The 113,584-nt window shown below is 55.8% G+C and carries 111 protein-coding genes and 1 tRNA gene (2 of these 112 running past the window's edge); 59 read left to right on the top strand and 53 right to left on the bottom strand.

What is annotated here, in order from left to right; translation table 11 throughout:
- The 7 genes from ACDI13_RS13090 to ACDI13_RS13060 form a co-directional block, all read right to left on the bottom strand.
- Positions 1 to 590, bottom strand: partial view of a glycosyltransferase family 4 protein gene (locus ACDI13_RS13090; protein ID WP_316991086.1) — the 5' portion only. 538 nt of this gene lie to the left of the window's left edge; only the first 590 of its 1,128 coding nucleotides appear in the window; the start codon lies at positions 588 to 590; its stop codon lies beyond the left edge, outside the window.
- Between the two features lie 63 nt (positions 591 to 653).
- The gene (locus tag ACDI13_RS13085; protein ID WP_316991092.1) at positions 654 to 1,763 is read right to left on the bottom strand and encodes a glycosyltransferase family 4 protein; all 1,110 of its coding nucleotides are present in this window, start codon (positions 1,761 to 1,763) and stop codon (positions 654 to 656) included.
- A gap of 42 nt (positions 1,764 to 1,805) precedes the next feature.
- Positions 1,806 to 3,167, bottom strand: a complete 1,362-nt coding sequence (murJ, locus tag ACDI13_RS13080) for a lipid II flippase MurJ (RefSeq protein ID WP_316991087.1) — start codon at positions 3,165 to 3,167, stop codon at positions 1,806 to 1,808.
- Positions 3,164 to 4,189 (bottom strand): SDR family oxidoreductase, encoded by a 1,026-nt coding sequence (locus ACDI13_RS13075; RefSeq protein WP_316991088.1) that lies wholly within the window; start codon positions 4,187 to 4,189, stop codon positions 3,164 to 3,166. Before ACDI13_RS13075 ends, murJ begins: the two co-directional genes overlap by 4 nt.
- Positions 4,190 to 4,203: 14 nt before the next feature.
- Positions 4,204 to 5,484, bottom strand: coding sequence for a Vi polysaccharide biosynthesis UDP-N-acetylglucosamine C-6 dehydrogenase TviB (gene tviB, locus ACDI13_RS13070; RefSeq protein ID WP_372372475.1), 1,281 nt, complete (start codon positions 5,482 to 5,484; stop codon positions 4,204 to 4,206).
- A gap of 49 nt (positions 5,485 to 5,533) precedes the next feature.
- Positions 5,534 to 6,658: a glycosyltransferase gene (locus ACDI13_RS13065; protein ID WP_316991093.1), complete on the bottom strand. Its 1,125-nt coding sequence runs from the start codon at positions 6,656 to 6,658 to the stop codon at positions 5,534 to 5,536.
- Between the two features lie 200 nt (positions 6,659 to 6,858).
- Complete coding sequence (locus ACDI13_RS13060; RefSeq protein WP_372372474.1) at positions 6,859 to 7,815, bottom strand: LysR family transcriptional regulator; 957 nt, start codon at positions 7,813 to 7,815, stop codon at positions 6,859 to 6,861.
- A 290-nt stretch (positions 7,816 to 8,105) separates the two neighbouring features.
- On the opposite strand from ACDI13_RS13060, the gene uraD reads away from it, so the two are divergent.
- The 6 genes from uraD (at position 8,106) to ACDI13_RS13030 (ending at position 13,224) form a co-directional block, all read left to right on the top strand.
- On the top strand, positions 8,106 to 8,636 hold the full coding sequence (uraD, locus tag ACDI13_RS13055) for a 2-oxo-4-hydroxy-4-carboxy-5-ureidoimidazoline decarboxylase (protein WP_316989242.1): 531 nt from the start codon (positions 8,106 to 8,108) through the stop codon (positions 8,634 to 8,636).
- Positions 8,637 to 8,781: 145 nt separating this feature from the next.
- Positions 8,782 to 9,294, top strand: a complete 513-nt coding sequence (locus ACDI13_RS13050; RefSeq protein WP_316989241.1) for an ureidoglycolate lyase — start codon at positions 8,782 to 8,784, stop codon at positions 9,292 to 9,294.
- Positions 9,291 to 10,082 (top strand): class II aldolase/adducin family protein, encoded by a 792-nt coding sequence (locus tag ACDI13_RS13045; protein WP_316989240.1) that lies wholly within the window; start codon positions 9,291 to 9,293, stop codon positions 10,080 to 10,082. The genes ACDI13_RS13050 and ACDI13_RS13045 overlap by 4 nt, the downstream gene beginning before the upstream one ends.
- A 27-nt stretch (positions 10,083 to 10,109) precedes the next feature.
- Entirely contained in the window at positions 10,110 to 10,295 is a 186-nt protein-coding gene (locus ACDI13_RS13040; protein ID WP_316989239.1) for a 4-oxalocrotonate tautomerase, read from the top strand.
- 373 nt (positions 10,296 to 10,668) lie between these two features.
- Positions 10,669 to 12,153, top strand: coding sequence for a nucleobase:cation symporter-2 family protein (locus ACDI13_RS13035; RefSeq protein ID WP_316989238.1), 1,485 nt, complete (start codon positions 10,669 to 10,671; stop codon positions 12,151 to 12,153).
- 195 nt (positions 12,154 to 12,348) lie between these two features.
- Positions 12,349 to 13,224: a hypothetical protein gene (locus tag ACDI13_RS13030; protein ID WP_316989237.1), complete on the top strand. Its 876-nt coding sequence runs from the start codon at positions 12,349 to 12,351 to the stop codon at positions 13,222 to 13,224.
- Between the two features lie 120 nt (positions 13,225 to 13,344).
- On the opposite strand, the gene ACDI13_RS13025 is transcribed toward ACDI13_RS13030, so the two are convergent.
- Positions 13,345 to 14,262, bottom strand: coding sequence for a LysR family transcriptional regulator (locus ACDI13_RS13025; protein ID WP_316989236.1), 918 nt, complete (start codon positions 14,260 to 14,262; stop codon positions 13,345 to 13,347).
- 110 nt (positions 14,263 to 14,372) lie between these two features.
- On the opposite strand from ACDI13_RS13025, the gene gcl reads away from it, so the two are divergent.
- The 7 genes from gcl to ACDI13_RS12990 all read left to right on the top strand — a co-directional run bounded on the left by gcl (position 14,373) and on the right by ACDI13_RS12990 (position 21,660).
- Positions 14,373 to 16,148 carry a glyoxylate carboligase gene (gene gcl / locus ACDI13_RS13020; RefSeq protein WP_316989235.1) on the top strand — a complete coding sequence of 592 codons (1,776 nt, stop codon included), beginning with the start codon at positions 14,373 to 14,375 and terminating at the stop codon, positions 16,146 to 16,148.
- Between the two features lie 28 nt (positions 16,149 to 16,176).
- Entirely contained in the window at positions 16,177 to 16,965 is a 789-nt protein-coding gene (hyi, locus tag ACDI13_RS13015) for a hydroxypyruvate isomerase (RefSeq protein ID WP_316989234.1), read from the top strand.
- A 39-nt stretch (positions 16,966 to 17,004) separates the two neighbouring features.
- Positions 17,005 to 17,889, top strand: coding sequence for a 2-hydroxy-3-oxopropionate reductase (locus ACDI13_RS13010; RefSeq protein ID WP_316989233.1), 885 nt, complete (start codon positions 17,005 to 17,007; stop codon positions 17,887 to 17,889).
- Between the two features lie 217 nt (positions 17,890 to 18,106).
- Positions 18,107 to 19,384 (top strand): glycerate kinase, encoded by a 1,278-nt coding sequence (locus ACDI13_RS13005; RefSeq protein ID WP_316989232.1) that lies wholly within the window; start codon positions 18,107 to 18,109, stop codon positions 19,382 to 19,384.
- 22 nt (positions 19,385 to 19,406) lie between these two features.
- Positions 19,407 to 19,805, top strand: a complete 399-nt coding sequence (locus tag ACDI13_RS13000) for a heme-binding protein (RefSeq protein ID WP_009461115.1) — start codon at positions 19,407 to 19,409, stop codon at positions 19,803 to 19,805.
- A gap of 29 nt (positions 19,806 to 19,834) precedes the next feature.
- Positions 19,835 to 21,256: a pyruvate kinase gene (gene pyk, locus ACDI13_RS12995; RefSeq protein ID WP_316989231.1), complete on the top strand. Its 1,422-nt coding sequence runs from the start codon at positions 19,835 to 19,837 to the stop codon at positions 21,254 to 21,256.
- 146 nt (positions 21,257 to 21,402) lie between these two features.
- A complete protein-coding gene (locus ACDI13_RS12990) occupies positions 21,403 to 21,660 on the top strand; it encodes a hypothetical protein (RefSeq protein WP_316989230.1) in 258 nt (85 codons plus the stop codon).
- Between the two features lie 213 nt (positions 21,661 to 21,873).
- On the opposite strand, the gene coq7 is transcribed toward ACDI13_RS12990, so the two are convergent.
- From coq7 to ACDI13_RS12960, 6 genes are read right to left on the bottom strand one after another with little or no spacing between them, the layout of a single operon-like run.
- Complete coding sequence (gene coq7, locus ACDI13_RS12985) at positions 21,874 to 22,542, bottom strand: 2-polyprenyl-3-methyl-6-methoxy-1,4-benzoquinone monooxygenase (RefSeq protein ID WP_045930824.1); 669 nt, start codon at positions 22,540 to 22,542, stop codon at positions 21,874 to 21,876.
- A gap of 27 nt (positions 22,543 to 22,569) precedes the next feature.
- A complete protein-coding gene (locus ACDI13_RS12980) occupies positions 22,570 to 23,205 on the bottom strand; it encodes a hypothetical protein (RefSeq protein WP_316989229.1) in 636 nt (211 codons plus the stop codon).
- A complete protein-coding gene (locus ACDI13_RS12975) occupies positions 23,205 to 23,840 on the bottom strand; it encodes an SCO family protein (protein ID WP_316989228.1) in 636 nt (211 codons plus the stop codon). The genes ACDI13_RS12980 and ACDI13_RS12975 overlap by 1 nt, the downstream gene beginning before the upstream one ends.
- A gap of 21 nt (positions 23,841 to 23,861) precedes the next feature.
- The gene (locus tag ACDI13_RS12970; RefSeq protein ID WP_316989227.1) at positions 23,862 to 24,449 is read right to left on the bottom strand and encodes a cytochrome c; all 588 of its coding nucleotides are present in this window, start codon (positions 24,447 to 24,449) and stop codon (positions 23,862 to 23,864) included.
- A gap of 55 nt (positions 24,450 to 24,504) precedes the next feature.
- Positions 24,505 to 25,095 (bottom strand): cbb3-type cytochrome c oxidase subunit II, encoded by a 591-nt coding sequence (locus ACDI13_RS12965; protein ID WP_094195575.1) that lies wholly within the window; start codon positions 25,093 to 25,095, stop codon positions 24,505 to 24,507.
- 7 nt (positions 25,096 to 25,102) lie between these two features.
- Positions 25,103 to 26,758 (bottom strand): cbb3-type cytochrome c oxidase subunit I, encoded by a 1,656-nt coding sequence (locus tag ACDI13_RS12960; RefSeq protein WP_316989226.1) that lies wholly within the window; start codon positions 26,756 to 26,758, stop codon positions 25,103 to 25,105.
- A gap of 593 nt (positions 26,759 to 27,351) precedes the next feature.
- On the opposite strand from ACDI13_RS12960, the gene ACDI13_RS12955 reads away from it, so the two are divergent.
- From ACDI13_RS12955 to ACDI13_RS12945, 3 genes are read left to right on the top strand one after another with little or no spacing between them, the layout of a single operon-like run.
- A complete protein-coding gene (locus ACDI13_RS12955) occupies positions 27,352 to 27,774 on the top strand; it encodes an OsmC family protein (RefSeq protein ID WP_316990747.1) in 423 nt (140 codons plus the stop codon).
- 10 nt (positions 27,775 to 27,784) lie between these two features.
- Positions 27,785 to 28,585 carry a thymidylate synthase gene (locus ACDI13_RS12950; protein WP_316990746.1) on the top strand — a complete coding sequence of 267 codons (801 nt, stop codon included), beginning with the start codon at positions 27,785 to 27,787 and terminating at the stop codon, positions 28,583 to 28,585.
- Positions 28,582 to 29,079 carry a dihydrofolate reductase gene (locus ACDI13_RS12945; protein ID WP_316990745.1) on the top strand — a complete coding sequence of 166 codons (498 nt, stop codon included), beginning with the start codon at positions 28,582 to 28,584 and terminating at the stop codon, positions 29,077 to 29,079. Before ACDI13_RS12950 ends, ACDI13_RS12945 begins: the two co-directional genes overlap by 4 nt.
- A gap of 352 nt (positions 29,080 to 29,431) precedes the next feature.
- On the opposite strand, the gene gcvH is transcribed toward ACDI13_RS12945, so the two are convergent.
- The 7 genes from gcvH to apbC form a co-directional block, all read right to left on the bottom strand.
- A complete protein-coding gene (gene gcvH, locus ACDI13_RS12940; RefSeq protein WP_086060363.1) occupies positions 29,432 to 29,806 on the bottom strand; it encodes a glycine cleavage system protein GcvH in 375 nt (124 codons plus the stop codon).
- 86 nt (positions 29,807 to 29,892) lie between these two features.
- The gene (locus ACDI13_RS12935; RefSeq protein ID WP_372373125.1) at positions 29,893 to 31,074 is read right to left on the bottom strand and encodes an NAD(P)/FAD-dependent oxidoreductase; all 1,182 of its coding nucleotides are present in this window, start codon (positions 31,072 to 31,074) and stop codon (positions 29,893 to 29,895) included.
- A gap of 54 nt (positions 31,075 to 31,128) precedes the next feature.
- A complete protein-coding gene (locus ACDI13_RS12930) occupies positions 31,129 to 33,402 on the bottom strand; it encodes an arginine/lysine/ornithine decarboxylase (protein WP_316990743.1) in 2,274 nt (757 codons plus the stop codon).
- Positions 33,403 to 33,411: 9 nt separating this feature from the next.
- The gene (gene dcd / locus ACDI13_RS12925) at positions 33,412 to 33,975 is read right to left on the bottom strand and encodes a dCTP deaminase (protein WP_316990113.1); all 564 of its coding nucleotides are present in this window, start codon (positions 33,973 to 33,975) and stop codon (positions 33,412 to 33,414) included.
- Between the two features lie 127 nt (positions 33,976 to 34,102).
- A complete protein-coding gene (locus ACDI13_RS12920) occupies positions 34,103 to 38,218 on the bottom strand; it encodes a translocation/assembly module TamB domain-containing protein (protein ID WP_316990114.1) in 4,116 nt (1,371 codons plus the stop codon).
- Positions 38,218 to 39,996 carry a BamA/TamA family outer membrane protein gene (locus ACDI13_RS12915; RefSeq protein WP_316990115.1) on the bottom strand — a complete coding sequence of 593 codons (1,779 nt, stop codon included), beginning with the start codon at positions 39,994 to 39,996 and terminating at the stop codon, positions 38,218 to 38,220. The genes ACDI13_RS12920 and ACDI13_RS12915 overlap by 1 nt, the downstream gene beginning before the upstream one ends.
- 6 nt (positions 39,997 to 40,002) lie before the next feature.
- Positions 40,003 to 41,088, bottom strand: a complete 1,086-nt coding sequence (gene apbC / locus ACDI13_RS12910; protein ID WP_316990962.1) for an iron-sulfur cluster carrier protein ApbC — start codon at positions 41,086 to 41,088, stop codon at positions 40,003 to 40,005.
- A gap of 102 nt (positions 41,089 to 41,190) precedes the next feature.
- Between apbC and ACDI13_RS12905 the strand changes: the two genes are divergently transcribed.
- From ACDI13_RS12905 to ACDI13_RS12895, 3 genes are all read left to right on the top strand, one after another.
- Positions 41,191 to 41,448, top strand: a complete 258-nt coding sequence (locus tag ACDI13_RS12905) for a hypothetical protein (RefSeq protein WP_045930818.1) — start codon at positions 41,191 to 41,193, stop codon at positions 41,446 to 41,448.
- Positions 41,449 to 41,667: 219 nt separating this feature from the next.
- Positions 41,668 to 43,737 carry a methionine--tRNA ligase gene (metG, locus tag ACDI13_RS12900; RefSeq protein ID WP_316990963.1) on the top strand — a complete coding sequence of 690 codons (2,070 nt, stop codon included), beginning with the start codon at positions 41,668 to 41,670 and terminating at the stop codon, positions 43,735 to 43,737.
- A 195-nt stretch (positions 43,738 to 43,932) separates the two neighbouring features.
- Positions 43,933 to 44,829 (top strand): cation diffusion facilitator family transporter, encoded by an 897-nt coding sequence (locus ACDI13_RS12895; RefSeq protein ID WP_316990964.1) that lies wholly within the window; start codon positions 43,933 to 43,935, stop codon positions 44,827 to 44,829.
- Between the two features lie 45 nt (positions 44,830 to 44,874).
- Here ACDI13_RS12895 and ACDI13_RS12890 read toward each other — a convergent pair whose 3' ends face one another.
- On the bottom strand, positions 44,875 to 45,777 hold the full coding sequence (locus tag ACDI13_RS12890) for a LysR substrate-binding domain-containing protein (RefSeq protein ID WP_316990965.1): 903 nt from the start codon (positions 45,775 to 45,777) through the stop codon (positions 44,875 to 44,877).
- A gap of 496 nt (positions 45,778 to 46,273) precedes the next feature.
- Between ACDI13_RS12890 and ACDI13_RS12885 the strand changes: the two genes are divergently transcribed.
- The 9 genes from ACDI13_RS12885 (at position 46,274) to ACDI13_RS12845 (ending at position 56,995) form a co-directional block, all read left to right on the top strand.
- Positions 46,274 to 47,110: a bifunctional allantoicase/(S)-ureidoglycine aminohydrolase gene (locus ACDI13_RS12885; RefSeq protein WP_316990966.1), complete on the top strand. Its 837-nt coding sequence runs from the start codon at positions 46,274 to 46,276 to the stop codon at positions 47,108 to 47,110.
- 174 nt (positions 47,111 to 47,284) lie between these two features.
- The gene (locus tag ACDI13_RS12880) at positions 47,285 to 47,758 is read left to right on the top strand and encodes a nucleoside deaminase (RefSeq protein WP_316990967.1); all 474 of its coding nucleotides are present in this window, start codon (positions 47,285 to 47,287) and stop codon (positions 47,756 to 47,758) included.
- A gap of 131 nt (positions 47,759 to 47,889) precedes the next feature.
- A complete protein-coding gene (locus tag ACDI13_RS12875) occupies positions 47,890 to 49,059 on the top strand; it encodes a YncE family protein (protein ID WP_316990968.1) in 1,170 nt (389 codons plus the stop codon).
- A 369-nt stretch (positions 49,060 to 49,428) separates the two neighbouring features.
- Complete coding sequence (locus ACDI13_RS12870) at positions 49,429 to 50,838, top strand: GNAT family N-acetyltransferase (protein ID WP_316990969.1); 1,410 nt, start codon at positions 49,429 to 49,431, stop codon at positions 50,836 to 50,838.
- Between the two features lie 376 nt (positions 50,839 to 51,214).
- Positions 51,215 to 52,000 (top strand): aldolase, encoded by a 786-nt coding sequence (locus tag ACDI13_RS12865; RefSeq protein WP_316990970.1) that lies wholly within the window; start codon positions 51,215 to 51,217, stop codon positions 51,998 to 52,000.
- Between the two features lie 39 nt (positions 52,001 to 52,039).
- Positions 52,040 to 53,368, top strand: a complete 1,329-nt coding sequence (locus ACDI13_RS12860) for an MFS transporter (RefSeq protein WP_316990971.1) — start codon at positions 52,040 to 52,042, stop codon at positions 53,366 to 53,368.
- On the top strand, positions 53,365 to 53,973 hold the full coding sequence (locus ACDI13_RS12855) for a 2-hydroxychromene-2-carboxylate isomerase (protein WP_316990972.1): 609 nt from the start codon (positions 53,365 to 53,367) through the stop codon (positions 53,971 to 53,973). Before ACDI13_RS12860 ends, ACDI13_RS12855 begins: the two co-directional genes overlap by 4 nt.
- Before the next feature lie 693 nt (positions 53,974 to 54,666).
- On the top strand, positions 54,667 to 55,545 hold the full coding sequence (locus tag ACDI13_RS12850; protein ID WP_316988598.1) for a DNA-binding response regulator: 879 nt from the start codon (positions 54,667 to 54,669) through the stop codon (positions 55,543 to 55,545).
- Between the two features lie 310 nt (positions 55,546 to 55,855).
- Entirely contained in the window at positions 55,856 to 56,995 is a 1,140-nt protein-coding gene (locus ACDI13_RS12845; protein WP_316988597.1) for a calcium:proton antiporter, read from the top strand.
- A 30-nt stretch (positions 56,996 to 57,025) separates the two neighbouring features.
- Here ACDI13_RS12845 and ACDI13_RS12840 read toward each other — a convergent pair whose 3' ends face one another.
- Complete coding sequence (locus ACDI13_RS12840) at positions 57,026 to 57,925, bottom strand: LysR family transcriptional regulator (RefSeq protein WP_316988596.1); 900 nt, start codon at positions 57,923 to 57,925, stop codon at positions 57,026 to 57,028.
- A gap of 193 nt (positions 57,926 to 58,118) precedes the next feature.
- Between ACDI13_RS12840 and ACDI13_RS12835 the strand changes: the two genes are divergently transcribed.
- Positions 58,119 to 58,892: an SDR family oxidoreductase gene (locus ACDI13_RS12835; protein WP_316988595.1), complete on the top strand. Its 774-nt coding sequence runs from the start codon at positions 58,119 to 58,121 to the stop codon at positions 58,890 to 58,892.
- Positions 58,893 to 59,031: 139 nt separating this feature from the next.
- Here the strand turns inward: ACDI13_RS12835 and ACDI13_RS12830 are convergent, their stop codons facing one another.
- The 3 genes from ACDI13_RS12830 to ACDI13_RS12820 all read right to left on the bottom strand — a co-directional run bounded on the left by ACDI13_RS12830 (position 59,032) and on the right by ACDI13_RS12820 (position 60,900).
- Positions 59,032 to 59,235: a helix-turn-helix transcriptional regulator gene (locus ACDI13_RS12830; RefSeq protein WP_316988594.1), complete on the bottom strand. Its 204-nt coding sequence runs from the start codon at positions 59,233 to 59,235 to the stop codon at positions 59,032 to 59,034.
- Positions 59,236 to 59,646, bottom strand: a complete 411-nt coding sequence (locus ACDI13_RS12825; protein WP_316988593.1) for a hypothetical protein — start codon at positions 59,644 to 59,646, stop codon at positions 59,236 to 59,238.
- Positions 59,647 to 59,862: 216 nt separating this feature from the next.
- The gene (locus ACDI13_RS12820; RefSeq protein WP_316988592.1) at positions 59,863 to 60,900 is read right to left on the bottom strand and encodes a DUF72 domain-containing protein; all 1,038 of its coding nucleotides are present in this window, start codon (positions 60,898 to 60,900) and stop codon (positions 59,863 to 59,865) included.
- Positions 60,901 to 61,178: 278 nt separating this feature from the next.
- Here ACDI13_RS12820 and ACDI13_RS12815 point away from each other — a divergent pair, with 278 nt between their 5' ends.
- From ACDI13_RS12815 to ACDI13_RS12805, 3 genes are all read left to right on the top strand, one after another.
- Positions 61,179 to 61,415, top strand: a complete 237-nt coding sequence (locus ACDI13_RS12815) for a hypothetical protein (protein ID WP_316988591.1) — start codon at positions 61,179 to 61,181, stop codon at positions 61,413 to 61,415.
- A gap of 177 nt (positions 61,416 to 61,592) precedes the next feature.
- Entirely contained in the window at positions 61,593 to 62,144 is a 552-nt protein-coding gene (locus ACDI13_RS12810) for a helix-turn-helix transcriptional regulator (protein ID WP_316988590.1), read from the top strand.
- Positions 62,141 to 63,412 (top strand): HipA domain-containing protein, encoded by a 1,272-nt coding sequence (locus tag ACDI13_RS12805; RefSeq protein WP_316988589.1) that lies wholly within the window; start codon positions 62,141 to 62,143, stop codon positions 63,410 to 63,412. Before ACDI13_RS12810 ends, ACDI13_RS12805 begins: the two co-directional genes overlap by 4 nt.
- 236 nt (positions 63,413 to 63,648) lie before the next feature.
- On the opposite strand, the gene ACDI13_RS12800 is transcribed toward ACDI13_RS12805, so the two are convergent.
- Positions 63,649 to 63,722: transfer RNA gene (locus ACDI13_RS12800), tRNA-Gly, on the bottom strand.
- Positions 63,723 to 63,924: 202 nt separating this feature from the next.
- Here ACDI13_RS12800 and trmB point away from each other — a divergent pair.
- The 6 genes from trmB to ACDI13_RS12770 all read left to right on the top strand — a co-directional run bounded on the left by trmB (position 63,925) and on the right by ACDI13_RS12770 (position 68,234).
- Positions 63,925 to 64,692 carry a tRNA (guanosine(46)-N7)-methyltransferase TrmB gene (trmB, locus tag ACDI13_RS12795; protein ID WP_316988588.1) on the top strand — a complete coding sequence of 256 codons (768 nt, stop codon included), beginning with the start codon at positions 63,925 to 63,927 and terminating at the stop codon, positions 64,690 to 64,692.
- Positions 64,689 to 65,636 carry a prolyl aminopeptidase gene (gene pip, locus ACDI13_RS12790; protein WP_316988587.1) on the top strand — a complete coding sequence of 316 codons (948 nt, stop codon included), beginning with the start codon at positions 64,689 to 64,691 and terminating at the stop codon, positions 65,634 to 65,636. The genes trmB and pip overlap by 4 nt, the downstream gene beginning before the upstream one ends.
- Before the next feature lie 42 nt (positions 65,637 to 65,678).
- On the top strand, positions 65,679 to 65,879 hold the full coding sequence (gene thiS / locus ACDI13_RS12785; protein WP_316988586.1) for a sulfur carrier protein ThiS: 201 nt from the start codon (positions 65,679 to 65,681) through the stop codon (positions 65,877 to 65,879).
- Between the two features lie 130 nt (positions 65,880 to 66,009).
- Positions 66,010 to 66,453, top strand: a complete 444-nt coding sequence (lysM, locus tag ACDI13_RS12780; RefSeq protein WP_316988585.1) for a peptidoglycan-binding protein LysM — start codon at positions 66,010 to 66,012, stop codon at positions 66,451 to 66,453.
- A 533-nt stretch (positions 66,454 to 66,986) separates the two neighbouring features.
- On the top strand, positions 66,987 to 67,427 hold the full coding sequence (locus tag ACDI13_RS12775; protein WP_316988584.1) for a hypothetical protein: 441 nt from the start codon (positions 66,987 to 66,989) through the stop codon (positions 67,425 to 67,427).
- Between the two features lie 60 nt (positions 67,428 to 67,487).
- Entirely contained in the window at positions 67,488 to 68,234 is a 747-nt protein-coding gene (locus ACDI13_RS12770; protein ID WP_316988583.1) for a hypothetical protein, read from the top strand.
- A gap of 170 nt (positions 68,235 to 68,404) precedes the next feature.
- Here ACDI13_RS12770 and ffh read toward each other — a convergent pair whose 3' ends face one another.
- Complete coding sequence (gene ffh, locus ACDI13_RS12765; RefSeq protein WP_316988582.1) at positions 68,405 to 69,829, bottom strand: signal recognition particle protein; 1,425 nt, start codon at positions 69,827 to 69,829, stop codon at positions 68,405 to 68,407.
- A gap of 103 nt (positions 69,830 to 69,932) precedes the next feature.
- On the opposite strand from ffh, the gene ACDI13_RS12760 reads away from it, so the two are divergent.
- Genes ACDI13_RS12760 through ampD form a run of 3 tightly spaced genes read left to right on the top strand, consistent with a single transcriptional unit; the run spans position 69,933 to position 71,644 of the window.
- Positions 69,933 to 70,784, top strand: a complete 852-nt coding sequence (locus ACDI13_RS12760) for a cytochrome c biogenesis protein CcsA (RefSeq protein WP_316990869.1) — start codon at positions 69,933 to 69,935, stop codon at positions 70,782 to 70,784.
- Positions 70,777 to 71,028 carry a PP0621 family protein gene (locus ACDI13_RS12755; protein ID WP_316990870.1) on the top strand — a complete coding sequence of 84 codons (252 nt, stop codon included), beginning with the start codon at positions 70,777 to 70,779 and terminating at the stop codon, positions 71,026 to 71,028. Before ACDI13_RS12760 ends, ACDI13_RS12755 begins: the two co-directional genes overlap by 8 nt.
- A 4-nt stretch (positions 71,029 to 71,032) precedes the next feature.
- Positions 71,033 to 71,644: a 1,6-anhydro-N-acetylmuramyl-L-alanine amidase AmpD gene (gene ampD / locus ACDI13_RS12750; RefSeq protein WP_316990871.1), complete on the top strand. Its 612-nt coding sequence runs from the start codon at positions 71,033 to 71,035 to the stop codon at positions 71,642 to 71,644.
- On the opposite strand, the gene ACDI13_RS12745 is transcribed toward ampD, so the two are convergent.
- From ACDI13_RS12745 to ACDI13_RS12725, 5 genes are all read right to left on the bottom strand, one after another.
- The gene (locus ACDI13_RS12745) at positions 71,632 to 72,744 is read right to left on the bottom strand and encodes an alpha-hydroxy acid oxidase (protein WP_316990872.1); all 1,113 of its coding nucleotides are present in this window, start codon (positions 72,742 to 72,744) and stop codon (positions 71,632 to 71,634) included. The genes ampD and ACDI13_RS12745 overlap by 13 nt on opposite strands.
- 21 nt (positions 72,745 to 72,765) lie before the next feature.
- Positions 72,766 to 73,446: a Fe2+-dependent dioxygenase gene (locus ACDI13_RS12740; protein WP_316990873.1), complete on the bottom strand. Its 681-nt coding sequence runs from the start codon at positions 73,444 to 73,446 to the stop codon at positions 72,766 to 72,768.
- 99 nt (positions 73,447 to 73,545) lie between these two features.
- Complete coding sequence (locus ACDI13_RS12735) at positions 73,546 to 75,756, bottom strand: TonB-dependent siderophore receptor (RefSeq protein ID WP_316990874.1); 2,211 nt, start codon at positions 75,754 to 75,756, stop codon at positions 73,546 to 73,548.
- A gap of 412 nt (positions 75,757 to 76,168) precedes the next feature.
- Positions 76,169 to 78,073: a molecular chaperone HtpG gene (htpG, locus tag ACDI13_RS12730; RefSeq protein ID WP_316990875.1), complete on the bottom strand. Its 1,905-nt coding sequence runs from the start codon at positions 78,071 to 78,073 to the stop codon at positions 76,169 to 76,171.
- A 93-nt stretch (positions 78,074 to 78,166) separates the two neighbouring features.
- Entirely contained in the window at positions 78,167 to 79,051 is an 885-nt protein-coding gene (locus ACDI13_RS12725; protein ID WP_316990876.1) for an EamA family transporter, read from the bottom strand.
- A 167-nt stretch (positions 79,052 to 79,218) separates the two neighbouring features.
- Here ACDI13_RS12725 and ACDI13_RS12720 point away from each other — a divergent pair, with 167 nt between their 5' ends.
- Positions 79,219 to 79,530, top strand: coding sequence for a monooxygenase (locus tag ACDI13_RS12720; RefSeq protein ID WP_316990877.1), 312 nt, complete (start codon positions 79,219 to 79,221; stop codon positions 79,528 to 79,530).
- A gap of 374 nt (positions 79,531 to 79,904) precedes the next feature.
- On the opposite strand, the gene ACDI13_RS12715 is transcribed toward ACDI13_RS12720, so the two are convergent.
- Positions 79,905 to 80,447: a carboxymuconolactone decarboxylase family protein gene (locus tag ACDI13_RS12715; RefSeq protein WP_316990878.1), complete on the bottom strand. Its 543-nt coding sequence runs from the start codon at positions 80,445 to 80,447 to the stop codon at positions 79,905 to 79,907.
- Positions 80,448 to 80,578: 131 nt separating this feature from the next.
- Here ACDI13_RS12715 and ACDI13_RS12710 point away from each other — a divergent pair, with 131 nt between their 5' ends.
- Positions 80,579 to 81,433 carry an AraC family transcriptional regulator gene (locus ACDI13_RS12710; RefSeq protein ID WP_316990879.1) on the top strand — a complete coding sequence of 285 codons (855 nt, stop codon included), beginning with the start codon at positions 80,579 to 80,581 and terminating at the stop codon, positions 81,431 to 81,433.
- Here ACDI13_RS12710 and ACDI13_RS12705 read toward each other — a convergent pair.
- Entirely contained in the window at positions 81,425 to 81,988 is a 564-nt protein-coding gene (locus tag ACDI13_RS12705) for a LysR substrate-binding domain-containing protein (protein WP_316990880.1), read from the bottom strand. The genes ACDI13_RS12710 and ACDI13_RS12705 overlap by 9 nt on opposite strands.
- Positions 81,989 to 82,031: 43 nt before the next feature.
- Between ACDI13_RS12705 and ACDI13_RS12700 the strand changes: the two genes are divergently transcribed.
- Both ACDI13_RS12700 and ACDI13_RS12695 read left to right on the top strand, forming a co-directional pair.
- Positions 82,032 to 82,157, top strand: a complete 126-nt coding sequence (locus tag ACDI13_RS12700) for a hypothetical protein (RefSeq protein ID WP_316990881.1) — start codon at positions 82,032 to 82,034, stop codon at positions 82,155 to 82,157.
- A 252-nt stretch (positions 82,158 to 82,409) separates the two neighbouring features.
- Positions 82,410 to 83,723 (top strand): ferric reductase-like transmembrane domain-containing protein, encoded by a 1,314-nt coding sequence (locus ACDI13_RS12695; RefSeq protein WP_316990882.1) that lies wholly within the window; start codon positions 82,410 to 82,412, stop codon positions 83,721 to 83,723.
- Between the two features lie 175 nt (positions 83,724 to 83,898).
- Here ACDI13_RS12695 and ACDI13_RS12690 read toward each other — a convergent pair whose 3' ends face one another.
- Positions 83,899 to 84,507 carry a TetR/AcrR family transcriptional regulator gene (locus tag ACDI13_RS12690; protein WP_316990883.1) on the bottom strand — a complete coding sequence of 203 codons (609 nt, stop codon included), beginning with the start codon at positions 84,505 to 84,507 and terminating at the stop codon, positions 83,899 to 83,901.
- Between the two features lie 140 nt (positions 84,508 to 84,647).
- Between ACDI13_RS12690 and ACDI13_RS12685 the strand changes: the two genes are divergently transcribed.
- The 5 genes from ACDI13_RS12685 to ACDI13_RS12665 all read left to right on the top strand — a co-directional run bounded on the left by ACDI13_RS12685 (position 84,648) and on the right by ACDI13_RS12665 (position 89,920).
- Positions 84,648 to 86,156: a DHA2 family efflux MFS transporter permease subunit gene (locus ACDI13_RS12685; protein WP_316990884.1), complete on the top strand. Its 1,509-nt coding sequence runs from the start codon at positions 84,648 to 84,650 to the stop codon at positions 86,154 to 86,156.
- Between the two features lie 34 nt (positions 86,157 to 86,190).
- Entirely contained in the window at positions 86,191 to 86,571 is a 381-nt protein-coding gene (locus ACDI13_RS12680) for an RNA-binding S4 domain-containing protein (RefSeq protein ID WP_316990885.1), read from the top strand.
- Between the two features lie 433 nt (positions 86,572 to 87,004).
- Entirely contained in the window at positions 87,005 to 88,159 is a 1,155-nt protein-coding gene (locus ACDI13_RS12675) for a mandelate racemase/muconate lactonizing enzyme family protein (RefSeq protein ID WP_316990886.1), read from the top strand.
- Positions 88,160 to 88,188: 29 nt separating this feature from the next.
- Positions 88,189 to 89,163, top strand: a complete 975-nt coding sequence (locus ACDI13_RS12670; protein ID WP_316990887.1) for a tripartite tricarboxylate transporter substrate binding protein — start codon at positions 88,189 to 88,191, stop codon at positions 89,161 to 89,163.
- 115 nt (positions 89,164 to 89,278) lie between these two features.
- Positions 89,279 to 89,920, top strand: coding sequence for an HD domain-containing protein (locus ACDI13_RS12665; RefSeq protein ID WP_316990888.1), 642 nt, complete (start codon positions 89,279 to 89,281; stop codon positions 89,918 to 89,920).
- 205 nt (positions 89,921 to 90,125) lie between these two features.
- On the opposite strand, the gene ACDI13_RS12660 is transcribed toward ACDI13_RS12665, so the two are convergent.
- The 5 genes from ACDI13_RS12660 to ACDI13_RS12640 all read right to left on the bottom strand — a co-directional run bounded on the left by ACDI13_RS12660 (position 90,126) and on the right by ACDI13_RS12640 (position 92,762).
- Positions 90,126 to 90,500 carry a nucleotide pyrophosphohydrolase gene (locus ACDI13_RS12660; RefSeq protein WP_316990889.1) on the bottom strand — a complete coding sequence of 125 codons (375 nt, stop codon included), beginning with the start codon at positions 90,498 to 90,500 and terminating at the stop codon, positions 90,126 to 90,128.
- Between the two features lie 71 nt (positions 90,501 to 90,571).
- Positions 90,572 to 91,033 carry a YaiI/YqxD family protein gene (locus ACDI13_RS12655; RefSeq protein ID WP_316990890.1) on the bottom strand — a complete coding sequence of 154 codons (462 nt, stop codon included), beginning with the start codon at positions 91,031 to 91,033 and terminating at the stop codon, positions 90,572 to 90,574.
- 3 nt (positions 91,034 to 91,036) lie between these two features.
- Entirely contained in the window at positions 91,037 to 91,303 is a 267-nt protein-coding gene (locus tag ACDI13_RS12650) for a hypothetical protein (RefSeq protein WP_316990891.1), read from the bottom strand.
- A 374-nt stretch (positions 91,304 to 91,677) separates the two neighbouring features.
- Positions 91,678 to 91,959 carry a peptidylprolyl isomerase gene (locus ACDI13_RS12645; RefSeq protein ID WP_094195522.1) on the bottom strand — a complete coding sequence of 94 codons (282 nt, stop codon included), beginning with the start codon at positions 91,957 to 91,959 and terminating at the stop codon, positions 91,678 to 91,680.
- 95 nt (positions 91,960 to 92,054) lie between these two features.
- Positions 92,055 to 92,762, bottom strand: coding sequence for a TerC family protein (locus ACDI13_RS12640; protein ID WP_316990117.1), 708 nt, complete (start codon positions 92,760 to 92,762; stop codon positions 92,055 to 92,057).
- 29 nt (positions 92,763 to 92,791) lie between these two features.
- Between ACDI13_RS12640 and ACDI13_RS12635 the strand changes: the two genes are divergently transcribed.
- Together ACDI13_RS12635 and ACDI13_RS12630 are read left to right on the top strand one after the other, a co-directional pair.
- Positions 92,792 to 93,055 (top strand): hypothetical protein, encoded by a 264-nt coding sequence (locus ACDI13_RS12635; RefSeq protein ID WP_372372473.1) that lies wholly within the window; start codon positions 92,792 to 92,794, stop codon positions 93,053 to 93,055.
- A 23-nt stretch (positions 93,056 to 93,078) separates the two neighbouring features.
- A complete protein-coding gene (locus ACDI13_RS12630) occupies positions 93,079 to 93,300 on the top strand; it encodes a hypothetical protein (RefSeq protein WP_372372472.1) in 222 nt (73 codons plus the stop codon).
- 103 nt (positions 93,301 to 93,403) lie between these two features.
- Here ACDI13_RS12630 and ACDI13_RS12625 read toward each other — a convergent pair whose 3' ends face one another.
- From ACDI13_RS12625 to ACDI13_RS12595, 7 genes are all read right to left on the bottom strand, one after another.
- Positions 93,404 to 94,213 carry a phosphodiesterase gene (locus ACDI13_RS12625; RefSeq protein WP_316990119.1) on the bottom strand — a complete coding sequence of 270 codons (810 nt, stop codon included), beginning with the start codon at positions 94,211 to 94,213 and terminating at the stop codon, positions 93,404 to 93,406.
- A 9-nt stretch (positions 94,214 to 94,222) separates the two neighbouring features.
- Positions 94,223 to 95,065: a carbohydrate ABC transporter permease gene (locus ACDI13_RS12620; protein WP_316990120.1), complete on the bottom strand. Its 843-nt coding sequence runs from the start codon at positions 95,063 to 95,065 to the stop codon at positions 94,223 to 94,225.
- Positions 95,065 to 95,955 carry a carbohydrate ABC transporter permease gene (locus tag ACDI13_RS12615; protein WP_094195518.1) on the bottom strand — a complete coding sequence of 297 codons (891 nt, stop codon included), beginning with the start codon at positions 95,953 to 95,955 and terminating at the stop codon, positions 95,065 to 95,067. The genes ACDI13_RS12620 and ACDI13_RS12615 overlap by 1 nt, the downstream gene beginning before the upstream one ends.
- A gap of 12 nt (positions 95,956 to 95,967) precedes the next feature.
- The gene (locus tag ACDI13_RS12610; RefSeq protein ID WP_316990121.1) at positions 95,968 to 97,230 is read right to left on the bottom strand and encodes an ABC transporter substrate-binding protein; all 1,263 of its coding nucleotides are present in this window, start codon (positions 97,228 to 97,230) and stop codon (positions 95,968 to 95,970) included.
- Between the two features lie 19 nt (positions 97,231 to 97,249).
- A complete protein-coding gene (locus ACDI13_RS12605) occupies positions 97,250 to 98,350 on the bottom strand; it encodes an ABC transporter ATP-binding protein (protein ID WP_316990122.1) in 1,101 nt (366 codons plus the stop codon).
- The gene (locus ACDI13_RS12600; RefSeq protein WP_094195515.1) at positions 98,347 to 99,117 is read right to left on the bottom strand and encodes a DeoR/GlpR family DNA-binding transcription regulator; all 771 of its coding nucleotides are present in this window, start codon (positions 99,115 to 99,117) and stop codon (positions 98,347 to 98,349) included. Before ACDI13_RS12600 ends, ACDI13_RS12605 begins: the two co-directional genes overlap by 4 nt.
- A 165-nt stretch (positions 99,118 to 99,282) precedes the next feature.
- On the bottom strand, positions 99,283 to 101,145 hold the full coding sequence (locus ACDI13_RS12595) for an amidohydrolase (protein WP_316990123.1): 1,863 nt from the start codon (positions 101,143 to 101,145) through the stop codon (positions 99,283 to 99,285).
- 195 nt (positions 101,146 to 101,340) lie between these two features.
- Here ACDI13_RS12595 and ACDI13_RS12590 point away from each other — a divergent pair, with 195 nt between their 5' ends.
- Positions 101,341 to 101,439: an IS3 family transposase gene (locus tag ACDI13_RS12590; protein ID WP_372373124.1), complete on the top strand. Its 99-nt coding sequence runs from the start codon at positions 101,341 to 101,343 to the stop codon at positions 101,437 to 101,439.
- Positions 101,440 to 101,504: 65 nt separating this feature from the next.
- On the opposite strand, the gene ACDI13_RS12585 is transcribed toward ACDI13_RS12590, so the two are convergent.
- Positions 101,505 to 102,878: an amino acid permease gene (locus tag ACDI13_RS12585; protein WP_316990124.1), complete on the bottom strand. Its 1,374-nt coding sequence runs from the start codon at positions 102,876 to 102,878 to the stop codon at positions 101,505 to 101,507.
- A gap of 35 nt (positions 102,879 to 102,913) precedes the next feature.
- Positions 102,914 to 104,164: a kynureninase gene (gene kynU, locus ACDI13_RS12580; protein WP_316990125.1), complete on the bottom strand. Its 1,251-nt coding sequence runs from the start codon at positions 104,162 to 104,164 to the stop codon at positions 102,914 to 102,916.
- Between the two features lie 142 nt (positions 104,165 to 104,306).
- Between kynU and ACDI13_RS12575 the strand changes: the two genes are divergently transcribed.
- Positions 104,307 to 104,768 (top strand): Lrp/AsnC family transcriptional regulator, encoded by a 462-nt coding sequence (locus tag ACDI13_RS12575; RefSeq protein ID WP_316990126.1) that lies wholly within the window; start codon positions 104,307 to 104,309, stop codon positions 104,766 to 104,768.
- Between the two features lie 43 nt (positions 104,769 to 104,811).
- Here the strand turns inward: ACDI13_RS12575 and ACDI13_RS12570 are convergent, their stop codons facing one another.
- From ACDI13_RS12570 to ACDI13_RS12560, 3 genes are all read right to left on the bottom strand, one after another.
- On the bottom strand, positions 104,812 to 105,516 hold the full coding sequence (locus ACDI13_RS12570) for a GntR family transcriptional regulator (RefSeq protein WP_316990127.1): 705 nt from the start codon (positions 105,514 to 105,516) through the stop codon (positions 104,812 to 104,814).
- Between the two features lie 109 nt (positions 105,517 to 105,625).
- Positions 105,626 to 106,054: a hypothetical protein gene (locus ACDI13_RS12565; RefSeq protein WP_316990128.1), complete on the bottom strand. Its 429-nt coding sequence runs from the start codon at positions 106,052 to 106,054 to the stop codon at positions 105,626 to 105,628.
- A gap of 212 nt (positions 106,055 to 106,266) precedes the next feature.
- Entirely contained in the window at positions 106,267 to 107,280 is a 1,014-nt protein-coding gene (locus ACDI13_RS12560) for a TetR/AcrR family transcriptional regulator (protein ID WP_316990129.1), read from the bottom strand.
- Positions 107,281 to 107,791: 511 nt separating this feature from the next.
- Here ACDI13_RS12560 and lldP point away from each other — a divergent pair.
- The 5 genes from lldP to ACDI13_RS12535 all read left to right on the top strand — a co-directional run.
- Positions 107,792 to 109,459, top strand: a complete 1,668-nt coding sequence (gene lldP, locus ACDI13_RS12555) for an L-lactate permease (RefSeq protein WP_316990130.1) — start codon at positions 107,792 to 107,794, stop codon at positions 109,457 to 109,459.
- Positions 109,460 to 109,538: 79 nt separating this feature from the next.
- The gene (gene lldR, locus ACDI13_RS12550) at positions 109,539 to 110,318 is read left to right on the top strand and encodes a transcriptional regulator LldR (protein ID WP_316990131.1); all 780 of its coding nucleotides are present in this window, start codon (positions 109,539 to 109,541) and stop codon (positions 110,316 to 110,318) included.
- A complete protein-coding gene (gene lldD / locus ACDI13_RS12545; protein ID WP_316990132.1) occupies positions 110,315 to 111,454 on the top strand; it encodes an FMN-dependent L-lactate dehydrogenase LldD in 1,140 nt (379 codons plus the stop codon). The genes lldR and lldD overlap by 4 nt, the downstream gene beginning before the upstream one ends.
- A gap of 2 nt (positions 111,455 to 111,456) precedes the next feature.
- Complete coding sequence (gene dld / locus ACDI13_RS12540) at positions 111,457 to 113,178, top strand: D-lactate dehydrogenase (protein WP_316990133.1); 1,722 nt, start codon at positions 111,457 to 111,459, stop codon at positions 113,176 to 113,178.
- A 374-nt stretch (positions 113,179 to 113,552) separates the two neighbouring features.
- Positions 113,553 to 113,584, top strand: the 5' end (the start) of a protein-coding gene (locus ACDI13_RS12535; RefSeq protein WP_316990134.1) for an ABC transporter ATP-binding protein. Its footprint extends 1,756 nt past the window's final position; 32 of the gene's 1,788 nt are visible here — the first part of the coding sequence; its start codon is at positions 113,553 to 113,555; its stop codon lies off the right edge, out of view.

Genomic DNA, 113,584 nt, shown 5'->3' with positions numbered 1-113,584 from the left:
CGTCCCATCGCCATCAAGGTGCAATGACGATTTTCCTCTACCCGTACCTCGCGTTGCACGGCATTCAAAGCTTGCGGCAAGGGGTTAGGCACAACCATGACCTGCTTCATGCCCGGCACCATGGCCTGAAACGCCGCGACACTGGCGCGGGTCTGAACGGTGACCACCTGTGCCTTGGGGTACAGACGGCGGCGCAGGCTTTGCAAGAGCTTGCCTGCGCTGCTGCTAAAGGCCGGGTTGGTGCGTTCACCCACCACAATAGGAACACCCATGCCTCCCAGCCCCAGCAAGACATTGATATTCACATTGGTCAGAAAAGACACAATCACATCAGGCTGTTTTTCACGCACCAGCTTGCGCATGGCGCGCAGCTTGGCCAAAGGCTTGGGCAGCCAACTGCCCCGCATGCGATGGGCCAGCCACACCAGTTCCACCTTGGAGTCGATAGGGTAAAACGCACTGCCTCCACCGCTATAGGTCGGCACCAGGGTGACCTGATCGCCCCGCAGCCCCCAGGCATTGGCCAAGGTAGAGGCAACACGCTCGGCACCACCTGCGTTCAAAGAGCTGACGAAAAACAGAATATTCACTGGGCCTCCATGGGCTCATCGACCGGGTAGTTTGAGCCTGCTGGCACGAAGAAAAGCGCCATTTTAAGGCCGACGCCAACACTGTTCCAATACTTGCTGCCACAGCGCCAGAACCCGAGCCGAGGAAAAGCGGTCGCGCACATCGGTGGCACGGCGCGCTAGCCTCTGGCGTTTGTCCTCGTTGGACATCAGATCGGATAAATGCGCTGCCAGAGCCTCCACATCCTCGATCGGGCGTACCAAGACACCGTCGATATTGGCGCGGATGATCTCACGCGGACCGGTGTCGCAATCAAAGGCGACCGCCGTCAGACCACTGGCCATGGCTTCCAGCAAACTGTTGGACAAACCCTCCATACGAGAGCTAAGCACATACAGATCAGACTGTTCGTACCAATCCGCCATATTGCCGACCCGACCGGGCAACGCAATCCGCTCTTGCAGCTCCAGTTCCGCAATCCGTGCCTCCAGGGGAGCGCGTTGTTCGCCTTCGCCCAAAATAAGCAGATCCCAGTCGGGAAAATAGTTGGATAACAAAGCAAAGGATTCGATCAGGGTGTCAAAACCCTTGACCGGGTGCAGTCGCCCTACGGCCAATAAGCGTTTGCGTCCTTCTGGCCGCTCGGGCACCGGCACTACTGGCTCGGCTCGGTCCATAGGCCAGCGCACGGCATTGGGGATCACCTGCACCTGACTACCGGGCACATGCTCGCGCAACCAGTCTGCGGTACCAGCCGTCAACGCGATCACCGCATGGGCTTGCGGATAAGTACGCAAACGGGCCTTTTGCCAGAAAGAGGACAAGGACTGGGACGGAGGATGCGTATGCTCGGTCGCAATCACCTTGCAGGGCAAGCCTTTGGCGGCGGAAATGGCCAGCACAGAGGAGGTTGTCATCATGCCCAGCACCACATCGGGCTTGGTCTGGCGTATCAACGAGCGAACCCGGCGCACTCGGCGCCAGTTCTTCCACAAGGCATCCAGACGGCCACGGCTACTGCCTGCCGTCCCCAACACGTGACGTTCTACGCCCTCTGCCACGGTATATGCATCCCTATCACGGCCAGCCTGGGTCACCAAAGACACTCGATAACCACGCGCCAGCCAGGCTGCGCTTAAATCGACGGCAACACGTTCTGCCCCGCCCCCACCCAAAGAGTGAATAAGCAGCATGATATGAGGGCGAACGACCGAATGACGACTGTGCACGTTTTCCTATTCCTGCGAACCAGACGCGAAGGCACTGGCTGGCCTCAAGGCCAAGATGAAATAACAAGTGAAAGAAGCCGCATACATCAAGCTGGTCGCCAGCATGATGCCTGACGGGCCCATGCGTGCCGCCAGAATCGGGTTCAAGGCCGCTTTCACCAAAAAATTGATCACGGCAATAATTGCCATGGATTTATAACGGTTCTGACTGGCCAGCAACTGCACCAGAATCAACACCCCAAAATAAAAGGGCAGTTGCACCAACCCCCAGCTAAACACCTGGGCGACCGTGGCCGTATCCTGCGCCGTAAATGCACCACGCTCAAACAGCAGTGCCACACCCCAAGGCGCCAACAGAACACCGATCGCGGCAGCTACCCCACCGGCCAGCAACATCATGACCGACCACTTCAAGGCCATGGAGCGAGCACGGGCGTTATCACCTCGGCTTTGAATATCAGCCAGCACAGGCAAAGCAGCACGGCCTACAGAAGCAGCACCCACCCCTAACACCAGGGCCAGCAAACGAGTGGCGTAGCCCAGGGTCGCATTGGCATTGGCACCCAGATTGGCCGCCGTATATTGGTCAATAGGGCCGACAAAGCTCATGGCAACCTGCCCCACCAGCATGATGCTGGCGGCCTTGAGCAAATCCGGCCATTGCTCCGCGCGCAGGCTGATCGTAGGGCGAGCCCAGATCTGATCGGCCCGCGAGGCCAGAATCATCAACCACACGGCCTGGACCGTCATGCCCAGCAAGGTGCCCCAGAGCAAGGGGCCGATGCCCGCATTTCCGCCTGCGGCCAGCACCCAGATCAGGATGACAAAGGCGGGGACACTTTCCAGCAGAGTATTGATATGCCGCTCATGTGCCCGCAAGCGCGCGGCACTCAGGCCAATCATCAGCGTCAGAACTGCCGCAGGCGCAAAGGCAAACAACAGCTCCCGGCTCATTTCGTGAACAGCAGGACTTAAACCTTGTCCGGTCCACTGCAGCACCCAAGGCCAGCCAATCCAGATCAAGGCCCCCAGCACGCAGCCCAGCACAATGCACCAGGCCTTGAGTTCCCCCAGAAAACGGCGGCGTGCCGCCGGTTCCAGACGATGCAAGCGCACCAGAACGGGAATCAGCACCACAGACATGGAGCCAACAATTGTCACCGGCAGCCAGTTGGCCATGACCATTGTGAACTGATAGGCATCGACGACATCGCTTACACCGTAGCGATACGCCACCGCCATTTCTTTGAAAGCGCCCGCTGCCTTGCCCAGCAATAGGAAAAACGCCACCCGCATCGCCCCCAGGGCGATGCGACGGTGGTCGTCATGCAGACTAGACAGACGTGCTTTCAGGCCGGCCCAAATCAACTCAGGAACGCCACATACCAAGGCATGGCTGCGTTCAAGCCCTGCAACATCGTGTGAGTCGGCTCGTAACCCAATTGTGTACGAGCTTTGGTGATATCCGCTTGAGAGTGCAACACGTCACCAGCTCGGAAATCGGCATAGATGGGCTGCTTGGTGTAGTTCACACCATTGCTGCCCAAGGCCTGCTTCAGGTGCTCGAACAGCTCGTTCAGGCTGGTGCGGGCATTGACGGCCACGTTATACACCTCGGCCACAGCAGGTTTTTGCTGCACGGCGGCCAGGATATTCATTTGAATAACGTTATCGATAAAGCAGAAATCGCGGCTGGTCTGGCCATCCCCATTGATTTGCACATCCTGGTTCTGGATCATGGCCGAGACCCATTTGGGAATCACCGCGGCATACGCCCCATTGGGGTCCTGACGTTTGCCAAACACGTTGAAGTAACGCAGGCCCACGCTGGAAAAGCCATAGGCACGGGCAAACACATCCGCATACAGTTCGTTCACAAACTTGGTAACGGCGTAAGGGGACAGTGGGCGACCAATCGTCTCTTCCACCTTGGGCAAACCGGGATGGTCACCATACGTAGAGCTGGAAGCCGCATAAACAAAGGCTTTTACCTGCTCATCACGCGCGGCCACCATCACATTCAAGGCCCCGCTCACATTGACTTCGTTGGAGGTGAGCGGATCGTGCAAGGAGCGTGGCACCGACCCCAAAGCCGCCTGATGCAGCACATAGTCCACGCCTTTTACAGCTTCACGACAGGTATCCAGATTGCGGATATCACCTTCAATAAAACGGAAACGGGCCCAACGTTCGGCACCAACCTGATCGCGCACTTCGTCCAGATTGTATTGGTGGCCGGTTGCAAAGTTGTCCAATCCCACCACCTGCTGATCCATATTCAGCAAGGCTTCCAGCAGGTTGGACCCGATAAAGCCGGCACAACCCGTAACCAGCCAGGTTTTAGGCTGGTTACGCAGTTGCTGGCTCGCCTGTTCAAATGCAGAGCTCATAATACTTTCCAAGATTAAAGGCGCAGATCGGACTGTTCGCGATCAAACACATACTTCAAGTCGTAGAGCACATGCTCGGGCTTGCCCCATTGGCGCACGCCTTCCACGCCCAGCTCCTTGAACTGCTTGTGAGCCACGGCCACGATGACGCCGTCGTACTCGCCCGCGTTAGGGGCCTCAACCGGAGTAATACCGTACTCATGTTGTGCTTCTTTGGGATCAACCCAGGGGTCGTACACGTCTACATGGACATCGTATTGCTTGAGTTCATGCACGATATCAACGATACGGGTGTTACGCAGATCCGGGCAGTTTTCCTTGAAGGCCAGACCCAACAGCAGAACGCGCGAACCTTGCACCTGAATGCGGCGCTTGGTCATGGCTTTAACCAGTTGGGACGCCACGTAACCACCCATGGAGTCGTTCAGGCGGCGGCCAGCCAAAATGATTTCGGGATGGTAACCAATAGCTTGTGCCTTGTGGGTCAGGTAGTAGGGGTCCACGCCAATGCAGTGACCACCCACCAGACCAGGACGGAAAGGCAGGAAATTCCATTTGGTACCCGCGGCTTCCAGCACGTCCAGGGTATCGATGCCCAGACGGTTGAAAATCAGGGCCAGTTCGTTGATCAGGGCGATATTCACGTCGCGCTGGGTGTTCTCGATCACCTTGGCAGCTTCAGCCACACGAATGGAGCTGGCCTTAAAAGTACCCACCACAATAATTTCTTTATACAAGGCATCCACCAACTCGGCGACTTCAGGCGTCGAGCCGGAAGTCACTTTCTTGATGGTGGAAACGCGGTGTTCCTTGTCGCCCGGATTGATACGCTCCGGGCTGTAACCGGCGTAGAAATCTTCATTGAAGCGCAGACCCGACACTTGCTCCAGCACGGGCACACACACTTCTTCGGTAGCACCTGGGTAAACCGTGGATTCATAAACCACGATGTCACCCCGCTTGAGCACTTTACCGATGGTCTCGGAAGCGCGGATCAGCGGAGTCAAGTCAGGCTGTTTGAACTCATCAATAGGCGTAGGCACGGTCACGATGAACACATTGGCCTGCGCCAGTTCATCCGCCTCGCAGGAGTAGCTCAAGCCACTGGCCTGGGCCAGCTCTGCACTCTCGACCTCCAACGTGCGGTCTACCCCTTCCTTGAGTTCGGCGACGCGACGCGCATTAATGTCAAAACCAATAACGGAACGCTTTTTGCCAAACTCTACCGCTAAAGGCAAACCGACATATCCCAAGCCGACGACGGCCAGTTTCACATTCTCAAGTTGCAACTTCATTCTCCAGTTAGCGCGATGCGCAAGGAATAATCTTGAACGCCTGACAGTATCAGTCCCGGTCTACTTGCCGCCGTACCGAAGGCAGCAGCAACCAGGAAGGGCGACGCCACGAAACCAAACGGGAATAGAGCCAGATATAAACCAGTGAGAAGGCCAGCATGCTGGCACACAAGGCCCAGGTATTGTCCCACCAGATCGTGGCCGGAACCAAACCGATCAAGGCTAACACCCACAGATAAGGCGAGGTCATGGCATTACAAAACGCGGGCAAGGCTCCCCCGCTGTCACGACTGAACGTGGAACGCACCAGACGGCGGAATACCAGTTGATGCAGATGCAGCGCATCCGGTTGATCCACAGGCACACCCCGTTTGAAGCGGCGGCGCCAAATCGAAAACATGGTTTCAAAAACAGGGTAAAACAGAACAGCCAAGGCATAGAACGGCGATACACTGGGGTTGCGTACCACCAGTTGCACAGCCAGTTCGGCCAGCATGAAGCCCAGAAAATACGCGCCACCATCCCCCAGGAAAACTCGTCCGAATGGAAAATTCCACACCAGAAAACCCAGGGTGGCCGAGGCCAGTGAGGCGGCAATCAGAAAAATGGGAATGTCCTGCACCTGCAAGGCCACCAGCGCCAGCGACAGAGCCATCAAGGTGGCGATCATGCCCGCCAGGCCGTTCATACCATCAATAATATTCAGGGCATGCGTACAGCCACCCACGGCAATCATGGTGAAAAGCAGCGAAATGGGCCAGAACCCCAGAACCCAGTCAGCCCAACTGACCCCAACACGCGACACACCACCCAGCAACCACCAGGCAATCGCCGCCGACAGGAAAGCGGCCAGCAAACGTTTCAGAGAACCCACATCCTTGGTGATATCCTCGACCAGACCCGCCACAAATACTGGCATGGCAGCCAGAAACAAGACCGGCCACAGCCAGGTCAGTGTCATATTGCTGGGCCCCAGAACCAGCAAGCCAGCCAAGCTGCCAGCCACCACCGCTAGCCCACCCACACGCGGGGTAGGACGAGAATGGGACGCTTGAGGTTTACTAAGGTCGCTGTCCCCGGTCAGACGGCCATGCCAACGTTCGGAGGCCACAATAAGCCCACCGACCATAAAAGCCACGACACAGATATACAACCAAGTTAGGGACTCTCCCATCTGAGGTAAAGACACCGCAAAACACCCTGCAAGGTTAGGAACTACATCATTATTAACCTGCCTTCCGGCTTGTGTCCGTGACCAGTCGCTTTAAATGCAACAATTTCCGTCAAGTTCCGTATCACTTTTGTGTAGGCAGGGGCAGCTCGCTAATTTGCCCGAGCACGGGCCCGAAAGCAAGTATTTTAGGGCTTGGAGGCTCAGGAATCGGGTAGCGACAACGGTTCTGTCGCGGCCAACTGATTCCCGCACTCGGTCAGGAGCCGCCGCAACCAGCGATGGCTGGGCGAATGCCGGTTACGTTCATGCCAAAGCTGATAAAAGCGCATGGGCGGAAACTCCAGCGGAGCCTCCAGAATCGCCAAAGGCAACAATCGACAATAGAACTCGGCGAAATGACGTGAAGTCGTAAAAATCAGGTCTGTATTCTGTAGCAAATACGGTGCTGCCGAAAAGGACTGCACCACCACACTTTCATCGCGTTGAATACGCAAGCTCGTCAAGGTTGTATCGATGACACCGCGTTGGTTGATGGAGTATGGCATCGGCACCACATGACGCGCCCGCACGTAATCGTCCATGGTCAAACCCTTGCGGGCCAAGGGGTGTGTTGCCGCTACCAGGCAGACAATCTGATCTTCCAGCAACACGGACAGGTGCATGCGATCGGGCGGTTCAGGCCAGTTGCCAATGACCATATCCAGATCGCCTTCCGCCAAAGAACGCTCGAAATCGAAGCTGGCATCCAGAGAGTGCAGATTCAAACGCGCCCCCGGTGCCTCTCGGCGCAGGCGCTCGACCACCCCGCCAATAAAGACAGGCGCCAGATAGTCCGGCGCTCCGATATGAAACTCACTGCGGCTGACCTGGGGATCAAAACTGTCTGGCGCATTGACCATACAGTCGATCTCGGCCAAGGCACCTTTGGCGTGAGCCAGCAGGCCAATGGCACGCTCGGTGGGCACCATGCCCCCTTTTTCGCGTACCAACAAAGGATCACCAATAATGTCACGCAAGCGTCGTAAGGCCGCACTGATAGCAGGCTGCGACTGGTTCATTTTGAACGCGGTACGCGAGACGCTGCGCTCGGTAACGAGTAAGCAAAATACCCTCAAGAGATAGGTATCAAGCGGGTTATCCCCACGTCGGGCGGCCATCTTATTCTCTCCTTCTTATGCTTTTTTCCAGCATGATAATGACATACATGCACAATACGAGATGGCGTATATCATTTATACGCCTAATTCTATTTTATTTATAAACAGAAAACTTAAACTGGTCCCATATAAGAAAATCATAGCCCACAGGCGGTGGTTTATAAGGGTTTGAATACATCAAACAGACCGTGTAAACGCCCACCCACTTCCCTTGATAACACGGGCTCCCAGGCCTGATCCTGGAGCCGCTTCGGCTCGCACTATTGACGCTTAGATAATCGGACTGACACATGACCACTCAAACCCTTACCACCACACAGGCGCTCACTGAACTCTCCAGCCTGGATCAGAGCCAATTCGTGAACAAGCTCGAAGGTATTTTTGAACACTCCCCCTGGGTCCCGGAGCGTAGCTGGAACCAGCGTCCGTTTGACAGCGTGGATCAACTGCACGCCTGCATGGTGCAAGTGGTCCAAGAAGCATCACACGAAGAACAAAAGAACCTGATCTGTGCCCACCCCGAGCTGGCTGGCAAGGAAGCCGAGCAAGGGACACTGACCGCCGCATCGACAGGCGAACAACGTGGCGCTGGCCTGGATCAGTGCTCGGCCGAAGAACTGGCCCGTCTACGTGGCCTGAACGGCCTGTACCGTGAGCGTTTCGGTTTCCCCTTCGTGATTGCCGTCAAAGGTTTGAGCCGTTACCAAATCATGGATACAGTAGAAGCCCGTTTGAACAACGATGCTGACACCGAGTTTCAAGCTTGCCTGACCGAAATCGCCAAGATTGCCCGTTTCCGTCTGGATGCACTGTTAGCCTGATTTGGCTGCCTGCCGGGTCGTGTTGACCCATCCCGTTCACGGGGTAGCACCAGCATGCGGTCACGCTGCCCTTTGTTTGCTCTGACCTTGCGTGGCGCGGCTGCTTTCAGCCCCACGCGGATCTGCCTTATCAAGGACCTCTGCCATGACAATCACATTGAAGTTGGAAACCCTGACAGCCGAAGCCTTCACCCCTTTTGGTGATGTCATTGAGGCCTGTGACACGGTTGAGCACTTCACCATCAATGAAGGCAACACCGAGCGCTACCACGATCTGGCCAAGATCGAGCCGGGCGCAGACGGTCACGCCATTGTGTCCATTTTCCGTGGTCAGCCGCGCACCCTGCCCTTTACCGTGGAAATGATGGAGCGTCATCCCAAAGGTAGCCAGGCCTTCATTCCCCAGTCCGGCCAACCCTATCTGGTCATTGTGGCCCCCGCTGGCCCGACGCCCAAGGCAAGCGATCTGCGCCTGTTCCTGGCTCGTGGCGACCAGGGCGTGAACTACGCAACCGGCGTTTGGCACCACCCCTTGATGGCCTTGAATCAAGTGGTCGACTTCATCGTGATTGACCGCAAAGGCCCCGGCGACAACTGCGACGTGATCCAGTTGGAAGAAAAAGCCATCATTGCGGAACTGGAAACCACCGCAGCGTGAGCCAGTCCTGTCCTATCACGCCGGATATAGCGGCCATTTACGCCCATCGTCCGGCAGATATTGATCCCGAACACTGGCGCGCCCGCGTCAATCTGGCCGCTGCCTACCGGCTGGCGGCCCGTCAGGGCTGGGACGATATCATCTACACTCATATTTCCCTGCGCCTGCCCGGCCACGACGACATTTTCCTGATCAATCCCTTTGGTTTGCGCTTTGATGAAATCTGCGCGTCCAATCTGCTCTTGATTGATACCCAGGGCCAGGTCGTGGACGGCACAGGCCGTCGTGCCAACCCTAGCGGTTTTGCCATTCACGGCGCTGTTCACCGCGCCCGAGCGGATGCGCACTGTGTCATCCACTTACATACTGATGCCTCAATGGCGGTCTCGGCCCTGTCCTGTGGATTGCTGCCTCTATCGCAACACGCCATGCGTTTCTGGCAGGATATTGGCTATCACGACTATGCCGGTCTGGCCTTTCCATCCGACGAGCAGCAAGCCCTGCTCCAGCACTTAGGCGACCACCCCGCACTGCTCCTGCGCAATCACGGTGCTCTGACCTGTGGTCGTACCGTGGCCGAAGCCTATGTGCTGATGGATACCTTGGAGCGCGCCTGCCGCATTCAGCTCTCGGCCATGGCGGCCAGCCCGCAACTGCACCTGCCCCCAACGGATGTGCTGGATTTGACACATCGTCAGCTTTTACCAGGGGACGAACCAGAAGGCTTGTTAGAATGGCCAGCCTTGTTGCGCAAGATCCATCAGAGCGAACCGGATTTCTGCCGCTAACACCTTTTCCACCCCTACGGAGCTTTTATGCCTTCTATTAACGTACAACTATTCGACGGCCGTCCCGTGGAAATCAAACGTGAGCTTGCTCAGGCCCTGACCAACGAAGCCTGTCGCGTGCTTGGCTGTAGCCCGGAGGCGGTTGATGTGGTCTTTACCGACATCAAACGCGACAACTGGGCCACGGCCGGTGTCCTGTGGTCGGACAAGTAAATCAGACCCATGAAAAAGCGGCCCGGTAGCCGCTTTTTTTATACCTATCAGATACTTGGCAGTCCTTCAGATCTGAACAAAAAGGTAGTTTGGAGGCAATTAACATAGATTTTCAGGATGAGCTAGGTGGGCAATACCCCTAGCACTGAAAAACGCATGAAAAAAGCAGGAATCTGCTAAGCCCAGGCCTGAACACAAGCCCCATGTACCGGGCTTATCTCCTTTCCTCCCTGTCAGCATCGGCCTGCCATACGCTTTTACGTATTCTACTTATCAAGCCGTACTGCCTTCCAGCGATACAGCCCATCCGATAACTTTATGCTTACGCGGCCCAGGCATCGGCTGCGCATAACGTATTAATAAGGAGACCCGGATGTCCGCCAACCCAGAAGTGTCCACACCTGCTGCTTGCGACGGTGTAGACGAACGCCTACCAACGGGGCGCCTGGCAACCCTTGGTTTGCAGCACGTCATGGTGATGTACGCGGGCGCCGTTGCGGTCCCCCTGATCATTGGCGCCGCCTTGGGCCTGTCCAAAGAACAGATCGCATTCCTGATTAATGCCGACCTATTGTGCTGTGGCCTGATTACCATCATTCAGGCTCGCGGCCTGGGTATGTTCGGTATCAAACTGCCCGTCATGATGGGCGTGTCCTTTGCTGCGGTCAGCCCCATGATCGCCATTGGCCTGGACCCGCAACTGGGCCTGCCCGGTATTTTTGGCGCCACCATTCTGGCCGGTATCTTCAGTATTCTGATTGCCCCGGTATTTAGCCGTCTGATGGGTTTGTTCCCCCCGGTCGTGACCGGCATCATCATTACCGTGATTGGCGTCACGCTGATGCGAGTGGGTCTGAACTGGATTGGCGGCGGCGCTCCAACCATCACGGATCCAGCTACCGGCATCTCCATGCCCAACCCCGAATACGGTTCGCTGGAGAACCTGGGCATCGCTCTGATGGTGCTGACCGTCATCCTGCTGATCACCAAGTTTGCCCGTGGGTTCCTGGCAAACGTGGCGGTGCTGATTGGCCTGCTGGTCGGTTTTTTCGTCTCTTTGGCCATGGGTCGCATCACCTTTGAAGGTCTGGAGCAGACCAGTTGGTTTGCTGTCGTCACCCCGTTTCACTTTGGTGTACCCACCTTTAGCTGGGCTTTGCTGGGTGCAGCCGCTGTGCTGTCTCTGATCATGGTGGTGATCATGGTTGAATCGCTGGGCATGTTCCTGGCATTGGGCTCCATCTGCGGCCGTCCGACTGACCGTGAAGCACTGGTACGTGGTTTGCGCACCGACGGCCTGGGCACCCTGGTCGGCGGCATCATGAACACCTTCCCACACAGCTCTTTCTCACAGAACGTGGGGCTGGTCAGCGTAACCGGTGTACGCAGCCGCTGGGTATGTGTCATGGGTGGCGCCTTCCTGATTATGCTGGGTCTGTTCCCCAAGATGGCTTTCATCGTAGCGTCCATCCCCAACTATGTGCTGGGCGGTGCAGGCATTGTGATGTTTGGCATGGTGGCCGCTACCGGCATCAAGATCCTGATGTCGGCCAACCTGAACCGTAACCCTTACAACCCCTACATCGTGGCCATCAGCCTGGGTTTTGGCATGATCCCCCTGGTGGCCGAGCACTTGCTGGACAAGATGCCATCCGCGCTAGCTCCCTTGTTGCATAGCGGAATCCTTCTCGCCGCTGTATCCGCTATCTTGCTGAACCTGTTTTTCAACGGCATGGAAAAGTACGCCGATCAAGGTCACACCGTTGAATCCACCGCTGCTACCCAGGCCCGCAAACAGGCCACCGCTCAGAAAGCGACTGAAGACAGCGGCAATCACCTGGCCTCACAAAACGGCTAATCCCCTTTTGGAATGGCCGCCCAGCCTGAAACGGGCGGCCATTTAAATTTCTGCAGTACCCTCATAAAAGTATCGACTGCCCATAATTAATCTAAGCAAGGTCAGTAGTACCCACACACAGAAAACTAAAGCCGCAGGCCATAAGGGACACCAGATCCCAGGGACCTGTTTGCGCCCACTCAAAGAGGAGACACCATGAAACACCCACACCCTGCTCGCTGGGCATGCGCCCTGCTGGCCGCCCCCCTGCTGTCCAGCCCCGCCTTGGCAGCCGACTGGAGCGACACCTTTTTAGGCTACCGCTTCAGCACGCAATACACCGAGCCGATGAACGATCGGACTATCCAGAAACACATCCTGAGCCTGACTCACGTGAATGGCTACAGCCTGGGACAGAACTTCTTTAACCTGGATATTCTGCAATCGGATCGCTACGATCCATCCAGCGGCAATGGCAGCAATGGCGCTACCGAGTTCTACGCCACCTATCGTCACCAGCTCTCCATGGGCAAGGTATTCGACAAGGATCTGGGCTTTGGCCCAGTAAAGGATGTGGCCATTACAGCCGGCTTTGACCTGAACACCAAGAACACCGCCTTTGCACCACGCAAGCGTTTGCTGGTGCTGGGCCCGACCTTCAAATTTGATGTCCCCCGCGGCTTTGTGGACCTGAGCCTGATGGTGGGTAAAGAGTGGAACCACTGTGGCTTGGGCGCGCCCGCCTGCCCCGACAGCCGCCGCTCTTTCGATACCCAGTTTTTGGCCAGCCTGAACTGGAACCTACCCTTCGATGTGGGTTCGGTGCCATTGAAGTTCCAGGGCTTTGCCAACTTCGTTGGCCCCAAGGGTGACGACTATGCAGGCATCAGCACCAAGTCTGAAGTCCTGGTCCGCACCTCTCTGATGGCCGACGTAGGGAAAGTGGCCTTCGACAAGAAAAACACCCTATGGGTGGGGATTGGCTACGAGTACTGGCACAACAAGTTCGGCAACCGCTACAAAGCAGACGGCAGCCTGAAGCCTGGCATCAAAACCAGCGCACCCACGGTACAGGTGGAATGGCATTTCTAAGTAGTCAGCCGCATAAAAAAACCGCTTTTGTGAGCGGCTCCTCCAAAACCTGGATCAATGCCCTGCTTTTGGAAGCCGCGCCTTTAAAGCGGTTCTTTCTCAATAAGGCGTACAGAAAGCTTAAAACTGCACCTCACCATCCCAATAGCCCGGCGTGTTGTAGATGGCGCGCAAATAATCAATAAAGCGCCGCACCTTGGCCGGTAAATAGCGTTGCTGCTGATACACCGCCTGGATGTCGTAGCTGGGAATCTCGAACTCGTTGAGCACCGTCACCAGCTCGCCCCGCTTGAGCTCTGGTTGAATTTCCCAGGTGGAACGCCAACCGATCCCCCAGCCTTGCTTGACCCAGTTAAAAAGCAATTCACCGTCATTGCAATCCAGATCACCATCGACCCGCACCGCCAAGGGCCGACCATCACGCAAGAAGGTCCAGCCGCGTTGCTGCCCGCCCTGCAAGTTGAAGGCCAAGCAATTATGACGCGCCAGATCTTCAGGCACACGCGGCACACCGTGACGCTCAAAATACTCAGGCGTACCACACACCACACGCCGGTTCGGATACAGGCGCACCGCCACATAGTTGGGGTCCGTAACCTCGCCAATCCGCAAGGCCATGTCATAGCCCTCGCGCACCAGATCCACCACGCTGTCGGTGAAGTTGAAAGACAGTTTCAACTCGGGATACCGTTTTTTAAAGGACAAGGCATGGGGTGCCACATGACGACGCCCAAAAGCCGCTGGAGCCGATACCACCAGGTGTCCGCGCACCACTTTACGCTGGGCGCTGATACTGGCTTCGGCCTCCTCAAAGTCCTTCAGAATTTGTTTGCACTGCTCCAGAAACTGCTCGCCCAGATCGGTCAATGTCAACCCGCGAGTCGATCGGTGCATCAAGCGCACACCCAGGCGCTGCTCCAGCGCGTCCAGGCGGCGGCCCATGACCACAGGGGTGACTCCTTCGACCACGGAAGCAGCCGCAAAACTGCCTTTTTCCGCGACCAGCGCAAAACTTCTAATTTCGGTATAACGGCTCATTCAATACTCCAAGTATCGATAGAAACAATCGTACCACCATTTCTAGGCAGGGCTATCACTCCTTACTATCGAGTTGTGAATTTCGTCAAACGATGATCTAGGAGATATCAATGGCTCGAATGAGAGCAGTGGACGCCGCCGCCGCAATTTTACGTAAAGAAGGCGTGAGCACCGTATTTGGCGTGCCCGGCGCCGCCATCAACCCCTTCTACTCTGCCCTGCGCAAAGAAGGCGGCTTTGATCACATTCTCGCCCGCCACGTGGAAGGCGCTTCCCACATGGCCGAAGGTTTTACCCGTGCCAATCCCGGCAATATCGGCGTGTGCATTGGCACTTCCGGCCCCGCTGGCACAGACATGATCACCGGCCTGTACTCCGCATCGGCTGACTCGATCCCCATTCTGTGCATTACCGGCCAGGCTCCCCGCTCGCGTCTGTACAAGGAAGACTTCCAGGCCGTGGATATTGAATCCATTGCCAAGCCTGTAACCAAATGGGCCGTAACCGTTCGCGAACCCGATCTGATCCCGCGCGTGTTTCAACAGGCTTTCCACCTCATGCGCTCTGGCCGCCCCGGTCCCGTACTGATCGATATGCCTATCGACGTACAAATGGCCGAGATCGAATTCGATCTGGATACCTACTCGCCACTGGAAGCCTACAAGCCAAGCGCCACTCGCGCCCAGGCTGAAAAAGCCATCGAACTGCTGAACGCATCGGAGCGTCCGCTGATCGTCTCCGGCGGTGGCGTGATCAACGCCAACGCGTCCGAGCTGCTGCAAGAGTTTGCCGAGCTGGTCAACGTGCCCGTCGTCCCAACCCTGATGGGCTGGGGCACCGTGGCCGATGATCACCCATTGATGGCTGGCATGGTCGGCCTGCAAACCTCGCACCGCTACGGCAACCAGACCTTGCTGGCATCGGACTTTGTATTCGGTATTGGTAACCGCTGGGCCAACCGCCACACCGGCTCCGTGGATGTGTACACCGAAGGTCGCAAATTCGTGCACGTGGATATCGAACCCACACAGATCGGTCGCGTGTTTGGCCCGGATCTGGGCATTGCCTCGGACGCTGGCGCTGCACTGAAGCTGTTCATTGAAGTGGCCAAAGAATACAAGGCCGCCGGCAAGCTGCGCGACCGTGCCGTCTGGGTTGCCGACTGCCAGAAACGCAAGGCCACCTTGCAGCGCAAGACCAGCTTTGACAACGTGCCCTTGAAGCCTCAGCGCGTGTACGAAGAGATGAACCGCGCCTTTGGCCCTTCCACCACCTACGTCAGCACCATTGGTCTGTCGCAAATTGCTGCTGCCCAGTTCCTGCACGTATACAAGCCACGTCACTGGATCAATTGCGGTCAGGCAGGCCCATTGGGCTGGACCATTCCCGCCGCACTGGGCGTGGTTGCCGCTGACCCAGGTCGTGAAGTGGTGGCCATTTCGGGCGACTACGACTTCCAGTTCATGATTGAAGAGCTGGCCGTAGGCGCGCAATTCAAGCTGCCTTACATCCATATTCTGGTCAACAACGCCTACCTGGGTCTGATCCGTCAGGCACAGCGTGGCTTCGAGATGGACTATTGTGTACAACTGGCCTTTGACAACATCAACGCCCCTGAAACCGAAGGTTATGGTGTGGATCACATCACCGTGGTGGAAGGTCTGGGTTGCAAGGCCATCCGTGTACACAACCCCGAAGACATCCAGCCGGCCATTGAACAGGCTCGTGCATGGATGAAAGAGTTCAGCGTGCCGGTTGTGATCGAACTGATCCTGGAGCGCGTCACCAACATTGCCATGGGCACCGAATTGCACAATGTGACGGAATTCGAGTCCCTGGCCGAAGCGGGTATTGACGCCCCCACCGCCATCTCGCTGATGGACTGATTGCTGATTTAAAAAACGGAGTCGCACTATGCCAAAATTTGCCGCCAACCTGACCATGCTGTTTAACGAGCACGACTTCCTGGATCGCTTCCAGGCAGCGGCCGCAGCCGGTTTCAAGGGAGTGGAGTACCTGTTCCCCTACGCCTACGACAAACAGCAACTGGTTGACAAACTGCACGAACACAGCCTGGCCCAAGTGTTGCACAACCTGCCTGCGGGCGACTGGGACGGCGGTGAGCGCGGCATTGCAATCCTGCCCGAGCGCGTGGGTGAATTCCAGGATGGCGTAGACCGTGCCATTGAATACGCCACCGCGCTGGGCTGCCAGCAAGTCAACTGCCTGGCGGGCAAGCTGGCCGAAGGCGCAGACCGTGAACTGGCTCACAAGACCTTGGTCAGCAATCTGCAGTTTGCTGCCGCCAAGCTGAAAGATGCCGGCCTGCGCCTGCTGGTTGAACCCATCAACACCTTTGACATTCCAGGCTTCTACCTGAACCGCACTGAACAGGCCGCGGCCCTGTTGCAGGACGTGGGTTCAGACAATCTGTTCATCCAGTACGACGTCTACCACGCCCAGCGCATGGAAGGCGAGCTGGCCGCCACCATGAAAAAACACTTGGACAAGATTGCACACATCCAGATCGCGGATAACCCAGGCCGCAACGAACCAGGCACAGGCGAGATCAACTACGCCTGGCTGTTCAAGTACATCGACAGCCTTGGCTACCAAGGCTGGATCGGCGGCGAGTACAAACCCGCTGGCATAACCAAGGATGGCCTGGGCTGGATGACTGAACTGACTGAAGTCACCGCCTGATCGTCGAATACCTGCAGATAATTATTAGGAGATTACACAATGGCTAAAATCGGTTTTATTGGTTTGGGCATCATGGGCGCCCCCATGGCCGTCAACCTGATCAAGGGTGGTCATGAACTGTTTGCCTACACTCGTGGCAACTTCCCCCAAAGCGTTAAGGAAGCTGGCGCTACGGTTTGCGAGAACGGCGCCGAAGTCACCCGTCAGGCAGACATCATCATCACCATGGTGCCTGACACCCCTCACGTGGAAGATGCACTATTCGGTGAACACGGCGTGGCCGCTGGTCTGAGCGCCGGCAAGATCGTGGTGGATATGAGCTCCATTTCCCCCGTGGCCACCAAAGACTTTGCCGAGCGCATCGTCAAGCTGGGCTGCGAATACCTGGACGCGCCTGTGTCGGGCGGTGAAGTCGGTGCCAAGGCCGGCTCACTGACCATCATGGTTGGCGGCAAACAAGAGGCCTTTGACACGGTCAAGCCGCTATTTGAACTAATGGGCAAAAACATCACCCTGGTCGGCGGCTACGGCGACGGTCAAATCACCAAGGTAGCCAACCAGATCATTGTGGCTTTGACCATTGAAGCCGTGGGCGAAGCCCTGTTGCTGGCCTCCAAGGCCGGTGCCGATGCGGGCAAGGTTCGTGAGGCGCTGATGGGCGGTTTTGCCAACTCGCGCATTCTGGAAGTACACGGTGAGCGCATGGTCAAACGTACTTTTGATCCAGGCTTTCGCATCGAACTGCACCAGAAAGACCTGAACCTGGCCCTGAGCACCGCACGTCAACTGGGCGTGGCTCTGCCCAACACCGCAACGGCCCAGGAACTGTTCAATACCTGCGCCGCTCACGGTGGCGCAGCCCAAGATCACTCCGCCATGGTCCGTGCCCTGGAAATCATGGCCAACTACGAGATTGGTCAATAAGATCGGTTCAAGGATGCTCCCATCTAGTCTGATTCTGCTCTGCATCAAACCAGCACGACAAGGGCATCCAGCAAGCGGGCTGCGGCCCGCTTTTTGAGCGCCAGATATCCCCAACAGCACACAGCCTCTCGGGGCAGCAAGTCAAAGTGGGGATCTAAAGCTGTGTTGTAGCGCAGTAAGATGGTTTGTTGCCATCGCTCTGCATTAGGATTGACCCATGAAGATCGAGCCACAAGACTTACTCAGCAAAATGTTTCAAGCTGCCGTCAACGCGGCTCAGCCTGAGCATTGCATTCCCCCTTATTTGCCCGAGGCTCCCAAAGGCCGCACCATTGTGATCGGTGCAGGCAAGGCATCGGCAGCAATGGCCCAGGCCCTAGAGCGCCACTGGGACAAAGGCCCCATCAGCGGCGTGGTCGTCACCCGCTATGGCTACGGCGTGCCTTGTGATCACATCAAGATTCTGGAAGCGTCCCACCCTGTGCCCGACCAGGCCGGCGAAGACGCGGCTCGCGAAATTTTGCGCACGGTCAACGATCTGAACGAGGACGATCTGGTGATTTGTCTGATTTCCGGTGGCGGCTCGTCTCTGCTGCCCTTGGCCGGAGAAGGCATCACCCTGGCCGACAAACAAGCCATCAATAAGGCGCTGCTGAAATCGGGTGCCTCGATTGGTGAGATGAACACGGTGCGTCGTCACCTGTCTGCCATCAAAGGTGGCCGTCTGGCAGCGGCTTGCGCCCCTGCCCGTGTCCTGAACCTGCTGATTTCCGATGTTCCCGGCGACAAGCCCATGGACATCGCTTCTGGCCCCACGGTGGCCGATCCCACCACGTGTGCACAAGCTCTGGAAATCATCACCCGCTACGGCATCGACATTCCTGCCGCAGCCCGTGCCCTGCTGGAGAGCGGCGATGGCGAAACCATCAAACCCGATGATCCACGCCTGGCTCATGTCACTACCCATCTGGTCGCCACACCCCAACTGGCCCTGCAAGCTGCTGCTCGTGTCGCCCAAGCCTGTGGCGTGCGTCCTGTCCTGCTGGGCGACAGCATCGAAGGCGAAGCCCGCGATGTCGGCAAAGTCATGGCCGGTATCGCCTTGAGCGTGGCCCAGCATGAGCAGCCCGCCCAGGCTCCCTGCGTGCTGCTCTCGGGCGGGGAAACCACTGTAACCTTACGCGGCCAGGGCCGAGGAGGTCGCAATGTGGAGTTTCTGCTGTCCACTGCCATTGCCTTGAACGGGGCACCCGGTATCTACGGTTTGGCAGGCGATACCGACGGTGTGGATGGCCAGGAAGAAATTGCCGGAGCCTTCTGCGGTCCGGACACATTGGAGCGTGCCTGGCAACAAGGTATACGCCCAAGGTCCAGTCTGGACAATAATGATGGTCATGGCTTCTTTGAAGCCTTGGATGACGCTTTGGTTACGGGTCCTACCCTGACCAACGTCAACGATTTCCGTGCCATTTTGGTTTTACCCCCTAGCGATTAACGCTTTTCATAAAGGATTGGACATGAGAGACACAAAAGTACTGACCCTGGCCGATGTTAAAAAAATTGCTGCCGCTGCCGAGCAAGAAGCACTGAAGAACAACTGGGCTGTCAGTATCGCTATTTGCGATGCGGGCGGTCATGCGCTCTGGATGCAGCGTATGGACGGCGCTCCCTTGATGAGCGCCCAGGTTGCTCCCGCCAAGGCACACACATGCGTGCTCGGCGGCGGCAAGCCCAGCAAGGTATTTGAAGACATGGTCAACAATGGTCGCTTTGCCGCTCTGTCCATGCCCATCACACCACTGGAAGGCGGCGAGCCGATTGTGGTGGACGGTCAAGTCATTGGTGCCGTCGGCGTGTCCGGCGTGAAAGCACCTGAAGACGCTCAGATCGCCCGCGCCGGTATCGCTGCTCTTTGAGCTATCGATCCCCCTAAGGACAACAACCCATGAAACGTCAACGTCATTCCCGCATTCTGGCTACGCTGGGTCCTGCCAGTTCTACGCCAGAACGCATTCGTGAATTGTTCGAGGCCGGCGCTGATGTGTTCCGCCTGAACTTCAGCCACGGCACACATGAAGACCATGCCGCGCGCTATCACACCATTCGTCAGATTGAAAAAGAAACCGGTCGCAGTATCGGTATTCTGATGGACCTGCAAGGGCCCAAGCTGCGCGTTGGCAACATGCAAAATGGCCGCGTGACATTGGAAACCGGCCAGAAATTCCGCCTGGATCTAGACCCCGCCGAGGGGAGCAGCCAGCGTGCCTACCTGCCGCACCCCGAAATCTTCGCTGCTCTGGAAGATGGAACAGATCTATTGCTGGATGACGGCAAGCTGCGTCTGCGTGTGGACAGCTTTGGTCCGGATTTTGCAGAAACCACCGTCTTGGTTGGCGGCCCCCTGTCCGATCGCAAGGGCGTGAACGTACCCGGCGTGGTACTGCCTATTTCGCCCTTGACCGAAAAGGACCTGGTCGATCTGAAGTTTGGACTGGAATTGGGCGTGGATTGGGTTGCGCTGTCCTTTGTGCAGCGTCCTGGCGACATTCGCGAAGCCCGCGAGCTGATCGGCGACAAGGCCTGGATCATGGCCAAGCTGGAGAAACCGCAGGCGCTGGAGCACCTGGAAGAAATCGTCCAGTTGTGTGATGGCGTGATGGTGGCACGTGGCGATCTGGGCGTGGAAGTCCCACCCCAGCGCGTGCCTGTGTTGCAACGTCAAATCGTGCGTACTGCCCGTGCGGCAGGCCGTCCGGTGGTTGTCGCTACACAGATGCTGGAATCCATGATTACCTCGCCCGTGCCTACACGTGCTGAAGCCTCAGACGTAGCCACTGCCATTTACTCGGGTGCCGACGCCGTCATGCTGTCTGCCGAGTCGGCCGCAGGCCAATTTCCGCTGGAAGCGGTGTCCATTATGGACAGTATCATCAAGGAAATTGAAAACGATCCTAGCTGGCGTACCATTCTGGAAGCCAACCACAGCACCGCCGAAGCCAACACCGCAGACGCGATCTGCTGCGCCCTGCGTCGTGTAGCCAGCATTCTGGAACCAGCAACGAACGTAGCCTACACCACGACCGGTTTTAGCGCCTTGCGCGCCAGCCGCGAACGGCCCATCGCCCCTATCCTGGCACTGACACCCCGTGTGGAAACCGCACGTCGTCTGACCTTGGCCTGGGGGGTGCATGCCGTGCCTTGCGAGGACGTCAGCGATCTGGGCGAGATGATCGACCACGCTACCGATATGGCAGCGCAGCATGAATTTGCTCAGGCCGGTGACACCATCGTGATGATTGCCGGTGTTCCCTTTGGCACCAGCGGTCGCACCAACTTGCTACATGTGGCCACTGTTCCACAAAAGTAAACACGCTCGATAGCAGCAATAAAAAAACCTTGTCCATCATCCACGATGGGCAAGGTTTTTTGCATTCTGGCCATAAAACCATGATCGCAACACAAGCCCTGCATGCCCTCGCTTAACAAAAAAGAGAGCGAAAAAGGCGGTAAGCCATGCAAACACTGACTTTCAAGAAAAAATTGGCCATGCGCATTGGGCGCGCACAAAAAAAAACCCGAGATCTAAAGATCTCGGGCAAATCCACCAAAGGAGGAGGGTGGAGGAGACAATCGTGGCAAGTTGGGCTACCAGATAAAGTATCGAGCCAGAAAGCTAAGGGTTATTACGCTTGTGCTTTTGCTTATTTCCCGCTTTCTTTTCAACATCCAATAACTAAAGTCTACCTACAAAAATGGTGCAATGCAAGATAAATACCGTGGAAAACCCTTAGACGTGCATCTTGTCGCATTAATGCATCAATTTCCTAACGTAAATTCTCTGCCAGGTATCTAGTCGTTAACCCTAGGACGCCAAATAAGCCCTAAGCCTGACAAGCAAAACGGGCCAGTAACTGACCCGTTTTGCTTGTCGTATCCATGAGATATCGACGCTCAAGCACAAGCGACTTGGCTCGAAAACTGCTTTTACAAGCGATAAGCCGTGGTCGTCATCACCTTGGACATCATGCGCATCAAGGTTTTTACCGGAGGCGGCAAACCGGCTGCACCATGATTTTCTGCCGTACGACGATGCTCAATTTCGTCATCACGCATTTTCTCTACGATGCGGCGCGAACGATTATCGGTGGCTGGCAAGGACTCCAGATGGCTTTCCAGGTGCTCTTCAACCTGACGCTCAGTCTCGGCCATAAAGCCCAGGTTATACGGGACCCCTGCGCGGCTGGCGAGCAAACCCAAGGCGAAAGAACCCGCATACCACAAGGGGTTGAACACGCTGGGACGGCTGTCCAGTTCACGCAGACGATCATCGCACCAGGCCAGGTGGTCGACTTCTTCCTGGGCGGCTTGCAACAGCACTTCCGTTGCCTGCGGGTCTTTGCACAGCATGGCCTGGCTACGGTACAAGGCTTGGGCGCAAATCTCGCCCACATGATTCACACGCATCAAACCTGCTGCATGACGGGCTTCGTCAGCCGTGATCTCGGACACTTCCTTGCCAGCGGGATTCGGGCGCGACGCCCGTGCCGAACGCCCTAATACTTCCAAAGCCCGATTCGTCTCGCTCAGAATCTGGTCGAAAAAGCTGTTGCGCCGGTACAGACGGGTATCGCTGTTGGAAACGGTATGGCTCATGAGGACACCTGCAAAACAAAATGGGTATTATTGCCGCAAAAAGGCAATCACGGCCTTGCTCTCGGACAAGAGCCACAGCAATGGCAGCACACAAGCCATGATAACCAAGCCTATGCCGGCAATCTCTTGGTCGGACTGTAGATAGAAATTACAGAGCCGAACCGGATTGTCGTAATACAGCAAACCCACAATGGCCATCATCCAACTGAAGTTGCCAAAGAAAAACAGGCGAAACACCAGGTGGGCACGTCGCCAGGACTCCATAAACAACATGCCCATCAGCACTAGGCCAATATATTTGGCAGTGGCCATCGAAGGCGATACCAGAACATCATCCAGCGCCTTGGGAACCATCCAGTAAGCCGCCGCAAAACTGACCAGGATCAGGCCGGGCAAACCATATTCATTCAGGGCGTAATAAGGGCGCAGCAAGGCCTGCATGGCGGGTGAGCGGCCTACCCCCTGATAGCGCAAGGCTAGCTGCAGGGCAACGCCCGAAAGCACCAGCAGTGGTATGTGCACCAGCATGTGCAAGCTCATGGAGACCGTCAGAGGACGATCCCAAAACGCAGCACACGCAAACAGCACGGCAGCCAGCAAGGCCAGCGCGCTACCTAAATAGGGACGTACCGTAGAGGGTGCAACAACACGTTTCAACGACATTACGGTCCCTCCGTCTTGTTCAGGTCCTCTAAGGCCCGTTTGGCGTAGGCCAGGGCCAGCATAGGCTCACCATAATCCACGATACGCCCCAGTCGCGGTTCGGGGCTAACGACGTGATAGGCCGCGTTGTGCTCGTACTCATCAAAAGGGGCGGGAATCACGATAATGCCAAAATCATCCAGCACACGCTGGCGCTGTTCGCCAGGCATCATGGTGACAAATTGCCAGACGTCCGAATTGGCCTTCATGGTTTTGCTGTAGCGGCGCAGGTGATCAGGCGAATCGGTGGGATCGAAACTAATGCTCAGCAGGCGGATACGATCCTGCAAGCCTTCGTCCACAATGGCTTTTTGCAGTTGCTGATACTCCGAGCCCATCGCCAGACATAGCGTGACGCAGCGGGTATAGATGAAATTGACGATGGTGATGCGACCATCATTTTGCAGCAGGGAACTTAGCTGAGTACTGCCCCCGGCCGGGAGCAGTACGTCGACATCGGAAATCAGACGCGGCGAAGCGGCGACATCATTGCGACGGGCCGTCTCGGCGGTCAGGGCAGTAAACCCTTGCGTCAGATGGGCCAGAGCCCCAATACCCAGGGCAAAAACCAGGAGAATACTTATAAACAGTCTCATCGCTGGCCCATCATTGCAGTCCTACTCTTCCATGGGAGCCAAGTCGGCATCCCCGTTCCAGGCGTCGGTTTTATCAGCTGTTTTTTCACGTTCGGCTTTGACAAAGGCCACGTCTACAGGATCGGCGCTATTGCCACCCAATTCTGTACGCAGGTAATTAACAACGGCCGTCATTTCCTCGTCGTTGAACTTCTCGCGGAACTCAGGCATTGCACCATTGTACTTATTACCCTTGACGGTAAGTTCACCGGTCACACCATGCAGCATGATCTGGACCAAGACTTCTGGTTTGCGCAGCACCCACTCGGAACCGACCAGTGGAGGGAATACGCCAGGAACACCTGCGCCCGTTGCCTGGTGACAGGCGGCACACTGGGCTACGAACAATTGCTGACCATCTACCGCGCCTTCTGGCAATTCGAAGTCGGCAACGATACGGTTGTCGCCCACGGTTGAATCATGGCTCAGGTCGCTGCTGAAAATATAGTAAATGCCCCACAGGAACAAACCTGCAATGATCAGCAGAACCACCCAAGGGATCGGCGCTGCATTCTCTTCCGGATCGGCATGCTCACGCAGCTGTGCTTCATACTTACGATTGTCGCTCATTCTAATTCTCCGAGGCGCCCCGCCCTGCGGGGCGCGCTAGCTCAACAATGCCTGTTTATTTGATAACACTGGCTGGCGATACGGGATACGTACGATCCAGCGCCAACAGGTATTGAACCAGGTCCAGGGCCTCTTGCTTGGCCACAACCACCTTGCCCTCAGGTGCGAACTCGCCGGGCAAATTGACAACCTTATCGCCTTCCTCTGCCTTGTCCTTGAGCTCGAACATGAAGGGGTAAGAAGGCATATTGCTGCCAGGGGTGTAAGCACGAGGCTGATACAAGTGACCCAGGTGCCAGTCCACGCTAGGCTGACGTGCGCCAATATTGAGCAAGTCAGGGCCGGTACGCATGGTGCCGAGCAAATGAGGGGTGTCGTAATAGTAGTCGCCTGCCACTGAAGCACGACCCCAGCCACGCTGGAAGTCGGGAGCCTGGTTCTGGCTGCGCGGCTGCTGCGAGTGACAGTAAACACAGCCCATGTCGATGTATTCCTGACGGCCGCGCAGTTCTACCTCGGTGTAAGGCTTGAGCCCTGGAGAGGGCTCCACTCTTTTAACCTGCAGGTAAGGGACAACGACCAGAGCCGATGTGGCCAGGGCCAGCGTCACCATGGCGCCGCCCAATAGTTTGTATTCGCTTTCCATGACTAAATCATGCCTCCACTACATTGCGAGTTGCCGAGCGCTGGTGAAACAGGGCTGGACCAATACGACGGCTGCCATAGCGCAAAGCCATTGCCACAAAGTGGAAGGCAAACACAAGGTGACCCAACGTCATCAAACCACCACCAATCGAGCGCGACTTCAGGTAAGGCATCGTGACAAACACCGACTCCATGAAGGCTTTAGCCGGATCGAGCATGGCCAAACCTTGCAGCCAGCCACCAATGCTCAGGCCGATGGCGTAAATGGAGAAACCAATCACAACCAGCCAGAAGTGCAGGGAGATCAGTTTGGGGTAAGGCCATTCCCAGGACAGCACGCGTGGCATCACGTAGTAGATGGCACCGAACATCACGATGGTAAAGAAGCCGTACAAGCCGATGTGGGCATGGGCAACCGTGAAGTGCGTGAAGTGGGTAATCGTGTTGATGCTGCGCAGCGCTTCAAAGGAACCTTGAATCGAACTGACGGTGTACATCATGCCGCCCAGCACGATAAAGCGCAGGGTAGGCGAATGAATCAGGGTCCGGAAGTGCCCCTTCATGGTGTAGTGCTGGTTGATCGAGAACGCCAGCACAGGGATGATCATCATCATGCTTTGCACAATAGACAGCGTAATCATCCACTGCGGCACGGGACCCCCAACCAGGTGGTGACCACCAACCTGACCGTAGAAAAATGCCAGACCCCAGAAACCCACCAGAGACAGGTTGTAGGAACTGATAGGCTGACCAATGATCTTGGGCAGGAAGTAGTACACCGAAGCCAGAGCCATAGGGGTGTAGAACAGACCCAGCACGTTGTGGCCAAACCACCAGTTCATGGTTGCTTGCTCAACACCCACGTGTACGGCAGGCAGGTTACCAACCAGGAACAAAATGGGGAACCAGAACAGGGCGGCGCCCATGTACCACACCGAGACATACAGGTGGTGAGCACGACGGTTTTGCAAGGTGAAGACCAATGGCAAGGCAGCCAGGGCACCACCGATCACCATCAGGATATCAACCTGCCAAGGCATTTCCAGCCATTCCATACCGTCGGTGATACCCATCGCGATACATGTCAGACCGATAGCCAGACCAATATTCCACAAGATCCCGCCCGTGATGGCATAACGCGCACCGATCAGGGGAGTCTTGAGCAAACGAGGCAGCATCCACATGGCGACCCCGAAAGCGGCCATTGGAGCCCAACCATACGCCACACCGTTCAGGTGCAACGTACGCATGCGCCCGAAAGTCATCCAGGCGTGCTGCGTCAGAAATTCGGGATCGTGCAGCTTGATCGAGCTGATCAGACCTGCCGTCGAGGCAAACAGCAGCCAAAAGACCGAACAGGCCAGCAAAATGAACGTGACCTTAGCGGAGGAGCGGTCGGCTTCCACGCGCTCTGCCAGCTCCACGCTCAGCGCCTGACGATCCTCAGCAGAAATTGTCTTGCGACCCATTTCTTCTTGAAGTGCCTGACGTTGTTCGGGGGTGGCGGAAGGGTCATCTACCTGCCCGATTTCGCCTTTGGAGAAGATCTCACGCGAAGCAGCGGGACTGTGGTCAAAGAAGTTACGACGTAACGACCAGATGAAAACAAAGAGTCCTGTAACGGACAATATGAAAGCTAGTAGCAGTATTGAAACGGTATTCACAATGATCCAGGCCTGGTTAATGTGAAGCTGCCAAGCAGCTCGGCGGCACCTTGACGCGTCGCAGATCAAAAGAGCATGGACGCAAAAAATCTGCGACTGCCTAGGTCGCGAGAGCCGTCATGTTAAAACACCCGTCTGTTACGCCTGAATAAAGCCCCCACTGAAAGCAAGGTTTATTGAGACAGAACAAATACGAGCACGACATTTTTTGGTATACGGGCGACAGCCATTATAGGCGAGGGTAAACCCCTGTGACATATCTGTTTCAAAATGCCGTGTACCGAGCAGAAGTTTATCCTAGGACAATAAACAAAACCAGTCTAAATCTTACAAAAGCTACGGTTCTACTCTGATTTATCTATATAGAATTCCTTATACAGGCACAGCACCCACCACAGTCAGATGCCCTAAGCAGTAACAAGGCCCACATTCAGGCCTCATATTCAAATTAGCCATAAAACTGCAAAAATCCGCGTCAAATCACGCTAACCCTGGTTTCCATCCAGGCGCGACACAGCCCCCATCAAAAAGTACAATCACGGCTATCAATCTACTGACGAGCCTTGGCTCGCACTGCACACAAAGGAATTCAGATGGAATGCACAATCGACTGGGGCGGCACAGAAGGAATGCTGTTTGTTGCCCGTACCGGCAGTGGTCATGTGACAGCCATGGACGGCGCCCCTGAAGGTGGTGGTAATAATCTGGCCCCACGGCCCATGGAAATGCTGCTGACCGGTGCCGGTGGTTGTGCTGCGTACGATGTGGTGCTGATTCTAAAACGCGGGCGTCACGCTATTACCGGCTGCCAAGTGAAACTGACGGCCGAACGCGCCGACACCGACCCCAAGGTTTTCACCAAGATCCACTTCACCTTTGTGGTGACTGGCAAGGACCTCCCCCAAGCAGCGGTGGAGCGTGCCGTACAACTGTCGCACGACAAGTACTGCTCGGCGTCGGCCATGTTGGGCAAAACTGCCGAAATCACCTACTCCGTCGACATTCAGCAAGCCTGAGGCCACACACATGTCCCTCTATCCCTACGAAGACCTGCTGCGCCTGGTCTACACCCAAGGCACTCCCAAAGGTGACCGCACAGGTACCGGCACGAACTCGGTATTTGGTCACCAAATGCGCTTCGATCTGTCGCAGGGTTTCCCGCTGATCACCACCAAGAAACTGCATACCCGCAGCATCTTTATTGAGTTGCTGTGGTTTTTGCGTGGTGAGTCCAATGTGCGCTGGCTGCAAGAGCGCGGCGTCTCCATCTGGGACGAATGGGCCGACAAGGACGGCAATCTGGGCCCGGTCTATGGCGTGCAATGGCGCTCCTGGCCGACCCCCGACGGTCGTCACATCGACCAGATCAGCCAGTTGGTGGAGCAGATTCGCAAGAATCCCGACTCACGTCGCCTGATCGTCTCGGCCTGGAATGTGGCGGATGTGGGCCAGATGGCTCTGCCCCCTTGCCACGCCCTGTTCCAATTTTATGTGGCCAACGGCAAGCTATCCTGCCAGCTCTACCAGCGCAGTGCGGATATTTTCCTGGGTGTGCCCTTCAATATCGCCAGCTACGCCTTGCTAACCCACATGGTGGCGCAACAGTGTGACCTGGAGGTGGGTGATTTCATCTGGACAGGCGGCGACTGCCACCTGTACTCCAATCACTTCGAGCAGGCCGAGTTGCAGTTGTCGCGTGAACCACGCCCCTACCCCACGCTGACGATCAAGCGCAAACCCGCCAGTCTGTTTGATTACGAGTACGAAGACTTCGAAATCACCGACTACGATCCTCACCCCCATATCAAGGCGCCTGTTGCCGTATGAGTTCCACCCCTTTTATTCGTCTGGTCGTTGCCTATGCGGCCAATCGCTGCATAGGCAAGGACAACGACCTGCCCTGGCGCCTGCCTTCCGACTTGCAGCACTTCAAGCGCGTGACCATGGGTTTGCCCATCATCATGGGCCGCAAGACCTGGGAGTCGCTGGGCCGTCCTTTGCCTGGCCGTCCAAATCTGGTTATCAGCCGCAATGCGGATTACCAGGCAGAGGGTGCACAGGTGTTCAGCAATCTGGACGACGCCCTGGCCGCTTGCCCTGGCTTTGAGACAGCTTGCGTGATTGGTGGCGAACAGCTTTTCCGTCTGGCCCTGCCTATGGCGCAGGAACTGATCGCAACCGAGATCAAGGCTGATGTGGACGGCGACACCTTCTTTCCAGAGCTACCCGTTGGCCAATGGCAGGAAGTAGAACGTCTGCCCCAGCCCGAGGAAAATAGCTTCACTTACGACTATGTGACCTATCGCCGTCGTAGTCGTTAAGAGAGCCGCGAAACTACTGGGGGCCTGGGTTTACCTGCCCTGCGGCAAACCAGCTCTACGCCAATGAGCCAAGGCCTGCGCTTTGATAGTGAACAAAGCCGGCACTCTATCGGCACAGAGATCAACAGCAAGGAAAACTGAGCCCCGACAGTGGACTGAGCCTCAGGCTCTCCAGCAGAAGCCCGGCGACTTGCATCACGCAGCCACCCGACCCTGCCCAAAGCCCAAAAGCTTACGCTCGAAGCCAAATAAAAAGCCTGAATCCGATTTCACGGATTCAGGCCTTTTTTACGATCGACCCGCCTGGATCAGGCAAAGTCAATGCGCACTCCTGCTAGCTCAATATCTGAACTTACTCGGCCACCGCTGCATAAGCAGGACCATCCAGCAAACCTTGCAAATCAGCCGGATTATCAGCCTTAAGCTTGAAAATCCAGGTATCAAACGGGGCTTCGTTAATCAGGTGTGGGGCATCGGATAAAGCCTGATTGAATTCCACCAGCTCGCCCGCCACAGGTGCATAAATGTCGGAAGCGGCCTTGACCGATTCAACCACACCCGCTGTTGCACCTGCAGCCAAACGGGTACCAGGAGTGAAATCCCCCACAAACACCAAATCACCCAATTGGTCCTGAGCAAAGTCGGTAATGCCAACCAGCACAATACCGTCTTCATCCTTGGCCCACTCGTGACTTACTACGTACTTTCTATCTCCTGGCAGTTGCATATCGCCTCCCTGACAAACCAGCCCACAATCCTGTTGATTTCAAAAGCGACCGCAAAGACTGCAACTTGCCGCTTCCACTCGTTTACCTAGCTCTGACCTGCTTGCACCTTCAATGCGCGTGCGCACGCTGCCGCGGACGCCCAAGCCCATTGAAAGTTATATCCACCCAGCCAGCCGGTGACATCCACCGCTTCGCCAATAAAAAACAAGCCAGGTACTTTACGCGCTTCCATGCTTTTCTGATTCAGTTCGCGTGTATCCACGCCGCCACTCATCACTTCCGCCTTTTTATAGCCTGCGGTGCCACTGGGTTTCAACTCCCAGGCATTGATGACCTGTCCCACCGCGCGCAATACGCGATCAGGCAGATCGGCCAAACGCTGCTGCCCGACACCTTTGGGCAACAAGTCCGAGGTATCCAGCCATTGCTCGACCAGACGACGTGGCCACAAGGTCGACAAGACAGTGAGCAACTGCTGGCGGCTACCCGCCTTCAAATCCAATAATTGCTGCGCGATATCCTGACCGGGAGCCAAGTCCACACCAATGCTCTGGCCTGACTGCCAGTAGCTGGAAATCTGCAAGATACCCGGCCCGGACAGGCCTCGATGCGTGAACAGCAAATCTTCCAAAAAGGCTTGGCGCTGCTTACCCTGCCCGGTACTGACTTCCACCTCCAAAGCCATGCCGCTCAAGGCAGAGAATGGTTTCCAGTCCCGGCCATCAAAGGTCAAAGGCACCAGAGCCGGATGTGGTTCAATCACTTTCAAACCAAAGTGACGCGCTACACGCAAAGCGTAGTCCGTGGAACCGAGTTGTGGAATCGCCATGCCACCTGTGGCAATCACCACCTGCAAGGCATTCAAATCGCCCTGACTGGTTCGCAGCACAAAACCTTCTTCGGTACGGCCAATGGACTGCACCGAACAGGGCATGCGCCAGGACACCTGGCCTTTCAGACACTCCTGACGCAGCATCTGGATGATGGACTCGCTGGAGTCATCACAGAACAACTGGCCTTTGTGCTTTTCATGAAAACCGATGCGGTACTCTCGCACCAGTTCCAGAAAATCCTGAGGGGTATAGCTCGCCAAGGCCGAACGGCAAAAATGCGGGTTTTTGGACAGAAAATTCTCTGGCGAAGTACCCGTATTGGTGAAGTTACAGCGCCCTCCACCGGAAATACGGATTTTCTCGGCCAGCTTTTCAGCGTGATCAATCAATACCACTCGCAGGCCGCGCTGGCCTGCGATACTGGCAGCCATCATACCGGCCGCACCTGCGCCGATGACGGCAACATCAAAAAAAGGGATCACGCGGGTTTACTCGTTGGTTTCAGACTCAAGCACACAGTCTACGTAGTAGCGTGGCAGTCCATCGGGGCCAATATCCTGCGCCAGTCCATGCACATAGGTTTCAAAGCCAGGGAAGCGGGCATTGAACTCGCGCGCAAATTGCAGATACTCCACAATGCGCGAGTTAAAGCGTTCGCCAGGAATCAGCAAGGGAATACCGGGCGGGTAAGGCGTCAGCAAGACACCCGTCACACGGCCTTCCAGTTCGTCAATGCCCACGCGCTCGATATCGCCGTGCGCCATCTTGGCATAGGCATCCGAAGGCTTCAGAGCGGGAACCATGTCGCTCAGGTACACCTCGGTCGTCAAGCGGGCCAGATCGTACTTGCGGTAAGCCTGGTGAATCTGCTGACACAGGTCTCGCAAGCCCATGCGCTCGTACGTAGGCTGGGTTTTGCAGAAGTCCGGCAAGATGCGCCACATGGGTTGGTTGCGGTCGTAATCGTCCTTGAACTGCTGCAAGGCGGTCAGCAAGGTATTCCAGCGGCCTTTGGTGATGCCAATGGTGAACAGAATAAAGAAGGAATACAAGCCGGTTTTCTCGACCACCACACCGTGCTCAGCCAGATATTTGGACACCAGGGCAGCCGGGATGCCCTGCTCGGCAAAGGTGCCGGAAATATCCAGACCAGGTGTCACGACCGTGGCTTTGACCGGGTCCAGCATATTGAAGTTGGTCGACAACTTGCCAAAACCGTGCCATTCCGCATCGGAGCGCAAAATCCAGTCCTCGCGCTGGCCTATACCCTCTTCAGGCAGATTATCCGGGCCCCAAACCTTGAACCACCAGTCGTTCTCGCCGTATTCCTTGGACACCTTGCGCATGGCGCGACGGAAGTCCATGGCCTCGCAAATGCTTTCTTCGACCAGTGCCGTGCCGCCGGGCGGCTCCATCATGGCCGCAGCCACATCACAGGATGCAATAATCGCATACTGCGGACTGGTGCTGGTGTGCATCAAATACGCTTCGTTGAACACGTTGCGGTCCAAGGGGCGGTTTTCCGCATCCTGCACCGTAATCTGGGACGCCTGCGACAAACCAGCCAACATTTTGTGTGTGGAGTGCGTGGCGTAAATCATGGTGTCTTTGGTACGCGGACGATCCGCACCAATGGCATGCATATCGTGATAGAAGTCGTGGAAAGCCGCATGTGGCAACCAGGCCTCATCAAAGTGCAGCGTAGAGATCTTGGAGTCCAGCGTTTCCTTGATCATTTCCACGTTATAGATCACGCCGTCGTACGTACTTTGCGTCAGCGTCAGAATACGGGGTTTCTTGTTTTTGGCCTTGCTGGCAAAGGGATTGGCCTCGATCTTGCGCGCAATATTCTCCGGCAAAAATTCTTCTTGCGGGATGGGGCCAATAATACCCAAGTGGTTGCGGGTTGGACGCAGAAACACCGGAATAGCGCCTGTCATGGTAATGGCGTGCAGAATCGACTTGTGGCAGTTACGGTCCACCACCACCACATCGTTATTGGCCACATTCGCATGCCAGACGATCTTGTTGGAGGTGGACGTGCCATTGGTGACGAAAAAGCAATGGTCGGCATGGAAGATACGAGCCGCGTTGCGCTCGGCCTCAGCGACCGGGCCGGTATGATCCAGCAACTGCCCCAGCTCATCGACCGCATTACAGACGTCGGCACGCAGCATGTTTTCACCAAAAAACTGGTGAAACATCTGGCCAACCGGGCTTTTCAGGAAAGCTACGCCACCCGAGTGCCCAGGACAGTGCCAGGAATAAGACCCGTCAGACGCGTATTTGACCAGTTCGCGGAAAAACGGCGGTGCCAGGCTTTCCAGATAAGAGCGGGCTTCACGGATGATGTGACGCGCCACGAACTCAGGCGTGTCCTCGAACATGTGAATGAAACCGTGCAGCTCGCGCAAAATATCGTTGGGGATATGCTGCGAGGTGCGTGTCTCGCCGTACAGATAGATGGGGATGTCCTCGTTGCGGAACCGCAGCTCGCCAATAAAGGAGCGCAGGTTCTTGATCGCGTTGGCGACGTCCTCTGGGGAATCCACATCGAATTCCTCATCATCAATCGACAAAATGAAGGCGCTCGCGCGGCTTTGCTGTTGCGCAAAAGAACTAAGGTCACCATAGCTGGTGACCCCGAGAACCTCTACGCCTTCGGCCTCTATCGCCGAGGCCAGGGCTCGAATGCCCAGGCCCGACGTATTTTCGGAACGGTAGTCTTCGTCGATGATGACGATGGGAAAACGAAACTTCATCCAGAACTCCTAGGTACGGGGCAAGGTAACGCCCTGTTGACCCTGATATTTGCCGCCACGATCGCGGTACGACACTTCGCACACTTCATCGCTTTCAAAGAACAGCATTTGTGCACACCCTTCGCCCGCATAAATCTTGGCTGGCAGCGGAGTGGTGTTGGAAAACTCCAAGGTGACATGGCCTTCCCATTCGGGTTCCAGCGGGGTCACGTTCACGATGATGCCGCAACGGGCATAGGTGCTTTTGCCCAGACACATGGTCAACACACTGCGGGGAATACGAAAGTACTCGACCGTGCGAGCCAGCGCGAAAGAATTGGGCGGAATAATGCACACGTCCCCGACAAAATCCACAAAGGATTTTTCATCGAAGGCCTTGGGATCCACGATGGTCGAGTTGATATTGGTGAAAATCTTGAATTCGTTGGCACAACGCACATCGTAGCCATAGCTGCTGGTGCCGTAGCTGACGATACGTTGTCCGTCTACATTGCGCACTTGGCCTGGCTCGAAAGGCTCAATCATGCCTTGGGCAGCAGCCCGCCGAATCCAACGGTCGCTTTTGATACTCATAAGAAATTAGCCGCCTTAAATCAGTAACCGGTTATTTTATCGTTTAGAGGCACACACAAGCCAATTGCGGCGCAAATATGTCATTTGCACCACAATTGGCTGCCCGTTTGCAGCCGGGCAGCCTGCATCAATCCTTGGAGAACCAGCGGTAAATCAGGGCCAGACCGTTTACCGTACCCGCGCTGAGCTCAGCGGTCAGGCCCCGCGCCAGACGGTAGCTGGCTCGACCTACCGTGCCGGTATCGGCCATGGCCTGCTCCAGGCTGACCGAAAAATCGGCCGTCAAGGCCTTGGTAATCGCAATGAACTTGCGCTCTTCATTGCTGGTGCCACTGTTCAGGGATTTGACCACACTTTCCACCGGCAAAATGCTACCGGCACTGCCCAGGTCACCCGAGCGCATGGCAACTTCATCAATACCGAACTTGCGGTAGAAGGGTTCGCCATCACCCAGGAAAGAGGTACCCACGCTAAGCAGCAAGGCCATATCGCCACCGGAATCATCCGGTCCGTGTCCCAGCAGGAGCCAAGACAATTTTTCAACTTCACTGACTTCCGGATAAGACACCAAATCGATTCGGGGTCTGCGCGCCGTACCAATCACCTTAACGCCTGCCTCTACCGCCAGACCGGTGCGCACAGCTTCAATATCCAGAATCGGCGAGGTGATATCGCCCTGAAAGGTCACCGTACCGCGCTTGAGCAAGAGTTTCTGTCCATACAGCTCGATACGTCCACCACGAGTGCGCAAGGCGCCCATGCCAGTTAACTTGCCACCCGCCATCGTGATCCGCAGATTGCCAACCAGGCCAGAGTTCACGCCATACCCAGTTAGATAAAAGCGTGGGCCCAAATCCACCTCAATATCCATACTCATATCAGTGGCTGCCTGAGATGGCTCGGCGGCAGGTTCATCACCCGCCCGCACAATCACCACGTCGCTGTCTACCGTGGGAATGCCGCCCAACATATCCAGATTGAACCATCCTGCGTCGGCCACCACCTTACCGGTAATCGCAATACGGGGCAGTTCCATGTCCAGATTGATATTGCCGGACATCATGGCGTAACGGTCAGAGCGTTGCAAAATAGGGAAACGGAAAATATCGACGCCAAATGCCCCTTGCTGAGTACTCAGATTCCACTGCCCGGAAACCGTCAGCTTGCCATCTTTGGCCTCCGGACTTTCTTTCAACCAGGTGGCCGTACGCCACTCTTGCGGTTCTACCCGTGGACGGGCCGGGAAGGTCAACGAATCCAGCCGGAAAATATCGTCGTCAAAACTGGCATCCAACTGCCCGTCAATGAGACGGATACCGTCGTCCAGGCGAGTAAAGCGCAACTCGCGGCCAGTAACCGTACCGCGGCTGGTCCAGGCCCATTTCGCGCCCACATCAATACTCACGTCCGCATTCAAGCGACCACCCAGCTCCATGGCATCGCCCAAAAACAGGCTCGTCCAGCTCAAATCATCAATATCAGCTTGAATGCTGACCGTTTTGCGATCGTTCTCATCCAGAGCCAGCCCGTGAATGGGTGTTTGTGCCTTGGCAGTCAGGTAGCCCATTTCCTTGGTACGCAAATCCAACTGGGCCTCCAGCCGGCTGGTGGTACCTGAGGTAGGTTTCGCATCAATGACGATGCTCAGATCCTCCAGACCCAGAGACATGGGGGGTTCGGCAAGAACCTGAACATCCCCCGCGACACGGTCTACACGCACCTGCCCCGCCAAGGCGCCATTGAACTTCAGATCCCAACGAGCTTTGATATCAATTTCAGGCGGCTGCGTTTTCTTGTTCTTGGCAATCTTGACGCCACCCTTGGCCTTGTCAGCGTTTCCTTCTACGCCAACTTTACGCAACAAACGCGCGATGCGAGGTTCGGACAAGACCAGATCCAGCAACTCGCCGCGGCTGGCCCAGTGGTCAGGTTGGTAACTAGACTCCTGGTGGCGCAGATTGATCCAGGGCTCACCATCAACCGTCGTGCTCAAAGTACCAGCACCGACTCGTACCGACCAGGGGGCCAATGGCTCAGGTACCTTGGGAGCGTTTACAGTTTTATCGGCTGTGTTTTCGGGAGCACCCGCCTGTGCCTTCGCTGGCTCTGCTGTCGCTGTAGCAGACGTAGTCGTCGTCTGTGCAGTCGCTGGCGTAGTGGCCTCTGCCGAAGAGGATGGGGCCGCTGCATCACGGTCAACCGTGGTTTGGTCCTTGGCCGCTGCTGTGGCAACTTGAGCCGGAGGCTCTGGCGCCCGCAAAGCATCGGTAAAGCGCACAGGCAGTGCCGACTGCAAACGAACGATCAATCCGGCATGGTCGGCCACCAAACGGCTTACCTTGCCATCCCAATAGGCAGCCTTGCCCTGATCGGCAAAGTGCCAACCACCTTCCAGTGCCAGATCCGCCTCGGCCAAACCTTGGCCCAGTTGCCCCTTGGCCGTGCCGCCCAAGTCGTATTGGCCTTTCAACTGCAAAGTGTGATGAGCGATATCGCCACGCAACTGCCCTTCTGCCAAAACCTTGCCCAATTCCAAACCAGGCCACAGTTGCTCAGCACGAGGAACCTTCGCCAGCAAATCCAGCTCGGCCTTGCCAGACATGCCAAAGCCACCTTTCAACTGCACCTGGTTATCACCAATCTTCATATCGGTGAGCACATCCGAAACACTTAACTGACGCCACCAATCCGGCTGGCCTGGCTGAGCCGGTGCAGAGGCTTTTGCCTTGATCTGGCCGATTGCAGTCTGTTTGTTCCAGCGGCTGCCTTGCAAAAGTTGTACGTCTACGTTGGCGGAGAGCAACTGCTCTTTATCTGCCAAGACCACATCAAACTGGCCTTGGGTATTGATCAAGGCGTCTGGCAGCACATCGCCCAGCAAGGCGTGCAGATCCAGTTTGCTGCTACGGAACTGACCTTTGAAATGGTCTTGGACATGTACGCCTTCCTGCGTGGCATCCCAGGCAAAATCGGCATCCAGCGAGGACTCGTCCGGCAGTTTCACGGCCAGCTTGGCCTGACGCACGGGCACGGAATCCAACGGGCTCAACTCTGCGCTGGCATCCAGGCTATAGCCCTGACCATGACCATTGAGCAGCAAGGTGGCTTGTTCCAAAGAGCCATTCAAAGTGATTTGCGCGTTGACCACACAATCGGGCAAAGGCTCGGGCTCAGGAACAGCAACCGGCTTCTGGATACGTTCTTCCTCGGCAAGACCCGTACTGCCCCCAGGCTCGGAACTGATGACTCCGGCGACACCATGAGCATCTACAGGCTGATCGACAGATTGGCTGGAAGAAATCGCACGACTCTGTTCGCTGGCCTCAGATTGGCCTTGCTGCGTCAATACGGCCTGTGCAGGTTCGGCGTGTTGTTCTGCTGCTTTTTCCGACGTTGTTTCTGATGATTTTTCTGCTGTTCGATTGTCAGTTTTCTCAGCAGCGGAAGCTGCAGCCGCCTTGGCAGAGGTCTTAACCGTGTCAGCAACGCTGGTTGTTTTGGACGGGTCGGCTACTGCCTTCGCGGCGGGTTTTCCGGACTTCGACTGCTCCGCATAGGCAGGCAGATACTGCTTCGCGCAAATCGGTGAATCCGCCGTCAAACCACGTGCAATGATTTGAATATCAGCTCGGGCCGGGTAAGGCGCTTCCAGACCATCCAACGCCACTTCGCCTTGAAAGCCAGCGCGAATGGACTCATTGGCCACCATCAAATCGTACAGCCGCAGTTGTGCACTGCCGGAATCCAAAGCCAGTGCCGAGGACAAATCTGCAATCGCGACCGGCAAGGGAGTGCCATCTTGCGTCAACAAGAACTGCCCCAAGGCCAGCTTGTCCACGGCAATGCTGATGGGCAGCTCGGGCATTTTGAAGGGTTCGTCGGATTTGGGCTCGTCCGAGGATGTCAAGGCCACATCCACTTTATGGGCGCTGAGCTCCACCACATGCAAGCGACGCTCCCATAGCTCTTTCCAGTTAGCCTGTAGACGCAAACGTTCGATATCTACGTGGGTGTCAGGCAGGGCCAGCACGAGGTGGTCGATACTCAAGCCATCCCAGATCGTCCCGCGCACGCCTTGGGCACTGCCCTGCGCGTAGGGCAAAGCCGTGCGCAGAGCCCAGCTCGTACCGGCCTGGCTGGCCAGCACCCAATACACAAAGCCGCAAACAAGCAGCAGGGCCACCACCACAAAGGGGATACCCCACAATGCGAAATATCGGAACCAGCGCCGAAGCCAAGCCATTAAAATGCGATTCCCAAAGAGAAACTTAAACGTAAGCGTTTATCCCGCTGACCATAGGCCAGATCAAGATTAAAAGGCCCGGCAGGGGTTCGGACCACTGCGCCCAAACCGTAACCCCACGCCAAGTCCATATCACCAAAACTGGACGCGGCATCGCCCACATCCACAAAGGCACGCATACCGTATGTGCTGGTGAAAAAATGCGTGTACTCCACGCTGGCCACCGCCATGGCCGGAGCCCCCACCACAGCATCGCTGCGCCCAAGACCAATACTTTGATACTTATAGCCCCGGATACTGCGCGCGCCCCCGGTGCGATAGCCAAAATCAGGCGGCGTCCGATCCGTCATCCCCCACACTTTGCCGATTTCACCACGTACGGACAAGACGTCCCAATCTCCAACCGGCCACCATTGCTGGAGTCGCAAATTGCTGCGGTAAAACCTTTCACCCCGATCCAGGGTGACACCAGCACCAACACCAAAATCAATCAAATTGCCTTCACGTGGGTCGTATTTCTTGTCCACATCGCGACGCAACCACTGCCAGGTTGCAATGGCTGAAGGGGTTTCACGCGTTGGCAGACCAGAAATCTTGGTCTTATCCCAGGCCCCCAGCAAACCCCACTCCGTTTCATACTCTACGCGGCTAGTGCCCGCCGCCTTTCGTTCCTGACGCAGCTTCCAGCCCAAAGCCACTCGCTCCGTATCCAGACCTTCAACGTCGGAACGATCGTACAAAACGCCAAAACTGTTCTTGTAGCCGCGAATCGTGGGTGGCAAATGGATGTCATAAAACGCCCTCTGGCGGTTTTTATCCACCCCGATACCGGCCTCGGACCAGACAGGCAGGCCAAACACAATATTCTTTCGATACAAGGCTTCAACACGCGCTCCGTGGTCGCTGTCAAAACCCAAAGAGCCGGTGAACTGTTTAGACGGCGCCTCTGTTACCCGCACATGCACTGGCAGTTCTACATCACCATCAGGAAGTTCTTTCTTGCTGCCGGCCTCTTCATCCAGGGTGACAAAGGCGCCCCGAAAGAAAGTGGTGGCAGCCAATGATTGCTGCCACTCGTCCAACTTGTCCTGATCGTAAGGGTCGCCTGGTGTGTAACGCACATAACGGTCGATCAAGGACTGGGGAACCCGCTTCAGGCCAGTGGTTTCCAGCGGCCCCATGCGAACCCGCGGCCCACTATCCACTTTCAGGGACAGGTCAGCCACGCCTTCGTCCGCCAGCACCGTCGCCCGCGTCTCGATGTAACGAGCGTAGTAAAAGTCCTGACGCTGCACACTTTCCAGCAAATCCGCCTTGGCCGACGACCAGACTGAATTTAAAAAAGGATCCTCCGCTTTCAGGGGAAAGCTGGCTTTGATTCCTTCCAGACGCACCTGGTACTCCGGCTCCTGAATCTTGCCTTTGAAGTCCAGGGCAATGTCTCGTACGCGCGTGATTTCACCCGGCTGAATAATGATGTCCCAATATTCACCGCTGGAATCCTCGCCCACCTCCAGCGTGACCACAGAGTCAAAATAACCCTGAGTCTGCAAGGCGGAGACGGTCGCATCATGAGCCCGGCGTCGCAGGCGCGAGACCTCTCCCAAGTCCTGATCCTCCGCCAAACGTGTAATGGCACTGACCGCGCGCTGAATTTCTTTCAGCGCCTGGGGGGGCACGCCCCCCGGATCAATAATGACATCAGGAACGGAAGACTGAGCCCATACTGCAGGGCTCAGAACTATCGAAAACAACAGGCAAAAGCCGGATTTGCGCATACGTACTCAAAGAGGACGAGGAACAACCTTGGGGCGCTGCCCCGACGTGTCTGGAGGAAGTTGCGACAAGTTAGCCGAAACGCGATTGGCAATCTCGTGATACAGGCGGGCCTCGGGACTGTCTGCGCTGGCAATCACCGTCGGGGTACCAGAGTCGGTTTGAGCCCGAATGCTCATTGCCAACGGCAGGGCACCCAGCCAAGGCACGTTGAACTGACTGGCCATATCGCGACCACCATGCTGGCCAAAGACCGGGTCGGCATGACCACAATTCGAGCAAATGTGAACCGACATGTTTTCCACAATACCCAAGACAGGCACATTGACCTTCTGGAACATATTAAGGCCACGCTTGGCGTCGATCAGGGCCAGATCCTGAGGGGTAGTCACAATGACGGCCCCCGTCAATGGAACTTTCTGCGACAGAGTCAAGGCAATATCACCCGTGCCTGGGGGCATGTCGATGATCAAATAGTCCAGATTGTCCCAACGCGTTTGTGTAAGCAACTGTGTCAGCGCCTGGGTGGCCATCGGACCGCGCCAGATTGCGGGAGCGTCCTCATCCAACAAGAAACCAATCGAGTTCGCTTGCAGACCGTGGCCAATCAGCGGCTCCATCATCTTGCCGTCAGCACTGCGCGGACGCTCGTGCAGGCCCAGCATAGTGGGCACACTAGGACCGTAAATATCCGCATCCAGCAAACCGACACGCGCACCCTGCATATGCAAGGCCAAGGCCAGGTTCACCGAAGTCGTACTTTTGCCGACCCCGCCCTTGCCCGAGGACACCGCAATAATGTTGCGAATATTGGGCATGGGGCGCAAGCCTTCCTGCACGGCATGTATACCAATACGAGGACTCAGATGCAGCTTGGACAGAGTGGCACCCACGCCCGCCAAGGCTTGCTCGATACGTTCGCGCAGTTGCCCCTGAATGTCATACGCTGTATAGGGCAGATGCAACGTCAGCTCAACCTGGTTCTGATCCATGCTCAGTTCGCATCGACCCGCATCGACCGATAACTTCTTTAACGTGTTGGGATCGGTCACACTCTCCAGGGCTTGCAACACGCGCTCGGAACTCACTGTCATTTATCCAAAACCTTGATATAAAGAAACATCACCATACCTTTAAACCAGAAATTTAGCGGTTCAAGGGGAATTTTTTTACACTTATGATGTCATACTAACCCTATGAACACATTTAACCAGATTATCCGCACAGCCCTCTTTGTCTTGCTGACAATTTTCGGTGCAATCATGGCGTTTATCTTCATGGTTTCCACTGCTATTGCGATCGGCATTTTATACATTGTGGCGCGTATTAGTGGCCGTCCTTTTGGCGTCAAAGCCTATTGGGACCAGCGCCGCCGCCCTGCCGCTGCCAGCAAACAGTCGACAGCACCACGTTCGCGTGATGTCACCGACATCGAGATGCGCGAGATTCCTTAACAGTTCTTGACTGTGCGCCACGCAGTTGATGCACAGCAACGCTGATTAGGTATTGCCCCCCGAACACCCTGAGTCGTCACAGGCTCAGGGTGTGTGCATTTGTATCATTCGCAATGACCCATCAGCAACTTGTCCGTGGACATTCCTCTGTCTGGCTCAGCACAAGTGTGCAATAGACCGTAGAATCCTTGTTCCCTTTCTCTTTTATTTTGTTAAGTCATGTCACGAACGATATTTGTTACGACCGCCCTGCCGTACGCCAACGGCTCGTTTCACATCGGCCACATCATGGAATATATCCAGGCCGACATCTGGGTTCGGTCCATGCGAATGTCGGGACATACCGTTCATTTCGTTGGAGCAGATGACGCCCATGGCGCCCCCATCATGCTCAAAGCCGAAAGTGCGGGCATTACCCCCGCTCAACTGGTCGACAAGATCGCGGCCGAACGCCCCACTTACCTGAACGGCTTTAACATCAAATTCGACCACTGGCACCGCACGGACTCGCCAGAGAACGTCGAGCTGGCCCAGGATATCTACCGCACGCTAAAGAGCGCCGGCTTTATTGATACCCGCACCATCGAACAGTTCTACGATCCGGTCAAAGGCATGTTCCTGCCCGATCGTTACATCAAGGGCGAATGTCCCAAGTGTCATGCCAAGGACCAGTATGGCGACAGTTGCGAAGTCTGTAGTGCTGTCTACGCACCTACCGAGCTGATCGAGCCCTACTCCACCCTGACCAACGCGCGTCCGGTGTTAAAGACCTCGGAACACTTCTTCTTCCGTTTGTCCGACCCGCGCTGTGTCGCCTTCCTGCAAGAGTGGACCACGGGCAAAAATGCCCAGGGCAAGCCACGTCTGCAATCGGAAGTGCTGGGCAAAACCCGCGAATGGCTGGGTACAGGCGAAGGGGCCGAAGCGTCCCTGAACGACTGGGATATTTCCCGCGACGAACCTTACTACGGTATCCCGATCCCGGATGCGCCCGGCAAGTACTTCTACGTCTGGCTGGACGCGCCTGTGGGCTACCTGGCTTCCTTGAAAGCCTATTGCGTCAAGGCCGGTCTGGACTTTGATGCCTTGCTGGATCCGGAAGGCAGCACCGAGCAAGTCCACTTTATCGGCAAGGACATCGTGTACTTCCACGCCCTGTTCTGGCCTGCCATGCTGAAGTTCTCCGGTCGTAAAGTGCCTGACGCATTGAACGTGCACGGTTTCATCACCGTTAGCGGCGAAAAAATGTCCAAGAGCCGTGGCACCGGCATTTCGCCCCTGCGCTACCTGGAACTGGGCATGGACGCAGAATGGATGCGCTATTACATGGCCGCCAAGCTAAACTCGCACGTTGAGGACATGGACTTCAACCCGGACGACTTCATTGCCCGCGTCAACAGCGACCTGATCGGCAAGTACGTCAACATCGCCAGCCGTGCAGCCAACTTCATCAGCAAGCACTTTGATGGCAAGCTGGCTTACCAGGGCGACACTTCCGAGCTGCAAAACCAGCTCAAGGAAGTTGCCGAGAAAGTCCGCGCCGATCTGGAAAGCCGCGAGTACGGCCGTGCCGTGCGCCAGATCATGGCCCAGGCCGACATCATCAACCAGGCTTTCGACACCGCCCAGCCCTGGGTCATGGCCAAAGGCATTGCGACCGCCGAGCAAGCCCAGAAAAACGCGCTGCAAGACATTTGCTCGCGCACCCTGGCTGGCTTCAAGGGCCTGTCCGTCATGCTGACCGCCATTTTGCCTACCCTGACTGATCGCGTTGCCCGCGAACTGTTCGGTCTGGACCGCGGCTTTGTCTGGGACGACGTGGCCGCCTTGCCTGATCACATCGCTCCATTCAAACACCTGATGCAACGGGTAGACAGCGCCATGGTGGACGAACTGCTGGCCCCCCCACCCGCTCCTGTCGTACTGCCCGGTGGCGAAGCGATTGCCGACACCATCGATATCAAAGACTTCATCAAGGTTGATCTGCGTATTGCCAAGATTGTGAGCTGCGAAGCCGTAGAAGGGTCGGACAAGCTACTGCGCCTGAGCCTGGACGCTGGCGAAGGCCGTTTGCGCCAAGTGTTCTCCGGCATCAAGTCGGCTTACCAACCCGACGACCTGATCGGCAAGCTGACCGTTCTGGTGGCTAACCTGGCTCCTCGCAAGATGCGCTTTGGCGTATCAGAAGGCATGGTTCTTGCCGCGAGCCATGCTGATGATGCAGTCGATCCAGGCATCTATATTCTGGAACCGTTCCCTGGCGCCCAGCCAGGCATGCGCATCAATTAAGACGCATTCCTGATACGCCCGAAAGCCTCGCTCAAAAGCGAGGCTTTTTTGCCTACCTGTACCCAAGAAAAGGCTCAAAACAGCCTGCCAAGCCCCTTTCAGCGCCCCGCAGCCCAGGAAAGCCGATACACTCTTTATCTTGAAACTGCTGTATTGATACACAGCCTGCTGCTTTGCTTGCAAGGACCGTTTGGCATGAAAAACATTACCCCTTCTGATCTGGACCGGCACCGTGGCGCTCAACGCTCCACCTGGGTCAGCGTCCTTGTCAATATCGGGCTGAGCATGCTGCAAATTATGGTGGGCCTGTTCGCCCATTCTCAAGCCCTGATTGCCGACGCCATTCACTCTTTGTCTGATCTGCTGTCAGATTTTGTAGTGCTGATTGCCAACCGCCATAGCCGCCAAGGCCCGGACGCAGACCATCCCTACGGTCATTTGCGCTACGAAACGGCCGCCACCTTGGCCATTGGAGGCCTTTTGCTGGCTGTGGGAGCAGGTATGTTGTGGAATGCCGTCTCTGCCCTGCGCGACCCCAGCAGCATCGAGGCTGTACACCCCATTGCATTGGCCATTGCCTTGACTGCACTCTGTAGCAAAGAACTCCTGTTTCGCTACATGTTGCGTGTAGCAAAACGGTTACGCTCGACCATGCTGGCTGCCAATGCCTGGCATGCCCGCTCGGATGCCGCATCCTCCCTGGTTGTCAGTGTCGGAGTCATGGCGAACTTGGCAGGCTTGCCCTTGGGTGACCCCTTGGCCGCCAGCATGGTTGGCTTGATGATTCTGCGCACAGGCTGGAAGTTTGCGATAGGCGCCTTCCACGACCTGACAGATAAAGCGGTCGATCAAGAAACTGAAGAGCGCATTGCCAAGCTCTTGCTCGAGACTCCCGGTGTGGAAGGGATACACCAACTGCGCACCCGCAAATTGGGCGACATGATCTGGGTAGAAGTAGACCTGGAAATGGATAGCAGGCTGACCATAGCCCAGGGGCACGAGATTGCCGTGGCTGCACGGGCGCGTGTGATGGCCGAAGAGCCCGTGCTGGATGTCATGACGCACTTTGATCCGGTCACGCCAAAGCACTAAAGCCTGACGCGTCTTTGCCACTCTCGCAGGCAGAACGCTAAGGTGTCAAACGCGGCGCTCACTCTCGGGGGCCAACATTTCTACCAGCACACGAGACAAGGCCGTCACCATCTCATTGGCATGAGGCCTATGCAAAATCGCCAGTTCAAAAGCATCAATACGGGGCAGGCCTTGCGCTTGCCCCAGTTCAATATGATCAGCCCGCACCGCACGTCGTGGCAGCAAGCTGATACCCATCCCGTCTGCCACCGCCCCCTGAATACCGCTCAAACTGGAGCTGGTAAAACTGATACGCCAACGTCGCCCCAAGGACTCCACTGCACTGATGATTTCCTCTCGATAAACGCCACGGCGCGGGAAGGTCACCAACGGGATAGGGTCCAAATGAAAAACTGGATCAGTGGCGCTATCCACCCAGGCGGTCTGCTCGGGTAAGCAGGCCACCGCCTCACGGGCGTTGTGACGCTGTTTGACCAACACCAGGTCCAGTTCCCCCTGATCATAAGCGGCCAGCAAATCACTACTCAAACCGCTACTGACTTCCAACCGAACCTGCGGAAAGCGCCGATTAAAACCCGCCAGAACCCGCATGGTCTGACCGTTGGTAAAGTCCTCTGGCACACCCAGTCGTACCGAGATGGTCACCAAAGAACCCGACAAGGCTTCTGACAACTGATTATTCAAGGCCAGCATCTGGCGGGCGTAACCCAACAGGGTCTGCCCCGCCTCGGTTGTACTGACTCCCCGGCTGGCCCGGTCCAGCAAACGCAGCCCAGCCAGTTCTTCCAGGCGTCGCACTTTCTGGCTGATCGTGGACTGGGTGGAATGCAAACGTGTGGCGGCTGCCGTAAAGCTGCCGCAATCGACCACCGTCAACAAAGCCAACAACAGGTCCAGGTCGTACAAAGGCCGGTTCAGGCTGGGACTGCTTGATAGTTGATGATCCATATATTCAAAACCCTTCTGAAATCCGCCTGGGCGAAGACAAACCCTGCTCAAAGCCTTGGCATTAACCCTGCATCACAGACAAGGAGCTACGCCGTAGACCACTGTGGATGGATCTGCATTTGAATCAACGGCTGCTCCAAGTCCAGCCATAACATGAATCAACCACAACACAAATACAGGCATTCTCAAGCGTTCTCGCACTCACCACTGGCACCAGCACCCTCACTGTTGCTCAAACTCGCTACTACCAGCCCCCACGTCATTGCCCTTGCTGACCTGGACCCCATCCGTCGGTCGATCCACACCTACATCTCGATTATTCAAAAAACAAATACTAGAGATTTATACATTTAATTTGTAAATATCACCAGCAATCGTTAAGGTGTATTGGTCCCGCGCATTACAACGACGTCCCGCCTGTGCCTTGCCCCAGCCGCCGGGATTGCGCCGTGCCGTTCGACGGATTTTTCCTTACTGAATTTCAATGGGAATCAACATGTCCAAAGTCAATTACTACGCCCCTCCCGGTGGCCATCCTCCTCAGACTCAATTGCTGACGGATCGCGCCATGTTCACCGAGGCCTATGCCGTACTGCCCAAAGGCGTGCTGCAAGACATCGTGACCAGCTTCCTGCCCGGTTGGGAAAATACCCGTTTGTGGGTATTGGCACGTCCTCTGTCCGGCTTTGCCGAGACCTTTTCCCAATACATCATGGAAGTAGGCCCACAGGGTGGCAGCGACCATCCTGAGTCCGATCCCGAAGCCGAAGGCGTGATTTTTGTCGTCAAGGGCCAACTGGAACTGGTGCTGGAAGGCACCAAGCACATCATGGAAGAAGGCGGCTATGCCTTTATTCCTCCTTCCACCAATTGGACCTTGCACAACCGCACGGGCGAGCTGGCCAACTTCCACTGGATTCGCAAACGCTACCAGCGTGTGGAAGGCCTGGATGCCCCTGAAGCCTTTGTAACCAACGAAAAAGACGTGACACCGGGTGTTATGCCTGACACCGAAGGCCGGTGGAGCACCACCCGTTTCACTGACATGTCTGACCTGCGTCACGACATGCACGTGAACATCGTGAACTTTGAACCCGGTGGCGTAATCCCCTTCGCTGAAACACACGTGATGGAACACGGCCTGTACGTTCTGGAAGGTAAAGCCGTTTACCGCCTGAACCAGGACTGGGTTGAAGTGGAAGCCGGTGACTTCATGTGGCTGCGCGCCTTCTGCCCACAGGCTTGTTACGCGGGCGGTCCTAGCCGTTTCCGCTACTTGCTGTACAAAGACGTAAACCGTCATGCAAACCTGACCATTGGCGGCAATCGCTAATAGGGCATGAAACAGAACAGCCGCTGCCCGTCAGCGGCTGTTTTGCATTACCAATACGCCAAACCAGAACGCGTCCCCCTGATGCCGCCTTTACCCGCAGGTATCCCACAAGGCACAAAGAGAGACGCTGGTTTCAAGACTCATTCCAACCTTGCTGCTCTCCAGGAGAAAAACATGAACGATAAACACTATCTACTACGCGCCATCCAGATTGCAGAAGAGAATGTCGCCCGCGGCGGCCAGCCCTTTGGTGCAGTGCTGGTGCGTGACGGCCAGGTTCTGGCCGAGGGGGTAAATGAGACCTACATTGCCCATGACCCCACCGCACACGCCGAAATTCAGGCTCTGCGTACCGCCAGCCAGGCCGTACAAAACAGCAGCCATGCTGGCAGCACCATGTATGCCAGTGGTATCCCCTGCCCCATGTGCATGGCCGCCATGATCGCCTCGGGCGTAGAGCGCGTGGTGTATTGCGCCGACGATAAAGAAGGCGAGCCTTTTGGTTGGTCCACCGAATCCTTCTACCGAAAAATGCAGCAGGACTTTGGTACGCAGGGCGTAAAAATGGAACACCTGCCTTTGCCTGACAAACGCAAAGTGTATGAAGCCTGGCAAGCCCGTTTTGGACAAGGCTCCAACCAAGACTAAAACAAACGCCATTCAAAACCCTGCGATCAAGCAGGGTTCTACGCATTTACATAGACAGGCAGGTCAGAAAAGTTTATAAAACAGAGCAGTTATAGTAACGATTCTCATTTATTGAATCACAAAGGAAATACATGATTGCGTCCCGCCCTGCCTCTTTGAAAATGATTGTTGCCTCCGTCGTGGGTGCCTTGCTGCTCAGTGCATGCCAGACCACACCGCAATCGCAACAAGTGGGCCAAACATCGTCTTTCACTACAACGGCTCCTCAGGCACAGGTCACGTTCCGTCAAGACACCATTGATGGAGCCTACGAAATTCTGGCCGCCAAGGACAGCAAGCAATTGTTCGTTGCCGCCACGCCCTTGTTTGAAGACCGCGCGGCCGGCTTTCTGCACGTTTTAGACCAGGACACGCTGCGTGAGTCGCAGCGAATCCAGTTGCCACGCCGTGCTTTTGCGCTGGGCCTGAACCAGAAAACGCATACTTTGTACGTAGGTAACACCCTGGACGGCTCGCTGCTGGCGATCAACAGCCTGAACGGCACCGTCAAACAACTGATTCAGTTGGGCCAGAAAGAAGGCAAGGACGGCTGGGAACATACCCGCAAAGTCGTTATTGACGAGCAAGACAACCGCATCTTCGTGACCAACCCCTCTGAAGGTGGCCGCGTCTGGATTGTGGATGGTGCCCAGGGCCGCATCCTGCACAACATCGACAAGGTAGGCCTGTGGCCTACCGGTGCAGCGTATGATGCCAATACCAAGCGCCTGTTCGTGGGCCACGGTGGCAAGGATGAAATTGCGGTCATCAACCCGGCTACAGGCACTATCGAACAACGCTTCACGACTGGCGATGCGAAAAGCGACAAACGAGAGGACTCCCGTCACTTCTTCGTAAACATCGCTCTGAGCGCAGATGGCAAGAAGCTGTTTGGTGCTGACGCCAACACCGGCAAGATTTACGTCTTTGACACGACCTCCGGCAACGTGGAGAACACAGTTGAAGTCGGCTTGGGTCTGCTGGACATCGTGTACAACGACGCCCGTAAAGAGCTGATCGCCACCAACCGTGGAGTGGATCGCGAAACACCAGCCGGTACTGGTTCGGTAACTATTCTGGATGCCGATACCCTGGCTGTAAAACACCGTATTAGCGCCCCTGTCCACCCTAACAGCATCACGCTCAGTGCTGACGGCCAGACTGCTTTTGTGACCATCAAGATTCCACATGGCGACAAAAGCCCGCACTACCTGAAAGGTGCCAAAGACAGCGTTCTGCGTCTGAATCTCAATCAGCTCTAAGTCTCTGGCGTCAAGCCAGATACCAAGCCGAGACTACTCGCCAAGTAGCTCGGCTTTTTTACTGCCTGCCTCTTTGGTCGGCCCAGCCGACAGCACATCGTCTGTGCTTAGTACGCAGGATAGTGTTGTCTGCCGTTCAAATCCCAAGCCAAGGCCCGCCAACACGGGCTCCGTCGCGTTTCAATGCCACCTTCCTAATGTGGTCTGGAAACAAGCGAAAAAGCGGATTGCTGCAACCTGCCACTTGCTCAATAGAATCAATTAGTGGCCTAGCAAGACGCCTCTTGTCTCCCAGCCTCACACCCCCTTTCCCGCCTCCAGCTCTGCCACGGATTGGCATGTCTGGAGCGTTTTCTATTGAAGACACCTATGGTTCAGTTGAACGCGTATCACCAGCCTATTGGCCCCTCACTCCCTCATTGGCAGGCCCGCCCTCAGCCAGCACGCTGCGTTCTGCACGGCAAGTACTGCCGACTGGAGGCGGTCAGTCCGGCGCAACACGGTGACAGCCTGTACGAGGCTTACAGTAGCGCCAGTGATGGCCGCGACTGGACTTACCTATCTGTAGACCCCTTTACCAACCGCGCGCAGTTCGACCGGCACCTGCAGGCCATCAGCCAGGCCAGCAACGCCGTGCACTACGCTGTCGTCGAACAAACCACAGGACGCGCGCTGGGTACCTTGTCCCTGATGCGGATCGACCCACAAAACGGCTGCATCGAAGTAGGCTTTGTCGCCTGGTCACCCGCTCTGAAACAAACCCGTATGGCCACCGAAGCCCACTACTTGTTGATGGCGTATGCGATTGATGGACTGGGCTACCGTCGCTACGAATGGAAGTGCGACACACACAATGCACCCTCACAAGCGGCGGCACGACGACTGGGTTTCCGTTACGAAGGCAGTTTCCGTCAGGCAATGGTGTACAAGGGTCGCTCACGCGACACAGCCTGGTTCTCAATTACCGACAAGGAATGGCCTGCCCTGAAAGCGAGTTTCCAGGCCTGGCTGGCCCCCGAGAATTTTGATGAGCAAGGCCGCCAAAAACACCGCTTAGGGCAACAGCTCACTGTCCCTCCTGCCGGTCCTGGGGCCCGCCGCCTAAAGCAAATGCTGGCCCTGCAAACCGAGCTGAACCAGTTGATTGATCCGAACTGGCGAGTGGCCAAACAGGACTACTACCGGGCAATTTGGGTGGAGTGTGCTGAACTGGCCAATTACCTGGATTGGAAGTGGTGGCAGCATTGCGAGCGCAATCTGCCGCAACTACAACTAGAGCTGATCGACATCCTGCATTTTGGTCTGTGCGATGTACTGCGAGCCAACGATGCACTGCGCGAACAAGAGGCCGCCACCGCACTGGATCAGCTCCAGCACGCACCGGCCGCCGCCAGCGACTCTACGGCCATCATGACGGCTCTGGAACGCTTTACCTTGCGTGTGCTGGAAACACGTCAGTTTGATTTCCGCGGCTTTGCCCAACTGGCCGGTCTTTGCGGTCTGACACTGGATACGCTCTTCCACGCGTACGCGGGCAAAAACGCCCTGAACCGCTTGCGCCAGTTGCGCGGCTATCAGCATGGCCGCTATCACAAGCAGTGGGGTGAACAGCAAGACAACGAACACCTGGCGCAGTTGCAACTACGCCTGCCTGCCGAGCACGACAACTACCCCGAATTGATCCTGCATGCCCTGCAAGACAGCTACGACACGTTTTTTTCGGGAGACACACAGGCCCAGAACGGAGCCTGCGTACCGCCTCCCCTTTCTTCACGTTGACAAAGGACTGTCCATGTACCTCGATTGCGATTGTTCCACTACTGTCTTTCTGGACTCGCCAAAACCGGACTCCAATCCCGTGGAAAGCAATGACACGCGACATCCACCCGATCCCCGGCCACAACCGCATAAGGTGCAACACCCCTGGTCCCGCTCTCGACGCCGCGAACGATCTCGCTGGCGCCAAAGCTAAACCCGGCCCCTGATTGTCTCCCTGCCCGGCATCTGAACCGGGTTTGCATGGGTGACACTGTCTTGCGAGCAAATGGAATAGGAGCTATGAGCCACCGAACATAGCTCCTATTGATTTAAATCAAGACAATGAATCCCATCGTCGGCACAAGGATCGGCGAAGCATACCAAGGAGACATATCACATGGATACCCCACTCAGAGACAAATCCTATTTTGATGAGCGCGCCACCAAAGACATGGCCACTCATCTGCAGCAAGTACAACGCGACACCCGCGAAACCCTGGCATTCGCCTGTCGTATTCTGGCCATGACCGAACAGGAAGCGGGTTTGGCCGGCCAGATCAGCGTCCGTTCCGAGCGCCCCGGCGCATACTGGACCTTGCGTTTCGGTTTGGGTTTTGACGAGGCCACCCCCGAAGACTTCATTGAAGTGGACCGCGACTTGAATACCCTTAACGGCGAAGGCATGGCCAACCCAGCCACCCGCTTTCACCTGTGGGTCTACGAAGCTCGCCCTGATGTCAATTCCATCATCCACACACACTCGCCTTGGGCCACGGTATTGGCCACCGCCCGCCAGCCATTGGTGATTTCGCAAATGGACATGACCCCCCTGCACAATGACTGTGCATTTCTGGGCGAATGGCCTGGTGTGCCCATTGCCGACCAGGAAGGTGTCATTATTTCCAAGGCGCTGGGTGACAAGCGTGCCATTATTCTGGCTCACCACGGTTACCTGACCGCAGGCAAGAGCTGTCAGGAGGCGACCTACCTATCCGTGTACCTGGAGCGCGCTGCACGCCTGCAAGTACGCGCACAAGCGGCTTTTGGCCCACTGACCCCAGTGGACGATACCCTGGCGGCCGAAGCACACGACTATCTGCTCAAGCCCTCCATTGTGAACGCAACCTTTGACTACTGGTCCCGTCAGACCCAAGGCATTGCGCCCTTAACTAAAACTCGCTGACGCCCATACCCAATATCCAGCTTCCACCAGGAGGTCGCTATGACGATGCCTAACCATGGACAGGCGCGTTCGTCGCGCCAGTACGTTACCGCTGGCTTGGCCAGCATGATGGGAACCACCATAGAGTGGTATGACTTTTTCCTGTACGGCACCGCTGCCGCACTGATTTTCAACAAAATCTTTTTCCCCGCCTTTGACCCGATCACGGGCACGCTGGCGGCTTTTGCCACCTACTCCGTGGGCTTTTTCGCCCGCCCCTTGGGAGGATTTGTTTTCGGCCATTTCGGCGACAAGCTGGGCCGAAAATCCATGCTGCTGATCACGCTCTTTCTAATGGGCATTCCCACCATCCTGATTGGCCTGATCCCCTCTTATGAAAGCATTGGCTACTGGGCCGCTGTACTGCTGGTTCTGATGCGTTTTCTACAAGGCATTGCGGTAGGCGGCGAATGGGGCGGCGCCGTGCTGATGGCGGTTGAACATGCCCCGGAAGGCAAGAAAGGCTTTTTCGGCAGCTTGCCGCAAACGGGGGTTGCCCCCGGCCTGATCCTGTCTTCTCTGGCTATGGGAGCCGTCGCCAGCCTGCCCGAAGAAGACATGCTGTCCTGGGGCTGGCGTCTGCCCTTTCTGGCCAGTGTTGTCTTGCTCCTGGTGGGCTGGTGGATACGCGCCAAAGTGGCCGAGTCCCCCGACTTCGAGCAGATGAGTCAAAAGGGCAAGCAGGTTCCGATCCCCGCCCTGGAAGTCCTGCGTCATTACCCGCGTGAAGTTCTGCTGGTCGTGGGGGGCCGTCTGGCGGAAGTGACCTGGTTCTACACGGTGGTGACCTTTGCCCTGGCCTACGCCACCACGACCTTGGGGGTGGAGCGCAGCGTCATGCTGGATGCCACCGTCTGGGGCGCCGTTGCGGCTCTGTTCACCATGCCCCTGTTTGGCGTATTGGGCGACCGAATCGGCTTCAAATGGGTTTTCATGGCAGGCACCATCTGCATGCTGGCGTTCTCTTCCACCTTCTTTTCCATGCTGGGCAGCCTGGACTCCAAGACCATCACCCTGGCTTTGGTGATTGCGATTGGGTTGGTCTATGCCGCACTGTATGGCCCGCAAGGTGGCCTGTTTTCCACGCAATTCCCACCTGAAGTGCGTTACAGCGGCATCTCCATTGCCGTGCAGGTCTCCGGTGCCATCGGTGGCGGTCTAGCTCCCCTGGTCGCGACCTCCTTGCTGGCCTATGGCGATGGCCAACCCGACTACATCGTCTGGTACCTGAGCGGGCTGGGTCTGATTGCCTTTGCCAGTACCTGGTTCATGCACGGCCCTACGCATTTTTCTCTTCCCGCCCTATCCAACCGAAAGGTCCGCACATGAACACGCCCGGTATTGACTACTACTTCTGGATGAATTCAGACTGGGCTTACCTGGGGGCCGACCGGCTAGAGGCGATCGCCCGCCAGCAAAACGTCCCGATCCATTACAAACCCGTGGACTTGCCGCAGGTCTATGCCCGTACCGGCGGTGTTCTGTTGGGACAACGCTCACCCGAACGGCAGGCTTATCGCATTACAGAATTGCGGCGCTGGTGTCACAAGCTGGGCATACACGTCAATCCCACACCACGCTTCATGTGTCCAGACGCCACGCTGGCCTCCACGCTGGTGATCGCCCTCAATCAGGCAGGCTTGCCAGTACTGGATTTATACAAAGCCATTTTGCGAGCGCAATGGTGCGAGGATCAAAATATTGCCGACCCTGTGCTACTGAGCGGAATTTTGCAGGCTCACCAACTCGATGCAGACTACTGGCTTGAGCAAGCACCGCTGATGCAGGCGCAGTATCAAGTCCACACTGAGGAGGCCATTGCAGCCGGTGTTTTCGGTTCACCCTCCTATGTGTACCAGGGTGAACTGTTCTGGGGCCAGGACAGACTGGACATGCTGGACCAGGCCATCACCAGGCACACTGCTCCGGCTTGAACCAAGTACCTGGCACGTAGCCAGGCTGCTGTTAAAACAAGGGCGGGACAGGGAAGAAAAGCCTTGCCCCGCCCCTCTTGTTGGCAGCGTTGTCAGCAGGCTCAAGCCCCACCCTAGACCCGTAAAAATCATTCAAACGGTTCACACCAACATTGCTCTAAAAAGAATAACAATTCACATAAGCTGACCGTCTAAACCTGATCAACATTCAACAAAAAAACGGCCCATAAACGACTTGTCTCGGACTGTGCTCCCTGCATCTACGAATCTTCATAAAAAGAACGTCGCACACTCCCCCGACAGCCCCTCTCCAGATGCACACGCATGCGGGCAAAACCGCGGCGACCCTGTCTGGACATGATCTTTGATTCAGAGGTAAACGCCGTAGAATCACGCCTTCTCCCAGCAAAAAAATTCACCGATACGCCAGCGTAGCATTCCTAAGGTTGGACTGTTGAGTCCCGCTTATGGCACAGGTTTAGGGCTTTGGGCATGCCGCCTGCCAAAAATGAAATGCAATGAGCAATTTTGAAAATTTACTTTTTCCACTGATACAGAATGTTATGTCTGCCGTACGAATCATATCGATAGATTTTATCTATTCATTGAGTCTGTATTCTGAAGAAATTGGCTACTTGAGCAATGCCAGTAAAGGTAGCCGTCTTCGTCAGAAGAAGGGCGCGGGGCTTTATATTGAACAAATACGCCACTATAAAGTATCAGCCAGATCAAAAAATCAGGATTCTGCTGATCTCCAATAACACTCGCCAGCACGAACAACTTCTTCAGGCCCTGCTGGCGGGTGCTTTTCGAGTTTCTGTTGCTGCCGATGGGGTGCAAGGATATACCAAGGCCCAATTAACCTTACCGGAACTTATCCTGGTGGATAAGCAATTGACGGGAATAGATGCTTTGTCCTTAACCCATATGCTGCAAGGATTAAAAGCCACGGCCCAAATCCCCCTCATCATCCTGGATTCAAACATGGACGGCAGCAGTGAGGAATGTGTCTCTTTTTTAAAAGCAGGGGCGGTTGACTACATTGGCAATCCGTACGTCCTCGACGAGGTCAAAGAGCGCATCAACGTCCCTTTGCGTTGCCCAAAAAAAATACTGCCAGCCATGGTTTCAGGAAAGATACAAAGCCAGCACTCAAGTACGACCGCTGAAACCAGCATGCTGATCCACGCTATTCAGAAGACGATCGATGCCAATCTGGGCTCGCCCCCCAGCCAGAAAGAACTGTGCGATATGTTCAAGATTTCACGGCGAAAAATCATGAATATATTTCAGCGCAACTTTGGCTTAAGTGTCAGCAGCTACATCCGATTGCAGCGTATGTATCGGGCCGAGTATCTGCTGAAAACCACAGCCTTGAAAATTGATGTCATTGCAACTGATTTAGGATTCTCCAGTCCCGCCAATTTCTCTACCGCATTCAAAACCTATGCAGGTGTGGCCCCTGGGAAATTCAGGCAGGCTATTGAAAAGAACAAACCCTATACAGAAAACGCGGCTTGTATCCGCTCCATGGGGCCGCCTGTTTTTTCATCAGGTTGGTGTCCGCCATAAATAGCGACCCAACATGGATGCAGGCATTGGGTACCGGCAAGCAGCCCCTGACAATGAACACTGCTTGAACGTCATGTCAGCAAGATAATTAGAAGAGTTCGCCCTTTCCCCGCAGCATCTTGCCTGAATACAGAAAAAGATGGCTCCCCGCCACAAAAAATCCAGTTGCGGGCAGGCCACACTTGCCACTGGAGGCCCAGGTGATAAAATCGTGGCGACTTGAATTGTTCAATTCAAAACGGATCCAGGACGACCTGGATCTGCTTTTTCAGTACAGGGACGGCCCTAGCTCTTTGGCGGAGTATCCACGATGGCCCACCCTGCACCACCCTCAACCCCACTTATTCCTCCCATCACCTGGCTACGCTTGTTCGGTTCCTGGTCCATTGTTGTGCTCTTCATGGTTTTTGGCGGGCAATGGCTGGGAGATTCCTTGAACGGCACCACGGCGGCCATCGTCTTTCTGGTGCTATTCGTCACCATTCTGGCAGCCTCGTTTGGCGTGGTGCGCGAAGCCGACCACCTGGCCCATCAACTGGGCGAGCCTTACGGCACCCTGATCCTGACCCTGTCCATTGTGCTGATCGAAGTCATCCTGATTGCCTCGGTCCTGCTGGGGCCAGGCGACTTTCCCACCATAGGTCGGGACTCGATCTACGCCGTAATGATGATCATCCTGAACCTGATCACCGGCCTGTGTCTGATTGCCGGCGCAGCACGCAATGGCGACCAGGAGTTCAACCGCCAAGGCACCAACACCTACTTGTCCATGATTGTCTTGCTGACCAGTGTGGGCCTGATTCTGCCCAACTACACCAGCACGGCAGGCGAGTTCAGTACGACCCAGGCCATCGGCATTGCGGTGCTGACAGGTCTCGTTTATGCCCTCTTCCTGTATCTGCAAATGGGCAGCCACCGTCATGACTATGTACAGCCCAACCAGGCAGTGCAGAACGCTGAAGATGCGGCACCCGCACCGCGTGATCCTCAAGCGACCCGCGCCATGCTGATACGCAGCCTGGTGCTGATCGCCCTGATCTTGCCTATCGTCCTGCTGGCGCATGATCTGGCCATTGTGACGGACTATGGTATCGCCGCTTCGGGCGCCCCCGTTGCTGTCGGCGGAGTGCTGATCGCGATTATCGTGTTCACCCCGGAGTCCATTACCGCCATCAAGGCGGCCATGAACAATGAGATGCAGCGGGCCATCAATCTGTGTCTAGGCGCCTTCGTCTCTACCGTGGGGCTGACAGTGCCGGTAGTGCTGATGATTGGCCTGATTACCGGCAAACAAGTGATCATGGGCATCAGCAATACAGAAATCGTGCTGTTTCTGATCACAGCACTGCTCAGTATCTTGAGCTTTAGCGGCAAGCGAACCTCTCCCATTCAAGGTTATATGCACCTGATGGTATTTGCGGTGTTTGGGCTGCTGCTGTTTTACCCTTGACGGCTTTCCCTTGCTGCCCATTGCTCTACACTACAAGGCTGAATGACGCAGCAAGGTTTCCAGCCAATCCGCAAACACCTGGAAGCGGCGCGACAAGTGTTGGCGATGCAAATACAGCAAGGACATGGGCATAGGCGCAGCACGGTAATCCGGCAGGACTTCTACCAATTCACCTGCCTGCAAGTGCGACTGCACATCGTAGGCAGGGATCTGAATCAAGCCCAAGCCGGACAAACAACAAGCAATATACGCTTCGGCATTGTTCACAGTCACGCGACCTGGTAGGTCCAGCACCTGACGCTTGTCCTGCTCCATCCATTCCCAAGGAGCCACACGTTCGCTGGTGGGCGAGGCATAACGTACCACTTGATGGTTTTCCAGGTCCGCAGGTGTCTGGGGCATGCCATGGCGGGCTAGATAAGCGGGACTGGCCACATTGATCAAAGGTAGGCTGCCCATCGTTCTGGCGATCAGGCCCGAATCACTTAATGGCCCCACCCGCAGCACACAATCCACCTGCTCCTCAATCAAATTCACCTCGCGGTCTGTCACGCCCAAATGCACATGAACATACGGGTAACGCGCCAAAAACTGCGGCAGTGCAGGCGCCACAATCAAGCGTCCTACTCGCCCTGGCACATCCACCTTGATCGTGCCGATTGGCCCGACACTGGCTTGGCGAAACAGGTTCTCGGTTTCCTGCACATCGGCAATCACGCGCAGGCAACGTTCATAAAACGCCGCACCATCTTGCGTGACTGTCACTTTGCGCGTGGTGCGATTCAACAGACGAGCCCCGACCCGACCCTCCAGCTCCTGAATGGCCGCCGACACGGAAGAGCGCGGCATACCCAAGGTATCGGCCGCGCGAGTGAAATTGGCGCACTCCACGACCCGCGTAAAGATGCGAAACAGGTCAATGCGGTCCATGGCCTTCTCCAGATAAGCGGCCGCAACGCGCAGGTTGAACAATCAACCCGAGTCTGCTCAAGCAGCGACGACTATTGTTCGGTTTTTCAAACAAATGATGTCAGAACTGGATGATTTAAACAATTTCGGCGACTTATATCATGGGAAAACGAAATGGCTTGCAGCCCGCAGCCCACACTAGCAAGGAGTCATCATGGCAAAGCACAGCATCAAAGGTAAAACCGTTCTGATTGCAGGCGGGGCAAAGAATCTGGGTGGCCTGATCGCCCGCGACCTGGCAGAACAAGGGGCGCGCGCCATTGCCATCCACTACAACAGCGACAACTCCAAAGCGGAAGCCGACGCCACCGTCAAAGCCATCCAGGCAACTGGTACACAAGCCATCGCCTTCCAGGCTGACTTGCGCTCGGCCAGTGCCATGGAAAAACTGTTTAACGATACGGTCGCTGCAATTGGCCGTCCCGATATCGCCATCAACACGGTGGGCAAAGTATTGAAAAAATCACTGACCGAAGTCAGCGAAGCCGAGTACGAGCAGATGAGCGACATCAACTCCAAAACCGCTTTTTTCTTCCTTAAAGAAGCCGGCAAGCACGTGCAGGACAATGGCAAAGTCTGCACCCTGGTCACGTCCCTGTTGGGGGCTTTCACCCCGTTTTACGCCGCTTATGCGGGCACCAAAGCGCCGGTAGAACACTACACCCGCGCTGCCGCCAAAGAATATGGCGCACGCGGTATTTCCGTCACGGCAGTCGGCCCTGGTCCGATGGATACGCCCTTCTTCTATCCAGCCGAGGGGGAGGATGCCGTGGCCTATCACAAGACGGCTGCCGCCCTGTCCCCCTACTCCAAGACCGGGCTGACAGACATTGAGGATGTGGTGCCCTTTATCCGTCATCTGGTCAGCGATGGCTGGTGGATTACCGGCCAAACCATTCTGATCAACGGTGGTTACACCACCAAGTAAGACGAAATTCAGTCCATGTTCAAGCCCGAAGCAGTGATCTGACGGGCCTGAACACGGGCTCTTTTCGACACCCGCTGGTTAATGCCCAAAAGGGATCAGCAAACCGCAGTGCCATCCAAGGCGCAGTCCCCGTTCAGGGTCAGGACTCCCGATATGGGTTCTCGAAAATCTCTTCTACGGCCTGTTCGAACACGACACTGATCTTGAAGGCCAGATCCAGGGACGGTGCATGTTTACCCGTTTCCAACGCATTGACCGCCTGCCGGGATACACCCAAACGCTCTGCCAAATCTGCCTGCGTCCAGTTCGCCTCGGCCCGCAATACACGCAATCGGTTTTTCATTTAATCGCTAGTCCGGACAAAGGGTGAAACCAGGGCGAAGACAGCCCAAAAGAAGGGGTAAATCAGCCAGGCAGGAATATGGGGGGCTGCCGCGTACGTTTCCCCAAAGCCCCAGGCTGTCCACAAGGTCAGTGTCGCTCCCGAAGCCAGCACAAAGCACTTGGCCACAATCACCCGCACGAACTCATCGCTGTGCGCCATCAAGCGCAAGGTGGCCCACACTTGTCCGGCAACCGGCAAGGCGACCGCAATGGCTATCAGCCAACCAACAGGCCGACCAAGCAGGCTGTCGAACAGCCCCACAATGGTCACGGCATTGACCAGGATATACGCGCCCATAAAGAGCAAAGTGCGAATCAGATAGCGGCGGCCTGCTGATGGCACAGAAGAGGAATGGCTGCTGGTGAGCATGTTTGAGCACCTGAATGTAAAGTAAACCTGACTTTAAATAAGTCAACAACACCTGTCAATAAGTAAAGCAAACCTTACATTTTCTAAATAAGCCTGGTAGCAAAGACACGGTCCATACGCCACAGATCCTTTTCACTCAAGCCCCCAGGCCGTCACAAGCCACAACATGCACTGTGTGAACTGTCCGGTTTTAGGGACCCATGCACAAGACCCGTTTTACTTTTCTTGCACCACAATCCGTTGCGCTAGCCGCTGTATGGAGAGCGGCGCGCAGCCTTCCGCATCATTGCTGATCGTCACATATGCCGCCTGCCCCGCCCCCGTAATTCCGCGAATTGTGCGGGCCAGCACCGTGCGAGTATGCAAGTCCTCGCTGACGATGGCATCGAAGGGAGTATGCTTTTTTTGAGCATCCGCATAGCCGTAAGCACCAAACTCCCGGTTCAGGTTCCAGCGACACACCAAGGGCCCCGGCCACAAGGCGCGCAATACAGGCAATTGCTCCTCAATCGGCGGCATCTTGCCGTGCAGGCCCAAGCAAAACGTCGCGCCATTGGCCTTGAGCGTATCGACAAGACTTTGGGTCAGCAGCTCCGGATCTCGGACTTCTACCGCAAGCACCACTTGTGAACCCTGCGGCAAAGCCTCACGCGCCGCCGCCAGCATCTGCCCCAATTTGTCGAACATCTCTGCCGGGCGGTTCAACCAGCCCCAGGACAGTGGGCTTAACTGGAAGACCAGCACGCCCAGCTTGTCACGCAAACCCTCGACCGCAGGCTGCACAAACTGCTCTACAGCCAGACGAATATCCAAAAAGTCCGGATTCGACTTACGCACCTTGCCCTGCTCATCACGAACTTGCGCATCCGTAATCATGGACGGGCATTTCACAACGAAGCGGAAATCCTCATCCACCTGTGCGGCGTAGGCGGAATACTGTGTGACCGTCAAAGGACGCCAGAAGCTGCGATCGACACAGACTGTACGCATCAAAGGATGCTGGTGATAGGCCTCCAGACCGTGCTTGGACAAGATGCTCGACTCGTACTCGCCATCCCAGATCAAGCCTTCCCAACCGGGGTAGGACCAGGTGGAGACACCGAAACGCAGGGTTTCAGGAAGCTGGGTCGCCAGATCGCTTAGCTCCAGCGCGGAAGCAGCAAGGCTGACTTTGGTGATTTTGCGTCGGGAGGGAGCGGCGGGCTTTGAAGCGGGTGGCTGAGCAATGGCATCGCCGAAAAGATCTTCTTGCATGCTGGGTATAGTGCCATGGGAGAGAGCTCAAGCAAACTGGGTAAGACCCAAGCCAAACTTGGTTTTTATCATTTTCAACAAAATCCTAGTTTTATTACTATATTCACGTTCTTTTTAGGATTCTAAAACGTACGAAATTACTGTTTTCACGCCCGTTTATGGGACATTACGCAAGCTCTTATCACGTTGGCAAGCCGACGACCTATGAAGATGGCACCCAGCACAATTTTATTTTCGATGACTATACCGACGCACAATTCGCCTAAGGCTATCGTGATTTGACGGAGCATGTGCTGCACACCGTGCAAGACGTGACACACAACATCCATGATGAAATGGCCGAAGAAGCCCACATTCTGGTGATCTTTCAACAAGCCCAGGAAAGGCTGAAAGAAATACTTGAAATCTCTGATCAAGACACCACTCGGGTCATTCGCTCTTTGAAAGAAAGCGGCTGGCACGTATCCGGGAAGTTGAAACAGGCGTATCCACAACTGGAAACGAATCAACGCTAGCGACATTCCCCCAACAAGAAGTGCTAATATTTTTTCACAAAAACAGTAATTTATCCAAAATATTAGCATTTTTATGCAAACCCAGTATTAACAAATGGCTTTAAAACAATAAAAACAAAGGGATTGAATGCTAATATTATGGCTAACCCAGTCTAGAAACGCAGGAATACTAGCACTATGGCAAAAAAGACCGCTCCCCTTATGCCGACGACCCAGAAGCGACTCGCTGAATTTGGTGAGCGGCTCAAACTTGCACGCTTGCGCCGCAAAATCACCGCCAAGCAAATGGCAGAGCGCGCCGGAATGTCGCCGATGACGCTACGCTCCCTTGAGTCCGGGGGGCCGGGCGTAACGATAGGTGCCTACCTTTCCGTCATGCAAGTCCTCGGCATTGAAAAAGACCTCGCCATGCTGGGTGCTGACGACGAGCTTGGCCGTCGACTTCAGGACTCACGCCTTTTACGGCCGAGCACCACATCACCATCCGTCCCTCCCCAAACGACTTGGAACGAGAGAGTGGGCAGATCTCCAGCAGGAAAGGTAATCGACAAGTCACCTACTCCCAAGAAGAGCATAAACAGTGCAAGCAACCGAATGAATGAGCCGGACAACGGTATCTATGCCGACTCGCCCCACCCCTCTGCGAGGAACTCTCGAACTACATCCAAAAGTCTGGCGTCTCTCTTGGAACCCTCTCCTAAGCAGCGAAAAGAGGATGACACAAAATGACGATGATCGGAGTGTATGCAGATTGGGACGGCCTGCCTCAACCTCAGCGAGTAGGTGTTCTAAACTCCCGCAGGACACGTGCGCACGAGACGTTTGAATTTCAGTACGATCCCGCAGCACTTGCAGACCCCGTCATTGGCCAACTGGTTCTTGACCCAAGGATTTTCCAGTTCGAAGGGCCCCAGTATCCTACCGCGCCCCAGGACAGGTTCGGCGTGTTCTCTGACTCCAGTCCTGATCGATGGGGCCGTTTGCTTATGGACCGTCGCCTCGCACGGGATATTCGTGCAGGTATCCAGCCTGCTGGGACTCGACTGTATGAAACGGACTACCTGCTTGGCGTGCACGATCTCTACCGCGTGGGAGCCTTGCGCTACAAGCGAGAAGATCAAGGCGAATTTCTCGATGATACGGTTGGACTGGCAGCCCCACCTTTTGCCGAGATTCGAGCTCTGGAACAGGCGAGTCGGGCGCTGGAAGAAGATCCAAACAACGAGGCTCAAACAGGCCAAAAATGGCTCAGAATGTTGATCGCCCCCGGTGGCTCCCTAGGAGGTGCCAGGCCTAAGGCAAGCGTGGCTGATGAACAGGGACACTTGTACATCGCCAAGTTTCCGAGCTCTCACGATGACTATGACGTCGGTGGATGGGAGATGGTCGTCAATGCCTTGGCGGTCGGTTGTGGGCTGAATGTCGTGGCCGCTGAAGCGCGAAGATTTGCGAGTGACTACCACTGCTTCATGGTGCGGCGATTTGATCGCACTGATGAAGGGCGACGCCTGCACTTTGCCTCAGCAATGACCATGACCGGTCACAGCGATGGTGATGATGCGTCGACCGGAGTCAGCTATCTGGAGCTGGCTGAAGTCCTTATCAGGCATGGCTCCCAGACCAACATCGACCTCCGCGAGCTATGGTCACGAATCGTATTCAACATCCTCGTATCGAACACAGACGATCACTTACGCAACCACGGATTTATCCTTGTACCAGGAACGGGTTGGCGACTCTCTGAAGCCTACGACATGAACCCGGTGCCCGTTGGAGACGGCCTGAAGCTCAACATCACAGAAGTGGACAACGCGCTAGATCTGGAGCTCGCTCGCGAAGTCGCAGCGTACTTTCGCTTGGATCTAAACAAGGCCGATGAAATCATTGCAAAGTTCCAAGGAATCGTTCGCCAATGGAGAACTATGGCCAAAGGACTAGGGCTACCGGCACGCGAACAAGATCGAATGGCGGAAGCCTTTCGAATTGCTGATGCTTGAACAGAGCCCATCGCCTCCCCGTCTGCTTAACACAGGAGAGGCGCCTTTTCCCTTTTTGGGCATCCCTATTCTCTCTCGCTCCTATGCGCGATACGGAACTGCTCTCAACCGCAAAAAACGACTTGTTTGCGGTGACAATCGGTGGCTTGACATGATGCTCGGCGGAATCCAAAAGGTACAAAACCTTTAAATTCAAACAACTATGGAAACCGCCAGACCACATTGAATGAGGAGCGTGGAGCGGGTGATGGGAATCGAACCCACGACGGATGCTTGGGAAGCATCAGTTTTACCATTAAACTACACCCGCCCTGTTGGAGAGGTCCGCGTTAAAAGCGAACGATCCCGCGAATAGGGAAGCGAAAATTATAGCGCGATCTTTTCTTGATGCGTGGTTCCCGCCCTATCTTTTTCACGCACCTCCCCATGAATTCAGTGGCAAGACTCACTACAATAGAACTTTCCCGCTTTTAGCTAATACGCGAGCCATTCCTGATGCCCGCGCCACAACCATGACCACCAGCAACGAAAAACAATCCCTGCTGTCGCCCAATGTCGCGAACAGCAATTCCGGCGAGACCCATATCCGTAGCTTTGTTCATCGGCGCGCGCACATTACGCCCAGCCAGGAACAAGCCCTGGCGCGCCTCTTGCCCCTATGGTCAGTCAGCTACCGCGACAGCATCCTGAAACCGGAAACCGTGTTTGGCAACGACCATCCCCTGATTCTGGAAATCGGTTTTGGCATGGGTGAAACCACCCAGAAAATTGCCCAGGCTCGTCCAGACGACAACTTCCTGGGTGTGGAAGTGTTCAACGCCGGTGTTGGCGCCTTGCTCAAGCGTATTGATGACGAGCAGATCAGCAATATCCGCATCATCCAGCATGATGCGGTGGAAGTGGTGCGCGACATGATCGCCCCTGCCTCGCTGGCTGGCATTCATATTTACTTCCCCGACCCTTGGCCCAAAAAACGCCATCACAAGCGTCGTCTGGTGCAGTCGCCCTTTATTCAGCTATTGACCAGCCGTCTGAAACCCGGTGGCTATATTCACTGCGCCACCGACTGGGAAAATTACGCCGAACAAATGCTGGAAGTGCTGTCCGACGAGCCCATGCTCAGCAACACACACGACGGCTACGCACCCCGCCCTGACTTCCGCCCCCTGACCAAATTCGAGAACCGTGGGCTGCGTCTGGGTCATGGCGTGTGGGATCTGATCTTCACCCGCAACGACACCCCTACCCCTGAATTGAACTGGCCCAAGAAAGAACAATGAGCGCTACCCTGTTCCCGCCTATAGAGCCTTACGCCCAAGGCACCTTGCACACCGAGGATGGACACCATATCTACTGGGAATGCTGCGGCAACCCCGCAGGTAAACCGGCCGTTTTCTTGCACGGTGGGCCGGGATCAGGATGTTCTACCGATCACCGCCGCTTGTTCGACCCGCAAAAATACAATGTGCTGCTGTTTGATCAGCGCGGTTGCGGACGTTCCTACCCTCATGCCAGCCTGGAGAACAACACCACTTGGCATCTGGTGCAGGACATGGAGAGACTGCGCCAGGAAAAGCTCAAAGCCGACAAGATGCTGGTCTTTGGCGGCTCCTGGGGTTCGACCCTGGCGCTGGCCTATGCCCAGACCCACCCCGAACACGTCAGTGAATTGATTGTGCGCGGTATCTTCATGGCCCGCCCTGAAGAGTTGCGCTGGTTTTATCAGGAAGGTGCCTCGCGCTTGTTCCCGGACATCTGGGAACAATATTTGGCCCCTATCCCCAAAGAAGAGCATGGTGACCTGATTACCGCCTATCACAAGCGTTTGACGGGCGATGACCCCGCTGTACAGCTACGCGCCGCACATGCCTGGTCGCAGTGGGAAAGCAATACGATCACGCTCTTGCCCAGCCAGAATCACCTGGATGCCAAATCCAGTGATAAAGCCGCCTTGGCCTTTGCGCGCATTGAAAACCACTACTTTATGAACCAGGGCTTTTTGGAGCCGAATCAACTGCTTGAAAACGCCCACCGCTTGCATGGCATTCCAGGGGTGATCGTGCAGGGACGCTATGATGTGTGCACTCCGGCGCATACAGCCTGGCAACTGCATCGCGCCTGGCCTCAAGCAGAATTTCACATGGTGGCAGACGCAGGCCACGCCTACGACGAACCGGGCATTTTGGCCCGGCTGCTGGCTGCTACCCAGAAATTCGCCATCTGAATCACTCATCGGGCACTGCCCGAACCCTATCCAGAGACAAGAATGAACATTACCCTGAACGGCCAAAGCAAGACTCTGGCAAACTCTGACACGGTTGGCACGCTGATTATCGAACTGGGTTACGAAAACAAGCGCATTGCCGTAGAGTTGAATGGCGACATCGTACCCAAAAGCCAGCACGCCAGCACCTTCATTAAAGAAGGCGACACCATCGAGATCGTGGTTGCCGTCGGTGGCGGCTGATACTCACCCTTTAAAATGCACAATTGCTGACATTCCAGTACGACTTTATGGCCAAAAATGAGGTCATAATGAGCCGTCTCGCCTGCCATCACGCAGGCAGCCATGGAACCCTAACTTCAGGAGCAAAGCGATGGGCGTATTCAGTTTTCTTAAAGATGTCGGCGAAAAACTCTTTGGTGCCAACGAAGCCAAAGCAGCGACAGCAGACGAACTCCAGAAAGAACTGGCTAAACACCAACTTTCCGCCGACGATCTGAATCTGGCGGTTGATGGCGATAAAGTCACGGTTAGCGGCCAGGCTGCCTCCACCGAACAAGCTGAAAAAATTGTGCTGGCTCTGGGCAACACCCTGGGTGTCTCCCAAGTCGACAACCAGCTCAGCGTTGCTCAGCCTTCCGCCCAAGCCACCATGTACACCGTACAGAAAGGCGACACCCTCTGGAAAATTGCTGAAACCCACTACGGCAAGGCAAACGGTGCAAAATACACCGTTATCTTTGAAGCGAATCAGCCTATGCTCAGCCATCCTGACAAGATCTACCCCGGTCAGGTACTGCGTATTCCGGCGCTGTAAAACCCGAATCTGCAGGCCATTATCCCTAGGTGCCAAACCTATGGGATCACGGCCCAGCCAAAATGAAACGCCCGATGCCATGCATCGGGCGTTTTTCATTTGCACAAAGATCTGCTGACAAAACTGCATTAAGACTACATGGCAAACTTACTCGCAACGGGTTCCGTAAAAGTGCAGCGTGCCATCGCAAGGCAACAGACCCTCCAACTTGTCTCGCCCACTATTCCAAAACATCCCATTTCACTTTTTTTGCCTTGGCTACATTTCCTACAAAATACGATTAGCAAGCTAAGCATTTGATAAATAATAAATTTCAGACAAACCACGACATTTGTATAGTAAAGTTACTTTTATTCCATTTAGTAACCGCAAAATCGACTGGAACCTTGAAATACCGATACGAGTAAAAGAACAAAAACGTAGCAAACTCCGCCATACCCAGAATAAAAACACATATATCGCTCAATAAAGTCTCGCTGCCTTAATCAAGATTTGTCGGTCTACTTACCTCAATCAAACCAGGAGATCGACCCATGCTTGCCAAAACATCTTTACGTGCCCTTGTTGGAACTGTAGTCATGCTTAGCAGCATGGCGGCTTATGCCGGCCCCTTAGTGACAGTTACCTTCAAGAACCTGAGCGATAAAGATGCTCATCACACCATCATCTCTGTCAATGACTCCAACACTTACCTCTATGCATCTCCTAAACCTAAAGCAGTGGTGACTCCAGGTACATCCGATACCTTTCAAGTTCAAACCGGCCTAAGCAATACCAACTTCGCTTCAGCCCACTACATCATTGGCAATAAAACCTGCAAGTTTTACACCGTCTATAGAGATGTCCCCCCTTCCTCCGGGCTTAAACCTCATACGGTAGACGCCACTCCCTCTGGAGGCGCAATTTGCACCGCCAACATTACATCCATTAATGCCGTCACCAAAGCCTGGAGCGTCGAATTCACGATGCGTTGATTGACCCTTGCTACGCTTCATCCCCAGTGGCGTAGCCCCCCTTCTCCACAGCACGCCACTATGAATACTCTGAATCAACTGAACCCAGTGCCTGAAGTGATCGCTAATTGGCCTGCGAATACCTCGTTGAAACAATCATCCCCTACCCCTGACGCACCGCCTGAAGCCGGGGTAAATAAAACGAGCAACGTCAGCGTTTCCTCGCTTGCCCAACAGCTCAGCGAGGCGGCACAGCGATCTGCTGAACGGGAAGCCAATCTGACTCGTCAGGAGCTGGCCCAAAAAGGCCAAACGCTTTTAAAGGTTTTTACGAGTGACAGCTACTATGACCACAAAAAAGTCCATGATGCGCAGGTCCCTGATACAGAGGATCCTGCACATCTAGCCCGGGCACGACAAGCCACTGCCTTTCTCAATGCCCCCAACAAACCCAACCCTTTCAAGGGCTTGAGCCAGGAACAACTAGCCCTGATTGCCTACGATGAAAGCAGCACCTTTACCGTGAATGAACGGCGTGCAGCCTGGATCGAATCCAATGCCCAAGACCAAGTCCAACGACGGATACTCTGCAAAAAAATGGAGGATGAGTACAACCGCACGGGGAAGGTCGCCAATACCTTGCTGGACGTCTACAAGCACTACCAATCTCTACCCAGTATAGAAAGAGCAGTACAGATTCCAGCCGCCTATGAAGATCAACTACTGGCCCGTATTAATGCGGGTGCAAGCTTCCAGACCCGTCAGGAGCTATGGTTCCTGAATGCAGAGTTAGGTTGGAATCTTTCCTTGCCTGCACTGGGCACCTAAAGCGATCAGCATCATAGGCAAACAAAAAATCCAGCCCAAATAAACAGTCCCCCGAAGGTTGGATCTGAATCCAACTTTCGGGGGACTGTCCATGAAGCACGTTTGTCATCTGGTCAGCTTGTAATGCTGCAGCCAGACTCCGTTCATCCGGGTCAGAATCAACTTGCTGCTTAGCGAAAGCCCTTGAAGCCTTTACCAGCCAGACCTTTCAAGGCACCCATACCGCCCAGGCCGCGCATCATTTTGGCCATGCCGCCTTTTTTCATCTGCTTCATCATGCCTTGCATTTGCTCGAACTGATTTAGCAAGCGGTTAACCTCTTGCACCGGCACACCCGAACCCGCCGCAATACGACGCTTGCGCGAGGCCTTCAATAATTCAGGCTTGGCGCGCTCGGCCGGCGTCATGGAGTTCAAGATGCCTTCAGTACGACGCAACTGCTGTTCAGCCTGGCCGCCTTGCAACTGGGACGCCGCCTGGGAGAACTGCGCAGGCAGTTTTTCCAACAAAGAACCCATATCACCCAACTTCTTGACTTGCTGCAACTGGTCCCGAAAGTCGTTCAAGTCGAACTTGTCGCCCGCCTTGATCTTGTCAGTAATCTTTTGCGCATCGGCAATGTCGATATTGCGCTGGGCTTGTTCAACCAGAGAAACAATGTCCCCCATGCCCAACACGCGCTGAGCCATACGCTCGGGGTGAAATGGCTCCAGACCATCCAGTTTTTCCGACACACCCACAAACTTCAACGGTTTGCCAGTGACATGGCGCACCGACAAGGCGGCACCACCACGTGCATCACCATCCAGCTTGGTCAGTACCACACCGGTCAATGGCAAAGCGTCTGCAAAAGCTTTGGCGACGTTCACCGCATCCTGACCCTGCATGGCGTCCACCACGAACAGGGTTTCGATGGGATTCAGCAGGTCGTACAGGGCGCGAATCTCGCGCATCATTTCTTCATCAATACCCAGGCGACCGGCCGTATCGACAATCAGCACATCAAAGTGATGGCGCTTGGCGTGGTCCAGGGCATTGCGGGCAATGTCGGCCGGTTTCTGGCTGGGGTCGGAGGGCAGGAACTCCACGCCCACTTGAGCAGCAACGGTTTTCAACTGCTCGATAGCGGCGGGACGATAGACGTCAGCACTGACCACCAGCACTTTTTTCTTGCCCGTTTTACGACCATGCTGAGCATGACCGCCTTCACTCAGCCATTTGGCCAGCTTGCCGGTGGTGGTGGTTTTACCCGCCCCTTGCAAGCCCGCCATCAGAATAATAGCCGGTGGCTGCGCCGCCAGGGACAGCTCGCTGGCGTCATCACCCAGGTCTGCCCCCATCAGATTGGTCAGTTCCTGGTGAACAACCCCCACCAGCGCCTGACCGGGGTTCAAACTGTCGGCCACTTCAACGCCAAGTGCTTTTTCTTTAACCCGTGCAACAAAATCACGCACGACAGGCAAGGCCACGTCCGCCTCCAGCAGCGCCAGACGCACTTCCCTCAACATCTCCTGAGTATTGGATTCGGTCAGACGAGCCTGTCCGCGCATGGTTTTCACCACACGCGACATACGCTGGGTCAGATTTTCAAACATAGGACTGGGTTCGCTTAAACTAGGTTATCGTGTGGTCTACGAATAAGAATAAAATGGCCACTTGAGGTACGCCCCGTACCGTTTTTCAGGAAATCCGGGACTTATGTCTGCAAGTATTGTATTTCACTTGCTCGCCGCACTGGCGTACATCGTGCTGTCGATCTCGCTATGGCGTCCGTTGACTCGCGGCAGCACCCGAACCGTACTGAACGCCCCCAGCCGGGTGGCTTTGCTCTGCGCCATCATTGTGCATGGGGCGGGCCTGCTGCTGACGATTGTACTGCCCCAAGGGCTACATCTGAGCTGGGCGTTGGCCCTGTCGGCGGCAATCTGGCTGGGCATGGTGGTGTTCTGGTTTCAAAGCCTGTATCTGCGTCTGGACAGCCTGCTGCTCATTCTACTGCCTGCAGCTACAATCGTCAGCCTGCTGGCCATGGCCTTTCCCAAAGGCCATATCGTCAACCATGTCGGCAATGAATGGCTGCGCCTCCACTTGATGATTGCCTTGGTCGCCTATGGACTGAGCACCGTGGCCGCCCTGCACGCCGTCTTGATGACAGCACTGGATCGCCAACTGCACCGCCCTATTCTTCATCAGGAGCAACGTGGTTTATTTAGCCGAATGCTGGACACCATGCCGCCTCTACTGGTGCAAGAAGAGTTGCTATTTCGCCTGATCCGCGTCTCTTTTTTCATTCTGACCTTCACCATCCTGAGCGGCGCTGCCGTCTCCATGGCAATAGACGGTAAATTTTTACCCGCTGACCATAAAACTGTCTTTACCTTGCTATCCTGGGTTACATTTGGTGGCTTACTATGGGGCCGAAAACAGTATGGATGGCGGGGTCGCATTGCCTTGCGCTGGACCCTGGCCGGTTTTGCCTTCCTGCTGCTGGCCTATACAGGCAGCCACTTTGTACTGGACGTCATCTTGCAACGAGGGAAAATTGGGTAAAGTCTTATTCTGGGTTGTCGCCATTCTGGTGGGCATGATCATTGTCCGCATCCTGTCGCAAAACAAGGCCCGCAAACACAACCCACCCAACCCGACCATGCGCCCGCCCCGTAAACAAGGCAAGGCAGAAGAGATGGTTCGTTGCGCGCACTGTGGTATTTTTTTGCCCCGCTCCGAAGCCCTGATGAGCAATCATCACACCTGGTGCAGCCTGGAACACGCCAAGCGCGGCCCGCGCAGTTAAGCCCATGGCCCGCATGCACCACGCCTACGACCTGGACCGTCAGGGCTGGCTGAAACCTCATGCCAATGTCCTGCGTGCCTTATCCCCCAATCAGGATGATCGCCCCGAGGGGGACTCCCCAAGCTTGCTGGTGCTGCACAATATCAGCCTGCCCCCGCAAGAGTTTGGCGGGCCGTATATCCGGGATTTCTTCCAGAACAAGCTGGATATCAGCGCCCACCCCTGGTTCGAGAACATCCGGGACCTGAAGGTGTCGGCACACTTCCTGATCCAGCGTACTGGCCATATCATCCAGTTTGTGCCTACTACCCGCCGTGCCTGGCATGCGGGTGTGTCGCGCTTTGAAGACCGCGAACGCTGCAATGATTTTTCTATTGGCATCGAGCTGGAAGGTAGCGATTTCGAGCCTTTTACCGACGCGCAGTACCGAGAGCTATCCCGCCTGAGTCGCGCCTTGCGCATGCGTCATAACTTGACCGCAGTACGAGGCCACGAGCATATTGCCCCTGGACGCAAGACAGATCCGGGGCCTTTCTTTGACTGGGAACGGGTGAAACGCGAGCACGGCTGGCCCAAAGAAACCTTGCCGGAACAAGAGCTGGATCAGGGCCGATAAAGTACGTCGGGCTTGATATCGGCCAGGGTATTGCAGCCGGTCAGTGCCATAGCCACTTCCAGTTCCGCCCGCAAAATATGCAGGACATGCGCAACGCCGGCCGCTCCTGCTGCAGCCAGTCCATAAACATAGGGCCGGCCAATCATCACGGCGGTTGCACCAAGCGCCAATGCCTTGAGCACATCTGTTCCGCGTCGAATACCGCCATCCATCAAGACCGGTACCCTGCCCTGCACGACCTGACAAACCTGTGCCAAGACGTCCACAGAGGCGGGAGCACCGTCCAAGGTTCGCCCACCATGATTGGACACAACCATTCCGGCAACCCCTACATCAAGCGCACGCTGCGCATCTTGGGGCCGCATCACTCCCTTCACCCACACAGGCAGAGGACTGTTCTGCACCAACCAGGCCAGATCATCCCAAGTGGGCGCACTATTTAGCAAACCACTGCCAAATAAAGGGCTGGTTCCTGCTGCGCCCAGCACCGCTTGCTGCGTGGGAACACCTCGCAAATTCACGGCCTCCACACCCTCGGGCAAAGCAAAGCCTGCACGCTGCTCCTGATTACGCACACCATTGACCGCAGCATCCACCGTCAGCATCAATGCGGCATAACCCGCTGCCTGAAGCCGCGTCAGCAAATCCAGCGTCAATGCGCGATCCGTTTGCCAATACCACTGCGCCCACAAAGGGGCATGCGCCTGGGCTGCAAGCTCCTCAAAGGAACAACTGGCCTGCATACTGATTACGCTGGTCGCTCCCATTGCCCCTGCACCCAGCACACTGGCTAACTCGCCGTCGGGGTGGGCCAAGCGTTGATAAGCCACGGGAGCCAGAAGAATCGGGTACGCCATGGACTGCCCTTGCAGCGTCAAGCGGGTTGAGGGCTGATCAAATTCACTCAGGGCGGCAGGCCATAGCCCCCAACGCCCGAAGCCGGCCAGGTTGTCTTGCAGCGTAAGCTCATCGGCCGCTCCTGCATTGAAATACGCCCAATCTTGCGCACGCATACGCGCACGGGCATACGGTTCATAATCCGTCAGACAAGCAATCTGGGCCGGAATATGACTAAGCGGGGGCAGCCGTTCTTGGGACATGATCAATCAAGCTCCTGGCGATCAGACATCGCTCCATTCACGCAGCAAATTATGATAAATCCCCGTCAGGCGCGACAACTCCTGGGCATCCGCGTTCTGCTGGGCCAGTTGTTGAATACTTTGATCCAGTTCCCACAAAATCTTGCGTTGATGCGCATGGCGCACCATGCTTTGCGTCCAGAAAAACGAAGCATAGCGGGTTCCTTTGGTCACCGACTGAACACGATGCAGACTGGTACCGGGATACACCACCATATGCCCTGCGGGCAGCTTGATGGATTGTGTTCCGTACACGTCCTCGATGATCAACTCCCCACCCTCATATTCGTTGGGATCACTGAAAAACAGGGTTGAGGAAACATCGGTTCGCAAACGCTGCCCCGTACCAGGAACGGTAAAAATTGCGTTATCGATATGGTTGCCGTACTCCCCGCCACCTTCGTAACGATTAAAACGTGGAGGCAGCATGCGCAGGGGCAAGGCAGCGGCAATAAAGCCACTGTGCTGACCCAGTACATGCATTAAAAACTCCCCCATTTGCCGGGCGACAGTTGTCTCAAGGGGCAATTGCAGATTCCGTTTGCTGTGCTGGGCCAGATAACCCGCCGTCGTGCGCCCATCCTCCCACTGTGCCTGCTCCAGGGCCTGGCGACAATCGCGCAATTGCTCAGCGTTGAGAACGTCCGGGATAGTAATCAGCATGGGATACCTGCAAGAACAAGGAGAGACACAAGACCGCACAAAAAGCAGATAGGCCACCCCAACAGGCGGCCCATCTGACTTTACTTTACACGGCGCAACTTACTCGAAGCGGTAAGAGGCATTGAACATGTAGGAGCGGCCTGGACCAACGTTGGCAAAAAGGCCAACGTGGGAAGCATCATACATGCGTACATTGCTGATGTTATTGACGTTGAACTGGAAGGACACGTTCTTGTTCAGGTCGTAGCGCGCCATCGCATCGTAACGCCAGTAAGAAGGCAGCTTCAATTGATTGGCATCATCCACAAAGCGTTTACCCACAAACGTGGCACCCGCCCCCAAGGTCAGCTCGGGCATGACTTTGTACGTCGTCCAAACGTTGAAGCTCTGCTTGGAGATGAACTTCATCTGCTTGCCGTCAAAGACATTCACTGTACCGTCACGCTGCTTGACCTGATAACTTAGGATTTTCGGATCCAGGTAGGTATATCCTGCCCAGATATTCCATTGCGGCGTAATGGCCCCCGCGGCCCCTAACTCCAAACCACGGACACGGTTGCTACCTGCCAAAGAGACATCCCCCGTCAGTGGATCACTTGCACGAGCATCTTTTTTATCAGTTTGGAAAACAGCCGCTGTTAGAGACAGTTTTTCATCAAAGACATCCCACTTCGTCCCCAACTCCCAGCTATAGCTACGCTCTGGCTTGATATTGTGAATAGCGGAACCACCTGCCGGGCCATCGGCGCCACCGGCTTGACCGAGATTTTCACCACTCGGATTAGACGAGGTGCCATAACTCAAATAAATGGAACCGTTACGAGCTGGCTTATAGACCACGCCCAACTGATAGTTCCACATATCATCTTTGCGGGATTCCTGGGTGTTGTCGACCTCAAAACGATCAAATCGCACGCCACCATTGACTGACCACTGCTCGTTGAACGCAATGGTGTCAAAGATATACGCTGAGCGCGTTTTGATATCGCCTGCTTTGGTTTTGGAACCATAGCTCAAGGAATAGTTGTAGCTGCGATTTGGATTCGGATTATAAAAAGAGTCCGTATCCGAGCCAGGCGTGCCCGTAATACTCCGGTTGTAGATATCCTCTTTGCTGAACTCAAACCCAGCCACCACATCATGTTTCAAGGTACCCGTTGTAAACGTACCGTATACGTCGGTTTGGTTCAGCAGGGACTCCGAGCTGCGCCAGCGCGCCCGATCCGATCGCGTAAACTGCAAGCCCTCCCCCTCACTGGCGCACGCCCCACCTGAATTGGCCTTGCAATTATCAAACGACGGTCTGGTCATCAAGTAATGATTCAAGGTCTTGCCATAGCGCGTCACGTTGCGAACCGTGAAACGTTCGTTAAGGTCGTGCTCAATCTGTGCTGTAGCAGTATCTGCTGTATATTCACGAAAATCGACCTGATGACGACCGTAAAAATTGTCTCGGTCTGCTTCCAAGGGCGTCACACGATCCGGATTGGCGGCATTCCTGAAGGGGAAACCCAGATCCGGCATGTCTTTATTTTCAAGATGCGAGTACGACAAGGTCACACGTGTGGGGGTACCCAGACCAAAGGCGATAGAAGGAGCGATCCCCCAACGATCAATTTTCACGCCATCACGACCGGCGACATCACCACCCATGCGCATCAGGTTCAAGCGGATTGCGCCTGTGTCCGAGAAAGCATAGTTACCATCCGCCGTCAGACGATATTGGTCCGACGTACCGTAACCTGCTTCCACCTCGAAGAAGTCTTTTAGCTTGGGAGACTTGGTCACCAGGTTCAGGCTACCGCCAGTGCCGCCACGGCCTGTATACGCCGAGCTGGGGCCCTTCAAGACTTCAACCGATTCCAGGTTGAAGGTCTCGTGTGAGCCACGGGAGTAATCACGCACACCATCAATAAAAATATCGGTACTGGCCTCATAACCACGGATAAAAGGACGATCTCCCACAGGAGTGCCGCCCTCGCCCGAACCCAAGGTAATGCCGGGAGTGGTGCGCAGCACGTCTTGCAGCGATGTCGCACCACGATCCTTGATCACCTCTTCCGGAATCACGGTGATAGAGCGCGGCGTGTTGAGCAAAGTTTCGGAGAACTTCACCGATTGCGCTTTATGGGCTTGAAAGCCATCAATGCCATTGGCATTTTCCGAGCCTTGAACTTTGATCGACTGCAACTCGGTCACGCCTGGATTGGCGGTTTGAGCGATCACAGGACTCGTCAGGGCAGCAAACAGGGCAGCAGACAAGACCGTCTCGGCAAAGCGACGAGGCGGCACAGAAGAAACGAACGACATTACCAACTCCATATGGTAGGTATCACTTTTTCAAGGCAATGCAATCAAAGCAGGGTTGATCACGTGTGTTAGCAGTGTTTCGATGCCTGATAAGTGCTTTTAATAGGAGATCGTAATATTAATCATTCTTATTATGAAGTCTATCCAAATCTTACGATTTCCTTAAATTCAACTCAAAATCAGTGGATTTTGGCCTACAGTGTCGTGTACATACATCGTATTACGATCAATTCTCATTTATGTAGACAAGACACAAAAAATCGCTTAACAAGCCCTTCCCTTTAACTGTGCCCTTCTTCCTGCAATAGTCTCTTTCAACAGACACAAAAAGGCCTCTATCGTCTACAGCACGATAGAGGCCCAGGAACTGATAACGGGCTCCACCTTAAGGCAGAGCCCGTAAGTATCAGACTTACAGATTCAGCAGCAAGCGGTTCACGCGTTTCACAAAGCTGGCAGGATCTTGCAATGCGGCACCTTCGGCCAGCATGGCTTGTTCCAGCAACAGTTGAGCCCACTCACCAAAAGCCTCATCGTCAGCGGCCTGAACCTTGGTGATCAAAGCGTGCTCCGGGTTGATTTCCAGAATCGGCTTGACCTCAGGGGCTTCCTGACCAGCGGCCTGCAGCATACGCAGCAGGTGCGGGCTCAGTTCGTTGGCATCGACCACCACGCAAGCGGGAGAATCGACCAGACGGGCTGTAATGCGCACTTCCTTGACCTTCTCGCCCAGGGTGGTTTGCAGACGCTCGACCAGCGGCTTGAAGGTTTCGGCCACTTCGGCCTGATGTTTCTTCTCTTCCTCGTCCGCCAGCGAATCCAGGTCCAGGCCGCCCTTGGCCACGGAAACCAACTGCTTGCCTTCAAATTCGCGCAGGTAGGACAGCATCCACTCGTCTACACGGTCGGACATCAGCAGCACTTCGATGCCTTTCTTGCGGAAGACTTCCAGATGCGGGCTGTTGGACGCAGCGGCAAAAGTGTCAGCCGTGACGTAGTAAATCTTGTCCTGACCTTCTTTCATGCGACCGATGTAATCGTTCAGGGACACGGTCTGGGCCGAGCCTTCCTGATTCGTGGACGCAAATCGCAGCAAAGCAGCGATACGGGCCTGATTACCCATGTCTTCGCCGGCGCCTTCTTTCAGCACCTGGCCAAACTGGTTCCAGAACTCGGCATATTGCTCGGGCTGGTTCTCGGCCAGATCTTCCAGCAAGGACAGAATGCGCTTGGCGCTGCCTTCACGAATGGCACGTACATCGCGGCTTTCTTGCAGGATTTCACGCGAGACGTTCAGCGGCAGGTCGGCCGAATCGATCACGCCGCGTACAAAACGCAAGTAGGCGGGCAGCAGTTGATCGGCGTCGTCCATGATGAACACGCGCTTCACGTACAGCTTCACGCCACGGCGAGCATCGCGGTCCCACAGGTCAAAAGGGGCTTGCTTGGGCACGAACAAGAGCTGGGTGTATTCGCTACGACCTTCAACCCGGTTATGTGTCCAAGCCAGAGGATTCTCGTAATCGTGAGCAATGTGCTTGTAGAACTCCTGGTACTGCTCGTCGGTGATTTCCGACTTGGAGCGTGTCCACAGGGCGCTGGCCTGGTTTACGCTTTCCCACTCGTCCTGCTTGACTTGCTGCTGCTTCTCTTCGTCCCACTCTTCCTTGCGCATTTGCACGGGCAAGGAGATGTGATCAGAGTAGCGACGCAGCACGTTGCGCAAGCGCCAGCCATCCAGGAAATCGTCCTCGCCTTCACGCAAATGCAAGGTAATCGTCGTGCCACGCTCGGCTTTTTCAGCGGCGGCAATGGTGAACTCGCCTTCGCCAGAGGATTCCCACAGCACCGCTTCCTGATCCTCACCGGCACGACGTGTCAGCACGGACACCTGATCGGCCACGATGAAGGAGGAGTAAAAGCCCACACCAAACTGACCAATCAGTTGGGTGTCTTTTTGCTTGTCGCCCGTCAGTTGGGAGAAGAATTCTTTGGTGCCCGAGCGGGCAATGGTGCCCAGGTTGGCAATGGCTTCATCACGCGACATACCAATGCCGTTGTCGGCAATGGTGATCGTGCGCTGCTCTTTATCGAACTCCACACGGATACGCATTTCCGGATCACCTTCCAGCAAAGCTGGATTGTCGATGGCCTCGAAGCGCAGTTTGTCACAAGCATCCGACGCATTGGATACCAGCTCACGCAGGAAAATCTCCTTGTTGCTGTACAAGGAGTGAATCATCAAATGCAATAATTGTTTGACTTCAGCCTGAAAACCTAGGGTTTCGGACGTATTCGCAGTGTCAGTCTGGCTCATGGTGAAAAAGCAAAAAAAGGGTTGATTGCCGCGCGCCACAGCGCGCCCTATTGGAGACAGATAGGGACAGCCTGCGATATTTCAAGAGAGTGATCAGGCAGCAGGACCGGAGGTCAAGGCAACAACCCCGCTGATCATGACGGCACAACCCAGCAAACTCCAGACATTGGCCTTCTCGCGCAGCACGATCATGCCCAACAACGTACCCGCCATCATGGACATTTCACGGGCCGGGGCCACCATGGACAAGGGAGCCCCCAGCCGCAAGGCCTGCAAAACCAGAATATAGGACATGGGTGAGAGCAGGCCCACAGCCGCCGCCAGTTTCCAATAGGGTTTAAGTTTGACGAAGCCATCCCGCCCGCGCTTGGCGATGAAAGGAGCCAACATGCCCAGACGCAGCACATTGCTGAACCAATCCAGCAGAAACGGCGAGATCAACAAGACCGTAACGCCATACGCATCAACCACGGTATAGGCGGCAATCAGAATCCCGGTCTGCATACCCCAGCGCACGCCCGTCAATGCAGAGGGGCTGAAGAACCGTCGTAGATGGCCTTGTGTGGCGATCAGCAAAATGCCCATCACCACCAGCAAAATGCCAAGCACCCCTAAAGGCCGTACCGGTTCGCCCAGCAAGATGAAGGCGCCAATAGACGAGAGCATGGGCCCGGTGCCCCGAGCGATGGGGTACACCACCGATAGGTCCGCCACCTGATAGCCTTTTTGCAGACTCAGGCTATAGCCCATATGCAGCAAGGCACTGAGCAGCAAACAGGTCATGGTTTCAATGGTCCAAGGCATATTGCCTTGAGTGAAAACCACCCACAACATGATGGGAAAATAAAACAGGATAGCGAAAAAAGAGTACGCAAATACGAAATGCGCTCCTGCCATCGCAGCCCGTTTGGAGAGCAGATTCCAACCCGCATGAATGAACGCAGCACACACCACCAACAACAAAGCGGTCCAGGACATGAGGGCTTCCAGCAGCAAATAGCAAAAAGAAAAACTATACGCCCCCTTCATGGGCGAGGCCAGCCAATCACGGCGCTTTCAACGTCCTATGACAAATAAGAGACAGTACTGGACAATTCAACCATCAAGGTATGATGTTCGGCACGTATTTTGATATGGAGCCAATCATGAGTACCTTGCTGTATGTTGATTTTCCTTACCCCGGTCCCTGGGGTCCAGAGATGAGCGAAGCCATGCAGGAACTGGCGCAATCCATCTGCCTGGAACCTGGACTGATCTGGAAAATCTGGACGGAAAACAAGGAGCAGTCCAAAGCAGGCGGCGTGTATCTGTTCAGCGATAAAGCCAGCGCACAGGCGTATCTGGACATGCACAGCAAGCGGCTTAACAGCTTTGGCATTACCGGCATTGATGCTCGCTTTTTCGAGGTGAACCAGCCGTTGACAGCCATTAACTCCGGCCCCTTGTCAGCTAACTAAAACGCAGCCAGTAAACGCAACAAAGGCCCCCACGCTGCGCCTTCGGCTTGCTGCCCCCCGAGGGGGCGCTTTTTGTCTTGGGGCGGCCCGGCGACAAAAAAGGCCCCCACGCTGCGCATTCGGCTTGCTGCCCCCCGAGGGGGTGCTTTTTGTCTTGGGGCGGCCCGGCGACAAAAAAGGCCCACACGCTGCACCTTCGGCTTGCTGCCCCCCAAGGGGGCGCTTTTTGTCTTGGGGCGGCCCGACGACAAAACAAGCCCACACGCTGCACCTTCGGCTTGCTGCCCCCCCGAGGGGGTGCTTTTGGTCTTGGGACGGTTCAAAACAAAAAAGGCCCGCCTGCCAGTACGCGGGCGGGCCATCACACAGCGTGCTTACGCAGTCAGTTCAACAGCCTTGAAATCCACTGGGACTCCCAGCGCATTGTTGATGTAGTTGGTGAACAGGTTCAAGGCAGTCACCCCAACCAGTTCCACCACTTCCCCTTCAGAAAAACCCGCGTCGCGCACGGCTTGCACATCGGCAGCCGACACTTGCCCACGCTGATCCACCAGCTTGAGCACAAATTTCAAAGCGGCGGCGGTACGTGGGTCATCAGACTGACCACGCTGAGCCTGGGCCAGCGTCTCCGGGCTCAAGCCGGCATTGGCACCGAGCACGTTGTGAGCGGCCAGGCAGTATTCGCAACGATTGCGATCCGCAATCGCTACGGCCAATTGCTCACCTAATTTCGCACCCAACTGGCCACCGGCAAAAGCGCCGAAGGAGCCCCACATGCTACGCAAGGCAGCGGGCGAATTGGACACCATACGGAACATGGCAGGCACACTGCCACCAAATGCTTTTTGAATTTCCTGCAAAGCGGGCTGGCTGGCAGCGGGAGCTTGGGCAAGGTCAGGCAAAGTAAGGCGGGACATGGTGATCTCCTGGTAAGAACGGCCAAGGTGGCCAAAAAGAAGCGAGTAGGAATAGTGTCTCGCCAACACCAGGATCATTGGATAAGATTAGTCCCGACAACTTACCTTTTCATCCAGACAAGGATGGTTTCATGAACCTGGATCGTCTCTCCCTTCTGCTGGAACAGTTCCGCGTTCGCGCCCATTTGTTCTACAACGGCTCTTTATGTGCTGTCACCCGATTCTCGGCCCAACCAGGGCGCGCCTTTTTACACATCCTGCGGCGCGGCCAGCTCAGCGTGCGCCACGACCCACGCGACCCGGTGCCGGAAGTCCTGACTATTGACCGACCCAGCCTGCTGTTCTATCCCCGCCCGCTGGAACACGCCTTCTACGACATGCCCAATGAAGGCTCGGACTTCACCTGTGCCACCCTGGATTTTGACGGGGGAGAGCATCATCCCTTGGCCCGCTCCCTGCCCGATCTGATTATTGTCCCGCTGGAAGAGGCCGCTGGTCTGGAACAAGCACTGGACCTGCTCTTTGCGGAAACCGAGTCGGTACGCTGCGGCCATCGCCTGTTGGCGGACCGTCTGTTCGAGATTGTCTTGTTGCAATTGCTGCGCTGGCTATTTGACCATCCCGATCGTTGCGAGATTCCCGTGGGCTTGTTTCGAGGCTTGTCGCACCCGCCGGTAGCACGGGCCTTGCTGGCCATTCAGACCGATCCGGGCCGGGACTGGACCGTGCAATCGTTGGCTCAGGAAGCCAAGATGTCACGCAGCGCATTTGCCGTGCAATTCAAACATTGGGTCGGCGATACGCCAGCCGACTATCTAGCCCAATGGCGCTTGTCGCTGGCCTGCCAGCGACTGGCCCAAGGCCAGTCTGCCAAACGCATTGCCCTGGATCTGGGCTATGCCAACCCTTCCGCCCTGTCCCGTCTGTTTCGGCAACGCACGGGGCAGTCAATGCGTGAGTGGCTGGCCGCCCGTCAATCAATGTGAGCGATTCTGCTCCAACACCGTCAGAAAATTCATCAAAGCCGGGTTGGTATTGTCCGAGACATAGGCACTCATCAGCTCAGCCGCAATATCGTCGGCATCCAGCAGGGGAAGATACTCCAAGGTATCGGTACGCAAACGTGCCAGGGAGGCGGGAACAATGGCTGGGGCAATACCCGCTTCCACCATAACCAACACCGTGGGCACCATGCTTTCCTGCGCAAAGCGCGGCAGACAGCCCGAACGCTGCAACATACGTTGCTGCAGCAAATGAAAATAGCGTGACTGCTGGCGCGAGTAGGCCACCATTTCATAAGAGAAAGCCTGGTGCAAGGTCAGCCCCTGACGATGCTCCTGAGCACGTGGATCATCACGCCTCACCACAAACACCATCGGCTCGGACTCCACCAGTTGCGGGTTCAGATCCGGAACGGCAAAGGAAGGCCGAATCAAGGCCACATCTACCCGGCGCTCATAAAGAGCCGCAGGCATATCGCTGGAGTTCATCTCGTGGATCTGTATGTCCACTTGCGGGAAGTCCTGGCGAAAGCGATACACATGCCTGGACACACCGGCATAGGCACTGCTGGGCTGGTCTACCTTGAGCCTGCCTGCGCCTGGTCAGAACAGCCCTTTACCGCTGGGTCTGCAATTGATCGGACAAGCGCATCAGGATGCAGCCTTGCTGGATCTGGCATCACTGATCTGCCCTGTTCAAGAGGGCTGACAAGCAATCAACAGAGTGACTCTGCAACACGCTGAAATCGCGTAAACAGCAACCGGAATCATTAACAAATACTTTAAATAACAACTATTTAGGGGTCCTTTGTGTTTTCTCAAAAAGCCCTTGAGTACTGACCCTACAAACCCCTGGGCAGCGTACTAACATCAATAAGATGTTTCCGGTACGCTGCATCGCTACGTTTTTCAGATAGCGAATACATAGCATCCGGCTCTTTCAAACAATCCGGACAAGACCATGCGTCGCCCTCTTTTGCTGTTGCTCTCTACCTTCTTGTTAATCTGGGCTGTGGAAGCCTTGTGGCTTGCCCCCTCGCCGCCGGGCGATACCCTGTGGCTGATACGTCAGGAAGGCATGCTGCTGACTGGCATTCTGGCACTGGGCACCATGACAGCCATTATGGTTCTGGCCCTGCGCCCCCGTCGTCTGGAGCCCTGGCTCGGTGGCATGGACAAAGCCTACAAGTTGCATAAATGGCTGGGCATTATCGCCATTTTGCTCAGTCTGGCCCATTGGCTTGGCAAGGAATCCAAAGGTCTGATTTCTGCAGCCATCGGCACGGGTGGCCGTCTGGCCAAAACCCCGGTTCCCGAATGGGTCAGCCTGTTCAAGCCCTATGCCAAAACACTGGGCGAATGGACGTTTTACGCGCTGATTCTGATGCTGATCATCACCCTGGCCCGCCGCACGATTTCCTATAAAAAATGGTACAGCCTGCACCGCCTGATGCCTGTGGCCTATCTGATCCTGATCTTTCACGGCGTGGTGCTGACACCGCCTGCCTACTGGAGCGGCATAGGCGGCTGGGCGCTGGCCATCACCATGGTGATCGGCACAGCAGCAGCCATCATCCAGTTGCTACGCGACTTGAGTTCGGCCTATCCGCACACGGGCACCGTCATCTCCTGTACGTCAGAAGGTGATGTGCTGGAGGTGCAATGCCGCATGGACCAATCCTGGCCTGGACACCAGGCCGGGCAGTTCGCCTTTTTACGTTTGAAGGGGGAATCGGAATCCCATCCCTTTACCTTGTCCGATGCCGATCAGGACAACCAGATTGTGCGCTTTCATATCAAGCAGTTGGGTGACTGGACACGCGAATTGCCCGAGCGTTTGCATATTGGTCAGGGCATCGAGCTGGATGGCCCTTATGGCCGCTTTACTCAACCGGACAGTGACAACACGGGTATCTATATCTGGGTCGGTGCCGGTGTGGGCGCCACGCCCTTTCTGTCTTGGTTAAGCCAGGAGCACAAAGAAGGTCATGCTCCCTACGCCTATCTGCAATATGCCTGTCGGCACGGCTATGATCCGCTGGCGCAAGCGTTGAGCAAAGCCGCCAAGGAACACCCGGATGTAGACCTTGAAATCTATGCCGATGGCCGCCGCTGGACGCCCAAAGAGGTGCTGCAGTACTACCATGCCGATAAACCCCTGCACATCTGGTTCTGTGGACCGGCGGCCATGGGCAGGCAACTGCGGCGTGCACTCAAACAGACTTTGCCCGCAAAATCCTGGACCTTGCACAAGGAACACTTCCAGTTCCGCTAAGTCTTTGCTCATCTAAAAACGGGGCCTGCTCCTTCATTGAGACAGGCCCCGTTTTGTTTATGACGGTCTGAATAGAGGAAGCAACATGATTGAAGGCACTCCCTCTGGACGCTCATGGCTTTGTCCACCATTTCCAAGTGTCGCGTAAACACATGGACAGCACCGTTCTAACAGCCTATTTTTTCTGGCAAGGTGGGGTCACCCCAAGCATGGACACAAACAAAGTCACCAGATTGTCTTCCATGGCGGCCCACTGCTCCGTCGTTTCCAGACCCATATTGTCGACCGCACCATGCATGCCTTGGTAGATGACCCAGGCAGTCAAATCCACATCGGCCACAGACCAGACTCCGGCGTTTTGCCCCTCGCTGAGAATCCTGTGCAACGGCTCGGTCACCACGTTGCGCTCGCCCTGGTAATTGCTGCGCATATGCTCTGAAAACACCAGATCGTGCATGTCCAGCGTATCTCTATACCCCTGTACCGAGGCCCGAATCCAACAGGTCAGACGCTGCACCCAATCATCTTGCGGCGCTTGTTCCAGCGCCCCTTGCACACGGTCGTGAAACTGCTGGATGAACTGCTCGCGCAAGGCGGCCAGGATCTCCTGCTTGGAGCTGAAGTAATGGTAGAACAAGCCTTTGGACATGCCCGCCCGCAACACAATTTCATCGACCGGCGTGGCATCAAACCCTTGTTGCAGAAACAAGGCAGCGGCGGCCTCCAGTAAATCACGGCGACGAACTTCAGAGGGTTGGGTGCGGGGTGTTTTGGCAGCGGTCATGAGCGTCAAGGTATTAGAAAAAATCCGACACAGTGCTTCGTCGGGGATCACCGCGCTATTTTAGCCAGCCTCTTTGTTTTTCATTGACTGACAGTCAGTCAATGTTTTATAGTCGTCGATAATAATTCTCATTTATTACCATGACACGCCGACTTGCTCTAACTATCGCTATTTACCTGGGAACTTTCATGGTCACCCTGGACATCAGCATCGTGAATCTTGCCTTGCCCCGCATGCAGCAAGCCCTGCAGACCGATATGGCCGGGCTGCAATGGATTGTGGATGCTTATGCGCTGTGCCTGTCCGCCTTCATGTTGTCCGCCGGGCTGCTGGGGGATCGCTACGGACGCAAGAAAAGCTGGCTGCTGGGCGTGCTGGCCTTTACCGTTGGTTCCATGATGTGCGCCCTGGCCGGTTCACTGAGCGCCCTGCTCTGGGGCCGCGTCGTGCAAGGCATGGCCGGGGCTTTGCTTATTCCCGGCGCCCTGTCCATCCTGACCCACGCCTTCCCGGACCCGGCCCAGCGTGCCCGTGTCATTGGCGGCTGGTCTTCCTTGAGCGCCCTGGCTCTGGTACTGGGCCCGATTCTGGGCGGGGTGCTGGTTGATGTGGCCGACTGGCCTTCGATCTTCAGTCTGAACCTGCCACTGGGTTTGCTGACATTAGGCTTGGGCATGTGGGGCATTCAGGAATCGGCCAACCCTGAACACGCGGCCTTCGACCCGATCGGCCAGTTGCTTAGCGTGATCTGGCTCGGCTCCCTGACCTATGGCCTGATTTGCGCGGGTGAACAAGGCTGGCATGCCACCGAAACGGTTCGCTCCCTGGGCGTGGCCGCAGTCACCTTCGTCGCGTTTATCTATGCCCAAAGCCGCGTCGCCCGCCCCTTGCTGCCTTTGAGCCTGTTTCGGGACTACCGCTTCAGCACCGCCAATATCGCCTCCTTTGTGCTGGGCTTTGCCGCCTATAGCAATGTGTTTTTCCTGTCCCTGTTCTTCCAGAATGCCCTGGGCTGGAGTGCCACCCAAACCGGCTGGGGGCTGGCTCCCCAATTCATCGGCATGGCCGTGCTGGCCTCCCGTTTCGGTGCCTTGAGCCAAGGCTTTGGACTGAAAATGATCCTGACTACGGGTTTTGGTCTGATGGCAGCCGGTTCCTGGCTAATGATGTTGCTGCAACCCGGCGCGTCCTACTGGATGGCCGGTGTTGCTTTGGCCGTACTGGGCATTGGCATGGGCTTGTCTGTTCCGGCATGCAGTACCTTGGTCATGAATCTGGTGCCGCGTGAGCGTTCCGGCATGGCATCAGCCACCACCAATGCCATCCGCCAAACCGGCATGACCTTGGGCGTTGCCCTGCTGGCTTCCTTGATGAGCCAAGGCGCCGTCAGCTCCTTGTCCAGCCGTCTTGATCCGATCAATCCCATGCGGGAACAGGCACAGCACATCATTAGCTCCGGCCAGGTAAATCTGCCTGCCTCGGCAGACTCCTTATTCTGGATGCACGCCATTCAGCACGCCTGGGCAGACGGCTTCCACCGTGTCATGTTCTGGGCTGGATTGCTGGCCGTCTTCAGTCTGATTCTACTGCTGCGTCTGCGTTTGCCTCGTGTGCAGGCAGCTTCTGCCACTGCGGTGGAGCTGCATTAAGCCCGACTCTGGCAGACTGGATTTACAATAGCGCATGGACAAATTACGACTGGATAAATGGCTCTGGGCAGCGCGCTTTTACAAGACGCGTAGCCTGGCCTCTGAAGAGATCACCAAAGGGCGGGTTTTGCTGAATCAGCAAAGCACCAAGCCTGCTCGCGAAGTCTCCATTGGTGATGTGATTACCCTGCGCAAAGAAACGCCAGCCATGGAGGTTCATGTCACCGCATTAAGCGGCGTGCGTGGCCCTGCCCCGGTTGCCCGCCAGTTGTATCAGGAAACGGAAGAAAGCAGCACACGACGTACACAGGCCGCCGAACAACGCCGTCTGGCACCGGAACCTGCGCTGGACTTTGATGCTGGCCGTCCAACGAAAAAGGATCGCCGTCAGATGCAGTTGCTGCGGGGGAAATAGACCGCCCCCTGCTCATACTTCGCGCGACTGAAAAAACCCTGCCACGCTTTTCTGCTTGGCAGGGTTTTTTATGAATGGTTCTTTCGATGAGCCTATCAACAGCGTTTCACGAAGATCTGGACAGGGAGTAACACCCGCTACTGCTTACCTCCTCACAGCCCTGTCTAGCTACTAATTCAGCCAGTCTCTGCGCTGCTTCCAAGTTCCCCATAAAAGGTCTGGACTCCCGCCTCCCAAAGAATCTCCCGATACTGAAAACCCTCCACTAAAGAGCTTCCGGAAAGCTCTGAAAACCCTTTTTGATATATCAGATTACTCTTTTATATATCAATAAAATCAAGGGTTTACACCATTGATCACGCTTGCAACAAAACGCTATAAACCTAAAACAATTACATGCAAACGCATTCAAAAAGCGTGAGGAGACAGGAAAATGAAGATCACGGCAGTACGCGCCATTCCCTTGAACGTACCTTTCAAGTTCGATAGCGCGGGCATCCAAAAACCCACCAACCTGGCCATCTGTCATGTGGAAATCGAGACCGATGAAGGCATCACCGGCTATGGACTGAGCGCCATTACCGAAGAGCACCCCGTTGCCAGCACCATCAACGATATTCTGGCTAGCGACCTGATCGGGCAAGACCCCTTGAACACCGAGCGCCTGTGGGACCGCATGTACTGGAACGTATGCCCCCGCGGCCAGACGGGCTATGCCATGCACGCCATCTCTGCCCTGGACATCGCCCTATGGGACATCAAGGGCAAAGCCCTGGGTCTGCCGGTATGGAAACTGCTGGGGGGCGCTCGTGAAAAAGTCCCTGCCTACGCAACCTTCGGCTTCGCCTTTCTGGGCGAAGAAGAGTTGATCAAGGTGGCACGCGACTGCGTGGATCAAGGCTTCAAGGGCTTGAAGATGGTGGTAGGCCATCACGGTCTGCAACGTCGCGACGAACCGCGCCCGCTGGCCGACCTGATCCACCAGGACATGCGCCGCATGAGTCTGGTGCGCGAGGCCATTCCCGCCGACACTGCGCTGTACATCGACGGCAATTGCAGCCTGGACTATGTGCACGCCAAGGCCATCGCCCGCCATGCCCGTGATCTGGACGTCGTTTTTTTTGAAGAACCCATTACCCAGAACGACACGGGCCGCTTGCGTGAACTGCGCCAAAGCACGGGCATCACTATTGCCGCTGGTCAGAACGAAGGCCAGTCCTATCGCTTCCGGGATCTGCTGATGCAGCAGGCCGTGGATATTCTGCAGCCCAATGTGCTGATCTCCGGCGGTTTCACCCAGTCCCGCAAGATCTTCGCCCTGGCAGAAAGCTTTAACGCGTCTGTCGCCAATGGCGGGGCCTTCCCCTCTCACAACGGTCACCTGCACTGCGGTTTGTTAAATGGCGGCGATGTGGAATGGCATCTGGCGGCCAGTGCCATGATGGCCGAAATCTACACCGGCCTGCCTCAGCCCGAACAAGGCTGGCTGCGCATGCCCGACGCCCCCGGCCTGGGGCTGGCACCACGACAAGATCAAATCGACAAGCTGCGCAGCAACCCCGGCAGCCTGGGCTCCGGCAAAGGCTAAACCGACGACTACCGAGGAGGTAAAAAAACATGAAACCCTGGTCCCGTGTTGTACTTGCCCTCAGTTTTATCTTTGCTGCCGCGCCCCAAAGCTGGGCAGCGCCCCCCGCCTGGGCCGAGCGCCCGGTGCGGCTGATCGTCCCCTCCGCCGCAGGCGGTTCGGGCGATACCCTGGCCCGTCCCCTGGCCGAAGCACTGGGCAATGAAATTGGTCAAACCGTTGTGGTAGAAAATAAAGGAGGAGTCGGCGGCGTGCTGGGTGCCAGCATGGTGGCTAACTCCAGCCCCGCAGACAATCAGCTTTTGTTTGGTGCCGTGCATCACATGATTGCGCCTGCCGTGTTGAAAAATTTCCCCTACGACACCCGCAAAGACCTGAAAGCCGTCACCCTGATTGCTGCCATGCCCAATGTGCTGGTGGTGAACGCCAATTCACCCTATCACAGCGTGGAGGACCTGCTGGCCGCCGCCAAGCAAGGCGCTGGCGTGAACTATGGCACCAGCGGCGTCGCCACCATGCTGCATTTGATGGCAGGCAAGCTGGAAAAGAAAGCTGGCACCACCATGACCGCCGTGCACTACAAAGGCAGCGGCCCGGCGGTCATGGCGCTGATCAGTGGCGATCAGGTGGACTTCATGTTCGAGACCATGCCGTCGGCCGTGGCGCAGATACGCAATGGCCGCTTGCGCGCCCTGGCCGTTTCCAGCCCCGAACGCGCTCCTGCCTTGCCGGATGTACCTACCTTGAAGGAACTGGGCATGGACGAGATCAGCGCCCAGACCTGGTACGGGATTTTCATGCAAGGAGATGTGCCGGATGCCACTGTGCAAAGCGTGGCAGACAGCATCCATCGTGCCTTGAATACCGACAAGATCAAGGAAGTCTGGGAGGGGAACGGCGCAACACTGGTCACCAATAGCCCAGCCGAATTCACGGTCTACGTGGATCAGCAACTGAACTATTGGGCCGACTCGGTCAGTGACCTGGGGCTGAGTAACTTCTAACCCTACAAGCGTCAACTCGCCTTAAGGGCTGCCACTGGCGGCCCTTTTTCTTGAGCCTGTCCTGCCCCTCCTACTTCGCGTTATGCTGTGGCACCCTTTACAGCGAACCCTAGCCATGTCCAGCCTGTTTCACCCCTTTGAAGAGCTTGCCGCCCAACTCCTGCCCCACAGCAGCACCAGTCACAACGACGGCTCTCACGACCAATCGCACTTGCAGCGTGTTTGGAAGAACGTCTGTGCGATTCAGGACAAAGAAGGTGGGGATCTGCGGATTTTACTGGCCGCGACTTTGCTGCATGACTGCGTTGCTGTGGAAAAGAACTCGCCTTTGCGTTCACGCGCTTCCACGTTGGCCGCCGCACAGGCGCAGCATATTCTAAGCAAGATGGATTGGTCCGAGCAGGACTGCAAGGCCGTGGCTCAGGCCATTCAAAGCCACAGTTTTTCGGCAAACATACCGCCAGCCAGCCTGGAAGCCCGCATCTTGCAGGATGCAGACCGGCTGGATGCCATTGGGGCTTTAGGGATAGCTCGCTGCTTCTATACCGCGGGACGCATGGGCTCCAGCTTGTATGAGCCGGAAGATCCCAAAGCAGCGAATCGCCCTCTGGATGACAAGCACTACGCGCTGGATCACTTCCCGGCCAAATTACTCAAACTGGCCGATGGTTTTCAAACCGAACGGGGACAAGAAATCGCGCGTGAACGACACGCGCGAATGGAGCGGTTTGTGGGCGAAATGTTGGGGGAGATTTAAAAGCAGCTTCACCAATCAAGATGCTGGGCCCGAAGCTCCAAAGGCTCAGCCCTTCCTGCTTTAATCGATTCGTGCATGCCGGGGATGCTCATCAAAAACAGAGTCTCCTGAATCGCAGTCCACTCCGCTTCTGACATGAGCACTGCGGAACCATTAGCTTCCACCATCCGAATCGCGTGCGGGGGCTGACCGACGTATCTGCCGCTTACAGCTCCGTATATTTCTTGTTCGTCCCCCGCACCTTGTCGGCGGGGTATTTCTGGGCGTTTTTCACCAGCTTGCTGGTGACCGCTTCGTTCATGTCCACGCCCAGAACGAAGGCCAGACGGCTTAGATATATCTGCACATCGGCCAGTTCGTCACGCACGGCCTCGGCGGTTTTGGGGTCCTTCCCCACCTCGCGCGACTGGTCTTCTGTCAGCCATTGGAAGATCTCGATCAGCTCGCCCACTTCATTGGTCAGCGCCATGGCCAGATTTTTGGGGCTATGAAACTGGTCCCACTCACGCTCGCGGGCGAACTGGGCGACGGCCTCGTTCAGGCCAGTCAAATTCATCAGGGGGCGTTTTGCGTCTGTCATCCGGTAGGTCACTTTAAAAATTTGAATCCAGCGACAGACTCACACAAGGGCCGGGGAGATGGCAAGTCTGTTTACGATCTCACCACCGTTTTCAGGCTCATCATCAGGCGGTCCAGTGCGTTGGCAAACTCGCGCCGATCGGACTGGCTAAAGGGGGCTGGGCCTCCAATATCCACGCCGGTGCTGCGCAGTTCTTCCATCATGTCGCGCATGGCCAGGCGCTCGCCTATGCTGTTGGCGTCCAGGCGTTCACCCCTGGGAGTCAGGACCAGGGCTTTACGCTCCAGCACCTGGGCGGCCAGGGGGATGTCGGCGGTAATCACCAGATCTCCGACGCTGGCATGCTGAACGATGTAATCGTCTGCCACGTCAAAACCCCGCGCCACTTGCACCGCCCGCAACCAGGGCGATGGCGGGGTACGCAACATCTGGTTGGCCACCAGGATCACGTGGCAACTCCAACGCTGCCCAGCGCGATACAAAATTTCTTTGATGACTACCGGACAAGCATCCGCATCGACCCAGATCTGCATGAATTACAGGTCCAGGGCTTGAACCAACAAACGATCAATCACTTCATTGGTCGAGACGCCTTGCTCGGTAGCGCGAGCGCGCACGGCCTCAATGACGGGCTGAGTCAGCTTCACGGGAAAGGACACCAGGCCAGCAGCCTGATCCAGACGACGTTGTTCGCGTCGATCGGCCACGACGGAATCACCCGCAAAGCGTTGTGGCGTACCCGCTTTTTTTACATTGCTCAGCAGTTTAACGGCGCTGAGCTTTTCCATATCGGTGCGTTTCATGGGTTTTCTTTATAAGAATGGGCTGATTCGCTCAAGGCAAGCGAACCACACGGCGACAAGGCCGTTAGCCAGTATGGCAGGCATACTGCGCAGCTTGCGGGAAAATGTCCAGACTTTTTATGCATAAGCCCTGATAATCAACGCATTAGCTGGCACAAGCTGGCTTGTTTCACCAGGAAAGAGACAAAAAAGCAGCTTCTTTATCGGGTGCCACGTCGGTTTTAAGGGCGACTCCATGCTTGCCTGGCCCGTCAGCCTCAGAAACAGCCAAATCCGACTTCTACTCAATCGTCATCAGCCACCTGTTGCCTGTTGCCAAAGCCCATCATGCACAAAAAAACCCGCCGAAGCGGGTTCTTATTGGCCTGATCGTATCAGTCCTGACGTGCAGTCACTTCTACCAGATGGTAGCCGAACTGAGTCTTGACAGGGCCTTGCACAACGCCAACGGGGGCGCTGAACACAACCTGATCGAACTCGGGCACCATTTGGCCACGGCCAAATGTTCCCAGCTCACCGCCCATGCGGGCCGATGGGCAGCTGGAATTTTCCTTGGCCACCTGAGCAAAGTCAGAACCACCTTCGATCGCGGTTTTCAGTTCGTTCGCTTTCTCTTCGGTGCTGACCAGAATGTGGCGTGCGGAGGCTTGTGCCATGGTGTACTCCTTTTTTAGACAATCGTTTGAGCTTAACCCAGAACCAGGCCGGAAGCGAAGCCCCCGGCGCCGGTTCTACACCTGTTGTTTCAATTTCAGGCCTGGGCAGCTTGCTTGCGCTTGCGGGCAGCCAAACCATGACCCAAAGCCACAATCAGCAAAGCACCCGCCACTTCTGCAGCCAACTTGACCGTGGTGCTGGGCTCACCAAAGTACTCGATGTATTTAACATCTGTCACCAGCATGCCGCCAGCAATCCAGCCCAGCAACGCAGCACCCAGCGTCACAACCATAGGGAAGCGGTCGATCAGCTTCAACACCAAGGTACTGCCCCAGATAATAATAGGCACACTGACCACCAGACCGAAAATCACCAAACCAATCTGATGCTCTGGCGCCGCGGTTTGCGCAGCACCCGCAATTGCGATCACATTGTCCAGACTCATCACAAAGTCCGCAATAATGATGGTCTTGATGGCTTTCCACAAGGTGGCACCACCCTCAACATTACCGTGACCATCTTCTTCAGGAATCAAGAGCTTGACGCCAATCCAGACCAGCAACAAGGCACCGACCACTTTCAGATAAGGTACGGACAGCAAGGTCAAGGCAAAGGCAATCAGGACAACACGCAAGCCAATCGCACCGGCCGTACCCCACAAAATACCTTTCACGCGCTGTTTGGCCGGCAAATTACGGCAAGCCAATGCAATAACCACGGCGTTATCGCCCCCCAGCAATATATCGATCAAAATGATCTGAAATACTGCCGCCCAACTCATCGTCTGCAAAAACTCCATCATAGGTAAGACCGCCTTTTTATATTGTTTGATTGAACGCTGACGACCATCTTGCAGAACTGTACAACGAAAAAATGACGGGCGTTGTACAAAACAAAAATGGCCTGATCCATTATGGACACAGGCCATCTCTTTGTAGAGGATGCACCTTGCCCGTTAATGGCAAGGTCTTGCTTGCAACCCTGAGATTGCCCGGGCACCGGGAATACGTGAAAGACACAAATTACCGTGATGACGATGCGCCGGAAAGTAAGCTACTCCCCCTGATAGTTCGCAAGTATAACGATCTTGCGTGAAACAACAAAGCTTTTCGCCGGACATGGCGCTTTTTCGCGGCAAGTTCCTGATCGGCGTTGCACGCTCGCCTCACGCCATGATCGAGCGGATGAGTCGCTACGACTTCAGCAAACAGTTGACAGCCACCTTGAACATCAACAATCTGTTCAACCGCAAATACCTGAGCGCGCTGGATCAGACCTTCTACACCGGCTACTACGGTGCACCGCGAAATGCCATGCTGAACCTGCACTATTCCTTCTAAGCAGCACAAGGCCAGCTCGTAAACACGGCCCCCAATCTCTGGAGTGCCTCCAGGAATCGGGAGCCGTGTTCAACAAGGCAGCACTGTTATGGCACAGCGTGGATCAAATGCACTTCAAGGCACGTAAATTGCCGGTGTACGGGAAGCGCAGCTCCTCATATCCAAAGGGCTGAAAATGCACCGTCAAACCATCTGCGTTGGGCAAGATCACCGCATAGCTGGCCGGCTCAAAGGTGGACGTGGCCGCCCCCTCACGCTCCAGATCCAGTTCATGCTGATGGTTGGTCCCATTCACCGTCACAAAATGCAGGCCATTCCATACGCCGCTGGCGCAGCGATGCACATGGCCAGAGAACAAATGCACGGGAGCAGGATGCGCCTTCAAGACAGGCAATAGATCCGGGGCATTGCTCAAACGCAGCCAGTCCATGGACGGGTACTGCAAGGCAGGCAAAGGATGGTGGGAAAACAGCATCGCCGGCCCGCTATGCGCCGCCAGCTCCTGCTGCAACCACTCCAGACGCCGCGTACACAAATAACCGTTGGTGTAGCCGTCCTCCAAGGTATCCAGATAAATCAGACGCCAGTCACCCATAGTTTCCGCGTGCTGCACAAAACCGGGCAAATCGCTTATGGCCTGTGGAAACACGCTCTGAAACGCACTGCGGCTGTCATGGTTGCCCATCATCAGACGCACAGGTGGAATCAAGTCCTGCAAGCCTTCGCGCAGACGCTCGTATGCACGTGGATGACCAGCGTGGGTCAGGTCCCCCGTCAGCACACACAAATCCGCATCGGCGTGGTGGCGGTTCACGTGCTGCACGCAACTATGCAAGCGATCCAGAGGGTCCGAGCCAAACAACAGGCCATCGGGCGGGGTAATGTGCAGATCCGAAAACTGGATGATCTTCATCAGAATTCCTTAACGAATGCCGGCGCGTAAAAAGGCCTGCATGAACTGCTTTTGAAACAGCAAAAAGCCCAGCAAAAGCGGCAAGATAGTCATTAATGTGGCGGCACTGATCAGGGAGATACTGACACCACTTTCCGGTGCGCCAAACAGGGATAAGCCTACGGTCAACGGACGGGTGTGGTCAGAGCTGCTGATCACCAAGGGCCACAGAAAATTGTTCCAGTGCGTAGACGCCGACACCAGGGCATACGCCAGGTACACAGGCTTGACCAGCGGCACGTACACACGCCAGAGCACACCCAGGCGGCTGCATCCTTCCAGGCGCGCCGCGTCCTCCAGTTCACGTGGCACTTGCTTGAAAGCCTGACGCAACAAGAACACGCCAAAGGCACTGGCCATATAAGGCACACCCATGCCCCAGACCGTGTCCGTCCAGCCCAGCAAGGCCACCATGCGGTAGTTTTCGACAATCAGCACTTCGGGCAGGATGAACAACTGCAACAGCAGCAGCATGAACAGAAACTGGCTGCCAAAGAAACGAAAGCGGGCAAAGGCGTACGCGGCCAAGGTACACAGCACAAACTGTCCGACCAGAATGGTCAGCACCAGTACCGTGGTGTTGAAGATGTAGCGCAGCCAGGGCGCACGGTCCCAGGCGGCGGCAAAGTTATCCAACGTCCAGCCTGCGCTCCAGTCAAAGCTCAAGGCGGCGGACGGGTCGCGAAACGCAGCCCAGCACGCGTACAGCAAGGGGGCAATCCACAGCAGGGCCAAAGCGTGCGCCCCCACCGTGTCCAAAGATGGCAAACGCAGCGGGCGGCCAGGAGCAGTCAAAACGGTGTCCATGTTCATCACTGATAATGCACGCGTCGTTCAGCGTAGCGGAATTGAAAAATAGCGACGGCGCCCAGCCCCAGCAAGAGCACAACCGTCAGCACGGCGGCGCTAGGCGTATCCATATAAGCAAAGGCGGTTTCCCAGATCCAGTACAACATCAGCTTGGAGGCGTTATTGGGGCCACCCTTGGTCAAAATAAACAGGTGATCAACCAGCTTGACCGAGTTGATCAAGGCATTGATCAAAATGAACAAGGTCGTCGGTGCCAGCAAGGGCAGGAGTACGCGACGGCCATACTGCCAGCGCGTCGCCCCTTCCAGGCGGGCAGCATCACGCAGTTCGGGCGGAATGGTTTGCAAGGCGGCCAGATAAAAGATCATGAAAAAACCAGCTTCTTTCCAGATCGTCACCACCATGACCGCACCCAAGGCCGTTTGCGGCTGGCCCAGCCAGTTGGTGGCTCCGCCGCCAAACAGCTTGGCAATCTGATCCAGCAAACCCAGATCCGGCGTGTAGAAAAACAGCCATAGGTTCGCGGCGGCAATCATGGGCAGCATCGTGGGTGTGAAGTAAGCACAACGCACCCAGGCTCGCATGCTCATGGCCCGATTCGCCCACAAGGCCATCAGCAAGGCCAGAGCCATGGATACTGGGATCACAATGGCGGCATACCAAAGATTGTTCTTCAAAACCAGCCAAAAGGTGGGGTCCGCCAGCATGGCATCGTAGTTGTCCATGCCCACAAACTGGGCGGGACGACGAGCCGTACCTTTGCTCAACAGGCTGGACCAGAACGTGTGCAGCGCCGGGATAAAGGCAAACACGCTTAGCAGCACAAACAGCGGCGTCAACAAGAGGTAAGCAAATACCCACTCTTTACGCAGCACACGTAATGGTTCAGCCATTCCTACACCTGCTTAGTTGAAAGGACGCAGCAGACGGTCTGCGGCAGTCTGGGCTTGATCCAAGGCGTCTTTGGGCGTTTTGGCATTGGTCAACACGGCTTGCACGGCATTGGACAGCAGTTCACGGACACGTGCTGTTTCATAAGTGGCAAACTCGGGCGAGGCCACGGCCAACTGATCACGGGCAACAACAGCCTGCGGGAAGGTCGTGGCGTATTCGACCAGAGCAGGCGTTTCGTAGGCAGCAGGGCTGACACCCACATAGCCCGTGGCCATGGACCACTTGGCCGCACGCTCGGGCGCAGTCATCCAGCGCACAAAATCCAGCGCCGCTTTTTTCTGCTCGTCGTTAGCGCCCTTGAACAGGTAGAAGTTGCCACCGCCGGTAGGCGAAGCGGCTTTCTCCTTGGCAGGTAGCATGGCAACACCAAAGTCGAACTTGGCTTCATTCTTGACGGCTGTCAGGTTGCCCGTGGTGTGCCACATCATGGCTGTCTTGCCCTGGACAAAAGCCTGGCGCAGCGTACCCCATTCAATCGTGCCGGTGGGGCTGACTTTGTGCTTGTAGGCCAGGTCATGGAAGAACTGCAGGGCTTCTACCGACTTGGGATCATTAAAGTAGACCTGAGTGCCTTCTTCATTCATCAACTGACGGCCATTTTGCAATGCCATGGCCTGGAACATCCAGTAGGGGTAGCCCGTCGAGGGAATCATCAAACCGTGGTGCTGCTCGTTGGTCAGCTTCTGAGCCGTTTGCACCAGCTCGTCCCAGGTTTTGGGGGCTTGATCCGGATTCAGGCCCGCTTCACGGAACATGTCCTTGTTGTAGAACATGACGATGGTAGAACGCTGGAACGGAATGCCCCAGACCTTACCTTCCAAGGTGCCATTGGCCATCAAGGCGGGGTAAAAGCTTTTCAGCCAATCCTGGCTGGAAGCGTCCTGAGCCACATCGCTAAAGGCTTCAACCAGGCCTTGCTCTACCAGATCATGGGTGTCCAGTGCGCCCAGTACAGACAGTTGCACTGGCTCGCCTGCGCGCAGGGCCGACAAGGCACGCACACGGGTTTCATCGTAGTTGCCGGAGTACACGGCTTTTACTGTGACTTCCGGGTTTTGGGCCTGGTAGTCCTTGATCATTCCATCGACCACATCGGTCAATGGACCTCCCACGGCAATGGGGTAATACATGGTCAATTCCACCGCGCTATGGGCATTGGCGCCCAGGCTCATCAGCAAGGCGCTGGAGGTGGCAAGCAAACAATTCTTCAACATGGGTAGACTCGCAGTACGTTTAGGGAAGAACAGCAGGAAGAGCAGAAAAAGGAGCAGCAGTCAGCGCATCCGCAGACAGCAGGCGAGCCCCGCTGTCCTGGTTAAAGTAGAAAGCGTGGGCGGGATTCCAGCTCAAACCACAGCGAGCGCCCGCCTGGACGCTGCGGCTGTGCGGGGCGCGCACGATCAAGGTATGGCCATCATCAAGCTGCACATACACATAGGCATCAGCCCCCTGAAACTCCTGATGCACCACAGTGGCGGCCACATGCTGTTCGCCCGCGTCGTGCAAGCTCAGGTTTTCGGGACGTACGCCCACCAGTACACGATGTGGCTGGTCGTACTGACGACGCGACGGCCACAGTTCCACAGGAACGTGGTCGCTGTGAATCATCATCATGGGTGGGCTGCCGATAAAACCGGCGGTAAAGACGCTATTGGGCTGACCGTACAAATCCTGGGCACTGCCTTGCTGCTCGATATTCCCAGCATTGAGCAACACCACGTGATCGGCCATGCCCATGGCTTCGGTCTGGTCGTGGGTAACGTAGACCACCGTCAGACCCAGACGCTGCTGCAAGGAGCGGATTTCATGGCGCACGGTATGACGCAGCTTGGCATCCAGGTTCGAGAGCGGTTCGTCCATCAAACAGATACGATGACCCGACACGATGCTGCGCGCCAGGGCTACACGCTGTCGTTGTCCGCCCGAGAGCTGGCCGGGCTTGCGCTCTTCCAGCCCCTCCAGATTGGTCAAGGCCAAGGCTTCGCGCAGACGCTCTTTTTGTTGCTGACGATCAGCACGGCGTACTTGCAACCCGAACAAGATGTTGTCGGCCACATTCAGATGCGGGAACAAGGCGTAGGACTGAAACACCATGCTCAGGCCACGCTTGGCAGGCTCCATATGGGTGGCATCTTGCCCATTGATCAGGAGACGCCCCTGATCGGGTGTTTCCAGCCCGGCTATGATGCGTAGCAAGGTAGACTTGCCGCAGCCCGACGGCCCGAGCAAGGCCGTGAACTTGCCTTCCTGAATGGACAGGTCCATTTGCTTGAGCACAGCCTGCTCACCCCAGGCTTTGCCGATACCTTGCAACTCGATAGCAGCGCGACTCATGCCTGCACCTCATCGGCAATCACCACCTGGACACGCGCCGGAATCTGCTCGCGGTAAGGCTCGGGAATGGGCTGGTCGCTGACCAGAATATCCACATCATCCAAGGAGCCGCTACGCACAGGCGCACGACGGCCAAACTTGGTGTGATCCAGCACCAGAATCCGCACCCGGCAATTGCCGCGCAGGGCTTTGTGGCAATCGGACTCGGCCATATCAAAGTCCAGCAAGGCACCGTCCGAATCAAAGCCCCCTACCCCGGACACGCCAAAGTCGGCCTTGAAGCTGTTGAACAGGCGCTCGGCACCAGGGCCCAGAATTTCAGGATTGGGTTGACGCAGCTCACCCCCTGTCAGCACGACGCGGTGGCTCATATTGTGAGACAGCGCCAAGGCCGCACTGATGTTATTGGTGACCACGGTTAAGTCACGATGATCGGCCAGCGCCAAGGCAACTTGTTCAGGCGTGGTGCCAAAACCCAGCAGCAGGCTGGCACCAGGAGGAATCAATTGAGCAACCGCTCGCCCAATACGGGCCTTGGCTTGCAAATGGGTAATGCGTCGCGTCTGAAAAGGCGCATTGCGCTCGACCACGTTCAGCTCGGCACCACCATGGCGGCGGCGCACCAGATCGGCTTCATACAAGTGGTTCAGGTCGCGCCGTATGGTCTGGGGTGTCACCCCGAAATGCGCGGCCAAGCCATCGACTGACACGGCCCCTTGGGCGGCCAGCAAATCCACAATAATGCTTTGCCTGACAGAAAGGTTCATAACACGGCATCTAGGTTTCGTTTGAATACCCGGCAGTGTAAGAACGCGACGTTACGACTCGGTGACGCTCAGATGAAAGTTTTATGACGCCAAAATGTTCATGTGAACATATTGGTGTCTGAACCGGGCAGCCAAGCTGCCCGGATGTCCGACCTAAAAACGGCCTTACTCCAAGCCTTGCAGCAAGGCGCCCATTAACAACTCCGGCCCATGACCATGATCCGACGAGCCGGCCTCATGAGCCTGATGCTGCCACTCATTCAAAAAGCGGGAAATCATCTCTCCAGTCTGTAACTGGCTAAGCCGTTCGCCCTCTGAGGCCTTGCCCTGCTCATAGATCAGTTTGCCTCGCTTGATCGTCTGAATGACCTCCAGGGTCGCCAATTGCTCCGGGTCAATCGCTGTCGGATCCTGAGACAGAACCACCAAGTCCGCCACCTTACCCGGCTCAATCGAGCCTTTCTCCTTTTCCTCAAAATGCTGGTACGCCGGCCAGATTGTCATGGCTTTGAGCGCCGTCGGCACATCTACCCGCTGATCCGGGCCCAGGATGTCACCGGATCGGGAGCGACGCGTCACCGTGGCTGACAACACGCGCATCGAGTTCGGAAAGGCCACGGGTGCATCATGATGGGAAGAGAACATCAGGCCATGCTCGCGTACCCAGCCAGTGGGGGAAATATTATCGGCATTGACCGGCCCCACTGTGCGATCACGGTGCCAATCTCCCCAGTAAAAGGTGTGCATGGGAAACAAGGACGGAAACACATCCAGCTCGGCAATGGTAGCCACCTGATCCCGACGCAAGAACTGCCCATGGATCAATACCGCACGACGATCCTGGGGGCCGTATTTCTCGCGTGCGGTTTTAATGGCCGCCAGCAGCAGATCTGATGCTCCCTCACCATTGGAGTGCGTCAGGATCTGTATTCCATTCTTGAAGGCCCAATCCACCGACTCAAACACCTGATCAGGCGTTGCAGCCACGTAACCTCGATAATCGGCCCGGTAGCCGGCAGGCGGATTGTAATAAGGACGATCACGGTAAGCGGTAAAGCCTTGTGGCGAACCATCAATGGTCAACTTGGCGCCTGCCACCCGAAATCCGTCGGTGTACTCCCGCGATGCGTTGCGTAGAATAAAATCCCGATCCTGCAAGATATCGACATACGTGGCGACATCAATATCAATCTTGCCGGCCTTGGCGGCCGCTTGCATCAAAGGAACAATGCTGGAGGTTGCCCGCCCTTCCTGCCCGGTTGTGTACCCATAGCGTTTGAGCAGATCGGTTCCGGCCACAAACAAAGCCTGAGCCTGCTCCGGCTTGAGTTTGCCCATCTGGCTGGCCACCCCGGAGAAAAACGCCATTTCCTCCAGCACGCCGTTCGGCTCCTGACTGCCCTCTTCCCGACGGATCACGCCACCCTCCGGATTAGGGGTCTGGGCCGTAATACCCGCCATTTCAAGTGCCTTGCTATTCAACACACCGATATGACTGGACTGGTGAATGATGACGATGGGCAAAGACTCAGAGACCGCATCCAGATCATGACGGGTGGGATGCCGCTGCTCCGCCAACTGGGCATCGTCGTATCCAAAACCCAGAATCAGCCCGACTTGCCGGGTCTGGCCTTGCTCATCGAGCCACTGCTTCAGCGTTTCCTGCAAACTCTGGATGTCTTTCACTTGGCCATCGGGGGCCGCCAACAAATTGGCTGACATGGCTTGCACGCCAATCATGAACGCATGCCCATGCGCATCGACAAAGCCCGGCAACAATGCCTTGCCTTGCAAGTCAATCGTATTCGTCCCAGCGCCTTTGTAAGCCTGCATCGCCTGCAGTGTGCCTACATCCAGAATACGCCCCTCCTTGATCGCCACCGCCTCTGCGGTCGGCTGACGATCGTTCATCGTCAGCACCGGCCCGCCCATCCAGATTTGATCGGCAACTTCCGCCGACCAAGCCGGTGCGCTCAGCAAGACACTCCCGGCCAGAACAGGTACTTTCAATAGGCTTTTAAACGACATGTGCTCCCCTTTTTGGCTTAACAAAAGTTGTCGATTCTTTTAATTTGCCACAAAAAGCTACATATCGTCCTGCTTTATCTTCACGCAGCGACACATTCGCTATGCATCGAACACAGGTAATAAACCACCTGTTGCCATGGCCAATTACCTGGACAAGGCCTCCATGGAACGCGTCTTCGGCCCCCTTAACACCGAATACGGCCATGCCTTCACGACGACAACCATGAACGTATCCAGCTCAAACCAAAAGGCCTGAATCCGGTGCAATACCGGACTCAGGCCTTCGGACCTTGATATTCAAACGGCCCAAGCTCTTGAGATCAGTTCAACAGCAAGGGTTTATGGCGCCAGTGCAACCATTAAGAACTACGGGTTCGTGCCCGCACCAGGTAAGCACCAATCAGGATCAGCAAAAACGGCACCCCAAACAACAGGGTGTAATGGAAGATATCGATGAACCAGGTCGTCACCAAAATCGCCACAATGCCGATCAGCCCCAATAAGGTACCAATAGGATAGGCAGGCATACGAAAGCGCAGTTGCACACCATCCTGAGCCACGCGGCGGCGAAAGAACAAATGAGTCAGAAAGATCATGCCCCAAGTGAACAAGGCGCCAAACATAGACAAGGCTATCATCACCGGAAAGGCGGTTTCCGGATTGTAGGCATACACTACTGCAGCCACAGCCACACCGCTGGCCGACAAGGCCAGAGCATTCAAAGGCACACCATTGCGCGCCACCTTACCCAAGGCGGCAGGCGCATCACCGGCACGCGACAGGCTGAACATCATGCGAGTCGAGATATAGAGCATGCTGTTCATGGCCGACAAGGCCGCAATGATCACAATAAAGTTCAGGATGCTGTCTGCGTAAGGAATACCCACGGACTGCATCACGGTAATAAAAGGACTGGTCGTGCCTTCGGCAACCAGCACCTGCCAAGGCACCAGCATCACGATCAGGGACAAGGACAGCAGATAGAAAATGATCAAACGCCAGATCGTGGCCTTGAAAGCCTGGCGCACGGCTTGCTCGGGGTTCTCGGCCTCGCCCGCCGCCACCGCAATCATCTCGATACTCAGATAACTGAAGATGGAAATAATCACGCCTACCCACACCCCATACCAGCCATTGGGCATGAAACCACCCTGACCAAACAGGTTTTCCTGCACCTGCGCAGGCTTGTAATAGCCCGTCAACATACCAATCGCCAGCACGATGAACGCGATAATCGCGAACACCTTGATCAAGGCAAACCAATACTCCACCGAACCAAACGCCTTGACACTGTAGGCATTGACGGCAATCAGCACGGCCGAGAAAAAGGCGATCCAGATCCAGGGCGAGACCTCCGGAAACCAGAACTTCATATAGTCCGCGACCGCCGTCACCTCTGTGCCCACCGCCAGAACAATGCAGGCCCAATAGCTATAGCGCACCAAAAACCCAGCCAGCGGGTGAATGTAGAACTCCGCATAGGCCCCAAAGGAACCCGATGTGGGATGTTCTACGGTCATCTCGGCCAGGCAGCCCATCAGGAACAGGGCAATGAGGCCACCAATGACATAGCTCAACACCACACCAGGGCCGGCAAAACCAATAGCAAATTTGCTGCCCAGGAACAAGCCGGTACCAATGGCGCCCCCGATCGCAATCATGCTCATTTGGCGGGCGCTCAGTTTTTTATGCAGCCCGGCCTCACGCGATTGAATTTGCTCAAATCGACTCATGTCTCATCCTTATGATTATTGTTCTGTCGTCGTCATCAAGTCACCTTGGAGCGTGTTTTGTAAGCCGGCTTGTCCCATTCCTGATTCGCAAACACGGCCTTGATGTGTTGTACGGCCTGCCAGATATCCACAAACGACAAATACAAAGGCGTGATTCCAAAGCGCATGACTTCGGGCTCGCGGTAGTCGCCAATCACGCCCCGGGCAATCAGGGCCTGGATAGCGGCATAACCTTGCTCGTGCGCAAAGCTGACATGGCTGCCACGGTAGTGGTGATCACGTGGGGTCACCAGACGCAGGCCAAACTCGGCACATTCCTGCTCAACCAGAGCAATAAACAAGTCCGTCAGGGCCAAAGACTTGCGGCGCACGGCCTGCAAATCAGTTTGCAGGAACACATCCACACCGCATGCGACCAGACTCAAGGACACAATGGGCTGAGTCCCGCACAGAAAACGCTCGATACCATTGGCCGCTTCGTACGAAGGACTCATGGCAAAGGGGTGCTTGTGCCCCCACCAGCCAGACAAAGGCTGACTGATCTGGCTCATCAGCTCGGGGTTCACCCACAGCAGGGCCGGTGCGCCCGGACCAGCATTCAGGTACTTGTAGGTGCAGCCAATGGCAAAGTCCGAACCACTGTCTTTGAGCTCGATTGGCAAAGCGCCCACCGAATGGCACAAGTCCCAGATCACCAGACCATGGTGCTCATGCACCAGTCGGTTGGTCGCCTGCATATCGTGCAGATAACCCGTGCGGTAGTTCACATGGGACAACACCACCACCGCCGTTTCAGCGTTGACCGCAGTTTGCAGCTCTGCCGGATCATCAATCAGCTCCAGCCTATAGTCTTTACCAAAGAAGGCGTTAAACCCTTCAATAATGTACAGATCCGTAGGGAAAGAGTCGCGCTCGGCCAGAATCACTTTCTTTTCCGGATGGCGTTCTTTTTGCAAATTGACGGCCGCAGCCAGCACCTTGAACAGGTTCACAGAGGTACTGTCGCTGACGATGGTTTCGCCTTGACCAGCGCCAATCAGGGGCGACATCTGGTCGCCCAGACGCACCGGCAAGGTCCACCAGCCTGCCTTGTTCCAGCTATTGATCAAGTCGGTGCGCCATTCCTGGCCGATCACTTCCTGAGCACGCTCCATGGCATGCCGGGGCATGGCACCCAGGGAGTTCCCATCCAGATAAATCGTATTGGGCGGCAGGTCAAACTTGGCTTTAAAGGCGGCCAGCTCATCGGCCTGATCCCACTGCTCGCATTGCTGCAAAGTAATCATGTCATGCTCCTCGATTCTGCTTTTTACGTCATTTAGTCTAGCATCGAGGCCCTGGCAAATTATTCCAAATCAATCAAGATTATGCTTAAATTTGGAAGAAAATTCGGTTTAAAAAATACGTATTCATAGATAATTCTAAAACATGAAACTAGACGAGACAGACTTGAAAATCCTGCGCCTGTTACAGGGCAACGGCAGGCTAAGCAACCAGGAACTGGCTGACCTGGTCGCCCTTTCACCGTCCTCCTGCCACCGACGGGTGAAAATTCTGGAGCAGGAGGGCTTGATCGAAAACTACAGCGCCAACTTAAGCGCCAGCAAACTGGGGTTTGCCATTGAGGCTTTTGTGGAGGTCAATATTGCGCAGCTCAACGAGAGCGAGCATCAGTACCTGAGCAAGGCACTGGCCAACATGGAAGAAGTACTGCATGCCTACATCGTGACCGGGCAGGCCAACTACATGCTGCACATCCGCACGCGCAACTTCGAGACTTTCTCTCATTTTGTGGTCCACAAGCTCAACACACTGCGCGGCGTCACCAAAATCCATTCGCAGATTGTGCTGTCCTGCATCAAGGCCAAAGGACAGCATTTGCCGGTGTAAGCCAGCATACCGGCAAGGTCTGAGCTGGCACCAACACCGGATTTCAAACGTAATTCAATTTGAAGCGTCGTTTGAAATGCTCACTGCGCCACCAGCCCTTGCCACTTTGCACCGGCTTGTCATCGGTGTCGAACAAGTCGATACGCTGCACGATCACGGCCTGGTTTTCCTTGATCCACAACTGCTTGGCCATCTCTGCCGATGCATTGGCCATGCTGATCTCCTCTTGAGCATGTTTGATGGGCACATTCAGCACGGAGGTCAGCATCTCCACCATGGTGCGTGTTTCCAGCTCCTGGGCCGGGATGCGCTCGCCGATCGAGCGCAACAAGTAGTTCTCTGCAAAATACAGGGGAACAGCCGACTTGTAGCGCACTGCCTGCAGCTTGTAGACCGGCTCATCAGACGCAAAGAACTCGGCAATCTCGGCAGGAGGAGCCACCAAAGACCAACTGGCAATTTTGGTGGTGGTATCTTTGCCCAGTTGCACCAGATCATTGATGGAGCTCAGCTCCCAGGAGCCTGTCTGTTTGCGCTCCAGCACAAAGGTGCCTCGGCTGGCAAAACGTTCAATCAAGCCATTGCGCGTCAGTATCGCCAGGCCCTGACGAACCGTAATTCGGCTGACGCCAAACATTTCGCCCAACTCCGCTTCGGTCGGCAAGCGGTCCCCCGGTTTCAGACGACCGTTCTGGATATAACGGGTCAGCTTGTCGGCAAGCTGTTCATAAAGCGGCTTTGTACTCACTCTTTGATCTCATTCTTCTTAATGACGGAGGGCGGCTGGTTTGTCCCCCTGTGCGCTATATTCGGCAACCCTCGGGCCCGTTGCTTGTCGGCCCGCAAGCCACATCTATTTACGCGCGCTCCAATAATCCCTTGATCAAGAACATTTCCGCCTCGTGCACACAGGAGATTTGCTCCCACGCGGCATCACTTTGCGTTGCCAGCCTCCAGGTCAACAGGCTCACCACACATTTGTCCGCACCCAGCTTAAGGACCTCTCCTGGAATGACACGCGACATATTACGAAACTGCATGCCATCCTTGCTGGTGCCGACATCGTAATCAACCTGAAAGCGCGCTGCGTCCACATTCAGACGCACATACGTGTCCTGACCGCTAAAGACCGATGTACCCTTGAACAGGCCCGGTTCCACCTCTATACGATTGGCACTGCCCCAAGCCCACTGACCTTGCTGGATACCATCGGACATGATTTCAAAAGCGATAGGTGCGGGCCGCTCAACCAGGATGCTGCTGGAATGACAATGTGGATCTTTCATGTACTGTCTCCTGTGGCTCTTGAGTATTGTTATGACAATGTAGACATTGTCATGCCAATGCCGGTGTGGAGCTAGACGGGAAAACACGTAGGCACTCCATCATTCATCCTGGGCAGCCATTAAAAAACCGCCAGCAATCCCAAAGGACAGTCAGCGGTTGTAGAAGCAGGCGAAATCTCAGGTCGGCAGAGGAAGGCTAGCTGGTGCCGCAATTAACTGGGCGACACCCATTTCTGAATGAATGTACGCAGCTCTTCCGGGCTGGAAGCCACACCACCCGGTACGCGATAGACTTTTTCCAAAGGTCCCACCATCTCCTGCAAGACAGGTCGTTGAGCAGGTTCTTCGCACATCATCACAATCCCGCGACAATAGCGGCCAAAACCTTCACGATGCGCCTTCAACCACAGCACCGCTTTCTTGCGCCCTTGCGGGTCACCGGGAGTTGAAAGATCAGGCTGGCTGTCGTAAACCAGCACGAACTCCTGTTCCGCCTTGATCAAGGTTTCCATATCATCCAGCCATTGTGAGACCTGCTCCAGGGTCAAAGGAAACTCGGGGGCCCGGGCCATAGGCAAAGCAGACGTATCTAAAAACGGTGTCAAAACGCCGGATGAAATCTCTTGCTCACTCCTTGCCAAGGCTCCTTGAATCAGAGCGGTCATCCCCGATTGCAAGATACTTTCCATCTCAATCTCCTCTACCACCCGCTCCACCGCCGCGCGTGGTTCACGACCTGCAACCGCATACACGGTATCGGCAACAGCCAGACAGTGAAAGGCCACCGTGCTCATCAAATAACGCGAACGCTCGAACGACACACCATAAGCCTGGGCGATGTGTTCTTGATGTTCCCGAATCTTGTCCAGCATGGAAGGCGTCGCCACCAGCCTGCGAATCACATAGGGCGTAATGCCCGGATTGGCTTTCACAAAGGCTTGTGTTGCCGCACTGAACCGTTGCAAGTAATCCTCCAGGCTGCCCTGAACGGGGGTTGTCGCCCGAGGCACTTGCCAGCGGTTGAAAATCTCTTCAGCCACCAGTTGTTTCAGCCCTTCCAGATTGCCCACATGTTTGTACAGCGCCATTTGACTGACACCCAAGGCGGTAGCCACCCCCACAAAGGTGATATGGGGCAGGCCAATCTGAATACCGGCATCCGCAATCCGTGCTCGGGTAATGGTGGGAGGCCGTCCACGCGGCGCGGGCACCTGAAGGGTTTGCATATCTATGTTGACCTTTGAATTGCAGCGGTGCCACCTCCTGCGCCACTGTTTCTTATTTAATTTAAGAGACCCTACTAATTAGTCGCTTAGTTTACATCTTCAGTAATGATTCTCAATATTGACTTTGAGTAGAGGCTATTTTTGCGCTTCTGATCCAACAAGCCCTGTCGAGAAACGCGCGGCCGCGTAACCCAATCTGCGACACGACACGACACGCAGCTCTTATACGAACGCTATGCCAGATATTGCCCTGGGCTGCAGCCAAACGGTGGCACTACCTAAGCCGATTTTTCTGACGAATTTTCCATAAATTGGTCAGACCATTTAAAGAGAAAAACATCAGCCATCCCTAAATAACTAGGGTAAACACTGAGATTCAAGCCCATAAACCCGTGGATACAATGCGCTCTACCCTTGATGACCTCAAGAAATGGTCAGACCAATCCAATGACCTTCAGGTTCGCTTGCACTACAAGCGCCTCCCCTTTGCTCCTGCGGAGATAGAACAAACATGCAACAAGCGTGGCTGCAGCAATACGATCCCACCGGCAATATCTGGCTGTCGGCACTGATCGCCCTTATTCCAATCATCTTTTTTTTCCTGGCCCTGACCAAGTTGCGCATGAAGGGCTATCTGGCGGGCACGATTACGGTGCTGCTGGCTCTGGGCGTTGCCCTGTTCTTCTATCGCATGCCGGTTTCCGCGGCACTGGCCTCCGTGGTCTATGGTTTTTTTTATGGCCTATGGCCTATTGCCTGGATCATTGTGGCCGCCGTTTTTCTATACAAGATCTCGGTCAAGACCGGCCAATTCGACGTTATTCGCGCTTCGATCCTGTCCGTCACGCCTGACCAGCGTCTGCAACTGATTCTGGTGGGCTTTTGCTTTGGTGCTTTCCTGGAAGGGGCGGCCGGTTTTGGTGCACCCGTTGCCATTACCGCAGCCTTGCTGGCGGGCCTGGGTTTCCGCCCCTTGTACGCGGCCGGTCTGTGCCTGATTGCGAACACCGCTCCAGTTGCTTTCGGCGCCATGGGTATTCCTATCATTGTGGCCGGTCAGGTATCGGGTATTGATCCCTTTGAAATCGGCCAGATGGCCGGTCGCCAACTCCCTTTCATGACCATCATCGTGCTGTTCTGGCTCATGGCCATCATGGACGGCTGGCGCGGCATCAAAGAAACCTGGCCGGCGGTGCTGGTGGGTGGTGGCTCCTTTGCCATTGTGCAGTTCCTGACGGCCAACTACATTGGCCCCGAACTGCCAGACATTACCTCGGCCCTGGTTTCCCTGGTCGTGCTGACCTTGTTCCTGAAAGTGTGGCAACCCAAGCGCATCTTCCGTTTTGAAACGCAAGAAGGCTCGCCCCACCAGGATAAGGTTGTCGAACAAACGCCGGCAGCACTCACGACAGGCCGCATCCTCAAAGCCTGGTCGCCCTTCATCATCCTGACCGCCATGGTCACGATCTGGAGTGTTCAGCCCTTTAAAGCACTGTTTGCCGCCAATGGCCCGCTGGCTTCGACCATCATGAATATTCCTGTGCCCTTCCTGCACAATCTGGTCGAAAAAGCACCGCCCGTGGTCGCCGCCGCCACCCCTTATGGCGCGGTCTACGCCTTTAACTGGCTGTCTGCAACCGGCACAGCCATCCTGATTGCCGCCTTGCTCACGATTATCTTCTTGCGCATGAAGCCCTCAAAAGCAGTCGAGACCCTGGGTGAAACCTTCAAGGAACTGGCCGTACCCATCTACTCGATTGGCATGGTGCTGGCCTTTGCCTTTATTGCCAACTACTCCGGCCTGTCCGCCACCCTGGCACTGGCACTGGCTCACACGGGCAAGGCCTTCACCTTCTTCTCACCGTTCCTGGGCTGGATTGGTGTGTTCCTGACCGGCTCCGACACGTCCGCCAACGCCTTGTTTGGTGCCTTGCAGGCAACCACGGCGCAACAGTTGGGCCTACCTGAAGTGCTGATGGTGGCCGCCAATACCACTGGAGGCGTCACCGGCAAGATGATCTCGCCCCAATCCATTGCCATTGCCTGCGCCGCCGTGGGGCTGGCTGGCAAAGAATCCGACCTGTTCCGCTTTACCGTCAAGCACAGCCTGGTCTTTGCTGTTCTTGTCGGCCTGCTGACGACCTTGCAAGCCTATGTGTTACCTTGGATGATCCCCTAAGGGCCCGCCCTCATCCTTCATCAGCAAGGTGCACAGACTCGCGCCTTGCTGATTTATCTTTTCGCTACTTTCAAGAACTATGCGCCTCTCTGATCACGTCGCCCAACAACTGCTGGCGCTGATTCAATCCAGCGATTTCAAGGCAGGGCAACGTCTGCCCGCCGAGCGTACGCTGGCAGCCCAATTGAATGTGTCGCGTGCCTCGCTGCGCGAGGCCATTCAGCAACTGAACAGCCAGGGCATTTTGCGCAGTCAGGTTGGCTCAGGCACCTACCTGACCTCCCAAACATCCCAATGGCCGCAGCGTTCTGTAGATCCGCTGGCCGCCTTGATGCTGTCCGATCCCCAGTACCGTTACGATGTGCTGGAAGCACGCATTGCTCTGGAAAGCAGTACCACCTGGCACGCCGCCCTGCGCGCCTCCCCCGACGACAAAGACAAGATCCTGCAGTGCTTCGAGCAAATGATTCGCTACCAGCAAAGTGGCGACACCGAGCAGTCTGCCCGGGCCGATGCCCAGTTTCACCTGGCTGTTGCCGAAGCCTCCCATAACCTGGTGCTGGTTCAGGTCATGCGAGGCCTGTTCGATCTGGTGCTCAGCAGTGTGACCCAGAACCGGGACATCATCATGTTTGTGCATGACTCGCCCGAAACCCTCACGCATCTGACCGCGCAGCACGAGGCCCTGGTCAAAGCCATTATTGATGGCGATGCGGCTCGTGCTCGCCACGTTGTCAATGAACACCTTGGTTACGTACGCAACACGCTCATTCAGGCGGATGAAAACCTCGCTCGCCGCGAACGTGCCGCGCGCTTGCAGACCCTTTCCCCGACCTTCACAGAGTCCGCCCTGCCATGATTATTTCCTCCTCGACCGACTACCGGCGCGCCGCCCAAAAACGACTGCCTCCTTTCCTGTTCCACTACATTGACGGCGGTGCCTACGCCGAGCACACCCTGCGCCGCAATGTGGATGATCTGGCTAATGTCGCCCTGCGCCAGCGAGTGCTGAAAGACATGAGCCAGTTGGACACCCGCATTGAACTGTTTGGTGAGAAACTGTCCATGCCGGTGGCCCTGTCCCCGGTAGGTCTGACCGGTATGTATGCGCGTCGGGGCGAAGTCCAAGCGGCCCAGGCGGCCGATGCGCACGGCATTCCCTTCACCATGTCCAGCGTGTCAGTCTGTCCGATCGAAGAGGTCACCCCACGGCTGAAACGACCCATGTGGTTTCAGTTGTATGTACTCAAAGACCGTGGCTTCATGCGTAATGCGCTGGAACGAGCGCAAGCTGCTGGCTGCAGCACGCTGGTCTTTACCGTGGACATGCCTGTACCCGGCGCACGTTATCGGGATGCCCATTCGGGCATGAGCGGCCCGAACGCCGCCCTGCGCCGCTATGCACAGGCCGTCATGCGCCCGCGCTGGGCCTGGGATGTGGGTCTGCTGGGCCGTCCACACGATCTGGGCAACATCTCGCGCTACCTGGGCAAGCCTACCGGCCTGGCCGACTATATGGGCTATCTGGGCGCAAACTTCGACCCTTCGATTTCCTGGAAAGATCTGGAGTGGATACGCGAATTCTGGAAAGGCCCCATGGTCATCAAAGGCATTCTGGACCCCGATGACGCCCGCGATGCGGTGCGTTTTGGTGCCGATGGCATCATCGTCTCGAACCACGGTGGCCGCCAGCTCGATGGCGTCCTGTCCTCGGCCCGCGCTCTGCCTGCCATTGCCGACGCCGTCAAAGGCCAGATCAAGATTCTGGCGGACTCTGGCATACGCAGCGGGCTGGACGTGGTACGCATGATTGCCCTGGGTGCCGATGCGGCCATGCTGGGCCGCGCCTACATTTATGCGTTGGCCGCCGCCGGACAATCCGGCGTCGACCATCTGCTTGGCCTGATTGAAAAAGAAATTCGGGTCGCCATGACGCTGACCAGCGTCAGCAGTATTGCCCAGATCAGCTCTGAGCTGCTTGTACAGGAGTCTTGACCATGTCAGTTTCCACCGGCGCTGCGGATTTGTTGCAGCAATTGCGCGCGATTGTCGGCACCCCCCACGTCCTGACGGACGACCGCAGCACGCGTCGTTACCGCAAGGGCCATCGCACGGGTGAAGGCAAGGTGCTGGCCGTTGTACGACCCGGAACGCTGCTGGAACAATGGCGTAGCCTGCAAGCCGCCGTCGCTGCCGATTGCATCGTGATCATGCAAGCGGCCAACACCGGCCTGACAGGTGGCTCCACCCCCGACGGGGACGACTACGACCGCGACATTGTGCTGATGAACACCATGCGCCTGCAAGGCATACAAGTCATCAACGATGGCGAGCAGGTTGTCTGCCTGCCCGGTGCCACACTGGACCGTCTGGAACAAACCCTGGCCCCGCTGGAACGCGAACCCCACTCCGTGATTGGCTCTTCGTGTATCGGCGCGTCTGTGCTGGGCGGTGTTTGCAACAACTCCGGCGGTGCGCTGGTACGACGCGGCCCCGCCTACACGGAATTGACGCTGTACGCGCAAGTGCTGGACGACGGCACCTTGCAACTGGTCAATCACCTGGGCATTCATCTGGGGGATACTCCGGAAGAAATTCTAAGCCGCCTGGAACAGGGCAAATACAGTGTGGCGGACATCATCAACGACCCGGAGCGCAAAGCCAGCGACCCACGCTACGCCGAAGATGTACGCGATGTAGACGCCCAGACCCCGGCCCGTTTCAATGCCGACCCCTCACGCCTGTATGAAGCCTCCGGCTCGGCCGGCAAGCTGTGCATTTTTGCCGTGCGTCTGGATACCTTTCCCAAAGAGGCCAGCACCGTTTTCTACATCGGCACCAATGACCCGAACGAGCTGACGGCTGTCCGTCGCCACCTGCTGACAGACCTACCCCGCCTACCTATTGCGGGCGAGTACATTCATCGCACCGCCTACGATATTGGCGAACAGTACGGCAAAGACACCTTCTTGCTGATCGACCGTTTTGGTACCGCCAAAGTGCCGTCCGCCTTTGCGATGAAAAGCCGTGTCGATGGCTTTTTTGAACGCTTTGGCTGGCGTGGCGTCACAGATCGCGTCATCCAGGCAATCATGAACCGCCTGCCCAGCCACCTGCCCCCACGCATGCGTGAGTGGCGCGACCGCTTCGAGCACCACCTGCTGCTGCGCGTCTCCAACGACACCGCGCAGGCCACGCGCGAATTTCTAACTCAGCAATTTGAAGGCAGCCAACAAGGGGCCTATTTTGAGTGCGATGCCGAAGAAGGCCGCAAAGCCTTTCTGCACCGCTTTGCCATTGCCGGTGCCGCCATCCGCTACCGTGAGTCGCACCCCGACAGCGTGGAAGATATTGTGGCGCTGGACATTGCCTTGCGCCGCAACGACAAGGAATGGGTAGAGCAACTGCCGGACGATATGGAAAAAGATATCGTCCACAAGCTCTACTACGGCCACTTCCTGTGTCACGTGTTCCACCAGGACTATATCGTCAAAAAAGGCGTGGCTCCTCTGGATATGGAACACCGCATGTGGAAACTGCTGGATGAACGCCGTGCCGAGTACCCGGCCGAGCACAATGTGGGCCACCTGTATATCGCCAAACCTGCCCTGGCCGGCTTTTACCGCGAACTGGACCCGACCAACACCTTCAACCCCGGTATCGGCCACACCTCACGCCGCAAGTGGTGGAGTGTGTGCTGCGGCGGCAAGCACAACTAAACACCGTCTTTCTTGAAAGCACTCACCGGCTGCACACCATTGCCTTGTTTGCAGCGCAGTGCCCCTTCCATAAACCACCATGTAGACCAAGAGGCCCCCAAGTTTTACTTGGCGGGCTTTTTTTGCGTCGTGTGACAACCACGACACAAAAGTATTCTGTCGCCTCTCCTATTTAGTTTAATAGGTTCCACTAATTCAAAATTTAGATTACATTACCGATAATGATTCTCAATACCCTATCGTGAAGAGCCGGTTTCTACGGCTTTTGGATAAGCAATGAAGGTGTCGGATCTGAGCCGCCACCCGCCCGAACACTGATCCACACCCCGCAGAAATCATGCCTCTTACGTTGAATTTCTGAGTATGTAACGCTCATGACCACTCGTGAAACTGCTACGGACGTGCG

Origin of the sequence: Alcaligenes faecalis (genome assembly GCF_041521385.1) — a bacterium.
Classification (GTDB): domain Bacteria; phylum Pseudomonadota; class Gammaproteobacteria; order Burkholderiales; family Burkholderiaceae_B; genus Alcaligenes; species Alcaligenes faecalis_E.
The sequence above is the reverse complement of the archived record's forward strand: the minus strand, read 5'-3'. Positions and strand labels throughout refer to the sequence as shown.

What these genes read in the sequence shown, in the direction of transcription:
- ACDI13_RS12950 (WP_316990746.1), top strand. Translation starts at nt 27,785, where the DNA reads ATGTCCCTCTATCCCTACGAAGACCTGCTGCGCCTGGTCTACACCCAA.
- ACDI13_RS12675 (WP_316990886.1), top strand. Translation starts at nt 87,005, where the DNA reads ATGAAGATCACGGCAGTACGCGCCATTCCCTTGAACGTACCTTTCAAG.
- ACDI13_RS13005 (WP_316989232.1), top strand. Translation starts at nt 18,107, where the DNA reads ATGAAGATCGAGCCACAAGACTTACTCAGCAAAATGTTTCAAGCTGCC.
- gcvH (WP_086060363.1), bottom strand. Translation starts at nt 29,806, where the DNA reads ATGCAACTGCCAGGAGATAGAAAGTACGTAGTAAGTCACGAGTGGGCC.
- ACDI13_RS12745 (WP_316990872.1), bottom strand. Translation starts at nt 72,744, where the DNA reads ATGTCCCAAGAACGGCTGCCCCCGCTTAGTCATATTCCGGCCCAGATT.
- ACDI13_RS13010 (WP_316989233.1), top strand. Translation starts at nt 17,005, where the DNA reads ATGGCTAAAATCGGTTTTATTGGTTTGGGCATCATGGGCGCCCCCATG.
- ACDI13_RS13050 (WP_316989241.1), top strand. Translation starts at nt 8,782, where the DNA reads ATGACAATCACATTGAAGTTGGAAACCCTGACAGCCGAAGCCTTCACC.
- ACDI13_RS12740 (WP_316990873.1), bottom strand. Translation starts at nt 73,446, where the DNA reads ATGCTGATTACTATCCCGGACGTTCTCAACGCTGAGCAATTGCGCGAT.
- lldP (WP_316990130.1), top strand. Translation starts at nt 107,792, where the DNA reads ATGCAACAAGCGTGGCTGCAGCAATACGATCCCACCGGCAATATCTGG.
- ACDI13_RS13025 (WP_316989236.1), bottom strand. Translation starts at nt 14,262, where the DNA reads ATGAGCCGTTATACCGAAATTAGAAGTTTTGCGCTGGTCGCGGAAAAA.
- lldR (WP_316990131.1), top strand. Translation starts at nt 109,539, where the DNA reads ATGCGCCTCTCTGATCACGTCGCCCAACAACTGCTGGCGCTGATTCAA.
- ACDI13_RS12875 (WP_316990968.1), top strand. Translation starts at nt 47,890, where the DNA reads ATGATTGCGTCCCGCCCTGCCTCTTTGAAAATGATTGTTGCCTCCGTC.
- ACDI13_RS12775 (WP_316988584.1), top strand. Translation starts at nt 66,987, where the DNA reads ATGCTTGCCAAAACATCTTTACGTGCCCTTGTTGGAACTGTAGTCATG.
- ACDI13_RS12880 (WP_316990967.1), top strand. Translation starts at nt 47,285, where the DNA reads ATGAACGATAAACACTATCTACTACGCGCCATCCAGATTGCAGAAGAG.
- ACDI13_RS12575 (WP_316990126.1), top strand. Translation starts at nt 104,307, where the DNA reads ATGAAACTAGACGAGACAGACTTGAAAATCCTGCGCCTGTTACAGGGC.
- ACDI13_RS12930 (WP_316990743.1), bottom strand. Translation starts at nt 33,402, where the DNA reads ATGAAGTTTCGTTTTCCCATCGTCATCATCGACGAAGACTACCGTTCC.
- ACDI13_RS12660 (WP_316990889.1), bottom strand. Translation starts at nt 90,500, where the DNA reads ATGACAGACGCAAAACGCCCCCTGATGAATTTGACTGGCCTGAACGAG.
- ACDI13_RS12885 (WP_316990966.1), top strand. Translation starts at nt 46,274, where the DNA reads ATGTCCAAAGTCAATTACTACGCCCCTCCCGGTGGCCATCCTCCTCAG.
- ACDI13_RS12725 (WP_316990876.1), bottom strand. Translation starts at nt 79,051, where the DNA reads ATGTCCTGGACCGCTTTGTTGTTGGTGGTGTGTGCTGCGTTCATTCAT.
- ACDI13_RS13030 (WP_316989237.1), top strand. Translation starts at nt 12,349, where the DNA reads ATGAAACACCCACACCCTGCTCGCTGGGCATGCGCCCTGCTGGCCGCC.
- ACDI13_RS12715 (WP_316990878.1), bottom strand. Translation starts at nt 80,447, where the DNA reads ATGTCCCGCCTTACTTTGCCTGACCTTGCCCAAGCTCCCGCTGCCAGC.
- ACDI13_RS12605 (WP_316990122.1), bottom strand. Translation starts at nt 98,350, where the DNA reads ATGAGTCGCGCTGCTATCGAGTTGCAAGGTATCGGCAAAGCCTGGGGT.
- ACDI13_RS12695 (WP_316990882.1), top strand. Translation starts at nt 82,410, where the DNA reads ATGCGTCGCCCTCTTTTGCTGTTGCTCTCTACCTTCTTGTTAATCTGG.
- ACDI13_RS12840 (WP_316988596.1), bottom strand. Translation starts at nt 57,925, where the DNA reads ATGGACCGCATTGACCTGTTTCGCATCTTTACGCGGGTCGTGGAGTGC.
- ACDI13_RS12845 (WP_316988597.1), top strand. Translation starts at nt 55,856, where the DNA reads ATGGCCCACCCTGCACCACCCTCAACCCCACTTATTCCTCCCATCACC.
- ACDI13_RS13000 (WP_009461115.1), top strand. Translation starts at nt 19,407, where the DNA reads ATGAGAGACACAAAAGTACTGACCCTGGCCGATGTTAAAAAAATTGCT.
- gcl (WP_316989235.1), top strand. Translation starts at nt 14,373, where the DNA reads ATGGCTCGAATGAGAGCAGTGGACGCCGCCGCCGCAATTTTACGTAAA.
- ampD (WP_316990871.1), top strand. Translation starts at nt 71,033, where the DNA reads ATGGCCCGCATGCACCACGCCTACGACCTGGACCGTCAGGGCTGGCTG.
- ACDI13_RS12890 (WP_316990965.1), bottom strand. Translation starts at nt 45,777, where the DNA reads ATGGATCATCAACTATCAAGCAGTCCCAGCCTGAACCGGCCTTTGTAC.
- trmB (WP_316988588.1), top strand. Translation starts at nt 63,925, where the DNA reads ATGACCACCAGCAACGAAAAACAATCCCTGCTGTCGCCCAATGTCGCG.
- ACDI13_RS12680 (WP_316990885.1), top strand. Translation starts at nt 86,191, where the DNA reads ATGGACAAATTACGACTGGATAAATGGCTCTGGGCAGCGCGCTTTTAC.
- ACDI13_RS12860 (WP_316990971.1), top strand. Translation starts at nt 52,040, where the DNA reads ATGACGATGCCTAACCATGGACAGGCGCGTTCGTCGCGCCAGTACGTT.
- ACDI13_RS12895 (WP_316990964.1), top strand. Translation starts at nt 43,933, where the DNA reads ATGAAAAACATTACCCCTTCTGATCTGGACCGGCACCGTGGCGCTCAA.
- ACDI13_RS13035 (WP_316989238.1), top strand. Translation starts at nt 10,669, where the DNA reads ATGTCCGCCAACCCAGAAGTGTCCACACCTGCTGCTTGCGACGGTGTA.
- ACDI13_RS12640 (WP_316990117.1), bottom strand. Translation starts at nt 92,762, where the DNA reads ATGATGGAGTTTTTGCAGACGATGAGTTGGGCGGCAGTATTTCAGATC.
- ACDI13_RS12965 (WP_094195575.1), bottom strand. Translation starts at nt 25,095, where the DNA reads ATGGAAAGCGAATACAAACTATTGGGCGGCGCCATGGTGACGCTGGCC.
- kynU (WP_316990125.1), bottom strand. Translation starts at nt 104,164, where the DNA reads ATGATTACTTTGCAGCAATGCGAGCAGTGGGATCAGGCCGATGAGCTG.
- ACDI13_RS12685 (WP_316990884.1), top strand. Translation starts at nt 84,648, where the DNA reads ATGACACGCCGACTTGCTCTAACTATCGCTATTTACCTGGGAACTTTC.
- ACDI13_RS12665 (WP_316990888.1), top strand. Translation starts at nt 89,279, where the DNA reads ATGTCCAGCCTGTTTCACCCCTTTGAAGAGCTTGCCGCCCAACTCCTG.
- ACDI13_RS12655 (WP_316990890.1), bottom strand. Translation starts at nt 91,033, where the DNA reads ATGCAGATCTGGGTCGATGCGGATGCTTGTCCGGTAGTCATCAAAGAA.
- ACDI13_RS13075 (WP_316991088.1), bottom strand. Translation starts at nt 4,189, where the DNA reads ATGAGCTCTGCATTTGAACAGGCGAGCCAGCAACTGCGTAACCAGCCT.
- ACDI13_RS12905 (WP_045930818.1), top strand. Translation starts at nt 41,191, where the DNA reads ATGAACACATTTAACCAGATTATCCGCACAGCCCTCTTTGTCTTGCTG.
- ACDI13_RS12720 (WP_316990877.1), top strand. Translation starts at nt 79,219, where the DNA reads ATGAGTACCTTGCTGTATGTTGATTTTCCTTACCCCGGTCCCTGGGGT.
- ACDI13_RS12760 (WP_316990869.1), top strand. Translation starts at nt 69,933, where the DNA reads ATGTCTGCAAGTATTGTATTTCACTTGCTCGCCGCACTGGCGTACATC.
- ACDI13_RS12610 (WP_316990121.1), bottom strand. Translation starts at nt 97,230, where the DNA reads ATGTTGAAGAATTGTTTGCTTGCCACCTCCAGCGCCTTGCTGATGAGC.
- ACDI13_RS13065 (WP_316991093.1), bottom strand. Translation starts at nt 6,658, where the DNA reads ATGGGAGAGTCCCTAACTTGGTTGTATATCTGTGTCGTGGCTTTTATG.
- ACDI13_RS12810 (WP_316988590.1), top strand. Translation starts at nt 61,593, where the DNA reads ATGGCAAAAAAGACCGCTCCCCTTATGCCGACGACCCAGAAGCGACTC.
- ACDI13_RS12625 (WP_316990119.1), bottom strand. Translation starts at nt 94,213, where the DNA reads ATGAAGATCATCCAGTTTTCGGATCTGCACATTACCCCGCCCGATGGC.
- ACDI13_RS12870 (WP_316990969.1), top strand. Translation starts at nt 49,429, where the DNA reads ATGGTTCAGTTGAACGCGTATCACCAGCCTATTGGCCCCTCACTCCCT.
- ACDI13_RS12920 (WP_316990114.1), bottom strand. Translation starts at nt 38,218, where the DNA reads ATGGCTTGGCTTCGGCGCTGGTTCCGATATTTCGCATTGTGGGGTATC.
- ACDI13_RS12970 (WP_316989227.1), bottom strand. Translation starts at nt 24,449, where the DNA reads ATGAGCGACAATCGTAAGTATGAAGCACAGCTGCGTGAGCATGCCGAT.
- pyk (WP_316989231.1), top strand. Translation starts at nt 19,835, where the DNA reads ATGAAACGTCAACGTCATTCCCGCATTCTGGCTACGCTGGGTCCTGCC.
- ACDI13_RS12615 (WP_094195518.1), bottom strand. Translation starts at nt 95,955, where the DNA reads ATGGCTGAACCATTACGTGTGCTGCGTAAAGAGTGGGTATTTGCTTAC.
- hyi (WP_316989234.1), top strand. Translation starts at nt 16,177, where the DNA reads ATGCCAAAATTTGCCGCCAACCTGACCATGCTGTTTAACGAGCACGAC.
- ACDI13_RS12955 (WP_316990747.1), top strand. Translation starts at nt 27,352, where the DNA reads ATGGAATGCACAATCGACTGGGGCGGCACAGAAGGAATGCTGTTTGTT.
- apbC (WP_316990962.1), bottom strand. Translation starts at nt 41,088, where the DNA reads ATGACAGTGAGTTCCGAGCGCGTGTTGCAAGCCCTGGAGAGTGTGACC.
- ACDI13_RS12670 (WP_316990887.1), top strand. Translation starts at nt 88,189, where the DNA reads ATGAAACCCTGGTCCCGTGTTGTACTTGCCCTCAGTTTTATCTTTGCT.
- ACDI13_RS12865 (WP_316990970.1), top strand. Translation starts at nt 51,215, where the DNA reads ATGGATACCCCACTCAGAGACAAATCCTATTTTGATGAGCGCGCCACC.
- ACDI13_RS13060 (WP_372372474.1), bottom strand. Translation starts at nt 7,815, where the DNA reads ATGGCCGCCCGACGTGGGGATAACCCGCTTGATACCTATCTCTTGAGG.
- ACDI13_RS12835 (WP_316988595.1), top strand. Translation starts at nt 58,119, where the DNA reads ATGGCAAAGCACAGCATCAAAGGTAAAACCGTTCTGATTGCAGGCGGG.
- lldD (WP_316990132.1), top strand. Translation starts at nt 110,315, where the DNA reads ATGATTATTTCCTCCTCGACCGACTACCGGCGCGCCGCCCAAAAACGA.
- ACDI13_RS12585 (WP_316990124.1), bottom strand. Translation starts at nt 102,878, where the DNA reads ATGAGTCGATTTGAGCAAATTCAATCGCGTGAGGCCGGGCTGCATAAA.
- ACDI13_RS12855 (WP_316990972.1), top strand. Translation starts at nt 53,365, where the DNA reads ATGAACACGCCCGGTATTGACTACTACTTCTGGATGAATTCAGACTGG.
- ACDI13_RS12830 (WP_316988594.1), bottom strand. Translation starts at nt 59,235, where the DNA reads ATGAAAAACCGATTGCGTGTATTGCGGGCCGAGGCGAACTGGACGCAG.
- ACDI13_RS12935 (WP_372373125.1), bottom strand. Translation starts at nt 31,074, where the DNA reads ATGATGGCTGCCAGTATCGCAGGCCAGCGCGGCCTGCGAGTGGTATTG.
- thiS (WP_316988586.1), top strand. Translation starts at nt 65,679, where the DNA reads ATGAACATTACCCTGAACGGCCAAAGCAAGACTCTGGCAAACTCTGAC.
- ACDI13_RS12975 (WP_316989228.1), bottom strand. Translation starts at nt 23,840, where the DNA reads ATGAGACTGTTTATAAGTATTCTCCTGGTTTTTGCCCTGGGTATTGGG.
- uraD (WP_316989242.1), top strand. Translation starts at nt 8,106, where the DNA reads ATGACCACTCAAACCCTTACCACCACACAGGCGCTCACTGAACTCTCC.
- ACDI13_RS12710 (WP_316990879.1), top strand. Translation starts at nt 80,579, where the DNA reads ATGAACCTGGATCGTCTCTCCCTTCTGCTGGAACAGTTCCGCGTTCGC.
- ACDI13_RS12630 (WP_372372472.1), top strand. Translation starts at nt 93,079, where the DNA reads ATGGCGCTTTTTCGCGGCAAGTTCCTGATCGGCGTTGCACGCTCGCCT.
- ACDI13_RS12620 (WP_316990120.1), bottom strand. Translation starts at nt 95,065, where the DNA reads ATGAACATGGACACCGTTTTGACTGCTCCTGGCCGCCCGCTGCGTTTG.
- ACDI13_RS12915 (WP_316990115.1), bottom strand. Translation starts at nt 39,996, where the DNA reads ATGCGCAAATCCGGCTTTTGCCTGTTGTTTTCGATAGTTCTGAGCCCT.
- lysM (WP_316988585.1), top strand. Translation starts at nt 66,010, where the DNA reads ATGGGCGTATTCAGTTTTCTTAAAGATGTCGGCGAAAAACTCTTTGGT.
- ACDI13_RS12805 (WP_316988589.1), top strand. Translation starts at nt 62,141, where the DNA reads ATGACGATGATCGGAGTGTATGCAGATTGGGACGGCCTGCCTCAACCT.
- ACDI13_RS13085 (WP_316991092.1), bottom strand. Translation starts at nt 1,763, where the DNA reads ATGCTGCTTATTCACTCTTTGGGTGGGGGCGGGGCAGAACGTGTTGCC.
- ffh (WP_316988582.1), bottom strand. Translation starts at nt 69,829, where the DNA reads ATGTTTGAAAATCTGACCCAGCGTATGTCGCGTGTGGTGAAAACCATG.
- dld (WP_316990133.1), top strand. Translation starts at nt 111,457, where the DNA reads ATGTCAGTTTCCACCGGCGCTGCGGATTTGTTGCAGCAATTGCGCGCG.
- ACDI13_RS12600 (WP_094195515.1), bottom strand. Translation starts at nt 99,117, where the DNA reads ATGAACCTTTCTGTCAGGCAAAGCATTATTGTGGATTTGCTGGCCGCC.
- metG (WP_316990963.1), top strand. Translation starts at nt 41,668, where the DNA reads ATGTCACGAACGATATTTGTTACGACCGCCCTGCCGTACGCCAACGGC.
- ACDI13_RS12735 (WP_316990874.1), bottom strand. Translation starts at nt 75,756, where the DNA reads ATGTCGTTCGTTTCTTCTGTGCCGCCTCGTCGCTTTGCCGAGACGGTC.
- ACDI13_RS12650 (WP_316990891.1), bottom strand. Translation starts at nt 91,303, where the DNA reads ATGAAACGCACCGATATGGAAAAGCTCAGCGCCGTTAAACTGCTGAGC.
- dcd (WP_316990113.1), bottom strand. Translation starts at nt 33,975, where the DNA reads ATGAGTATCAAAAGCGACCGTTGGATTCGGCGGGCTGCTGCCCAAGGC.
- ACDI13_RS12565 (WP_316990128.1), bottom strand. Translation starts at nt 106,054, where the DNA reads ATGAAAGATCCACATTGTCATTCCAGCAGCATCCTGGTTGAGCGGCCC.
- ACDI13_RS12560 (WP_316990129.1), bottom strand. Translation starts at nt 107,280, where the DNA reads ATGCAAACCCTTCAGGTGCCCGCGCCGCGTGGACGGCCTCCCACCATT.
- htpG (WP_316990875.1), bottom strand. Translation starts at nt 78,073, where the DNA reads ATGAGCCAGACTGACACTGCGAATACGTCCGAAACCCTAGGTTTTCAG.
- ACDI13_RS12645 (WP_094195522.1), bottom strand. Translation starts at nt 91,959, where the DNA reads ATGGCACAAGCCTCCGCACGCCACATTCTGGTCAGCACCGAAGAGAAA.
- ACDI13_RS12595 (WP_316990123.1), bottom strand. Translation starts at nt 101,145, where the DNA reads ATGTCGTTTAAAAGCCTATTGAAAGTACCTGTTCTGGCCGGGAGTGTC.
- pip (WP_316988587.1), top strand. Translation starts at nt 64,689, where the DNA reads ATGAGCGCTACCCTGTTCCCGCCTATAGAGCCTTACGCCCAAGGCACC.
- ACDI13_RS12945 (WP_316990745.1), top strand. Translation starts at nt 28,582, where the DNA reads ATGAGTTCCACCCCTTTTATTCGTCTGGTCGTTGCCTATGCGGCCAAT.
- ACDI13_RS12770 (WP_316988583.1), top strand. Translation starts at nt 67,488, where the DNA reads ATGAATACTCTGAATCAACTGAACCCAGTGCCTGAAGTGATCGCTAAT.
- ACDI13_RS12980 (WP_316989229.1), bottom strand. Translation starts at nt 23,205, where the DNA reads ATGTCGTTGAAACGTGTTGTTGCACCCTCTACGGTACGTCCCTATTTA.
- ACDI13_RS12690 (WP_316990883.1), bottom strand. Translation starts at nt 84,507, where the DNA reads ATGACCGCTGCCAAAACACCCCGCACCCAACCCTCTGAAGTTCGTCGC.
- ACDI13_RS12825 (WP_316988593.1), bottom strand. Translation starts at nt 59,646, where the DNA reads ATGCTCACCAGCAGCCATTCCTCTTCTGTGCCATCAGCAGGCCGCCGC.
- tviB (WP_372372475.1), bottom strand. Translation starts at nt 5,484, where the DNA reads ATGAAGTTGCAACTTGAGAATGTGAAACTGGCCGTCGTCGGCTTGGGA.
- ACDI13_RS12820 (WP_316988592.1), bottom strand. Translation starts at nt 60,900, where the DNA reads ATGCAAGAAGATCTTTTCGGCGATGCCATTGCTCAGCCACCCGCTTCA.
- coq7 (WP_045930824.1), bottom strand. Translation starts at nt 22,542, where the DNA reads ATGAGCCATACCGTTTCCAACAGCGATACCCGTCTGTACCGGCGCAAC.
- ACDI13_RS12990 (WP_316989230.1), top strand. Translation starts at nt 21,403, where the DNA reads ATGCAAACACTGACTTTCAAGAAAAAATTGGCCATGCGCATTGGGCGC.
- ACDI13_RS13040 (WP_316989239.1), top strand. Translation starts at nt 10,110, where the DNA reads ATGCCTTCTATTAACGTACAACTATTCGACGGCCGTCCCGTGGAAATC.